We start from the raw sequence: 115,343 nt of genomic DNA, 5'->3' as shown, positions 1-115,343 counted from the left end.
GATGCAGTACTTCGACCAGGCCTCCGGCGAGCGCTACACCCCGTACGTGATCGAGCCGTCCTTCGGGCTGACCCGCTCCATGATGGCGTTCCTGGTGGACGCCTACCTCGAGGACGAGGCGCCGAACACCAAGGGCGGCGTGGACACCCGCACCGTGCTGCGCCTGGACCCGCGCCTGGCGCCGGTGAAGGCCGCGGTGCTGCCGCTGTCCAAGAAGGAGGATCTGCGCCCCGCCGCCCAGAACCTGGACGCCGAGCTGCGCCGCCGCTGGAACATCGACTACGACGACGCGGGGGCGATCGGGCGCCGCTACCGCCGCCAGGACGAGATCGGCACGCCGTTCTGCATCACCGTGGACTTCGACACCCTCGAGGACCAGGCCGTGACCATCCGCTCGCGTGATGAGATGACCCAGGAGCGCGTGGGCCTGGACCGCGTGCAGCAGTACCTGGCCGAGCGCCTGGAGAAGTAGGAACCGAATGAGCATCGACTACCGCCCCTGGCGCGAGGACGACGACCTGCGCCTGCTCGAACTGTGGCCGGACGCCGAGTCCGCACCGGTCCAGGCGTTCCGCGCCCGGCTGGGTGCGCAGGACCAGAGCGGGTTCTCCGTCACGCTCGTGGCCACCGACGACGGCGTCCCGGTCGCCGCCGGGGTCTGCTACGCCTCCGCGTGGCACCCGCAGCGGCTGTGGCTGTCCGTCGAGGTGGCCCCGGACCACCGGCGTGAGGGCATCGGCCGGGAACTGGTGTCCCGGTTGCGGGCCGCTGCCGCCGCCGGCGGGGTGGACGTCAGCGCCCTGCGCACCCGGGTGGCACCCGAGTCCACGGGGGAGGGCTTCGCCCGCTCACTGGGCTTCACGGGCGCCATGCGCTCGCGGGTGGTCCGCGTGGACGCCGGTGCCCTGCCGCTGCCCACGCTGGACAGCACCCCGGAAGGCGCGGCCACCGAGTCCGTGGAGGACCTGGCCACGGGCTCCGTGGAGCTCACACGCGCCGTCGAGGCGTTCTACCGAGCGGTCCACGAGTGGGACCCGGTGGGGGATGTGAGCATCGGCGCCGTCAACAAGCAGTTCCTCTCGGACACCGCCGGGGCCTACGGGGCCGTTGTGCTGCGCCGCGGCATCTCGCCGGAGGATGAGCGGGGCCAGATCGCGGCCTTCGCCGTGAGCTACCGCCCGTTCGACCCGGCCAACCCGCACGACGAGCCGCAGCCCAACGAGATCGCGGATGTGCTGCTCGGGTACGTGCCCGGCGCCGCCGGTGCCACGGAGGCGCAGACGGGTGCCGCGCTGGAGAAGCTGCTTGCGCTGCTCGTGAGCGACTACCCGGTGGAGGTCGAGGTGGACGACGCCATGGGCCCACTCGTGGCCGTGGTGGACAACCTCCTGGACGCCGGGGTGGCCCGCGTGATCACGGAGACGGAGACACTTGTCCTCGACTGAGGACCGGCCCCAGCCGATCCGTTGAACGTTGCAGCCCTCCCGTCGTGTTCGTGCTCGCCACGATCGGCTGCGCGGCCGCACCGTCCATCCCGGTCCTGGTGGCCGCACGGGCAGTGCTGGGACTCGCGGTGGGTGCCTCGTCCGTCGTCGTCCCGGTGTTTCTCGCGGAGCTTGCCCCCGTCCACCTGCGCGGGCGACTGGTGGCCCAGAACGAGCTGATGCTCGTGGGTGGGCAGGCGCTCGCGTTCGTGTTCAACGCGGGGCTGGCGACGGCCTTCGGCCACGTTGCGCACGTGTGGCGCTACATGCTCGTGCTCGCCACCGTTCCCGCCCTGGCGCTGTGGATCGGGATGACCGTGGTCCCGGAGTCCCCGCGCTGGCTGGCCGGACAGGGGCGGGCCGAGGAGGCGCGCCGGGCGCTGCACCGGATCCGAGAAGACGCCTACAGTCCACGGGAGGCCGAGCAGGTCCTGGAGCTCGCCGCGCGGGACGGAGACCGGGATCGTGACCGGCCATGCGCCGGGCTGCTGGACCTGGTGCGCATCCCGTGGATCCGCAGGGTCTTCGTGCTGGGTTTGTCCATGGCCGTGATCAACCAGATCTCCGGCATCAACGCCGTCCAGCACTACGGGGTGAGCGTGCTCCAGGACTCCGGATTCGGAGGCAACGGTGCGTTCTACGCGAACATCGTCCCCCGGCCTCGTGGGGTCGCGGCGGTGGCGCTGTCCATGGTGCTGCTGCGGCGCGTGGGCATGGGCGTGTGCGCGTGGCTGCTGTGGATGATGACCTTCGTGGTGGGGCTGACGCTCCCGCCGCTCACGAACGCCCTGGGCGTGGGGTGGACGGTGCTGGTTTTCGTGGCACTGCAGCTCGTGGCCCTGGTGTGGGTGCACCGGGTGGTTCCGGAGACCAGGGACCGGAGTCTGGAAGAACTCGGACAGCACTTTCGCGCGGTGTGGGCGTGTAGTGGACAATGGGGTCTCGCGCACCCCACCCGGGCCGTACCCTGCCCGGCAGTGGGCTGCCCGCTGAGACGGCACGGTGCGCCACTGCCGTCCGTCCCCGTCCGCCCGCACCAGGAGGAACCCGTCCGTGTCCTGTGAACTCAGCGTCGCCACCGTCCCGGAGGAGGGCGACTGCCCGCAGTGGGTGGCCCAGCCGGACGTCGCACGGCGGGCCCGGGCGCTGGGGGAACACTTCGAACAGGCCTTCGGACGCCCCCCGGTGGGCGTGTGGGCGGCACCGGGGCGGGCGAACCTCATGGGCGAGTACACCGACTTCTCCGGCGGCACGTGCCTGCCCTTCGCCCACCAGTACGTCACTCTCACAGCCGCGGCTCCGCGCACGGACGGGCTGCTGCGCGCGCGCTCGCTGCAGGACGCAGACGAGTCCGTGGCGGACGAGCGGCTGCGCGAGGTGCGCGTGGCGGACGTGGCCCCCGGCTCCGTCGGCGGCTGGTTCGGCTATGCGGCCGGCGTGGCGTGGGGCATGGACCGCGTGGCCACAGGCCGTTCGGCCCACCCCGTCGCGGTTCCCGAGCTCGCACTGGCCCCCGGCTTCGGGGCGGACCTCATGGTGGACTCCACCGTGCCGATCGGTGCTGGCCTTGCGTCCTCCGCGGCGCTCGAGTGCTCCGTGGCCCTCGCCCTGTTCTCGCTGAGCACGGGCAACGACGATCCGGACGAGGCCCCGCGCCGCGCCCTGGCCCGCGCGTGCATGGACGCGGAGAACTACATCGTGGGCGCCAACACGGGCGGTCTGGACCAGACGGCGTCCCTGCGCTCGCATGCGGGGGAGACACTGGCGCTGGACTGCCGGGACTTCGACGTGGCGAGCCTGCCCGCGGAGCCCGCCGCCGCCGGACTCACCTGGCTCGCGGTGGACACCCGCGCACCCCACCGGCTCGCGGACGGGCAGTACAGCTCCCGCCGCGCCGAGTGCGAGGCGGCCGCCGCGGTCCTCGGCGTGGGCCGGCTGCGGGACGCGCTGCCGGAGCACCCCTCGGAGGACGACGCCGCCGCGGCGCTCGCCCGCTTCGACGCCGTCCTCGCGGACGGTGCGCCCCTGGACGGCGACCCCGAGGGCGTGCGGCTGCGGCTGCGGCACTCGCTCACCGAGATGGTCCGCTCCGTGCGGATTGCGGACGAGCTCGCGACGCCGGACGCGGACTGGTCGCTCGTGGGCCGCCTGCTCGTGGCCGGCCACGAGTCCATGCGACTGGACTGCCAGGTCTCCGTCCCGGAGCTCGACGCCGCCGTGGCCGCGTGCGTCGACGCCGGCGCCCTGGGTGCCAAGGTGGTGGGCGGTGGCTTCGGCGGCTCCGTGCTGGCACTCGCCCCGGTGCACGCCGTTGACTCCCTGGCGCGCTCCGTGTGCTCCACCTTTGCCGAGCGCGGTTTCCGCGATCCTCTTTTTCTGACCCTGCAGCCGTCCCCTGCCGGCCGCCGGATCCTCTGAGCACACAGCCCCTGCCCGGCAGACTCGCTCTGCCACCCGCCCGGATTCTCCACCGCCCGTGTTCTTCACCCGTCCCCTCCGACCGTCTCAGACCGGGAGCCCCCAGTGTTCGCAGCACAGACCTCCGCCCGTCGCCTCAAACGGGGCACCGCCGCCGTGCAGCGCGGGGACGTCCCCGGAGCCCGGGAGGCGTTCTCGGACGCGCTGCGGACCGCGCGCCTGGGCGAGGCGTGGTGCCAGGCCGGCGACGCGGCGTCGTCGTTGGGAGACCTGGAGCGCGACGCCGGGAACCTCGCGGCCGCCGAGCACCACTACCGGATCGGGGCGGTGCAGTACCGCCGTGCGCCGCGCAGCGCTCGCACCGTGGGCGGGCGGGTGCGCTGCCTGGAGGAACTTGGGGACGTGCTGCTCGCGCAGGCCCGTCCGTGGGACGCGTACCGCGTGTTTCAGGAGGGGGCCGACGCCGCGGGGGTGGTGGATCCCGCGCGGCCCGCCGGGGAGGCAGACGGCCCGGTGTTCGTCACGCGCGAGGACCTGCGCTGGACCTCCCACCTGGCCACGGCGGCACAGGCGGCGGGACGGCGTCGGCTGGCCGCGGAGCACTACGAGACCGTGCTTGCGGGCTGCGAGCGGCGCCGGGACGTGGCCGGGCAGATTCTGTGCTGGCAGGGCCTGGCGCACCTGGCCGTTGCGGACATGGCCTGGCCCGAGGCGGCGCACGCGCTCACGAGCGCGTCCTCGCTGTACTCCTCGCTGCCGGATCCGGAGGTCCACACGGACGAGTGGGTGGCGTGCCTGCGGGAGCTCGGGCGGGTGTGCAAGACGTTGGGTCGCCGCGACGAGCAGATCCGGGTGTTCAAGCTGGCGGTGCGCATCGAGCAGATCGGGGCCGGGGTCGCACCCGGGAGTGAGACAATGGCGGGCGATGAACACCGAGACCACTGAGACCACGGACCGTGAACCGGCCGTGCTGAACCTGAAGCCGCTGCACCTGGGACCCCTGACCGTGGACGTCCCCGTGGTGCTGGCCCCCATGGCCGGGGTGACCAACAAGTCCTTCCGAAAGCTGTGCCGCGAGTACGGTGGGGGGCTGTACGTGACCGAGATGGTCACCGCACGTGCCCTGGTGGAGCGCAGGCCGGAGTCCCTGCGGATCATCCACCACGACCCGGACGAGGCCCCGCGCTCCATCCAGATCTACGGGGTGGACGCCGTGAACGTGGGCAAGGCCGTGCGGATGGTTGCGCAGGAGGACCGCGCGGACCACATCGACCTCAACTTCGGCTGCCCCGTCCCCAAGGTCACCAAGCGCGGTGGCGGCTCCGCCCTGCCGTGGAAGACGGACCTTTTCCGGGCCATTGTGGGCGCCGCCGTGCGCGAGGCCTCCGCGGCGGACATCCCCGTGACCGTAAAGATGCGCATCGGCATCGACGACGAGCACCAGACCTACCTGGACGCCGGACGCATGGCCCGCGACGAGGGCGTGGCTGCCGTCGCGCTGCACGGACGCACGATGGAGCAGCACTACTCGGGCACCGCGAACTGGGACGCCATCGCCCGCCTGCGCGAGGCACTGCCGGACATTCCCGTGCTCGGCAACGGGGACATCTTCTCCGCGGAGGACGCGGTGCGGATGGTCGAGCACACGGGGGTGGACGGCGTCGTCGTAGGGCGTGGCTGCCAGGGGCGGCCGTGGCTCTTTGGGGACCTGCAGGCCGCGTTCGAGGGCAGCCCCCGCCGCTACCGGCCGGGCGTGCGGAAGGTCGCGGACACCGTGTACCGCCACGCGGAGCTGCTCACCGAGGAGTTCGGGGACGAGGCCAAGGGCTGCCGCGAGATCCGCAAGCACGTGTCCTGGTACTTCAAGGGCTATCCGGTGGGAGGGGAGCTTCGCGCGAAGATGGCGCAGGTGCCCACCCTCGCCGCGCTGCGCGAGCTGCTGGACCAGCTGGACCTGGACCAGCCCTACCCGGGGGCGGACGTCGAGGGGCCCCGCGGCCGTGCCGGCTCGCCCAAGAAGCCGCACCTGCCGGACGGCTGGCTGGACTCGCGCATCCTGGGCGACGCCGAGCGCCTGGGCCTGTCGGCCGCCGAGCTCGACGTCTCGGGAGGCTGAGCACCGTGCACACCCCGGACCGTCTGGGCATCCTGGCCCCCGGTTACGAGCCCTCGGACGTCGAGCGCTTCGTCACCGAGGACCACCACAACCGGCACCGCAGCCACTTCGAGCGGGACCGCGCCCGCGTGCTCCACAGCTCCGCGCTGCGCCGGCTCGCCGCGAAGACGCAGGTGGTGGCGCCGCAGAGCGACGACTTCGTGCGCAACAGGCTGACCCACTCCCTGGAGGTCGCGCAGATCGGGCGCGAACTGGGCAAGGCGCTGGGCTGCGACCCGGACGTCGTCGACGCCGCGTGCCTGTCCCACGACCTCGGGCACCCGCCCTTCGGGCACAACGGCGAGACGGTGCTCGCGCAGCTGACACGGGAGATCGGCGGTTTCGAGGGCAACGCGCAGACGCTGCGGCTGCTCGTTCGGCTGGAGCCCAAGATCATGACTCCCACAGGGGAGCCCGCGGGACTGAACCTCACGCGGGCCACGCTGGACGCCACGTGCAAGTACCCGTGGTCCGCCACGGATGCCCCGCCTCGTGCGGACGGGCGGCCCAACCGGAAGTTCGGCGCGTACGAGGACGACCTTCCCGTGTTCGAGTGGTTCCGCGAGGGCGCGGTGGAGGGCCGCAAGTGTCTGGAGGCTCAGGTCATGGACCTCGCGGACGACATCTCCTACAGCGTGCACGACGTCGAGGACGCCGTGGCCGCCCATGCCCTGCAGCTCGAGGCGCTCGCGGATCAGCGTCAGCGCGCCCGGGTGGTCGAGTGCGCGCGCAGCTGGTACGTGCCCACCGCCACAGGATCCGAGCTCGATGCCGCGCTCGCCCGTTTGGAGGCCACCTCCGCCTGGGTGCCGCGCATGGACGGCACCCGCGGGGACCTCGCCCGGCTGAAGAACATGACGAGCCAGCTGATCGGGCGCTTCGCGATGTCCGCGGTGGAGGCCACGCGGGAGGTCGCGGGAGATGAGCCACTGACCCGCTACCGGGCGTCCCTCGTGGTGCCGTGGGAGACGGAGCTGGAGATCGCCGTTCTCAAGGGGATCGCCACCGCGTTCGTGATGACCGTGCGGGACGCGATGCCTCTCTACGACAACCAGCACGAGATCCTCACCATCCTGGTGGGGGCCCTCATGGAGACCGACGGGCGGTTCCTCGCGCCCGACTTCGCGGCGGACTGGCGCGCGCTGAGCGACGGCCCGGGGGTGGAGGCCGCGCGGCTGCGGCTCGTCGTGGACCAGATCGCGTGTCTCACGGACCACTCCGCCGTGGCGCTGCACGACAGGATTCGCGGCACCAACTGGCGCACGGGGGACAAGCCGCTCTGGTGAGGGCAGGGCGCTGGGTGCGGGCCCGACCGTGCGGCGCCTGTCGCGATGCGTCCTGAGGCCGGTGCGGGAGCAGGACGGGGACCGGAATCGTTCCGCGCTCGCGGGGATTCCGTTCAACGGAGCCAGTGATGTGGACCATACGCACCTGAGATTAGGATCACGGTGTTCTTCGCTCACTGCCCCCTCACCCCACCGGAAGTGAATCCCGTGCGTTCCGTGCCTCCCACAGCCTCCCGCGGCGTCGTCCTGAGATCTCCGGCCTGGGTCGCACCCCTGTGCTGGGTCGCGGTGCTGCTCGACGGCTTCGACGCCGTGGTCCTCGGTGCCGTGATGCCCAGCCTCCTGGCCGATCCGGAGTGGTCAATGACGACCGGTCAGGGCACCGTGGTGGCCACCGCCGGGCTGTTCGGAATGATGCTGGGTGCGCTCGGCATGGGGTACCTCACGGACCGCTGGGGCCGGCGCAAGCTGCTCATAGGAGCGGTGATCGTGTTCTCGGTGCTCACCTTTGCCGCGGCCTTCGCGCCCACGATCCTCGCCTTCGGCGTACTGCGTTTCCTGGCCGGCCTCGGCCTCGGGGGCTGCCTGCCCACGGGCATCTCCATGGTCACGGAGTTCTCCCGTCCCGGTCGTGGATCCAACGCCACGACCGTGATGATGACCGGCTACCACGTGGGTGCCGTGCTCACGGCGGCGCTCGCCATCTGGGTGCTGGGGCACCTCTCGTGGCACGCCATGTTCGTCGTCGGCGCGCTGCCAGCGCTGGTCCTCGTGCCGCTCATGCTCGTCTTCCTGCCCGAGTCGCCGTCGTACCTCGCCTCACAGGGCCGTTACCAGGACGCCCGCCGGGTCGCAGACCACTACGGCATCCACCTGGAGCTGCCCACCGCCCACGGTGCGGGGGCCGTCCACAGCGACCCCCCGGTGTCGTCCTCCGTGCAGGCACAGCAGGCCGAGAAGAAGGGCGCCGCACTGCTGCTCTCCGGCACCTACGCCCGCAACTCGGTGGTCATCTGGATCGCATCCTTCATGGGCCTGCTGCTGGTGTACGGGTTGAACACGTGGCTGCCGCAGATCATGCGAGCGGCGGACTACGACCTCGGCAACTCCCTCGGTTTCCTGGTGATCCTCAACGTGGGTGCCGTGGTGGGGCTGTGGATCGGCGGCCGCGTGGCGGACCGGATCACGCCGCGCGTGGCGAGCATCCTGTGGTTCGCAGCCTCCGCCGTGCTGCTCGCCGCGCTGGTCATCAGGCTGCCGCTGGCCGGGATCTACGTGATGGTCTTCCTCACCGGCTGCTTCGTGTTCTCCTCGCAGGTCCTCGTCTACGCGTTCACCGCGGCCAACCACCCGCCGCAGGTCCGGGCGACGGCGCTCGGGATGTCTGCCGGGGTGGGGCGGCTGGGAGCCATCAGCGGACCCATCCTCGGAGGCTGGCTGCTGGGCGCCGGGCTGGCCTACCCGTGGGGGTTCTTCGCCTTCGCGGCGGTGGGCGCCCTCGGCGGGGTGGCAATGCTCGGGTCGAAGACCGTGGGGGCGCCGGACCGGGTCACACCGGATCGCGGCGCACCGGACCGGGGAGCGCCGAGCGCGGACGACGTGCCGGCATCCGGTTCCTGAGAGGGCCCGCGCGGGTGGCCTCGCCGCCGCTGACGGCCCCGGCCTTCGCAGGCGGGGCGCGCAAGGGTGACCGGCAGGGGGTGGGCGTCGTCGTCCTCACCGGAGACGACGCTCGGATCGCGGCCCTGACGCCCCGTGCGGGGCGGTCTGCACATGCCGCGGGCGCGGTGCTCGGCCGGTTTGACGGGGTGCCTAAACTGGCCCAGTGGCCGGACTGATCAAGCGCGAAGACATCGACGAGGTACGGGCGCGCACGGACATCCGCGAGGTCGTCGAGCAGTACGTGACGCTCAAGCCCGCGGGCATCGGATCGTACAAGGGGCTGTGCCCGTTCCACGACGAGCGCTCGCCGTCCTTCCACGTCCGCCCGCAGATGGGCACGTACCACTGCTTCGGCTGCGACGAGTCCGGGGACGTGATCGCGTTCCTCATGGAGATGGACCACACCCCCTTCACGGAGACCGTGGAGCGGCTGGCCGCGCGCATTGGCTACGAGCTGCACTACGAACAGGGCGGGGCACCCAACCGCGAGGAGGTGGGCCGCCGGCAGCGCCTGCTGGACGCCCACAAGGTGGCCGCCGAGTTCTTCCAGCGCAACCTCTACACACGTCAGGCCGCCGCGGCCCAGAAGTTCCTGGGGGAGCGGGGCTTCGACCAGGAGGCCGCCCGCACGTACGGCGTGGGCTACGCGCCGCAGGGCTGGTCCCACCTGCTGCAGCACCTGCGCAACCACGGCTTCACGGACCAGGAGCTCAAGCTCACCGGCATGTTCTCCGAGGGCAACCGCGGGCTCTACGACCGTTTCCGCGGCCGTCTGATCTGGCCCATCCGCGCGGTGGCCGGGGAGGTCATCGGCTTCGGCGCGCGCAAGCTCTACGAGGACGACCAGGGGCCCAAGTACCTCAACACCCCGGAGACGCAGCTCTACAAGAAGTCCCAGGTGCTCTACGGCATCGACCTGGCCAAACGGCCCATCGCCAAGTCCAAGCAGGTGGTGGTGGTGGAGGGCTACACGGACGTCATGGCCTGCCACCTGGCCGGGGTCACCACGGCGGTCGCCACGTGCGGGACGGCGTTCGGGGCGGAGCACATCAAGATCGTGCGCCGCTTCCTCTCGGACGACTCCGCGGGTGGCGAGGTGGTCTTCACGTTCGACGGCGACGCCGCCGGGCAGAAGGCCGCGCTGCGCGCGTTCCAGGAGGACCAGCGGTTCGTGGCCCAGACCTACGTGGCTGTGGAGCCGAACGGCATGGACCCGTGCGACCTGCGCCTGGCGCGCGGGGACGTGGCCGTCCGCGACCTCGTTGACACCCGCACCCCGCTGTTCGAGTTTGCGCTGAGGGCCACCATCAAGGAGTACGACGTCAACAGCCTCGAGGGGCGACTGCGTGCCATGCGCGCGTGCGCACCCATCGTCGCGCAGATCCGCGATCCCTCCCTCCGCCCGGCGTACGCGCGGGAGCTCTCGGGCTGGCTCGGCATCGAGACGGACGAGGTGATGCGGGCAGTGGCCGCGGCGTCGGCGCAGCGCAGTGGTCCCGGCAACGACGGCGCCCGCTCCGGGCAGCGCGGCCAGGAACCCAGCCGCCTCTCCGGTGCCTCCCCGCAGGACGGCCGCGCACGGCCGGGCGACGTGGCACCCGGTTCCGGGTCCGACGACGATCAGGGTTCGCGGCCCGTGGAGCTGCCGGATCCCCGGGAGCCGGTGTCCCGCATGGAGCGGGAGGCACTGGAAGTGGTGCTGCAAGTCCCGGACCTCGTGCCCACGACCTACTGGGGGCACTTCGAGTCCGCGGGCATGACGTACCGCGTGCACCAGGTCATGCACGACGCCCTTGTCACTGCCCGCTCGGAGATCGGCGAGCAGGTCCAGGGCGGAAGGGTCTGGCTGGAAGCCGTCCGCAGCCACCTGCCCGATCAGCTGCACGGCTACCTGGCACAGCTGTCGGTCACACCGTTGCCGGCGGCCACGGAGCAGCAGATGCGTAACTACGCCGTGGGGGTGCTCACCTCGCTCGTGGAGATGCACATCAACCGGGAGAAGTCGGACAAGCTCGCGCACCTCAACCGGCTCAACGCCCAGCGCGAGCCGGACCTCTACCAGCAGCTCAACCGCGAGCTGCTGGAACTGGAGCTGCAGCGCCGCAGTCTTATGGGGGTGTGAGCCTCGGCATCTCGGCAGCGGCGGGGAGGGGCGCTGCCCTGAGGCCCGGGCGCTCAGGCAAGTTGAGGATGCCCGCCACGGGAGGTAGAGTATCGTCTCGTTGCGCGGAAACGTGCACGTTCCCCCGTAGCTCAATTGGCAGAGCATTCGACTGTTAATCGAAGGGTTACTGGTTCGAGTCCAGTCGGGGGAGCCACCACGGAGGCCTCCTCCCCGGAAGGGGAGGGGGCCTTTTTCGTGCCCTCTTCCGCCCGGACCGGTTCGGCCGTGCCAGATCCCCTGTGGCCTCGTGGCCCTGTGACGGAGCGGTGGTGTGCGTCCGCCCTCCCGCGTCTAGGGTGTGAGTGCGCGACCGCGGGAGGTTCCGGTCATATGCAACGGATCCTGCGCCGTCACACCACCCCTGATCTCCTGGCCCAAGGACTTCCGCGATGACCGACTTCGAGTCAACCTCTTCACCACAGGCCGCCGCCTCCGGATGCGGCGCCACCGCCGTGCAGCAGAGCCCGGAACCACAGTCCCCAGCGCCGCAGGCACCGGCCCCCGCTCCCACGCCGCGGCAGATGTGGCACGACCCCTACGGCCGGTCCGCCATCCGGGCGCTGCAGACGCTGATCCTGGCAGTGGCGATCGGGCTGGTCGTGTGGCTGGCCGCAACGCTGAAGATCGTGGTGCTGCCGCTGCTCCTGGCCGTCATCATCGCGTCGGCCATGCACCCGATCATGCGGTTCCTCCGTAGGCGGGCCGGTTTCAACCGCATCTGGTCGGCGATCACCGGTCTGCTGGGCATCCTGGTGGGACTGGGCGCCGTGCTGTTCGGCATCGCGCTGACGGTGCGCAACGAGTGGTCCGACCTCGCGCAGAAGACCCAGGAGGGCGTGAACAAGCTGGTGGAGATCCTCACCGGCTGGGGCATCCCGCTGGACAACACCCACCTGAACGAGTACTTCACCCAGGCCACCGAGTTCCTCAAGAACAGTGGTGCAGAGTCCAGCGCACTGTCCGGTGTCTCCGTGGTCACGGAGATCCTCACCGGTGCGCTGCTGATGATTGTGATGCTGTTCTTCTTCCTGCTGGACGGAGAACGCATGGCCGGTTTCCTGGTGGGGTTCCTGCCGGAGCGGCTGAGGGAGCGGGCCAACCAGGCCGGGCGCGCCTCCGTGCACGTGCTGGGCAGGTACATCCGGGGCACCGTGGTCATCGCGGCTTTCGCAGCTGTGTGCGACCTGATCACGATGCTCGTCATGCGGGTGCCGCTGGCCTTCCCCCTGGCTGCCCTGATCTTCCTGGGCGCCTTCATCCCCATCGTCGGAGCCCTGGTCACCGGGCTGGCGGCCGCACTGGTGGCGCTGGTGGCGGCCGGGCCGGTCGCCTCGATCGTGCTGGTCGTCGTGGTGATCCTCGTGAACCAGGTCGAGCACCACATCCTCCAGCCCAAGGTCATGGGCACCGCACTGGGCCTGCACGGCATCGTGATCATCGCGGCCCTGGCCATCGGCGCACACGAGGGCGGGGTGGCCGGCGCGCTGCTGGCGGTTCCCCTCACAGCGGTGGTCTGGGCCAGCTTCAAGACCTTCCGGGACATGCGCGACGGCGCCCCGGGCAAGTTGCCCGCAGAGGATGACGAGGCGGCACCGGCCGTGCGGGCCTGACCCAGCACCGTCGTCCCTCCCACCGCATGGCCGCGCGCCGGGGCGCGCGATCACCCCACTCATCTCACCTGGTGAACCGCTCGCCTGTGAAGATGCCCGGAATTTCCCCACCCCCTAGTGTTGAGACCCGCATCACAGGTAGTGGAGGAGGATCACCGTGACGGAACAGACCCCGGCCGAGGGAGTGGGTATCGTTCCCCCGCAGGTCAGCAGCACGCCCGGCGGGCAGGGCGCCGAGCGGCTGAGGCGCGTCAAGCAGCGCATCCGTGAGGCCGCGGAGCAGGTGCGCGACGACGTCGTGGACCTGAGCCACGCGGTGCACGCGGACCCGGAGATCGCCTTCGAAGAGACTCGCACTGCCGCGAAGCTCACCACGGTCCTGGAACGGCACGGTTTCAGTGTGGAGACCGGGGTGGCGAACCTGGACACAGCGTTCGTGGCGTCCTACGGGACGGGACCGTTCGTCGTCGGCATCTGCGCGGAGATGGACGCGCTGCCCGGCGTGGGGCACGCGTGCGGACACAACATCATTGCCGCCTCAGGCGTGCTGGCGGGGATCAGCCTGGCCCCGGTCGCGGACGAGCTGGACCTCACCGTGAAGGTCTTCGGCACCCCCGCCGAGGAGTACGGCGGCGGCAAGATCCTCATGCTGAACGAGGGTGTCTTCGACGGCGTCCACGCGGCCATGATGCTGCACCCCGGCGAGGAGGAGAACGCGGTCCACGTCACGCGCGCCGTCGTGGACCTGGAGATCGAGTACACGGGCAAGCCCGCCCACTCCGCCGAGGCGCCGCACCAGGGCGTCAACGCGGGGGACGCCGCCACCGTGGCGCAGGTGGCCATCGGGCTGCTGCGCCAGCACCTGCAGCCCGGCGAGCTGGTGCACGGCATCGTGCGCAGCGCCGGGGACGCCCCCAACGTGGTCCCGCACCGCGCCCGCCTGGCCTACGACGCCCGCGCGGACACCCTCGCCCAGCTCGAGGGCCCCGGCGGCGCCAAGGAACGCCTGCTGCGCTGCTTCGAGGCCGGTGCCCTGGCCACCGGCTGCACGCTGGAGGTCCACGACGACTGGCCCGCGTTCTCCGAGTTCCGCAACGACGACCCCATGGTCGCCGCGTACCGGGCCAACGCCGAGTCCCTCGGCCGGGCGTTCACGGATGCGCCCATGAGCCGACGACGCCGCCTGGCCGGCTCCACGGACATGGCCAACGTCTCGCTGCGGATCCCCGCGATCCACCCCACCATCCTGGTGGAGGCCGGGGGTGCCACGTGCCACGAACCCGAGTTCGAGCGCTACTGCGCGCTGCCCGCGGCAGATACCGCGATGTGGGAGGGCGGTCTGAGCCTGGCCTGGACCGCCGCGGACATGGCCGCGGACCCCGCCCAGCGCGAACGCCTGGCCCGTACCGCGGAGGAGCTGGCGTCCCGTGACTGATCCCCACACCCACGGCAGCACCCCGGGCCCCGCGGCGTCGTCGCCCGGCGGTGCGGCCCCGGAGAGCAACCGGAGCCTCGCTGACCGGGCGCGGGAGTCCACGCCCACAGCGGCGCAGACCATCGTGCCGCGCCGCTAGAGCATCCCCGCCGGGCGCAGGGCGCTGTGGTGGGCGGTGTGCCTGTTCCCGTTCCTGGCCGCCTTCGTCCTGCAGTGGCTGTCCCCGCTGAACGGACCCCACCTGATCCTGGGCATCCCCGTGATCATGTGGTGGACCTGCATCCCGTGCAGCCTGCTGATCTGCCTGTTCCTGTGCATCGTGGAGTTCACGCGCACGGACCAGGACCGCGAGGAGGTCCTGGACCTGCTGGCCTCCCGGGTGGGGGACGAGCGCCGCGCGGCCGCCCGCGCCGACTCCGGCACCAGGGGCCCGCTGGCCGCGACCGGCACGCACCCCGCACCCAGCGGCCCCGAAGAGACCCCGTGAGCACCATTGTCGTCGTCACTCTGGGAGGCATCCTCCTCATCGCGGCGCTGGGCTTCATGGGCCGGCGCAGCCCGGACCGGGACCTCGCCGAGTGGACCGTGGGCGGGCACAACTTCGGCACCACCACCACGTGGCTGCTCCAGGCCGGGGAGGTCTTCACCACCTTCACGTTCCTGGGCACCGCGGGCCTGGTGGTCTCCGGCGGAGCGGCGTCCTTCTACTCCATGCCTTACGTGCCCCTGGGCTACATCGCCATGTACTTCATCGGCCCCAAGATCTGGCGCCTGGCCCGAGCCCGCGGGCACCTCACCCAGGCGGACTTCCTCCAGGACGTCTACAACTCCCGGTTCCTGGGCATCCTGGTGGCCGTGGCCGGCGTGGTGTTCCTGCTGCCGTACCTGCAGCTGCAGATCACCGGGCTGGGACTGATCGTGGAGCTCGTGACCGGCAACGGCTCCCTGGGCAACTGGTCCATGGTGATCGCCTTCGTCCTGTGGTCCGGGCTGCGCGGGGTGGCCACCACCGCGTACTTCAAGGACGTGCTGATGATCCTCATGCTGTTCGTGGTGCGCGTATCCGTGCCGATCCACTACACGGGCGGTTTCACGAACGTGTTCCACACTGTGCAGGAGCAGATGCCGCAGATGCTCTCGGTGCACGGCACGGGGGAATACGGCATTCCGTGGTACGTGTCCAACATGGCCATCAGCGCCATCGGGTGCGCCTTCATCACCATGCCCAACGACTGGCCGCCTGTGCTCTCCGCCCGCAGCTCCACCGTGCTGCGTCGCAACTACCTGTTCCTGCCGTTCTACAACACGCTGATCGTGATGCCCCTGGTGGTGGGCTACGTGGCTCTGGTGGTCCTGGGCACCGGCGCGGACCCGGACAGCTCCCTGCTGACGCTGGCCTCCGGGGTGTTCCCGGGGTGGCTGATGGGTGTGCTGGCGGTGGCTGGCATCGCCACCGCCATGGTGCCCTCCGCGTCCCTGCTGATCGCCACCGGCACCCTGGTGTCCCGCAACCTGATCCGCGCTCGCACGGAGAAGGCGCAGTTCGCCACGACGCAGGTCACGGTGGTGGTCGCCACCGCCGCGGCTCTCGGACTGGCCGTGGCCATGCAGGACCTGCTGGCCAACCTGCTCCTGCTCACGTCCTCCGGCATGGACCAGCTGGCCCCGGCCATCGCGGCGGCCCTGCTGCTGCGGCGCCGGATCGCGGCGTCGTCCATCCTGGCCGGTGCGCTGACGGGACTCGCGCTGGTGATCGGCTACACGTTCTGGTGGCACCTTCCGTGGGCCATCAGCGAGGGCATCATCGGGCTGGCCGCCAACATCGCTGTGGTCGCCCTGTGCGAGGCGTTCCGCCGCGTGCGCACCGGGCAGCGGGCCCCGGTGCGCTCCGAGGAGGAGCGGGAGCTGCTGCGCGCCTGAGTTCTGGAAGCGGCGGCCTGCGAGCCGCCCCTCCGAACGGTGCAACCGCACTGGGCGGAGGGGCGCTCTCCTCCACCACCGCTGCGAGGCCTGCCACGCCCCCGAGCACTCGAGCCCGCGCAGTGCCCTACTAAAGTGAGCGGTGCTGCGCTCGTGCAGTTCCACGACGACAGGTGGGTGATTCGGCTCCATGACCCTCGCGTCCCGTCGCCTCAGTCTGGTGCTGGCGCTGCTGTACTTGACGTGGCTCGCAGCCCCGCTGCTGAACCCGCAGCTGCATCCGTGGACGTCCTACGCCTCGGAGTACGTCGTGGCGGACCACCCCGCGGGCACGATGCCGCGCACCACGGACGGGATCTTCGGGATGCTGCTGATCATGATGGCCGTTCTGTCCCACTCTCGGCCCCGCACACCACGGCGCGGGCTGCCAGACGGGCTCGGTGCACCGAAGGCCGCCCCGACCCCGCGGCGTCGTGGGCGCTTCGCTGTCCGGGATCGACGTGCTGATCACCAGGATCCCCATCGAGGGGATCACGCAGCGGGCGTCGATGGTGGCTGATCGTCGTGTGGCTCGTTGCCGTGTCCGGTCTTCCCGTGGTCGACCGGGTGCGGACGTCGCTCGAAACGACCCCGGCATGGGCACCCCCACGGGAGCGCTGTGGCGGGAGCACCTGCGGGAGCTCGTCGTCATGGGCGAGCCGACCCGCGTGCTGGACATCGGCTCCGGACCCGTTGTTGCGTGCTGCTCGGGCGTGGCCTCCGTGCTGTGGGACTGGGCCCCCGTGGTCGAGCTGCTGCGAGGGGAGCACCGTGTGATCGTGCTGGACCGCCCCGGATACGCGCCGGGCCAGCAGGTCTCCGAGACACTCCCGACCCTCGATACCGAGGCGGCCCGACTGCTCGCGGTCCTCACCGCGCTGGGAGCCACTGGCCCGGTGACGGCAGTGGGCCACTCCTTCGGCGCGGCGGTCGTGGAGGCGGCGGCCCGCCTCCATCCCGGCAGGCTGGGGTCCCTGGTGTTCCTGGACGGCTCTGTCCCCGAGGCCGAGGGCGCGGACTGGGCGCACGACGGGGCCCGCGCCGCTGGCCGCTTCCGTCACGGCACCCACCCCGCGGTTCGATCCACGTCCGTGCGGGTGCTCTGGCAACTGGTGGGGCCCGCCGTCTCGGTGGCGCTAGTCCCAGGACGGCGGGGCGTGGCGCGGGCGATGGGCGGACTGCGCGCCGAGGGCTCCTCCTCGAACATCCTGCTGGCCTCGCTGCGCGACCTCGCGGGCTACGTGGCCTGCATGAACCGGCTCCACGAACTGCGCGGTCGCATGCCCCTGGAATCCGGGGTGCCCCTCACGGTCGTGGCCGCCAACGGCCGCGTACCCCGCCCGGGGCTCAGCCGGTGGGCTCGCCACGTCCTGGCCCAGGCCGCCCGGCTTGCGCAGGAGACCTCCGTGCGCCGCGTGGTGGTGTCCCGCAGCGGCCACTTCGTGATGCTTGACCAGCCCCGTCGCACCGTCGAGCTGATCGCCGAGGCCGCTCGCTGACCCCCGGCCATCCGCGGACACCGCTCGGTACGTCTGGGCAGCTCTCACCAGCGGGGCCTGAGCGACGGCGGGATCGTCGTGCGGATTTGGCCCCTGCTGGGGGCCGCAGCCCTGGGGCTCGTGCCGTTCACGGCGTCATCGAACGTCCTGGGCGGTCACGGCACGGCGGCGCGAGCTCAGTGCTCATGGGCTGGCGGTGGGGGACCTGTGGGGCCGTCCAGCAGCGGTCCAGCGGAGATCGTTGCGTTCTCATGGTCTACCCCGACACCGGCCACCGCTACGCCGGGGTGGTCCGCTCAGTGTTCGAACACGTGCGGCCCGTCACCGACTACACGCCGCACCGCCTGGTCTCCCGGGGGCAGGCCCAGCGGCTGCCCTGGTACTGCGTTCACTGGGGCGGCTCGGTGCCCGGTCAGGGTCTCAGATGACGTGCTCCTCCCGGGCGCGGCTGACCGCTGCGGTGCGGTTGTCCACGCCGAGCTTGTCGTAGATGTGCACCAGGTGCGTCTTCACAGTGGCCTCGGAGATGAAAAGGGACTTCGCCAGCGCCCGGTTGGACGCGCCCGTGGCGAGCCCGCGGAGGATGTCGATCTCGCGCGCGCTCAGGGTGGCCCCCGGCGCGCGCACGCGGCTCACCAGGTGGGCGGTCACTGACGGCGAAAGCACCGGACGCCCCGCCGCGGCATCGTGCACCGCCTGCCCGATGGTCGCGGGCTGGGCGTCCTTGAGCAGGTAGCCGGTGGCGCCGGCCTCGAGGGCAGCGACGACGTCCGCCTGGGTGTCGTACGTGGTCAGGATCAGCACGGGCGGTCCACCGGACGCGACGATCCGCCGGGTAGCCTCCAGCCCGCCCATGCCCTGCCCCATCTGCAGGTCCATGACCACCACGTCCACCCCGTGCGCCGGGCGCGCGAGCACGTCCAGCGCGCCGCGCCCGTCCTGCGCCTCCGCACACACGGTGATGTCCCCGAGGGACTCGAGCACGGCGCGCAACCCGGCGCGCACCACGGGGTGGTCGTCCACCAGCAGCACCTGGGTGGTCATGAGGGACTCCTGTCTCCGGGGGTGTGGTGGGGCGGTGCGGGCAACGACGACGCCGCGTCCGCGAGCGGCAGCCGCACGTTCACCACGGTGCCGCCGTGCGGTTCGGACTCCACCGTCAGCTCGGCGCCCAGCTCCTCCGTGCGGCGTCGGAGGTGGGAGAGGCCGTAGGAGTCGTCGCGCCCCCGGCGAGCCGCTGCGCGGGGGTCGAAGCCCACGCCGTCGTCCACGACGTCCAGGGTCACGGCGTCCTCCCACCCCGCGAGCGTGACCACCGCGCGGGAGGCGTGCGCGTGGGAGGTCACGTTCGCCAGGGTGGACTGTGCCGCACGGATGAACAGGGTCCGCTGGGGACCCGTGAGCTCGGGGAGCTCGCCCTGCACCGAGAACTCGCACGTGAGCCCGGTGCCCGCGGCACGCGCGCCCTCCTCGGTGCGGTGGCAGACCTCCGAGAGCGCACCGGGCAGGGACTCGTCCAGGGCGGGGGAGGCGAGGTCCCGCACGAACCGGCGGGCCTCGGCGAGGTTCGCGGCCGCGGTTCCCTCGATGGTGGCCAGGCGAGCGGCAGCGACATCCTGCTGGCCGTCCGCGAGGGACTGCTGGCCCGCACGGGAGACCAGCACGATGGACGTGAGCCCCTGGGCGAGCGTGTCGTGGATCTCCCGGGACAGTCGCTCCCGCTCGGCCATGGTGCCTGCCGCGCGCTCCTGGCGTGCGAGCTCCTCGCGTGTGGACTCGAGCTGACGGATGACCCGCACGTGGCGCTGGGCGTCCCGGTAGAGGGCGCGGTAGCCGTAGCTCACGAGCAGCGCGACCACGGCACCGATCGCCGGGCCGATCACCATGGGTGCGGTGAAGGACCCGCTGGGCGTGTGGAGGTACTGCGAAACCCCCACCACACCCACGAGCAGCGCCACGCACACCAGGGCCACCGGGGGGCTCAGCAGCACCGGGTAGAGGAAGAAGAGGGGGAAGACCACCCAGGAGAAGTCCGCGCTCTGCAGCGCGAGCAGCGCCCACAGCAGGGTGACGACGAACAGCCACGCCGGTGCCAGGCGCATGGTGGCGCGGCCCGCGCGGCCGCGCGCCACGCGGTTCTCCGCAATGGTTCCCGCCAGGTAGAACGCGGCGAGCACCAGCGCACCGCACAGCAGCGTCACCAGCGGGGCCGTGTGGCCCCGTGGCCAGCTCAGCAGCGCGCGCACGAGCGCGAGCGCGAGCAGCCCGGCGAAGCTCACGTGCAGCGTGACCCGCATGGTGCGCAGCAGCACGGGGGTGGACAGCTCGTGGCGCACGGTGTGCCTCCCTCGACGGTGCTCTGCGGACGGCGACGGGTGCCGGACGGGCAGCCGAGGTCCGTGGTCATGGTACGCACGGGCCACCCGGTGGACATCAACCGAACGGTTGATCCGCGGTTCAACCGCTCGCGCCCCGACCTTCAACCGGGGTGGCGATCCCCGCGTGCCGCCGCCGCCGGAGACTGGAGGCAGTTGTCCACCACACCTTCGTCACGGGAGCCACCCCATGTTCTTGTCCCTGAGGGACATCACCTTCGCCAAGGGCCGCTTCGCGCTGCTCGCCACGGTCGTGGCGCTCATCACCCTGCTGCTGGTCCTGCTGACCGGTCTGACCAACGGACTCGGTCACCAGAACACGTCAGCGCTCGAGCGCCTGGCTGCCCAGCACCTCGTGCTGAGCGCGCCCCCGGGGGATTCCGGCACGTCCTCGTTCACCACGTCGCAGATCACGGACGGCGAGCTGCAGAGGTGGCGCGACGGCGTGGGCAAGGACAGCGTGGAGCGCCTGGGGATCACCCAGGCCAGCGCCCGCAGCGGTGCCGAGACCCAGGACGCGAGCACCACGACGTCGCGCGCGGGCACCACCGCGGCCGCCGCCATCGCCCTGGAGCCGAGCTCGAAGCTCGCCCCGGACCTGAAGGCGTCCTCCGGCCAGACCCATCCGGACGAGGGCCAGGTGGTGCTGAGCAGCACTCTGGCCGACGACATGCACGTCTCCGTGGGGGACACCGTCTCCATGGGCGGCAAGGCCCTGAAGACCACCGGCGTGGTCGAGGACGAGTACTACAGCCACGTTCCGGTGGTGTGGATGAGCATGGCCGACTTCCCGGCGGTGGCCCACACCACGAGTGACGAGCAGGCCACTGCGCTGGCCCTGACCACGCAGGACTACCCGCAGGAGCTGCCTGGTGACACCGACACCGTGGCCATGAGCACCAAGGAGGCGTTCGCAGCACTTCCCGCCTATGAGTCCGAGCGCGGTTCGCTGCTGATGATGCAGGGCTTCCTGTACGGGATTTCTGCACTGGTCGTGGTCTCCTTCCTGACCGTGTGGACCATTCAGCGCACCCGTGACATCGCGGTGCTGCGCGCCCTGGGTGCCGACCGTGGCTACGTGGTGCGGGACTCGATCGTGCAGGCGGCCGTGGTCCTGACGCTGGGCGTGCTCGTGGGCGGCGCACTCGGACTGCTGGGCGGGCTGCTCGCGGGATCCGCCGTGCCGTTCCAGCTGAGCCTGGCCAGCGTGGGACTGCCCGTGCTGGGTGTGCTCGTCCTGGGCCTGCTCGGCTCCCTGCTCGCGGTGCGCCGCGTTTCCACCGTCGACCCGATGATTGCCCTGGGAGGTAACTGACCATGCACGCTTCCGACACCAAGCCCCGCCACCGCGCCGATGCCCACGGCCCCGCCGAGTTCGTGGGCCAGCACGACCACCGGCCCGAGCACCTCGCCGGCGACGAGCTCGAGTCCCGTCATGGGGGCCCCTGCGGCACCCGCCACGCGGATGCCGACGCCGCCGCGCTGGATGTGCGCGACGTGTGCCTCGAGTACCCGGACGGCACTGCGCGCACCGTCACCGCCCTGGACCACGTGCACCTGACGCTGCACCGCGGCACGATGACGGCGCTGATCGGGCCCTCGGGCTCCGGCAAGTCCTCGCTGCTCGCCGTGGCGGCCGCCCTGATCCGCCCGACCTCCGGCACCGTCACCGTGGCGGGAGAGTCCCTCACGAGGCTGCCCGAGAAGGAGCTCGCGAGGATCCGCCGAGGGCACACCGGCATGGTCTTCCAGCAGCCCAACTTGCTGGCGGCCCTGACGTCGCGCGAGCAGCTCGTGCTCGCCGCCCACATCGCAGGGGCCCGCGGCAAGGAGCTGAAGACCGCCGGGAAGCGCGCGGACGAGTTGCTCGAGCAGGTGGGCCTGACGGACTGTGGGGACCGCCGCCCCCACCAGCTCTCCGGCGGGCAGCGCCAGCGCGTGAACATTGCCCGGGCGCTCATGAACGACCCCCAGCTGCTGCTCGTGGACGAGCCCACCGCGGCACTGGACCAGGAGCGCTCACGCAGCATCATGGAGCTGCTCGCCAGCCTCACCCACGAGTTCTCCCTCGCATCCCTCGTGGTCACCCACGACACCGAGTTCGTGCCGCTCGCCGACGAGTGCGTGACCATGGAGGACGGCCGCCTGCGGTGACCGCACGGGGCCCGTGTGCCGGGCTCCGGCGGGGCCGGAGGCCTCCCGGGCGGATGGTAGTTTGATACCAGATCGTTCCATCACCACCACCACGCACTCACCGGAGGCGGCATGAGCCACGCAGTGGGCCCCAACAGCGGCCACTCACCCACCACAGGAACCCGCACCACCAAGAGGCCGGGGGCGGCGCCCATCACGGACGTCGTCAAGGTCTTCGTGCGCCTGCTCCCCAAGCAGCTCAAGGACGAGGCCCAGCTGGCCGTCCTCGAGCTCAAGGACAAGGGCATCAAGGTGGGTGTGGGCGCTGCGTTCGTCGTCGTCGGCCTGCTCTTCCTGGGTCTCGCGGTGATCGCCTTGGTCGGCGCGGCGATTGCCGGGCTCTCCCACGTGATGCCCGCGTGGCTCGCGGCCCTGCTGCTCGCCGTCGTGTTCATCGTGGTCCTCGCCGTCCTGGCTCTGATCGGTGTCTCCAAGATCAAGAACGCCATGCCGCTCGTGCCGGAGAAGACGATCTTCGGGCTGCGCTACGACCTCGGCGTCCTCAAGGAGGGCTCCGCGTACAACGAGGGCCGCGTCCAGCGCGAGATCAACGAGGCCGAGCAGAAGAAGCAGCGCGAGAAGGAGGAGGCCGCGAACGATCCGAACCGCGTCAAGCCGGTCAAGCCCACCGAGGAGCAGTTGCGCTCCCGACTGAAGCTGCGCCGCGAGCACCTCAAAAGCCTGCGCGACGACGCCCAGAACCGCGCGGACTCCGTGCAGGCCGCCACCAAGGGCTTCGTCAACCGCACCTCGCGCACCGTGAAGGCCACCCAGGCCTCCGTGAAGAGCATGTTCGCCTCCAAGGGCGGCACGCAGGGCGTGCGCGCGGAGGGCTCCACCTCTGCGGCGGACGTGCTCAGCGAACGCTGGCAGCCGCTGGCCGTCGCCGCTGCGGCAGGAACCGCGTTCCTCGTGTTCCTGCGGAAGCTTCTGCGCAAGTAGTTCGAGCAGCCCACGGGCGGCTCTGTCGAGCTGTTTCCCGAGGCACCGGGCCGGGTCCTCTTCGGAGGGCCCGGCCCGCGGCATCTCCGGAGTCCGGCGGGATGAGGTGCGGAGCGCGGTGGCAGCGGTGCCCCTACGATGAGTCCGTGGACCAGCAGAAGACGGGACGATGAGCCAGTGGATCGCGGTGGCGCTGGCGATCGCCTCCGCCGTGTGCCTCGCGGTGGGCACTCAGACGCAGTCGGCGGCCGTCAGGGGCGAGACCTCCGGGGCCCTGAGACCCCGCAATCTGGGGGCCCTGCTGCGCAACGGCCGCTGGCTGCTCGGCACGGGCCTGCTGGGGCTGGGGATGGCGCTGAACGTCTCCGCGCTGACGCTGGCCACCGTGACCGTGGTGCAGCCCATCGGTGTGGTCGCGCTGGCGATCACGACACTGCTGCACGCGCGCCACCAGCACCTCACGATCAACCGCCGAACCTGGCTCGCCGTGGTGCTGTGCACGGTCGGCGGCGCCGGATTCGTCGCGTGCGCCGTCTCGGCCACGGACCCGTCACGCAGGCCGGGCGCGGCCGCGGAGAACACCGTGGTGCTCATTCTGCTCGGTCTCGTGGTGCTGCTCGGCATCGCGGAGGTGGTGTTTCGCCGTCGCCGGATCAGCATGTTCTACGTGCTCGGCGCCGGGGTGCTCTACGGGTTCGTGGCGGTGCTCGTGCGCCTGAGCATGACCGCTCTCACAGCGGGCGGGCTCGGGGCGTCCAACTGGCTGGCCGTGCTGATGCTGCTGGTCACGGCCGTTCTGGGCGGCTGGATGGTGCAGTGCGCCTACTCGAGCGGGCCTCCGGACCTCGTGATCGCCGGGCTCACCGTGGTGGACCCCATGGTGGGGGTGGCCCTGGGGCTGCTTGTCCTCGATGAGGCCGGAGAGGGGCTCACCGGGTGGCTCGCCGCGGGCATGGGGCTTGCAGGTGTCGTTGCTATAGTCGGCGTGGTCCTGCTCTCCCGGTTCCACCCAGAGGTCATCCAGCGCCGAGCGGCCGCACGCGCCCGCTCGAGGACGCAGGATGGCGGCACCGGCCAGCAGGCGGCGTCGTCCCGGAAGGTCGCGCGCCCCGACCGATGACTCACGTACGGAACACAAGGCATTGAAGATTCTGATCACCGCAGAGACCTATCCGCCCGACGTCAACGGTTCCGCCCAGTTCGCCCGCCGTCTGGCGCACGGCATGCTCGATCGCGGTCACGAGGTCCACGTGATGGCACCCATGCCCACCAGCGGGGCGTCCCGGACCATGGACGACAGCGGCGTGACGGAGCACCGCATCCGCTCCCACCACGCGTTCACCCACCCGTACTTCCGGCTGTGCTTCCCCTGGGAGGTGGCCCGCGAGATCACCCGCCTGTTCGACGAGCTGCAGCCGGACGTGGTCCACATCCAGTGCCACTACATCCTGGGGCGGCTGGTCGCCAGGGAGGCGTCCCGCCGCGGGATCCGGCTGATCGGCACCAACCACTTCATCCCCGAGAACATCGAACCGTTCCTGCCGTTCCCCGAGTGGTTCATCAAGGGGTACCGCAAGGTCTCCTGGTGGGACCTCGCGAAGATCTACGACCGGTGCGACGTCATCACCGCGCCCACTCCGCTCGCCGTGCGGACCATGGTGGACAACGGCGTGGCGGACCGTGCGGTGGCTGTCTCCAACGGGATCGAGGCAGGGCACTACGAGGCCCGTGAGGGGGAGGACGTCGGACACCAGGACCATCCCGTGGTGCTGTTCTGCGGGCGGCTCGCGGTGGAGAAGAACGTCAACGAGCTGATCGAGGCCATCGCCCTGATCCCGCGGGAGAAGAACGTGCACGCGGAGATCGTGGGGGAGGGGGAGCAGCGGGACGGGCTCATTGCCCTCGCGCACGAGAAGGGGGTTGCGGATCGAGTGCACTTCCTGGGGTTCCTCACGGACGAGGAGCTGCGCCGTGCGTATCTGCGTGCGGACGTCTTCTGCCAGCCGGGCACCGCGGAGCTGCAGTCCCTCGTGACGCTCGAGGCCATGAGCGCCTCGAAGCCCGTGGTGCTCGCCAACGCCCGTGCGCTGCCGCACCTGGCTGACGAGGGCCGCAACGGCTACCTGTTCTCGCCGGGCGACTCCGGAGACCTGGCGCGCAAGCTGCAGCTGGTGCTCGACGCCACGCAGGAGCAGCGGCGGGCCATGGGGGAGCACAGCCACCACATGGTGTCCCAGCACTCCTTCACCCGCACGCTGGACCGATTCGAGTCCCTCTACAGCGGTGCCTCCCGCTGAGCAGCCACGGTTCGTTGCACCGGGGACGACGACGTCGCACGGGCACCGCACCCGAGCCCGGCCCCGTGGCGCACCACCGGAGGTCACGGTGGGGTACCGTGGTGCGGCGGCCTTCGGGTCGTCACGAGGGGCGGTAGCTCAGCTGGTCAGAGCAGAGGACTCATAATCCTTGGGTCGTGGGTTCAAGCCCCACCCGCCCTACGCGCACCGCCCTCCCGCCAGGTATCTCGCCCGGCGGGAGGGCGATTTCTTTGACCCCGTCCGAGCGGCGTCTCCGCCCGGTTGGCGAAGACGCCAGCCGCTTCCCGCAGGATCCATTTCCCGCAGGACCCGTCCCCACCCCTCCGGCTCGAACTGGCCGGACCTATTCCTCCCGCTCACTGCCGCTGCGGCACGGGCAGCAGGACCGAGGGTCGCAGATCGACGACGAACTGCAACGGATTGACGTACTCCCGGTCCTCTCGCACGCCCCAGTGGACGGCCGTACCTCCGGGACCGTGACCGGGCTCCGCCACCTTCCCGATCACCTGACCCCTGGTCACCCGGTCGCCACCGCCCACCGTGGCCAGGACGGGCTCGAATGAGGACTTGTGGCCGTCCCCGTGGTCGATCGTGAGCACCTCCCGGTCCACCACCACACCCGTGAAGCTCACCGTCCCCGCCTGCGGGGCGTGCACCTCCGTGCCCGGTGGAGCGTGCAGATCCACACCGCGGTGGCCCGGCAACCACTTCTTCGCCGGGGCTTCGAAGTGCCGTTCCACGGCGGGACGCGGGGACACGGGCCACGCCCAGCCCGCAGGTGCCGCCGCGGCGGGGGAGAGCGCCCCGGGGTGCACGAGAACCAGGAGCAGCAGCAGCGCCAGCGCCGTGGCACCCGGCAGCCCCGGTGCGCGAGGCTGCGGCACGGGCGCTCCGGAGGAAGGGACAGGAGGATCTGAGGGAGTCATGCCGCCAGGCTGGCGCCGCGGCGTCGTCGTGCGGCGACGTACCGCGGGATGTGGAGCGGGCACACCGCGCGATGCGCTAGACTGGACGGTGCAGTTGCCCTGCCATCGGTTCCTCATGCCCGCTCGCGGGTGGGAACAACGGCGGGCAGCTGACTTCGCGCGCGAGGGAACCCACCACGAACACGCTTCGTGCGGGTGCGTGCCCCTCGGTCCGAGACCCCCGTTCCACGGGAACTCGGTACGGGGCACGTGCGAGCACCTTCTGAGAAGGAGTGGCCCGCCGCATCGCGCCAGGGACCGGCACCGCCGGTCGAGAACCGTCAACCCATGACGGCCCCCGGGCCGTCAGATACTCACAGGAGACGACATGCCCGTCGTAACCATGCGCCAGATGCTCGACAACGGCGTCCACTTCGGCCACCAGACCCGTCGCTGGAACCCGAAGATGAAGCGCTTCATCTTCACCGAGCGCAACGGCATCTACATCATCGACCTGCAGCAGTCGCTGGGCTTCATCGACAAGGCCTACGAGGCCGTCAAGTCGACCGTCGCCCACGGCGGCACCATCCTCTTCGTCGGCACCAAGAAGCAGGCGCAGGAAGCGATCGCCGAGCAGGCGACCCGCGTGGGCATGCCCTACGTGAACCACCGCTGGCTCGGTGGCATGCTCACCAACTTCCAGACGGTCTCCAAGCGGATCGACCGCATGAAGGAACTGGAAGAGGTCGACTTCGACGACGTCGCCGGCTCGCAGTACACCAAGAAGGAACTGCTGCTGCTGCGCCGCGAGAAGGAGAAGCTGGAGCGCACGCTCGGCGGCATCCGCAACCTCACCAAGACCCCGTCCCTGATCTGGATCGTGGACACCAAGAAGGAGCACCTCGCGGTCGACGAGGCCCAGAAGCTCGGTGTGCCGATCGTCGCGATCCTCGACACCAACTGTGATCCGGACGAGGTCGCGTTCCCCATCCCGGGCAACGACGACTCCATCCGCTCCGTCTCCCTGCTGACCCGCGTGGTCGCGGACGCCGTGGCCGAGGGCCTCATGGAGCGCCACAACGGCAAGTCCAACGCCGCCGAGGAGCCCATGGCCGAGTGGGAGCGCGAGCTGCTCGAGCAGCACGAGGAGCAGAAGTCCGAGCAGGCCGCCCCGGCCGAGGAGTCCGCTCCCGCCGCCGAGCAGCCGGCCGAGACCGCTGAGCAGAAGGACGCCCCCGCCGCCGAGTGAGGCCGCGGGAGGTGTTCACCTCCCATTCTTCCCGGTGACCCACAGTGGTGACCGGAACCGCACCGGGCGTCCGAGGACGCCCGGTGCGGACACAACCGACAACAGAGGAGTTCACATGGCGAACTACACCGCTGCTGACATCAAGGCCCTGCGCGAGCGCACCGGCGCCGGCATGCTGGACGTCAAGAAGGCCCTGGACGAGGCCGACGGCGACACCCAGAAGGCCCTGGAGATCATCCGCGTGAAGGGCCTCAAGGGCGTCACCAAGCGCGAGGGCCGTTCCACCGCCGAGGGCATCATCGTCGCCCGCGCGGAGAACAACGTGGGCTACATGGTCGAGGTCAACTCCGAGACCGACTTCGTGGCCAAGTCCGCGCCGTTCGTGGAGTTCGGCAACAAGGTGCTCGACGCCGCCGTGGCCGCTGACGCCGCGGACCTCGAGTCCCTGCTGGCCACCGAGGTGGACGGCAAGACCGTCTCCGAGCTCGTCACCGAGACCGGTGCGCTGCTGGGCGAGAAGGTCGTCGTGCGTCGTGTGGCCCGCGTGGCCGGCGACCACGTGGCCGTGTACCTGCACAAGACCTCCAAGGACCTCCCCGCCCAGGTGGGTGTCCTGCTGGCCGTGTCCGGTGCCGACGCCGAGGCCGCCGCGCACGACGTCGCCGTGCACATCGCCGCGATGTCCCCGACCTTCCTCTCGGAGGAGGACGTTCCCGCCGAGACGGTCGAGAACGAGAAGCGCGTGGCCGAGGAGACCGCCCGCAACGAGGGCAAGCCGGACAAGATCATCCCGAACATCGTCCAGGGTCGCCTGAAGGGCTACTACAAGGACGTCGTGCTCGTGGACCAGGACTTCGCGAAGGACTCCAAGAAGTCCGTGGGCCAGGTGCTCTCCGAGGCCGGCGCCACCGCCACCGCGTTCGCGCGGTTCCGCGTGGGAGCCTGATCTCACCACCGCGTCCGCCGCGTGCACCACCGAGGTGACGTGCGCGGCGGACGTAGCGGCGTCGTGAACGGGAGACCGTCCGCGCACCGCACCCCGCGACGGCGGGGCCCTGCCGGGAGACCGGTGGGGCCCCGCCGTTTCTGTATGCTGGTGGGCGGTCTGCCACGCGCCGGCCGCTCTCACGGGCACCCCGTCACGACACACGGGGGTGGTGCCCGGGGAAGCACCCTGACGACACACCGGCCCCGGGAGGTTCCATGCCCACCACCAACGAATCCGAGCCCCAGGACGAGGCCATCCGCATGAGCCGGGAGGTGCGTCCGGGAGCGCCGGCACGTCGTCGCGTGCTGCTGAAGCTCTCGGGCGAGGTCTTCGGCGGCGGCAGCGTGGGTGTGGACACCACCGTGGTGCGCCAGATCGCGGAGCAGATCGCCGCGACGGTGGGCCGCGTGGAGACCTCGATCGTGGTGGGCGGCGGCAACTTCTTCCGCGGCGCCGAGCTCTCGCAGGCCGGGATGGACCGTTCCCGCGCGGACTACATGGGCATGCTCGGCACCGTGATGAACTGCCTCGCCCTGCAGGACTTCCTGGAGCAGTGCGGCGTGGACACCCGTGTGCAGTCCGCGATCAAGATGGAGCAGGTTGCCGAGACCTACATCCCGCGCCGCGCCATCCGGCACATGGAGAAGGACCGCGTGGTCATCTTCGGTGCCGGCGCCGGGCTGCCCTACTTCTCCACGGACACCGTGGCCGCACAGCGCGCACTGGAGGTGCACGCCACGGAGGTCCTGATGGCCAAGAACGGTGTGGACGGCGTGTACACCGCCGATCCTCGCAAGGACCCCGCCGCCGAGCGCCTGGCGAGCCTGACCTACAACGAAGCCCTTGCCCGAGACATCCGCGTGATGGACCAGACCGCGTTCGCGCTGTGCCGTGACAACAACGTCACCATGCGGGTCTTCGGCATGGAGGGGGCGGGGAACGTGACCCGCGCGGTGCTGGGCGAGGAGATCGGCACGCTGGTCACCCCGTGACCCGCTGACGCCGCGACATTGTGCGGTGACGTCGCTGGCCGCCGTGCCGTCGACGTCGCCGCCAACGGTGGTTCCCCGGACGGTGCCGCGAGCGGCGCGGGGGTCCAGCCCGTTAGAGTGGAGACAACGAACCGACGCCACCGGTCGCGCTCCCGCGGGCCGGCCATGCCAAAGGAGAACCAGCCGTGATTTCAGACGTCCTCTCGGATGCCACCACCAAGATGGACAAGGCGGTGGACGCCGCCAAGACCGACTTCTCCAGCGTGCGCACCGGCCGCGCCAACCCGGCGCTGTTCTCCGGCCTGCTCGTGTCCTACTACGGCACGCCCACCCCGCTGCAGCAGCTCGCCTCCTTCCAGACCCCCGAGGCGCGCACCCTGCTCATCACCCCGTACGACCGCTCGGCGCTCAACGACATCGAGAAGGCCCTGCGGGACTCGGACATCGGCGCGAACCCCGCCAATGACGGCAACGTGATCCGCGTGGTCATGCCCGAGCTCACCGAGGAGCGCCGCAAGGAGTACGTGAAGATCGTCTCCACCAAGGCGGAGGAGGGCCGCGTGTCCGTGCGCAACATCCGCCGTCACGCCAAGGAGGCCATCGAGAAGCTCGTCAAGGACGGCGAGGTCGGCGAGGACGACGGCAAGCGGGGGGAGAAGGACCTCGACGCCGTCACCAAGAAGCACATCGACCAGATCGACGAGCTGCTCAAGAACAAGGAAGCCGAACTCCTCGGCGCCTGATGCCCTCAGCCGACTCTCCGCTCTCCCCGCCACCCCCTGACCAGGGTGACGCCGCGAACCGTGCCGCGTCCCCGTCCGGCGGGGGCTCGGACGCCCACTCCTCCCAGCGCGAGCCGCTCGTGTCCACGGGGCTGCTGCGACAGGTTCTCACGCGCCCGTTCCAGCGCAGCACCGAGCACAGGGCGCCCTCCCGTGCCGGGCGCAACCTCCCGGCCGCCATCGCGGTGGCGGTGGTGCTCATCGGGGCGCTCGTCACGGGGCTGTTCTTCGTGCCCCTCGTGCTCGCGCTGCTCGCTGGCGCCGCCGCCGGCATCGGTGTGTGGGAGATCGCACGGTCGCTGACCTACAAGGGGGTGCAGATCCCCAAGGTCCCGGCCGTGCTGGCCGCCGTGGCAATGCCGCTCGCCGCGTTCTTCGGGGGCGCCGAGTGGCTGTCCATGGCCCTCGTGCTCTCCGTGACCCTGGTGGTGGTGTGGCGCGCCTTCGGCTCCCGCGACGGCATGATGCTGTCCATGATGGGTTCGGTCTTTGCCCTGGTGTGGGCGTCCTTCCTGCTCAGCACCGCGGTGCTGCTGTACCACTCGGCGGACGGGCCCCAGAAGGTGCTCACGGTGATCCTGCTGGCCATCAGTTCCGACACCTTCGGCTACGCCGTGGGCGTGGTGTGGGGAAAGCACCCCATGGCCCCCAAGATCTCCCCCAAGAAGTCCTGGGAGGGCTTCGCGGGATCGCTCGGCGGCGCCGTGGTGGCGGGCGTGCTGTGTGCGCTGCTGCTGCTCGGGATCCCCTGGTGGCAGGGGGCGGTGCTGGCGGTGGCGATTGTGGCCGTGGCGACCGTGGGGGACTTCTCCGAGTCCATGGTCAAGCGCGAGATCGGCATCAAGGACATGGGAACGCTGCTGCCGGGCCACGGTGGCGTCATGGACCGGATCGATTCGATCCTCTTCGCCGTGATCACCGGTTACGTCATCTTCGAACTGTTCAGCGTCCTGGGATGAGCCGTGGGCGGACGGCGGCGACGGCCGCCACCCGCCCGCGCACGGACGGAAAGGGCCCCACATGACCACGCAGCAGCCCCGCTTCGAGCGGGTGGCGGACCACGCCTGGGGGTACGACCCCGCGCAGGTGGACGACTTCCTGGCCCGTGTGCGCGCCCTGCGGGCCGCGGAGGACGGGTCCCGGGAGTACCGGGAGACCGCCGGGGACGGGGTGCCCGACGCCGACGGCGTGCGGCACGTGGGCAGCCGACAGATCCGGGAGCGCGTCTTCGACAGGGTGCGGGGCGGCTACGATCCCGCCGTGGTGGATCCCCACCTGGACGAGCTCGAGGACGCGATCTTCGCCGAGGAGCAGCGCGCCTTCGTGGCGGAGCACGGGGTGGCCCGCTGGGACGAGCACGTGGAGCTGCTGGGGGAGCTGCTGCTCGGCCGGCTGAACCGGCCCCGGACGCAGCGCTTCCGGCGCCCCGCCACGCACCGCACGCCCGGCTACGCCGTGGCGGACGTGGACGTGCTGTGCGACCGGCTCGTGGAGCAGCTGCGCAGCGCGCCGGAGGTGGACCCCCGGATGCTGCGGGAGGCGGTCTTCCGCTCCGCGCAGGGGCAGCGCTGCTACGAGGAGCAGCAGGTGGACGCGTTCCTGGACCGCGCGGTGGAGTTCGTGCTGGCCCTGCGCACCCGCGCGTGACCGGACGCCCCCGGCATCTGTGTATACACAGATGTTGGTGATTTAGTGAGGTCCCCTAACTAATCCGCGTCATATCGCGGATTTTTTGCATCATTGACCGGCGCCACTGTGTCTTTGGATACACAGACCGTACTGTGTTCCTCATCACACAAGGAGGCACACAATGGCGTCCACGCCCCCTGTCGATCCGAACGGCTCCGTCGCCACGACCGGCATCGACTTCCCCGCAGCGCAGCGCTCGACAGAGTTCCAGCGGCTGCGCTCCACCCACCGTTCGTTCGTCTTCCCCCTCGCGGTGGCGTTCCTGGTCTGGTACCTGCTCTACGTGGTGCTGGCCATCTACGCCCCGGGCTTCATGTCCACGCGAGTGGCCGGGAACATCAACCTCGGACTCGTCCTGGGCCTGCTGCAGTTCGTCACCACGTTCGGCATCACCGCCGCCTACGTGCGCTTCGCGAACCGCACGCTCGACCCGCAGGCCACCGCCCTGCGCGAGCACCTCGAATCCCAGCAGTCCCACCGGGCTGAGACCACCCAGGAGGCCCGGCCATGATCGCCGTCCCCGCAGTTTCCCTGCCGATCGTCCAGCTCGCGGACACACCCACCTCCACCGTGGGCAACCCGGCGATCAACATCTCCATCTTCGTCTCGTTCGTGGTCGTGACGCTCGTGGTGGTGATCCGGGCCTCGAAGTCCACCGCCACGGCGGCTGACTACTACGCCGGGGGCCGCTCGTTCTCGGGAACGCAGAACGGGCTGGCCATCGCGGGCGACTACCTCTCCGCCGCCTCGTTCCTGGGCATCGTGGGAGCGATCGCCCTGCAGGGCTACGACGGCTTCCTCTACTCGATCGGCTTCTTCGTCGCGTGGCTCGTGGCGCTGCTGCTGATCGCCGAGCCCCTGCGCAACACCGGCAAGTTCACCATGGCGGACGTGCTCTCGTTCCGGCTGCGCCAGCGCCCGGTGCGCGTGGCGGCCTCCATCTCCACGCTGGCCGTGACGTTCTTCTACCTGCTGGCCCAGATGGCTGGAGCGGGCGCGCTCGTCTCCCTGCTGCTGGGCATCGGCTCCAAGGCCGGGCAGTCGCTCGTGATCGTGATCGTGGGCGTCATCATGATCGTCTACGTGCTCGTGGGCGGCATGAAGGGCACCACGTGGGTGCAGATCATCAAGGCGTGCCTGCTCGTGACCGGCGTGGCCGTGATGACCGTGTGGATCCTGGCCATGTTCGGCTTCAACTTCTCCTCGATCCTCGGGGCGGCGGTGGAGACCAACAACAACCCGGCGATGCTCGAGCCCGGGCTGAAGTACGGCGTGAGCGAGATCTCCAAGCTCGACTTCATCTCCCTGGGCCTCGCCCTGGTGCTCGGAGCCGCGGGTCTGCCGCACGTGCTGATGCGCTTCTACACGGTGCCCACCGCCAAGGAAGCCCGCAAGTCCGTGGTCTGGGCGATCTCGCTGATCGGCCTGTTCTACCTCTTCACCCTGGTGCTCGGCTTCGGTGCGGCTGCGCTGATCGGTTCGGACCGGATCAAGTCGGCACCGGGTGGTGTGAACTCGGCAGCCCCGCTGCTCGCCTACGAACTGGGCGGTTCCGTGCTCATGGGTCTCATCGCGGCGGTGGCGTTCGCCACCATCCTGGCCGTGGTCGCGGGCCTGGCCATCACGGCGTCGGCGTCGTTCGCGCACGACATCTACACCTCCGTGATCAAGAAGGGGAACTCGGACCCCCGGCAGGAGCTGCGCGTGGCCAAGACCACCGTGGTGATCATCGGCGTGATATCGATCCTCGGCGGCATCGGCGCCCAGGGGCAGAACGTGGCGTTCCTCGTGGCCCTCGCCTTCGCCGTTGCGGCCTCCGCGAACCTGCCGACGATCCTCTACTCCCTGTACTGGAAGCGCTTCACCACCCGCGGGGCGGTGCTGTCCATGTACGGAGGTCTGATCCTCTCCGTGGTGCTGATCGTCTTCTCGCCGGTGATGTCCGGCTCGGAGACCTCGATGCTCCCGGACGCTGATTTCGCCATCTACCCGCTGTCCAACCCGGGCATCATCTCCATCCCGGCGTCCTTCCTGCTCGGGTTCATCGGCTCGATCACGGAGCGCCGCAGGGAGGATCCGGTGAAGCAGGCGGAGATGGAGGTTCGCTCCCTCACCGGCGTGGGCGCGGAGAAGGCCGTCAACCACTGACCGGGGGCGCTGCCTCCAGGTTCCGCGGCTGTCGTCCGCAGGGCGGGAGCGTGTGCTACACCACCCTGTGACCTGTGTCCTTACGCCGGAAACAAGTAGTAGAATGATGGTGGTTCCCTGAACACGATCACAGCGGACACCCGCCTGTGTGACAAACGTAACTAGAGGTGGAGACATGGGCATTTTCAGCTGGATCATCCTCGGTCTGATCGCGGGCGCTCTCGCCAAGCTGATCCTTCCGGGCAAGCAGGGTGGCGGGATCATCGTCACCATCATCCTCGGCATCGTGGGCGCGTTCCTCGGTGGCTGGATCGGGTCCATCATTCCCGGTCTGCACGCCGGTATCGACGAAATCAGCTTCGGCACCATCATCACGTCCGTGATCGGCGCGATCATCGTGCTGCTGATCTACGGCTTCGTGGCCGGCCGTCGCCGCTGAGTCCACAGCGGTCGCACTGACCCAGCGAACAAGGGCGTCACCTCCGGGTGGCGCCCTTGTTCCGTACCCGGGTCCGTATCCGTGCCCCAGGCCGTGTCCGCACCCGGGCGGGTCCGCGTGCGTGCCAGGGGCCGAGCACGCGGGATACTGGGGGCATGACTGAGACCCGCGCCATGACCCCCGACCTCGACGCCGCCACCAGGGATGCCCCCCGCCGCCTGGTGATCCTGGGGTCCACGGGCTCCATCGGCACGCAGGCCCTGGACGTCGTCGCGGAGGCCGCCGGGCTGCGCAGGCCGGGGGAGGGTGTAGGTCACTCGCCGTTCGAAGTCGTCGCCCTCGCTGCAGGCAGGTCCAACCTGGATCTGCTGGCCCGCCAGGCCGTCGCCTTCCGGGTGCGGGCCGTGGGTACGAGCGGTTCCGCGGACGACGCCGCCCGCCTGCGCGAGGCGCTCACGGCCGCCGCCCGCGCGTCGTCGTCGCCCGTGCCCGAGATCCTGCACGGCTCGGACGCCGCGGAGCGGATCGCGGCGTGGGAGGGCGCGGACCTCGTGCTCAACGGGATCACCGGCAGCATCGGACTCGCTCCCACGCTCGCCGCCCTCGGGGCGGGTCGGCGGGTGGCGCTGGCCAACAAGGAGTCGCTGATCGCCGGCGGCCCGCTCGTGAAACGCGCAGCCGCGGCCACAGGACTCGAGGACGCCCTGATCCCGGTGGACTCGGAACACTCCGCGATCGCCCAGGCGCTGCGCTCCGGCACGGCCGCGGAGGTGGACCGCCTGGTGCTGACGGCCTCCGGCGGTCCGTTCCGCGGGATGACGCGCGCGCAGCTGGCGGAGGTGACCCCCGAGCAGGCGCTGCGCCACCCCACGTGGGACATGGGCGTGATGGTGACCACCAACTCCGCGACCATGGTGAACAAGGCCCTGGAGGTGCTGGAGGCGAGCCTGCTCTTTGACGTGCCGCTGGAGCGGATCGACGTCACCGTCCACCCGCAGTCCGTGGTGCACTCCATGGTCCAGTTCGTGGACGGCTCCACCCTCGCGCAGGTCTCGCCGCCGGACATGCGCCTTCCCATCGCGCTCGGCCTCGGCTGGCCCCACCGTGTGCCGGGCGCGGCCGCCGCGTGCGACTGGACGCGGGCGGCCGAGTGGACCTTCGAGCCGCTGGACCCGGTGGCGTTCCCCGCCGTGGAGCTCATGAAGAGCGCGGGAACCACCGGCGGCACGGCACCGGCGGTGTTCAACGCGGCCAACGAGCAGGCCGTCCACGCCTTCCACCGCTCGCAGCTGGGTTTCACGGAGATCGTGGACGTGGTCGAGTGGGTGCTGGGGGAGCACGACGTCGTCGCGCAGCCGGGTCTCGAGGACGTCCTGGCCGCCGAGCAGTGGGCCCGCCGTGTCGCGGACGAGCGCATTGCGGGGCGCCGTTGAGGTCCCGGGGCGTCACGGTTCGTCACACGTCGCGTGCTACGATTCTGTGCGGATGACGAGATCCGGCGCGTAGCTCTGGCTGGCCGGACGGCAACCCTCTCCCGTAGCGGGGTGCCCCAGATGACCATCCGGCCGCGATTCGATGCGATCACGGCAAGTGCGGTTTTTCTCTGAAATGGCACATGCCTGATCTGCACCCTCCGTCCAGTGCGGGACCGTTTGCGCGGCGCAACCACTCCCGACCCTGGAAAGGCACGATCATGCGAACCAAGCGTCTGATTCCCCTCGTTCTGGCCACCACCCTGGGCCTCACCCTGACCGCGTGCGGTGGCGGGTCCGACAACACGGACCCGGCCGCGGACGGCAAGATCACCATCGGCATCGTGGGGGCCACGCCGGTGCAGGACGCCCTCAAGGAAGTGGCCGCCGAGAACGACGTCACCGTGGAGTTCGTGGACTTCAGCGACTACAGCCAGCCGAACCCCGCGCTGAAGAGCGGCGACATCGACATGAACTGGTTCCAGCACATCGCGTACCTCGCGGACTACAACAACAACTCCGGGGACACCATCACCCCGGTGGGCTCCACCTCCATCTTCCCGCTGGGGCTGTACTCCAAGACGCTGAAGTCCGTTGACGACTTCAAGCAGGGGGACGAGATCGCGGTTCCCAACGACTCGATCAACCTCTCCCGCTCGCTGAACCTGCTCAAGCAGCAGGGTCTGGTGAGCTTCACGAAGGACACGATCGCCCCCACCGAGCAGGACGTGGATACGGACAAGTCCAAGATCAAGGTGCGCCCGGTCTCTGCGGAGCAGACCGTGCTCTCGATGGACTCCGTGGCCGCCTCCGTGGTGAACAACGACTTCCTCGACCGTGCCAATCTCGAGCCCGAGTCCGCGCTGGCCCAGGACGACCCCACGGCGGACAGCGCCAAGGTGTACGACAACATCTTCGCGTCCACCGAGGCCAACGCGGACGACGAGACCCTGAAGAAGGTCGCCGGGTTCTACTACGACGACAAGGTCCAGGAGGCCGAGAAGAAGGAGACCAAGGGCACCGCGGTCCCCACCAAGGTGGACCAGCAGGAGCTCAAGGACCTCCTCACGCGCTACTCCCAGGACCTGAAGGACCAGACCAAGTGAGTGCAGCCCCCGCCGCCGGGGACACCCTGGTCAGCTTCCGCGACGTCAGCAAGGTCTTCACCACCGGGCCCAAGCGACGCCCCCGTGAGGTCACCGCCGTGGACGGTGTGACCCTGGACGTCAAGCGCGGGGAGATCTTCGCCGTGATCGGCTACTCGGGCGCGGGAAAGTCCACCCTGGTGCGGCTGATCAACGGTTTGGAGACCACCACGTCCGGCACCCTGGAGGTCGGTGGCCAGCAGGTCAGCGGCCGGTCGGAGACCCAGCTCGCCTCCGTGCGCCACAACATCGGGATGATCTTCCAGCAGTTCAACCTGTTCACCTCGCGCACCGTGGCCGGGAACATCGAGTACCCGCTGCGCCGGGCGGGGTGGAAGCCCGAGGAGCGCCGGGCACGTGTCACGGAGCTGCTCGAGTTCGTGGGGCTCACCGAGCGGGCCCGCAACTACCCGGAGCAGCTCTCGGGCGGGCAGAAGCAGCGCGTGGGCATTGCCCGGGCGCTCGCGTCCAACCCCGAGCTGCTGCTCGCGGACGAGTCCACCTCCGCGCTGGACCCCGAGACCACGCAGGAGGTTCTCGCGCTGCTGCGCCGGGTGAACCGCGAACTGGGGATCACCGTGGTGCTCATCACCCACGAGATGGACGTGGTGCGTGCCATCGCAGACCGCGTGGCCGTGATGGACAGCGGTCGCGTGGTCGAGGTGGGGACCACCGCAGACGTCTTCGCGCACCCGCAGGCCGAGACCACCCGCAAGTTCGTGGGCTCCGTGATGCACACGGTGCCCAACGCCGCGGAGGTCGAGAAGCTGCGCCGCGAGCACCCGGGACGGCTGGTCATGGTGGACGTGCGCGACCAGAACCGGATCGGCGAGGTGCTCTCGGACGCAGCACGCACGGACGTGCGCTTCAACATCGCCTTCGGAGGGATCTCCATCCTGCAGTCCAGGTCCTTCGGGACGCTCACGCTGTCCCTCACGGGCCCGCCGGACGCCGTCGAACGGACCGTCGATGCCCTCCGGGCGGTCACCAAGGTTGAGGAGGTGGCTGAGTGATGGAGTGGTCCACACTGGCACCGCAGCTGCTGAGCGCCACGGGGCTCACGCTCTACATGGTCACCGTGACCCTCGTGCTGGCCGGGTTCATCGGCCTGGCCGTGGGCATGGGGCTCTACGTGACCCGGCGAGGAAGCATCATGGAGAACGGGGCGGTCTTCACCGTCCTGAACCTCCTGGTGAACTTCGTGCGCCCGATCCCGTTCATCATCCTGCTGGCCGCCCTCGGCAAGCTCACGGAGAGCGTGGTGGGGACCCGGCTGGGCCCCAACGCCGCGATCTTCGCCATGACCATCGGGGCCACCTTCGCGGTGGCGCGGATCGTGGAGCAGAACCTCATGACGGTGGATCCCGGCGTGATCGAGGCGGCCCGCTCCATGGGCGTCTCGCGCTGGAAGATCATCACCACGGTGATCCTGCCCGAGGCACTGGGCCCGCTGGTCCTGGGCTACACGTTCCTGGTCATCGGCATCACGGACATGTCCGCGATGGCGGGCGCGATCGGCGCCGGCGGCCTGGGTGACTTCGCCCTGCGCCTGGGCTACCAGCGCTTCAACGACCAGGTGACGTGGGCCGCGGTGATCGTGATCATCATCCTGGTCCAGCTGGTGCAGTTCTTCGGCAACTGGCTCGCGCGCAGGATCATGCGCCGCTGAGGCGCCCCCGCGAGTTCCCGACGCCGCCCCGGCAGCCTGTGCGCTGCCGGGGCGTCGTGGTGTTCGGCGGGTCACGCGCGGCTGCCGCGTGTCGGACGAGTGGGGCACAATGGGGGAAGTCTTTCCCACGGGGCGCGTGTCGCGGGCCCCGCACGCCAAATTCCCTGGAGGAAATTCGTGACCTCGGTCAACCTCGGCATGCCGGCGGCACCCCAGCCGGTCCTCTCACCCAGGCGCCCGACCCGCCAGATCCGCGTGGGCTCGGTGGGTGTCGGCTCGCAGAGCCCCATCAGCGTCCAGTCGATGACCACCACTCCCACGACGAACATCAACGCCACGCTGCAGCAGATCGCGGAGCTCAACGCCGCGGGCTGCGACATCGTGCGCGTGGCGTGCCCGTCCCAGGACGACGCGGACGCCCTGCCGATCATCGCCATGAAGTCCCCGATCCCGGTGATCGCGGACATCCACTTCCAGCCGAAGTACGTCTACGCGGCCATCGACGCCGGGTGCGCGGGAGTTCGCGTGAACCCGGGCAACATCCGCAAGTTCGACGACCAGATCGAGGGCATCTCCCGCGCCGCGGAGGCGGCGGGGGTCTCCATCCGCATCGGCGTCAACGCCGGTTCCCTGGACAAGCGGCTGCTGCAGAAGTACGGCAAGGCCACCCCGGAGGCGCTCATGGAGTCCGCCGTGTGGGAGGCCTCGCTGTTCGAGCAGCACGACTTCCACGACTTCAAGATCTCCGTGAAGCACAACGACCCCGTGACCATGGTCCGCGCCTACCAGCTGCTGGCCGAGCGGGGGGACTGGCCCCTGCACCTCGGCGTGACCGAGGCCGGGCCGGCGCTGCAGGGAACGGTGAAGTCCGCCACCGCGTTCGGCATCCTGCTCTCCCAGGGCATCGGTGACACCATCCGCGTCTCCCTCTCCGCGCCGCCGGTGGAGGAGGTCAAGGTGGGCAACCAGATCCTGCAGTCCCTGGGGCTGCGCCCCCGCAAGCTGGAGATCGTCTCCTGCCCCTCGTGCGGGCGCGCCCAGGTGGACGTCTACAAGCTCGCCGAAGAGGTCAACGAGGGTCTCGCCCACCTCACGGTGCCGCTGCGCGTGGCCGTGATGGGCTGCGTCGTCAACGGACCGGGGGAGGCCCGTGAGGCGGACCTCGGCGTGGCCTCCGGCAACGGCAAGGGCCAGATCTTCGTCCGCGGCGAGGTCATCAAGACCGTTCCCGAGGACCAGATCGTGGAGACCTTGCTCGCCCAGGCCAACGAGATGGCCGAGGAGATGGGCGTGGACGAGAACGGCCAGCCCGTCGAGGGTGCCCCGGTCGTGACCGCCGGGTGATCCGACGCCGCGACCCGAGGCTGCTCCCGCCCGCCGCCGTGGGCCGGGGGGAGCTGGACCGGCTGCTCGACGAGCACGCCGTGTCCTCGGTGTTCGTGGCCGCCCACGTGGAGCGCATCCGTGACGGCGGCAGTGCGACGCCGCCCGTCTACGGCGTGCGGGGCCCGGACGGCCGGCTCGAGGGGGCGTGCTGGGTGGGCACGAACGTCGTCCCGATCGCCCTCGACGAGCGGGGAACGGACCTCGTCGCGGACCTCCTGCTGCGCGGCGGGCCCCGCTTCGCCTCCGTCTTCGGCCCGGCCGAGCCCGTGCTGGGGCTGTGGGACCGGGTGCGGGAGAACTGGCCCGCACCGTTCGACGTCCGCGCCCACCAGCCCCTGCTCGTGATGGAGCGGGACCCCGCCCCGGCTCTGCTCGGTGGCACGGCCTCGCGCGTGTGCTGGGCGGGACCCGAGGAGTTCGACCGGGTGCTTCCCGCCGCCGTGGCGATGTTCACCGAGGAGGTGGGCTACTCGCCGCTGACCAGCGGGGCCGAGGGCTACCGACGACGCGTGCGCTCGCTGCTCGCGGAGGGTCGCACCGCGGTGCTGTGCGACGAGGACGGCACCGTGGTGTTCAAGGCGGACGTCGGCTCCCGGCACGGGCGCGTCTGCCAGATCCAGGGCGTGTGGATCCACCCCCGGTACCGCGGCCGCGGTCTGGCCGTGCCGTGCATGGCGGCCACCGTGGCCCTCGCCCGTGTCCGCACCCCGGTGGTGAGCCTCTACGTGAACTCCTTCAACGCCCCGGCCCTGGCCACCTACCGCCACGTGGGCTTCGAGCAGACCGGGGAGTTCGCAACCGTCCTGCTGTGAGGGACGGTCCTGCTGCCAGTGGCGCCGCCCGGCGAGCGGTGCCGTGCTGCGAGCGGCGTCGTGCCGCATGCGACGCCGTGCCGCCGTGAGCATCCCCGGGGCACAGCGATAGACTCCCAGGAGACATCCATTGCCCAGATCGGCCCGTTCCCCGGGCGGTTAGGACCTTTTCGTGCCGCTTCGCCTGAGCTCCCTTTTCCTGCGCACCCTGCGCGAAGACCCCGTGGACGCGGACGTCGACAGCCACAAGCTGCTCGTGCGTGCGGGCTACATCCGCCGCGCGGCGCCCGGGATCTACACGTGGCTGCCCCTCGGACTCGCGGTGCTGCGCCGTGTGGAGGGAATCGTGCGCGAGGAGATGAACGCGATCGGCGCGCAGGAGGTGCACTTCCCGGCGCTGCTGCCGCGTGAGCCCTACGAGACCACCAACCGGTGGACCGAGTACGGCGAGAACCTCTTCCGGCTGCAGGACCGCAAGGGCGCGGACTACCTGCTCGCGCCCACGCACGAGGAGATGTTCACCCTGCTGGTCAAGGACATGTACTCGTCCTACAAGGACCTGCCCGTGTCCCTCTACCAGATCCAGACGAAGTACCGGGACGAGGCCCGCCCCCGCGCCGGGCTGCTGCGCGGGCGCGAGTTCATCATGAAGGACTCCTACTCCTTCGACGTCGACGACGCCGGGCTGGACGAGTCCTACGCCAAGCACCGCGCCGCGTACGTGCGGATCTTCGAGCGGCTGGGTCTGCCGGTGGTGGCGGTCGCCGCGACCTCCGGTGCCATGGGCGGCTCCCGCTCCGAGGAGTTCATGCACCCCTCACTGGTGGGGGAGGACACGTTCGTGCGCACCGCGGGCGGCTTCGCGGCGAACGTCGAGGCCGTGACCACCGTGGCACCGGAGCCGCTCGACTACTCGCAGGCCCCGGCCGCGCAGGTGCACCGCACGCCGTCGAGCCCCACGATCGACACGCTCGTGGAGCGCTCCAACGAGCTGCACCCCCGCGAGGGCGAGCCCTGGACCGCCGCGGACACCCTGAAGAACGTGGTGCTGTCGGTGACGCTGCCGGACGGCACGAAGCAGCTCGTGGCCGTGGGCGTCCCCGGGGACCGGGAGATCGACCTCAAGCGCGTGGAGGCCGGCATCGGCACCGCCCTGGGACAGGGCGGTGAGCTCGAGGTGGCCGCCGCGAGCGAGGAGCAGCTGCGGGCCGTCCCCCAGCTCGTGAAGGGCTACATCGGTCCGGGGCTGAGCACGGACGAGCCCCTGCTGGGCGAGAAGTCCGCCACCGGCATCCCGTTCTTCGTGGACCCCCGCGTGGTTCCCGGAACCTCCTGGATCACGGGCGCGAACCTGGCGGAGAGCCACGTGTACGGGCTCGTGGCGGAGCGCGACTTCACGTGGGACGGCACGCTGGAAGCCTGCGCGGTGCGCGAGGGCGACGCCGCCCCGGACGGCTCCGGCCCGCTGGAGATCGCGCGCGGCATCGAGATGGGCCACGTCTTCCAGCTCGGCCGCAAGTACGCGGAGTCCCTGGGGCTGAAGGTCCTCGACAGCAACGGCAAGCTCGTGACAGTGACCATGGGCTCGTACGGCATCGGCGTGACCCGCGCGCTCGCGGCCATCGCGGAGCACTACCACGACGACAAGGGCCTAGTGTGGCCCCGCAACATCAGCCCCGCCGACGTCCACGTGGTGGCCACGGGCAAGGGCGCGGAGATCCTGGAGGCCGCAGAGGAAATCGTTGCGGAGCTGGAGTCCGCCGGGATCACGGTCGTGTTCGACGACCGTCCCAAGGTCTCCCCGGGCGTGAAGTTCCGGGATGCAGAGCTGCTGGGCGTGCCCACCGTGCTCGTGGTGGGTCGCGGTCTGCAGGACGGTGTGCTGGAGCTCAAGGACCGCGGCACCGGCACCAGCCGCGACATCCAGCGCGACGACGTGGTCGGAGAGATCACTGCCGAGGTCCGGGGCGACGCCCCGGGCGTCGGTCGCTGAGGCCGCTCGCAGCGGTCGGGGCGGTGGATCTCTCCTTCCTCGAGGGCTCGGGACTGGACACCGCGACCCCCGGTCTCCTGCTGCTGCTCGCGCTCACCGGCCTCGCCGCGGGGTTCATCGACGCCGTGGTGGGAGGCGGTGGACTCCTGCAGCTGCCCGTGACGCTGATGCTCCCGGGGCTCACCCCGGTGCAGGCACTGGCCACGAACAAGATGGGCTCGGTCTTCGGAACGGCCACCTCCGCCGTGACGTTCCACCGCCGCATCCATCCGGACCTGCTCACGGCGCTGCCCATGGCGGCGGCGGCCTTCGTGGCCGCAGGGGCGGGCGCGGCCGTGGCGGCGGCGCTGCCAGCCGGGGTGTTCAAGCCGATCATCGTGGTGGCGCTCGTCGCGGTTCTGGCGTTCACGGTGGCGAAGCCGTCGATGGGCCGGTTCACCGACCTGCGGCACAGCGGCGCCCGGCACTACGGCCTGGCCGTCCTGCGGGGCGCCGTGATCGGCTTCTACGACGGCGTCATGGGACCGGGCACCGGCTCGTTCCTCATCATCGGCCTCGTCTCGCTGCTCGGCTACAGCTTCATGCAAGCCAGTGCGAAGGCAAAGATCGCGAACCTGGCGACGAACCTCGGTGCTCTCCTGGTGTTCGGGGCCCACGGGTCGATCCTGTGGGGACTGGGCCTGGTGCTGGGACTGAGCAACATGGCGGGCGGGTACATCGGCGCGCGCACGGCGGTGGCCCGGGGCAACTCGTTCATCCGCGTGGTGTTCTTCGCTGTGGTCTCGGTGCTGATCGTGAAGCTCGGCTGGGACGTGCTCACCGGCCACTGATCCGGGTTCCCGCCCGGTGGACGGCGACGTCGCGCCGGATCGGATGCGCGGGCGCCCCCGGGGTCAGCCGCGACCGGGCAGCGCGGCCACGGGTTTCTGGGGGTCCAGCCGCTGGGCGCCGTGCGCAGTGTCCTGCAGGACGCCGAGCCACCAGGAGCGCTGCCCGGCGGTGCTGGTGGCCACGGCCCGTACAACCGCCTCGCTCGCCTCCCGCTCTGCCGCTCCCGTCGCACGGGCGGGATCCGTGGTGAACCCCTCGGGGAGGTCGTACCACGCTGCCACCGGGCCGGGATCGCAGCCGAGCAGGCCCGCGGCACGCCCGTCCTCGAGCGTGTCGTGGAGCCGTGCAACAGTGGCGTCCACGTCCGTCCGCGCCGCGTTCCCGGTGGAGATCCGCGCCTGGGCGGCCTCGGCGACGAACTGCGCGCGGTCCACCGCAGTCACGGCCGCGAGCTGCTCGGGCTCGCAGCCCACCGGCCCAGCGGGTGTCGCCGAAGCCGAGGGCGAGCCGCGGCCCGTGACCTCGCCGGTCGTGGCTCCACCATCCGCCGCCCCGCTGCTCTCCGACCCGGCGGTTGAGGGGGAGGCCGCACCGCTCGAGGGAGAGGAGGCGTCCGCGGCCCACCACGACGCCGCGACGGCCGCGAGGGACGCCGCGAGGTCGGCGTCGTGCACGCCGTCCGCGGCGTCGGCGAGTCGTCCCGCGGCATCCGAGAGACTCTCGACGGCGGGGGACTCCTCACCGCGTTCCGTCATGTGCCGAGTCTGCGTCGGAGTGGCTGGGGGTCCGAGCTCGTCGAGTTGACGGTCGAGGACCGCGGACGTCAGCAGGGAACCGTCCGAGGGCTTCGCACTGCCCGCCTGCGCGGAGGACGCGGAGGACCCCGGGTGCAGCTGGGCGCGCACGGACTCGGCGGTGGCTCGGGCTGCGAGCCGGGCGGCGTCGTCGTCCGACAGCGGCCGCCAGTGCGCCCAGAGACCGGCGGCCACCACGAGCAGCAGGACGACGGCGAGAACCGCGGCCGCGGTGCGCCAGCTCCGCTCGCGGGGCGTGGACGGGTGAGAACTCACGAATTCCTCCGGGGGACGGGTCTGCTCCATGATAGGGAGAAGCGCCGCCCGGCAGAGGCCGCCCGTGCGGCGGACGACACGAACCACAGGAGACGAGAACCCATGACGTCGCACGAGAATGCCACCATCCGCAAGACCGTGGCCCCGGTGGTCGAGGCCGCGGGGCTCTTCCTCGAGGAGTGCGAGCTCACGGGGGAGGGCGGCACGCGCACGCTGCGAGTGCTCGTTGACGTGACCGAGGGCACGGAATCCCTGGACCTCGACGGCGTGGCGGCCGTCGCGCGCGAGATCTCCGACGCTCTGGACCGTGAGGACCCGGTGCCCGGCCCGCCCTATGAGCTCGAGGTCTCCACCCCCGGTGCCACGCGCTCGCTCGAGACCCCGCGGCACTGGCGCCGCAACGTGGGCCGGCTGGTGCGGGTCCGCCCGCTCGAGGGCGAGCGCTACACGGCCCGGCTGCTCGAGGCGCACGAGGACCACGCCGTGCTGCAGCGCTGGCACCAGCCCAAGAAGGGGATGCCCGTGAAGTACCTGGACCCGGAGGACGTGGCCTACGACGAGGTGCGCTCGGCGAAGGTGGAGGTCGAGATCTGACGTCCCCGCGGGGATGTACGATTACCGCAACAGAACACGACGAACACCACGCCGCAGCGCACCGCACGACACGTGCGGCGCGCTGTTTGGTTCCCGGCCCCACCCGGAACGGAACCCGGCGCGGTGCGAGGGAAGGCGGGACACATGGACATCGACATGAGCACACTGCGGCTGCTGGAGCGCGAACGCGACATCCCGGTGGACGTGCTGATCCCCACCATAGAGCAGGCGCTGCTGCTCGCCTACATGCGTTCCCCCGGTGCCATCAACGGCGCTCGGGCAGAGGTGGAGCGCCGCTCCGGGCACGTGACCATCTGGGCGCCGGAGCTGGACGACGAGGACCACCGGATCGGTGAGTTCGACGACACCCCGGCCGGCTTCGGACGCATCGCCGCGGCTACGGCCCGGCAGGTCATCCTGCAGAAGCTGCGGGACGTCGAGGACGACAACGTGCTGGGCCACTTCAAGGGCCGCGAGGGCGAGCTCGTCTCCGGCCAGATCCAGCAGGGCAACAACCCCAAAATGGTGCAGGTGAACCTGGGCACCGTCGAGGCGCTGCTGCCGCCGCACGAGCAGGTCCCCGGGGAGACCTACAAGCACGGCGACCGCATCCGCGCCTTCGTGGTTGAGGCGAAGCGCGGCTTCAAGGGCCCGTCTATCACCCTGTCCCGGTCGCACCCGGACCTCGTGCGCCGACTCTTCGAGATGGAGGTCCCGGAGATCGCGGACGGCTCCGTGGAGATCGTGACCCTGGCTCGCGAGGCCGGTCACCGCACCAAGATGGCGGTAGTCGCCACCCGCCCAGGAGCCAACGCCAAGGGCGCCTGCATCGGTGACATGGGCTCCCGTGTGCGCGCGGTGATGAACGAGCTCGGGGAGGAGAAGATCGACATCATCGACTACTCGCAGGACCCCGCCACGTTCATCGCGAACGCCCTGTCCCCCTCCCGCGTGAGCCGTGTGGAGGTCCTGGACGAGGCGGGGCGCTCGGCGCGCGCCGTCGTCCCGGACTCGCAGCTCTCGCTGGCGATCGGCAAGGAGGGGCAGAACGCCCGTCTCGCCGCACGCCTGACCGGTTGGGGGATCGATATCGTCGCGGAGTCCAAGGCCCAGTGAGCCTCGCGGCGCGGTGATTCGGGCGATTCCCCGGCGGCGCGCTAGACTGTGGTCTGATCAGGTAGGCCATCTCTCGTGATCCTGCACGTCCGCGTGCTCGGGGGAGCGGGTTGTGGATCATGAGGAGCGTGGATGAGCACTGCGAGTCTGCGCACCTGCGTGGGATGCCGAATCGTCGCACCACCTGATCAACTCGTCCGCGTGACGATGGAGGAAACCCCTCACGGCCCCCGGGCCGTGGCGGACCCCCACCGCCGACTGGGAGGTCGAGGAGCCTGGGTGCACGCCACCCGGCAGTGCGTCGAGCAGGCGATCCGGAGGCGGGCGCTGAACCGTTCGTTCCGGGCGGCCGTCTCGACGGACGACCTCGCGGAGCAGCTCTGCGTCCTCCTGCCGGCGCAGGAGGACGAACACAAGGAAAGCGAGTCAGAAGACCATGGAAAACCGATGAGTGCCGGCCGATGAGTACTCATACGTACTCACCCCGCCGCCACGCGGGACGCGTGAGAACCATGCCCGTGTCCGGTGGTTGCGTCAACGGAAGATAAACGGTTCGTACCTGTTTCGGTGCGAGCTGAGACAGGAGAACAGTGGCCAAGCCCCGTGTCCACGAGCTCGCGAAAGAGCTCGGAATCACGTCCAAGGAAGCAATTTCCAAACTTCAAGAACTCGGCGAATTCGTTCGCGGCGCCTCCTCCACGGTAGAGCCGCCCGTCGCCAAGAAGCTGCGTTCCGCCTTCCCCGCTGGCGGGGAGAGCGCGAACCAGTCCAAGCCCGCCGCAGGTCGTGGCAACTCCGCGCAGGCGGCACCTTCGCAGGGTGCCCGCAAGCCGGCGGCGTCCGGCCCCAAGCCCGGCGGCCGGACCCACTCCAAGCCGGAGTCCGGCGCGGCGAAGCCCGCGCCGTCCGCTCCGGGCTCCCCGAAGCCTGCGGCGAAAGCGGCACCCGCCTCCGAGCAGGCAGCACCCGCGCAGACCTCCGGTTCCCAGGAGCCCACCGACTCCTCGGCGTCCGCCACGCCGCGTTCGAGCGCCGCACCCGCACCCCGCTCTGACGCACCCAAGCCGGGTGGCGCCAAGCCGGGCCAGTCCGCGCCGCGTCCGGGCAACAACCCGTACGCATCGCAGCAGGGCATGGGCCGCAGCGGCGAGGGCGGCCAGCGTGGCGGGGCTTCCCGTCCCGGTCAGCAGCGCTCGGCCAAGCCCGGTGCCCCGCGCCCCGGCAACAACCCGTTCGCACCCCAGCAGGGCATGCGCTCGAGCGGCTCCGGCCAGGGCGGTCCCCGCCCCGGTGGTCCCCGCCCGGGTGGGCCCCGTCCCGCTCAGGCGGGTCAGGGTGGCCCGCGTCCCGGCGCTCCCCGCACGGGTGCGCCTCGCCAGGGTCAGGGCCAGGGCGGTCCTCGCCCCGGTGGCCCCCGCCCCTCGCCGAACATGATGCCCGGCCACACGACCGGTGTCGCCCCGATCGGTAGCCGTCCGGCTCCCGGCTCGGGTCCGCGCCGCGGTGGGGGCGGACCCGGCGGCACGGGTGGTCCCGGCGGCGGTTTCCGCGGTCGTGGTGGTCGTGGTGGCACGCAGGGTGCATTCGGCCGCGGTGGAGCCCGTGGCAAGCACCGCAAATCGAAGCGGGCGAAGCGCCAGGAGCTCGAGCAGATGTCGGCACCCGCCGTCGGCGGTGTGTCGGTTCCCCACGGCGACGGCAGCACCGTGGTGCGCCTGCGCCGCGGCGCGTCCCTCATGGACTTCGCGGAGAAGATCAACGCGAACCCGGCGTCGCTGGTGACCGTGCTCATCCACCTGGGTGAGATGGCCACGCAGACGCAGTCCCTCGACGAGGAGACGTTCCAGCTGCTGGGTGCCGAGCTCGGCTACCAGATCCAGGTGGTCTCGCCGGAGGACGAGGAGCGCGAGCTGCTCGAGTCCTTCGACATCGACCTCGACGCCGAGCTGGAGGCGGAGGGCGAGGACGTCCTCGCGCCGCGGCCCCCGGTCGTCACGGTCATGGGCCACGTGGACCACGGCAAGACCCGTCTGCTGGACGCGATCCGCAACACCAAGGTGATCGAGGGCGAGGCCGGCGGCATCACCCAGCACATCGGTGCGTACCAGATCGCCACGGAGGTGGAGGGCCAGCAACGGCTCATCACGTTCATCGACACCCCGGGTCACGAGGCGTTCACCGCCATGCGTGCCCGTGGTGCCCAGGTCACGGACATCGCCGTGCTGGTGGTCGCCGCGGACGACGGCGTCATGCCGCAGACCGTGGAGGCGCTGAACCATGCCCAGGCGGCGAACGTGCCGATCGTCGTCGCGGTCAACAAGGTGGACAAGCCTGACGCCAACCCGGAGAAGATCCGCGGCCAGCTCACCGAGTACGGTCTCGTGCCCGAGGAGTACGGCGGAGACACCATGTTCGTGGACGTCTCCGCCCGCGAGAGCCTCAACATCGAGGAACTCCTGGACGCGATCGTGCTTACCGCGGACGGTGCCCTGGAGCTGCAGGCCAACCCGAACAAGAACGCCCGCGGTGTGGCCATCGAGGCCAACCTGGACAAGGGCCGCGGCGCGGTCTGCACGGTGCTGGTCCAGTCCGGCACGCTGAAGGTGGGCGACTCGATCGTCGCCGGTGCGGCCTACGGCCGCGTTCGTGCGATGTTCGACGACACGGGAAACACGGTCGAGGCGGCGCTGCCGTCCAGCCCGGTGCAGGTCCTGGGTCTGTCCACCGTGCCGCGAGCCGGTGACACCTTCCTGTCCACGCAGGAGGAGCGCACCGCCCGTCAGATCGCCGAAAAGCGTGAGGCCGCGGACCGCAACGCCGCACTGGCGAAGCGCCGCAAGCGCATCACCCTCGAGTCCTTCGACGAGGCCGTGGCGGAGGGCAAGATCGACACCCTCAACCTCATCATCAAGGGCGACGTGTCCGGTGCCGTGGAGGCGCTCGAGGACTCACTCCTCAAGATCGACGTGGGGGATGAGGTCCAGTTGCGCGTGATCCACCGCGGTGTGGGCGCCATCACGCAGAACGACGTGAACCTGGCCACGGTGGACAACGCCGTGATCATCGGCTTCAACGTCCGTCCCGCGGAGCGCGTCACGGACCTCGCCGAGCGCGAAGGCGTGGAGATGAAGTTCTACTCCGTCATCTACAACGCGATCGACGACGTCGAAAGCGCGCTGAAGGGCATGCTGAAGCCGGAGTACGAGGAGGTGGAGCTCGGCACCGCCGAGGTCCGCGAGGTGTTCCGCTCCTCCAAGTGGGGCAACATCGCCGGTGCCTACGTCACCAAGGGTGTTGTGCGCCGCAACGGCAAGGCCCGCCTGGTGCGCGACGGCAACGTGGTGCAGGACAACCTCACCATCGACTCGCTGCGCCGCTTCAAGGATGACGCCACCGAGGTGCGTGAGGGCTACGAGTGCGGTATCGGACTCGGCTCCTTCAACGACATCCACGAGGGTGACATCATCGAGACCTGGGAGATGCGCGAGAAGCCGCGCGACTGACAGGTCGTCCCTCCCGTCCCCGACCTGCCGGTCCGGGGGCGGGCGGAACCGCGCGGCCGGGTGCCCGGGTGACCGGGTGCCCGGCCGCGTCCCGCGGTCCGTGCCTCACGGGCGGACCGTTCCGGGTGGGCCCCGCCCTGGCGAGGCCACCCCACGACTGTGCGACGCCGCGGCGTCGCCCGAGGACGAGGAGCACCACCATGGCCGACGCCGCACGCGCCGCCCGCCTGGCCGATCGCATCAAGGTGATCGTGGCTCAGGCACTCGAACGCCGCATCAAGGACCCGCGGGTCGGTTTCGTGACGGTCACGGACGCCCGCGTCACCAACGACCTCCAGCACGCCACCGTCTACTACACCGTGTACGGGGACGAGACGCAGCGCGAGGAGACCGCCCGCGCCCTGGAGTCCGCGAAGGGCATCCTGCGCGCGGAGGTCGGCAAGAACATCACGGCTCGCCTCACGCCCACGCTGACCTTCGTGGCGGACGAGATCCCTGCCGACGCCGCGAGGCTGGAGTCGCTGCTGCGCACCGCCCGCGAGCAGGACGCCCGCGTGGCCGAGCAGGCCGTGGGTGCACAGTACGCCGCGGGGGAGGACGCCTACCGCACCTCCGAGGACGACGCGCAGGGCGACGCCGCCCCCGAGAGCCGGTCTCAGGACTGAACCCGGTGACCGCGCGAGAAGACGTTCCGAGCCCGGCACCCTCTCTCCCGAGGGTGGCCGGGCTCGTCGTCGTGGACAAGCCGCTCGGCTGGACCTCCCACGACGTGGTCTCACGGATGCGCCGCCTGGCGGGCACGCGGAAGGTGGGCCACGCGGGCACGCTGGACCCCGCGGCGTCGGGCGTACTCGTGCTCGGGGTCGAGAGGGCCACCAAGCTGCTCACCTACGTCACGGGCGCGGACAAGACCTACGAGACCACCATCCGCCTGGGGGCGGCCACGGTCACCGACGACGCCGAGGGTGACGTCGTGCGCCAGGCCCCGCCAGAGCGGCTCGAGGCCCTCACGGAGGAGCAGGTCCGCGCTGCGGTGGGGAAGCTGACCGGTGAGATCCAGCAGGTCCCCTCGTCTGTGAGCGCCATCAAGGTCAACGGCGAGCGCTCCTACGCCCGGGTCCGCAGGGGCGAGGACGTGGAGCTCGCGGCGCGTCCCGTCACCGTGCGGGAGTTCACGGTGCACACCGTCACCCGGCCCACGGACGCCGCGGCGGTGGACCTCACTGCCACGGTGACCTGCACCTCCGGCACGTACATCCGCGCCCTGGCACGGGACCTGGGCGAGGCGCTCGGGGTGGGTGGGCACCTCATGGCGCTGCGCCGCACGCGCGTGGGCTCCTTCACGCTCGAGCAGGCCCACACCCTCGAGGAGCTCGCCGAGCAGGTCCGCTCCGGGGGCACGGTGAGCACGGTGCCCCTGGACATCGCGGCACGCGGCCTCTTCCCCGTGCGCGAGCTGAGCGCGGTACAGGCCACCGACCTCTCACACGGGCGCAGGATCGCCGCCGAGGGGAAAACCCTGGCCGTCTCCGGGGACTCGGGTGACGGTGTCGTCGCCTGCTTTGCCCCGGACGGAACCCTGGTGGCGCTGGCCGAGGAGCGGGGCCGGGGCGAGAAGCGCTACGCGACGTCGGTGCTCGGCATCGCAGCGGGCGTGACCTTCACGGATCCCGCCGAGGTCTCCACAAACAACGAACCCGGCTCAGAGGGGAAGTCCTGATGCTGTGGGGCTACGACGGCTGGTTCTGGGCCTCCGCGGTGCTCGGCGCGCTCTCGTGCCTGGTGTGCGTGGTGCAGGCCCTGCGCGGACGCGTACCGGACGACTACTCGCAGGGCTCCGTGCTGCTCCTCGAGGGTTTCCTGCTCGCCTACGCGATCGGTTCCTTGCTGCTTCCCGTGCTCGGCCCGCCCGCCTCCGGCAGCGTGCTCGAGTACTGGGGCTACCTGCTCACCGCGCTGCTCATCCCGGCGGGAACCTTCGTGTGGTCTCTCGTGGAGCGCTCCCGGTGGTCCACGCTGATCCTGGGGGCCGCGGGGCCCGTGGTGGTCGTGATGGTCTACCGCATGAACTTCATCTGGTACTACCAGTGACCCCATCGACCCCACTGACCCCACTGACCCCGGTGGCGCCGGCCGGCGCCCGCGTGACGAAAGGACGGCCATGGACCCCGAGTCCTCCCACTCCACGCTGCAGAAGCGTTTCGGCGGTTCGATGCACACCCGGCGCACCGACCGCAAGAGTTCCGGCTTCGGGCGCGTACTGATTGTCGTGTACGGGATCTTCTCGCTCTCCGCCGGTGTGCGATCGCTGTACCAGCTGGCCACCGAGTTCAGCATGGCACCCGTGGCCATCCTGCTCTCCACACTGTCCGCGGCGATCTACGTTCTCGCCACCGTGGCGCTGACGAAGACCGGTCCCGGCTGGCACGCAGTGGCCACGTGGGCCGTGGGTGCGGAGCTCCTGGGTGTCCTGGGCGTGGGAGCGCTCAGCATGTTCGAACCGCAGCTGTTCCCCAAGGCAAGCGTGTGGTCCGAATTCGGAGCGGGGTACGGCTACGTGCCGCTCGTGCTGCCCGTGGTGGGCCTCGCGTGGCTGTGGATGACGCGGCCCTCCCGCGGTGAGCGGTAGGCTCTAGACGGTGCGCCCCGCACTCGACGAACGACGAGGAGAACTGTGATTCGCTGGAGAAGCCTGGACGAAGTCACCCCCGGTTTCGGTCCCTCCGTGGTGACGATCGGGAACTTCGACGGTGTCCACCGCGGACACCAGCGAGTCTTCGCGCGCCTGCTCGACGTCGCCCGGTCCCACCACGCGCGCTCGGTGGTCGTGACCTTCGATCCTCACCCGGCCCTCGTGCACAGGCCCGATTCGCACCCCGGTCTGATCATGGGCCCGGAGGACAAGCTGGACGCCCTCGAGGAGACCGGTGTGGACGCCGTCCTCGTGCTGCCCTACAGCCTCGAGTTTTCCGAGCTGACCCCGCAGCAGTTCGTGGTCGACTACCTCGTCAAGCCCCTGGGTGCGGTGTGCCTGGTCATCGGCTCGGACGTTCGGCTTGGGCGGGACAACACCGGAGATCTCAGGGCGATCACCGAGCTCGGCCGGGAACACGGCTTCGAGGTCGTGGTCGTGGACGACGTCCGTGGCACCGTGCCGGACGAGGAGGACCCGCAGGAGCAGCCAGCGGACCGCCGCGCCGAGCGCCGCTGCTCCTCCACCTGGGTGCGCTCATGCCTTGACGCCGGTGACGTGCGTGGGGCCGCGCAGCTGCTCGGACGACCCCACCGCATGCGCGGGGAAGTGGTCCACGGCGCCGCGAGGGGACGCGAACTCGGTTTCCCCACCGCCAACCTTGCGCCCGACGCGTCGGGGTTCATCCCGGCGGACGGTGTCTACGCCGGCTGGCTCGTGGACGAGGAGGGCACCCGGTGGCCCACGGCCATCTCGGTCGGCTCCAACCCCACGTTCGACGGTGTCTCCCGCCAGGTGGAGGCCCACGTAATCGACCGCCCGGAGGAGACGGTGGAGGACTTCAACCTCTACGGCTCCACGGTGGTCGTCGAGTTCGTGGAACGTCTTCGCGGCATGGTGGCCTACCGGGGCGTCGACGCCCTCGTCGCGCAGATGCGCGAGGACGTCAGCCGCTCGCGGGAGATCCTGCGCGCAGAGGGCCGCGGAACGGACTGAGTCCCGCGGCCCCGCTCACGACCGGGTCACATCTCCTCGTGCACCGAGGGATCGAAGCCTGACCCGCTGATCCCGGTGTGCATCATGCGCAGCCGCTCCATCTGCGCGTCGGTGAGCTCCCAGTCGAACACGTCGATGTTCTCCGCCATGCGCTGCGTGTTCGAGGACTTGGGGATCGGCACGATGCCGGACTGCACGTGCCAGCGCAGCACCACCTGGGCGGGGCTGCGACCGTGCTTGCGGGCGATCTCCTCGAGCCACTCGCTCTGCAAGAGGTCCGTCTTGCGGCCCAGCGGGGACCACGCCTCGGTGAGGATCCGGTGCTCCTCGTGGAAGCGGCGCAGCGCCTCCTGCTGGTACTGGGGGTGCAGCTCCACCTGGTTCACCACGGGCATCTCACCGGACTCGCGCTCGAGGCGCTGCAGGTGCTCGGGCAGGAAGTTGGACACGCCCACGGAACGCACCAGTCCCTCCTCACGCGCCTCGAGCATGGTCTGCCACGTCTGCACGTATCGGTCCTGGACCGGGTTGGGCCAGTGGATGAGGTAGAGGTCCAGGTAGTCGGTTCCGAGCCGCTCGAGGGTGCCCTCCAGCGACCGGCGCACGGAGTCCGTGCCGTGGTCCCGGCCCGGCAGCTTGGACGTGAGGAAGAGCTCCTCCCTGGGCATGTGGCTGTAGCGGACGCCCTGGCCCACTCCGCGTTCGTTGCCGTAGTTCACGGCGGTGTCGATCAGCCGGTACCCGCGCCAGACAGCCTCCGGGATCAGCGTCTCCGCCTCGGCGTCGTCCATCGGGTAGGTGCCGAAACCCAGCTGGGGGATCCGCTTGCCGTCCCGAAGCACGTGCCAGGGGACGTCCGGGGCGGCGTCCTTGAGGTCCTTGGTCTTCTCGTCGCTCATCTCTTCCTCGTTCTCCTTGACATCACAGTGGGCCCTCACCGCAGGGTATCCCGCGGGGCTGGTCACGCTCCCGTCGCACACTCCGGCGCACCTCGCGCCGTCCCAACCGACGGGACCTGCTGACGGGCCTCGCGGTCTCACGCGGTGGGCAGGCTCCGCAGCAGGTGCAGGACGGCGTCCGCGCTGGTGCGCGCCACGACGTCGAGTTCCATGTGGAACTGCTGCCCGGCGGCCGGACCGCACAAGTCCGACACGCTGCGCAGCGCCGTAAACTCACGGCCCCGCGTGTGGCACACCTGTGCGAGCGCGGTGGTTTCCATGTCCGTGCTCAGCGCCGCGGGGAACGTCTCGCGGGCGGCGCCCACGTTCTGCGCCGTCACGAAGGACCCCCCGGAGAGCATCTCGCCGCGCCACAGAACGCGTCCCTCGGGTGCGGGCAGCGCGCTCGCGGCGGCCACGAGTTCCTCAGACGCCGGGTACGACGCCGGCATGCCCGGAACCTGGCCCGGCGCGTAGCCGAAGGCGGTGGCGTCCGCGTCCGTGTAACGGAACCCGGTGCCGAGCACGAGGTCGCCCACGTTCACGTCCGAGCGCAGCCCGCCGCACGAACCGGCGGAGACCACCACGGCGGGGTCGAAGAGCTCGAGCATCGCGCTGAGGGCCGACGCCGCGTTGACCAGCCCGATCCCGGTGCGCACCAGGAGCACCGGGCGCCCGTCGAGCTCCAGCGCGTACGTCTCGGCCGTGCCGATCGGCTGGGGCGCGGTGCACCTGGCAGTCGCGGCGTCCAGGAACGGGGCGGCCTCCTCGGGCATGGCGACGAACACCGCGGGGGCGCCGACGCACGCGGCGAAGGATGCGGCGTCGTCGCTCACCGCGTGACCTCGTCCCAGTGGGCGCGCTCGGCCAGGAAGCCTCGCACAGCGTCCTGTGCCCCGCTCAGGCTGTGGTTCTGACCCCATCCGCACTGCACCTCGTTCGCGGCGGGGACTTCCGTGGCATCCATGATGTCCCGGAAGGTGAGCTCCAGCAGCCGCTCGAACTCCTCGGTCTCCACACCAAGCATCAGCGCGTAGAAACCGGTCTGGCAGCCCATGGGGGAGAAGTCGATCAGGGCGTCCGTGTGGTTGCGCATGTGCTCCGCCGTGAGGTGCTCGATGGAGTGCACGGTGGGCATCTCCAGGTGACCCCGGTTGGGCTGGGTGAAACGGACGTCGTACTTCACGAGCGTGTCACCGCCCGGCAGCTGCTTGCGGTCGGCCACCCGCACGTAGGGTGCCGCCACCGTGCGGTGGTCCAGGTTGAATGATTCGACGTTCATCTTCTGCATGCGGCCATTCTTCCAGCTCCGGCAGACATTCGGAGCGGGCGCACCGGGGCGGACGCGCCGGCTTGACTCGTCCGCTAAACTAGAAAATGGTCTGACTGCGGTCCGTGGTGGTCGGGCCCCGGGGCGAGCCCCGGACCCCGGGCGGGAATCTCACGCACCGGGCGGACACGGTACTAACTCGAGGAGTTACCCATGGCACTTGATGCCGCAATCAAGAACCAGATCATCACCGAGTACGCAACGCACGAGGGTGACACCGGTTCGCCGGAGGTGCAGGTTGCCGTGCTGTCTCGCCGGATCTCCGATCTGACCGAGCACCTGAAGACGCACAAGCACGACCACCACACCCGTCGTGGCCTCATGGGCCTCGTGGGTCGCCGCCGTCGCATGCTCGATTACCTGCGTCGCACCGACATCGCCCGCTACCGTGCGCTCATTGAGCGCCTCGGCCTGCGCAAGTGATGTGACCCGGAGGTTCCCCGCGCTCCCCGAGGGCGGGGAACCACCACACCCCCGGCTCTGCTCGTGACGAGCACTGCCACGGGCCACCTCACGGTGGCCCCACTGGGGCGCACCCGGAACCCCGGGGCCGCACCCGCACCACGAAAACTCCCTCGCGTCCGCGCAGCATGTCGCGGTCCTCGACAGTGGCCTTCGCAACGCACCGCGCTGCGAGCGCCTCGATCGAAGACCGGTGTGTCGCGCGGGGCGCGTACCACCTAGGAAACAGGAGGTGACCCTTGGAGGGTCCCGAGATCCAGAGTGCAGAAGCCGTGATCGACAACGGCTCCTACGGAAAGCGCGTCGTGCGCTTCGAAACCGGGCGTCTCGCCCGTCAGGCCGCCGGCTCCGCCATGGTCTACATCGACGAGGAGACCTCGATGCTCTCGGCCACGGCCGTGGGCAAGCACCCCCGGGAGGGCTTCGACTTCTTCCCGCTGACCGTGGACGTGGAGGAGCGGATGTACGCCGCCGGCCGCATCCCCGGTTCCTTCTTCCGCCGCGAGGGCCGTCCGTCCACGGACGCGATCCTCACGTGCCGTCTGATCGACCGCCCGCTGCGCCCCGCGTTCGGCAAGGGCCTGCGCAACGAGGTGCAGGTTGTCGTCACGGTCATGTCCATCGCGCCGGACGAGATCTACGACACCGTGGCGATCAACGCCGCGTCCATGTCCACCACGCTGTCCGGCATGCCCTTCCAGGGTCCGGTGGGCGGTGTGCGCATGGCACTGATGGCCGAGGAGAACGGCGGCCACCAGTGGATCGCGTTCCCCAAGCACTCCCAGCTGGAGAACGCCGTGTTCGACATGGCGGTCGCCGGCCGCGTGGTGACCACCAGAGACGGCGGTGAGGACGTCGCGATCATGATGGTCGAGGCGGAGGCCACCGATAACGCGTGGGAGCTCGTCAAGGGCCAGGGGGCCGTCGCCCCCACCGAGGAGCTCGTGGCCGAGGGTCTTGAGGCCTCCAAGCCGTTCATCAAGGCCCTGTGCGACGCGCAGGCGGACCTCGCGGCCCGCAACAAGAAGCCCGAGATGGAGTTGCCGCGCTTCGGGGGCTTCGGCGACGACGCCGCCGAGGCCGTGAAGAACTTCGTGGGCGAGCGCATGGCGCAGGTCTACTCGATCGCCGGCAAGCAGGAGCGCGAGGCCGCCACCGACGAGCTGCACCGGGACACCCTGGCGGAGCTCGCCGGCGAGGGCAAGGCCTTCGAGGGCCGCGCGGACGAGATCAACGGCGCCTACCAGGCGCTCACCAAGCAGACCGTGCGCCAGCGGATCCTGAAGGACGGCGTGCGCATCGACGGCCGCGGCCTCACGGACATCCGTGAGCTCAGCGCCGAGGTGGACGTGCTGCCGCGAGTGCACGGCTCCGCACTGTTCGAGCGCGGCGAGACCCAGATCCTGGGTGTCACCACGCTGAACATGCTCAAGCTGGAGCAGCAGATCGACTCGCTGTCCCCGGTGAAGCACAAGCGCTACATCCACCACTACAACTTCCCGCCGTACTCCACGGGCGAGACCGGTCGAGTGGGTTCGCCCAAGCGCCGCGAGATCGGCCACGGCGCCCTCGCCGAGCGCGCGATCACCCCCGTGCTGCCCACGCGCGAGGAGTTCCCGTACGCGATCCGCCAGGTCTCGGAGGCGCTGGGCTCCAACGGCTCCACCTCCATGGGCTCGGTCTGCGCCGCCACGCTGTCGCTGTTCAACGCCGGTGTGCCGCTGCGCGCCCCGGTGGCGGGCATCGCCATGGGTCTGGTCTCCGACACCGTGGACGGCGAAGTCCAGTACGCGGCCCTGACCGACATCCTGGGTGCGGAGGACGCGCTCGGCGACATGGACTTCAAGGTGGCTGGCACCTCGGAGTTCGTCACGGCCATCCAGCTGGACACCAAGCTCGACGGCATCCCCGCCTCCGTGCTCGCGTCCGCGCTGACCCAGGCCCGTGAGGCCCGGCTGTACATCCTGGACGTGCTGACGTCCGCGATCGACGCCCCGGACGAGATGAGTGAGTTCGCGCCGCGCGTGATCTCGGTGACGGTCCCCGTCTCCAAGATCGGCGAGGTCATCGGCCCCAAGGGCAAGATGATCAACCAGATCCAGGAGGACACCGGCACGGACATCTCCATCGAGGACGACGGCACGGTGTACATCGGGGCCACCGATGGTCCGTCCGCGGAGGCCGCGCGTTCCGCGATCAACGCGATCGCTAACCCGCAGGTCCCCGAGGTGGGGGAGCGCTACCTGGGCACGGTCGTGAAGACCACCACCTTCGGTGCGTTTATCTCCCTGACCCCGGGCAAGGACGGTCTGCTGCACATCTCCGAGATGCGCAAGCTCAACGACGACAAGCGCGTCAACGAGGTGGACGACGTCCTGGCCGTGGGCCAGAAGGTCCAGGTGGAGATCACCAAGGTGGACGACCGCGGCAAGCTCTCGCTCTCGCCCGTCGTCGCCGGTTCCGACGCACCGGCCGACACCGACGACGAGAACTGAGCGGGGGGCCTCCGGTACTCGATGACTGTCGTCGACCTACCCCTGAAGGCGGGCGACCCGTCGGAGCTCGACTCCGGCGCGGACGCCCGCCTTCGGGCATCCCCAACCCCGGACCCCGGCCGCGGCTTCACGCACGTGGTGCACGACGACGCCGAGGGTGACGTGATCACCCGTACGGTTCTGCCGTGCGGCACCCGTGTGCTGACGGAGCGGATGCCCGGGCAGCGCTCGGTGTCCGTGGGCTTCTGGGTGAGCCTGGGCTCGCGGGACGAGGCCCCGGGCATGCTCGGCTCCACCCACTTCCTGGAGCACCTGCTGTTCAAGGGCACGTCCCGACGCAGCGCCCTGGAGATCGCGGAGGCGTTCGACCGGGTGGGTGGGGAGTCCAACGCATTCACATCCCACGAGCACACGTGCTACCACGCACGGGTGCTGTCCGACCAGCTGCCCATGGCGGTGGACGTCCTGGCAGACATGTTCACCGGGGCGGTGCTCGACCCCGAGGAGTTCGACCGCGAGCGCGGTGTGATCCTCGAGGAGATCGCCATGGACCGCGACGACCCCATGGACTTCGCGTTCGAGCAGTTCAACGCCGAGGTGCTCCACGGCTCCGCGCTCGCGCGGCCGATCGCCGGCACGCCGGAGGAGATCCGCAGTGTCACGCGCGACGCCGTGTGGCGCCACTACCGCGGGGCCTACCGTCCTGAGAACCTCGTGGTCACGGTGGCAGGCGGGCTGGAGCACGAGAACGTGGTGCGGCTGGTGCGGGAGTCGCTGGTGCGTGCGGGCTGGGACCCGGACGAGCCCGCGGCGGCCGGTGCGCGGCGTCGCACCCTGGTGGCGCAGCCCAGGCCCCTGGTGGGCACGCACACGTTCGAACGACCGGTGGAGCAGGCGCACGTGGTCCTGGGCGGCTCCGGGCTGCCCGTGGGGGACGGGCGCCGCTTCACCATGACCGTGCTCAACGCGGCGCTGGGAGGGGGAATGTCCTCACGGCTGTTCCACACGATCCGCGAGCAGAAGGGCCTGGCGTACTCCACGTTCTCGTTCTCCGGCTCGTACTCGGACGCCGGGTTCTTCGGCATGTACGCCGGGTGCACGCGGGAGCGGGTGGAGCAGGTGAGCCGGCTCATGCGGGAAGAGCTGGACCGTCTGGCGCAGGACGGCATGGACGCCGCGGAGCTCGCGAAGGTCGAGGGCCAGGTCAGCGGGGCCACGGTGCTCGCGCTGGAGGACACAGGTTCCCGGATGTCCCGGCTGGGTTCGGCGGAGCTGAAGACCGGGTACTTCATGGACGTGGACGAGTCGCTGCGCCGGATCCGCGCTGTCACGTCCCAGGACGTGCAGCAGCTCGCGGCGCAGCTGGGGCAGGACGCCACGGTGCGCACCGTGGTCGGCCCGGGCGCGTCGGAATCGCAGGACTGAGAAAGGTGGTAGGGACATGAACGACCGGATCAAGGTTGCCGTACTGGGCCGAAACGGGCGCATGGGCTCCGAGGCGGTGCGCGCCGTCGAGGATGCACCGGACCTGGAGCTCGTGGCTGCGCTCGGCCGCGGGGACGACCTCCAGGAGATCGTGGACGCCGGGGCACAGGTGGTCGTGGACCTCACGGTTCCGAGCGCCACGCGGGAGAACGTGCGCTTCGCCGTGGCCCATGGTCTCCACGCCGTCGTGGGCACCACGGGTTGGGACGACGATGCCTTGGCGCAGCTGCGGGAGCAGCTCGCGGAGGCGTCGGGCACAGGTGTGCTGATCGCCCCGAACTTCGCCGTGGGTGCGGTGCTCGCCATGAAGTTCTCCGAGCTGGCAGCGGCGTTCTTCGAGTCCGTGGAAATCGTGGAGCTGCACCACCCGCGCAAGCTCGACGCGCCGTCGGGCACCGCAAGCCGAACGGCCGAACTCGTCGCCCGCTCCCGCGAGCGCGCGGGGCGAGGATCGTCCCCGGACGCGACGGAGTCGGATCCGTTCGGTGCGCGCGGTGCGGACGTGGCAGGCGTGCACGTCCACTCCGTGCGACTGCAGGGACTTGTGGCGCACCAGGAGACCCTGCTCGGCAACACCGGTGAGCAGCTGACGCTGCGCCACGACTCGTTCGACCGCGTCTCGTTCATGACCGGCGTGCTCCTGGGCGTGCGCTCGGTCGCGGAGCACCCCGGTCTCACCGTGGGCCTCGACGGCTACATGGACTTGGGCCTGTGAACTCCGCGGGCCGCCGGGGAGGGTTGCGCTGGTGGAGCGCCGCCGTGATTGCGCTGCTCGTGCTCACGGTGCTGCTGCTTCCCGTCTCCGCGGGGTCCAAGACGTGGCTGATCGCGATGCTCGCCCTCGCGGGAGTCTTCACAGTGCTCGAGGTCGGGTCCAGGGGCCGGATCCTCGCGGCGCTGATGGTGGCACTGCTCACCCTCTACCTGGGGCTCTCCTTCCATCGGGCCGTGCTGCTGCTCGACAGCGACGGGTGGATCGCAAAGCTGCTCGGGGTGGCCATGCTCGTGATCCCCGCGGTGGGGGCGTGGGCGATGGTGCGCGAGATCGTCTTTGGCGCCCGCACGCAGCGCCTCGGACGCGAGCTCGCGGCCAGGGGTGAGCTTCCCGCGGACGACCTGCCGCGAACACCCTCGGGGCGCTACGTGCGCGAGGCCGCGGACGAGCGGTTCGACGTCGTCCGCCGTGAGGTTGAGGCACGTCCCCAGGACTGGGGCGGCTGGTACCGACTGAGCCTGGCCTACTCGGCCAGCGGCGACGGTCGTCGCGCGCGCGGTGCGATGCGCACAGCCATCGCCCTGCACGGCGGGGCAGACCCCGAGGCGGTGCTCGTCGGCTCTGGGCGGTAACCTGTGACCATGACTGAACACAGCACCCCTGTGCCGACCGACCGCCCCGCGCCCATGTTCGGGACCCTGCTCACCGCAATGATCACCGTCTTCCACGAGGACGGCGCCGTAGACCTCGAGAGCACGGCGCGCCTGGCGGAGGAGCTCGTGGACGGCGGCTGCGACGGTCTGGTGGTCTGCGGCACCACCGGCGAGTACTCCACGATGACCGACGAGGAGAACCTCTCGGTCTTCCGGGCCGTCAAGGAAGCCGTGGGATCGCGCGTTCCCCTGCTCGGGGGCACCGGTTCCAACGACACCGAGCACTCCCGGTACCTGTGCCTGGAGGCCCAGAAGATCGGGATGGACGGGCTGCTCGTGGTCACCCCGTACTACAACAAGCCCACGCAGGCCGGGATCGAGGCCCACTTCCGCTCCCTCGCGGACTCGGTGGACACGCCGATCATGATCTACGACATCCCGGGCCGCTCCGGTGTGCCGATCGAGCCCGAGACCATGATCGCGCTCGCCTCGCACCCCAACATCGTCGCCGTCAAGGACGCCAAGGCGGACTTCATGGCCGCCGCGCGCGTAATGGCGGAGACGGACCTCGTCTTCTACTCGGGCGACGACGGTCTCACCCTGCCGTGGATCGCGCTCGGTGCCGCCGGGCTCGTCGGCGTGACCACTCACGTGGACACCCCCCGCTACCGACGCCTGGTGGACGCGGCCCTGGGATCGGACCTCGAAACCGCTCGGCAGATCAACGAAGAGCTGCTCCCGCTCGTGCGCGCCACGATGACCCGCGTGCCGGGTGCGGTGGCCGCCAAGACCATTCTTCAGTGGCAGGGTCGCCTGCCGAACAACACGGTGCGGCTTCCGCACGTGGCACCCACGCAGGCCGAGCTGGAGCAGATCCGTGCGGATCTGAGCACGTCGGTGGCTGCGAACACTTTGACCGACTGAGACGAAAGGGGTCTCATGACCCAATGGAACACCGCTGACCTTGTCAAGCCCCCCGCACTGGCGAAGGACACCCTGCGTGTCATTCCGCTGGGCGGGCTCGGCGAGGTCGGCCGGAACATGACCGTGTTCGAGATCAACGGGCAGCTGCTCGTGGTCGACTGCGGCGTGCTCTTCCCCGAGGAGACGCAGCCCGGTGTTGACCTGATCCTGCCGGACATCAACTACCTCCGGGACCGCCTGGACGACATCGTGGCGATCGTGCTCACGCACGGCCACGAGGACCACATCGGCGCCGTCCCGTACCTGCTCAAGCGGCGCCCGGACATTCCCATCCTGGGCTCGCAGCTGACTCTCGCGCTGATCGAGGCCAAGCTGCAGGAGCACCGCATCAAGCCCTTCACCATGGCCGTGCGCGAGGGGCAGGTGGAGAAGCTGGGCGAGTTCGAGTGCGAGTTCGTCGCGGTGAACCACTCCATCCCGGACGCCTTGGCCGTGTTCCTGCGCACCAAGGCCGGGACGGTGCTGCACACGGGCGACTTCAAGATGGACCAGCTGCCCCTCGACGGGCGCATCACGGACCTGCGTCACTTCGCGCGGCTCGGCGAGGAGGGTGTGGACCTGTTCCTCACCGACTCGACCAACGCTGAGGTCCCCGGATTCATCGCGTCGGAGAAGGCCATCGGCCCCGTCCTCACGGACGTGGTCTCCCGCGCCAAGCAGCGAGTGATCGTGGCTTCCTTCTCCTCGCACGTGCACCGTGTCCAGCAGGTGCTCGACGCCGCGGTGGCCAACGGTCGCAAGGTGGTCCTGATGGGCCGCTCCATGATCCGCAACATGACGATCGCAGAGAAGCTCGGCTACCTGGACGTCCCGCCGAACGTGCTCGTGGACCAGAAGAAGGTCGCGGACTACCCGGACGACAAGCTGGTCATCATGTGCACGGGTTCCCAGGGCGAGCCCATGGCCGCGCTGTCCCGCATGGCCAACGGGGACCACAAGGTACAGGTCAACGAGGGCGACACCGTCATCCTGGCCTCGTCCCTGATCCCGGGCAACGAGAACTCTGTGTTCCGCGTGATCAACGGGCTCATGCGCCTGGGGGCCCACGTGGTGCACAAGGGCAACGCGAAGGTGCACGTCTCAGGCCACGCCGGGGCGGGCGAGCTGCTGTACTGCTACAACATCGTGGAGCCCGAGTACGTCATGCCCGTTCACGGTGAGGTCCGCCACCTGATTGCCAACGGTGACCTCGCCAAGGAGACCGGTGTCCCGGAGGACCGCGTAATCCTCGCGGAGAACGGCACCGTGGTGGACATGCACAACGGGGCCTCCAAGATCACCGGTCAGGTGGAGTGCGGGTTCATCTACGTGGACGGCTCCTCGGTGGGAGAGATCACCGAGGCCGACCTCAAGGACCGCATGACGCTGGGTGAAGAGGGCTTCATCTCTGTGGTCACGGTGGTGAACCGGGACACCGGCAAGATTGTCTCCGGCCCGGACATCCACGCCCGCGGCGTCGCGGAGGAGGACAAGGTCTTCAACGAGATCCGTCCGAAGATCGCCGCCGCGCTGGAGGAGGCATTGGGGGAGAGCGGGAAGAACCACACCTCCCACCAGCTGCAGCAGATCGTGCGCCGAACGGTGGGCTCCTGGGTCTCGCGAAAGCTGCGCCGCAAGCCCATGATCGTCCCGGTGGTCGTCGAGGCCTGAGCCCACGGCCCCACCACCCAGCTCCAGCGGCCCGCCCGACATGCACTCCGGGCGGGCCGCTGTCCGTCCGGGTACCCTGGAAGCATGGCGTCACGAACTTCCCCCGCGCGCTCCGCGAAGACCGCCACCCGGTCCGCGAAGTCCTCGGGATCCCCCAAGAATGGCAGGAAGACCCCGGCCCGCGGCACGGCCAAGACCTCCTCGGCAGCCCCGGGTGCCCTGCGGGGGATTGTGAACGCGTGGTCGGGCGTCGGACACGTGGTGGGTGCCGCGGTACGTCGCGTAGGCACCCTGCGCACGGACATCGCCCCCGAGCAGCGCCGTGACGGTGGGGCCCTTGTGTGGCTCGTGCTCGCAGTGCTGATCGCCGCGCTCGAGTGGTGGAACCTGCGCGGCGTGGACTTCGCCGCCGTGGCTGTTCCCTCGTCCTGGGCACACGCCGTGGTGGGCGGGACTTTCGGGTTCATGGCCCTGGTGCTGCCCATCTTCTGCTTCTGCTTCGCCGTGCGGATCTTCCGCCACCCCGAGGCCACCCAGGCCAACAACCGCATCGCCATCGGACTGCTCGCGCTGACGGTCGCCGGAGCGGGAACCGCCCACATTGCGGGCGGCTCGCCCTCCCTGGGAGACGGCTTCGAGGCGGTATGGAGCGCCGGGGGCTTCGTGGGCTTCCTCGCGGCGGACCCGCTGTCATCTCTCATCACCCCGTGGGGCGCGCTCGTGGTCCTCGTGGCGCTCGCCGTGCTGGCGCTGCTCGTCATGACCGCGACGCCCGTGGGGGAGATCGGGCCCCGGCTGCACCTGCTCTACCGCAGGCTCACGGGCCAGACGGAGCCGCGCAGCACGGACCTCTCCGCCCCGCAGCATGACCGCTCCTACCTGGACCCCGCGAGCACGGCGCGTTCCGCCCGCACGGCGCGCTCGCGGCGTCGTCGGGAGCGCGAGGAGCTGGACCGCTACGACGGGGACGAGGCCTTTGAACGCGCTGTGGTCGACGAGGCCAACCGCCGCGAGGCGAAGGGAGCACACGCCACGAGCGTGTTCGACCTGGGCTCGAGCGCTCCCCGCAAGGGCGGCTCTTCGAGGGCCCGCGCCACCGCCACGAAGGCCAAGACCGCGGACGCCGCGGACCTCCAGTCCACCGACTCGGTGCCGAGCCCCGAGCCCGCGCTGCGCCCCGGTGAGAAGCGGCCCACCCGCTCCCAGCGCGAGGCCCAGAAGCTGCGCGAGGAGCAGGGCATCGCGCCGGCCGGGGACACCGCCGCGGCGTCGGACGCCCCGGCCCTCGCCGCGCTGGACGACACCACGGACGTCCACGAGCCCGGAGGCTCCCACGACGTCGCGACCCGCACCCACACGCCCAGCACTCCGATCCCCGCCCGCTCCGAGCAGCTGAAGCTGCAGGGCGACGTCGCCTACAGCCTGCCTCCGGTCGCGGACCTCGTGCAGGGGCCCCCGGCGAAGGAGCGCTCCGAGGCAAACGACCAGGTGGTCGCCGCGCTGACCAACGTGCTGCAGCAGTTCAAGGTGGACGCCGAGGTCACGGGCTTCTCCCGCGGCCCCACGGTCACTCGCTACGAGATTGAGCTGGGATCCGGCACCAAGGTGGAGCGCGTCACCGCCCTGTCCAAGAACATCGCCTACGCCGTGGCCTCGGCGGACGTCCGCATCCTCTCGCCCATCCCGGGCAAGTCCGCGATCGGTATCGAGATCCCGAACACGGACCGCGAGACCGTGGCGCTGGGCGATGTGCTGCGCTCGCAGAAGGCCCGCACGTCCGAGCACCCCATGATCATGGGTGTGGGCAAGGACGTCGAGGGTGGCTTCGTGCTCGCGAACCTGGCCAAGATGCCGCACATGCTCGTGGCTGGTGCCACAGGGGCGGGCAAGTCCTCGTTCGTGAACTCGATGATCGTCTCCATCCTGATGCGTTCCACCCCGGACGAGGTGCGCCTGGTCATGGTGGATCCCAAGCGCGTTGAGCTCACCGCGTACGAGGGCGTGCCGCACCTGATCACCCCGATCATCACGAACCCCAAAAAGGCCGCCGAGGCCCTGCAGTGGGTCGTGCGGGAGATGGATGCGCGCTACGACGACCTCTCCCACTTCGGGTACAAGCACATCGACGACTTCAACAAGGCCGTGCGCAACGGCAAGGTCCAACCGGAGCCCGGCTCCAAGCGGACCATCCGGCCCTACCCGTACCTGCTGGTGATCGTGGACGAGCTCGCGGACCTCATGATGGTCGCCCCACGGGACGTCGAGGATGCCATCGTGCGCATCACCCAGCTCGCCCGTGCCGCGGGCATCCACCTGGTGCTCGCCACCCAGCGCCCCTCGGTGGACGTGGTCACGGGCCTGATCAAGGCGAACGTGCCCTCCCGCATGGCCTTCGCGACGTCATCGGTCACGGATTCGCGCGTGGTTCTGGACCAGCCCGGTGCGGAGAAGCTCATCGGCCAGGGAGACGCCCTCTTCCTGCCCATGGGCGCCTCGAAGCCCATGCGCGTGCAGGGCGCGTGGGTCTCCGAGTCCGAAATCCACAAGGTCGTGGAGCACGTGAAGTCCCAGATGTCCGCGCACTACCGGGACGACGTCGTGCAGGAGGCACCCAAGAAGGCCATTGACGAGGACATCGGGGACGATCTCGACGTCCTGCTGCAGGCCGCGGAACTGATCATCACCACGCAGTTCGGCTCCACATCCATGCTGCAGCGCAAGCTGCGCGTGGGCTTCGCCAAGGCCGGGCGGCTCATGGATTTGCTGGAGTCCCGCGGCGTCGTCGGCGCCTCCGAGGGCTCCAAGGCCCGGGACGTGCTGGTCAAGCCGGACGACCTCGCGGCCACCCTGGCACTGATCCGCGGGGAGGAGCCGCCGGCCGGTGGCGGGACAGCGCAGGAGGCCGCGGGAACCGCGGGAGCCGGTGCGGTGAACGGCTCGGTCGACTACGGTGAGGACCCGGTCGAGGCCTCGCTTGCCGATGTTGCACACGACTACCACGACGGGTCCGATGAATCCGAGGACGCATGGGAGCTGACGGGACGATGACCACAAACCACGACGTAACGCCCCAGGGTGACCCTGCCCCCAGGGCTTCGAACTGGAACCTGCCGAACGCACTGACCGCGCTGCGCATCGTGATGGTGCCGTTCTTCGTGTGGTTCCTGGTGGCCGGGGGCACACACGGCGAGGACTCCATGGCCATGCGGTGGGCCGCGGTCGTGACCTTCGGGCTGGCGATGCTCACCGACAAGCTGGACGGGGACATCGCGCGTGCCCGCAACCTCATCACGAGCTTCGGCAAGATCGCGGACCCCATCGCGGACAAGCTGCTCACGGGAGCGGCGTTCGTGGTGCTCTCGATGCTCGGGGAGCTGTGGTGGTGGGTGACCATCGTCATCCTGGTGCGCGAGTGGGGCATTACCGTCATGCGCTTTGTCGTGATTCGCTACGGGGTCATGGCGGCGTCCAAGGGTGGCAAGACCAAGACCGTGCTGCAGACCGCGGCCCTGATCGCGCTGCTGCTTCCCCTCGCCCCGTTCGTGGGCCAGTGGTGGCTGTGGCTCGCGTGGCTGCTGACGGCTCTGGCACTGCTCGCCACCGTGGTCACCGGTGTGGACTACGTCGTAAAGGCCGTGCAGCTGCGCAACCGCGCGGTCAGGGGAGAGGGCGAGTGAGCGGCTCGGTGCCGTCCGCCCCGGGCAACGACGCCGCTGCGGCTGGTGACAACACTGTCCTGTCCGGGCGGGACAGCAGTGTCTGCGGGCACGACGCCGCGGGGCTGGTCACGCTCGCCACGCGCCTCGGTATCACGGTGGGCACGGCAGAGTCCCTCACGGGAGGTGCGGTGGCGTCGGAGATCGTCACGGTCGCCGGGGCGTCGTCGTGCTTCGAGGGCGCCGTGGTGAGCTACTCGCACGCCGTCAAGGAGCATGTGCTGGGGGTGTCCCGCGAGCTGCTGGAGCGTGTGGGGGCGGTGGACGCGGACGTCGCTGCCGCCATGGCGCGCGGGGCGCGCGAGGCCCTCGGTGTGGACTGGGCGGTGTCGACCACCGGCGTCGCCGGGCCGGAACCACACGACGGCCACCCCGTGGGCACGGTGTTCGTGGGCGTCAGCGGTCCCACGGGCGACTCCTCGCACCGCCTCACCCTCACGGGTGACCGAACGGGTATCCGGGCCGCCACCGTGGCACGTGCGATCGACATACTGACGACTCAAATTGCTTTCACAGCCAACGCATAGTGCTTTTCGGGCGGCCGCAGGGAACAATTGAACATGCAAGCACGTTATGACAGTCGGAGTATTGAGCCAGTCGGGCTCAAGTTCTCTGGAATCCACCGCAGCCGGGATGGTGCGGAGAGGCCCCGTTCGTTCGTACGAGGAGTAGGCAATTCACATGACGAAGCAACCCGTGTCTGTCAATGGTGTCGTCCGTTGGAAGGACGTGGGTGTGGCCGATGAAACTCACGCGGAGACCCACGAGATGAAGGTGGGCGTTCTGCGCCAGGAGATCGGAGAGGTGTTGCGCAACGTCCGCCAGCGCCAGGGGCGCACGCTGCGCGAGGTCTCGCACAGCGCCCGCGTCTCCCTGGGATACCTCAGCGAGGTGGAGCGCGGCCAGAAGGAAGCGTCCTCGGAGTTGCTTGCCTCGATCTGCACGGCCCTGGAGATCCCCATGTCCCAGATGCTGCGCGAGGTCGCTGACCGGCTCGCCTACGCGGAGGGCAACTTCATCCCGGACACCGTGCCGTCGGAGATGACGGAGGAGTTCACCCGGGAGATGCGCCAGCTGCGCGGCGGCAGCGCCGCGAGCGCGCGTTGAGAGAACCCCTGGCGCGGGAGGTGCTCGCCTCCGGCCAGGGGACTTGGGAACACACGAACGGACCCGCCCTCGGGCGGGTCCGTGTCGTGTGCGGGTCCGGCCCGTGGAATCGTGCCGTGCGATTCGGGAGGGTCAGCCGACCGAGGGCACGTGCCCGGGTGGTTCGCGGGGAAGAGACCACGACGAGGAGGAGGTGACGAGCATGCGAGTGAGTGCGTTCTGGGAACTCATGGCCCACGAGTTCGGGGCAGCCTACTGCAGGGTGCTGGCGCGGGACCTCGTGCTGTCCGAGCTGGGGGACCGCACGGCGAGCGAGGCGCTCGAGGCGGGGGAGGACCCCAAGACCGTGTGGTTCGCGGTGTGCCGCGCGCAGGAGGTGCCGCAGTCCCGGTGGTGGGGGCCGGACCAGCCTCCGCGGCGGTGAGGGCGGGCCGACGTGCACCGCACCGGATTCGAAGGTATATTCGAACCCGGTCGCGCGTACTCCACACCCGGCACCGGTCTCTTATGGGTGTCGGACCCCCGCTATACCGTGGACTGCGAAGACATCATCAGGGCCACACCGGCCCCCGAGAACCAGAGGTGAAACATGGCAGCCAAGTCCAAGGGTGCACCCGCACCCTCTCAGGTGGCCGGCTCTGATCGTGAGAAGGCACTGGACACCGTGCTCTCCCAGATCGACAAGAACTACGGTAAGGGCTCGGTCATGCGGCTGGGTGACCGTCCCGCTACGAAGATCGAAACCATCCCCACCGGATCCATCGCACTGGACGTCGCGCTGGGCATTGGCGGGTTCCCCCGGGGCCGCGTCGTGGAGATCTACGGCCCGGAATCCTCCGGTAAGACCACCGTGGCCCTGCACGCGGTCGCCAGCGTTCAGAAGGCTGGCGGCATCGCCGCGTTCATCGACGCCGAGCACGCCCTGGATCCCGCCTACGCGGAGAAGCTCGGCGTGGACACGGACAACCTGCTGGTCTCCCAGCCGGACACCGGCGAGCAGGCGCTCGAGATCATGGACATGCTGGTGGGCTCCGGTTCCATCGACATCATCGTGATCGACTCCGTGGCGGCCCTCGTGCCCAAGGCGGAGATCGAGGGCGAGATGGGTGACAGCCACGTCGGTCTGCAGGCCCGCCTCATGTCCCAGGCGCTGCGCAAGATCACGGGGCGGCTGTCCCACACCAACACCACGGCCATCTTCATCAACCAGCTGCGCGAGAAGATCGGCGTCTTCTTCGGCTCGCCGGAGACCACCACGGGTGGCAAGGCGCTGAAGTTCTACGCGTCCGTACGCGTGGACGTCCGCCGCATCGAGACGCTCAAGGATGGTGCCAACCCCGTGGGCAACCGCACGCGCGCCAAGATCGTCAAGAATAAGATGGCCCCGCCGTTCAAGCAGGCCGAGTTCGACATCCTCTACGGCCAGGGGATCTCCATCGAGGGCGGTCTGATCGACATGGGGGTGGAGCACGGGATCGTCAAGAAGTCCGGTGCGTGGTTCACCTACGAGGGCGACCAGCTGGGGCAGGGCAAGGAGAACTCCCGCCGATTCCTCAAGGACAACCCGGAACTCGCCCAGGAGATCGAGCGCAAGATCCTGGTGAAGCTTGGCATCACCGAGGATCCGGACGAGGCGTCACAGGATGCGGACGCACTGGAGGACGTCGGCCAGGACCTGGACCCTGGCGCGCCCTTCGCTCCCCAAAAGGACGACACGGAGCTTCCCGCCTTCTGAGGTGAGGGACCGCACCCATGAGTGACTCGTCACGCTACGATGCCCGCCGCCGCCGGGCCACGGCATCTCGCCGTGGCCCGGCGGCGGCGTCCGCGTCGCGGTCCGCGGCCGACTCCACCCCGTCGGGGAACGCGCTCCCCGAACCCGCCTCCTCGGGGCACGCGCTGTTCGCGGTTCCTCCCGTGGCGCAGCACCACGCCGAGCCGGGGGAGGGGCCGGCGCTGGTCCCTGAGGGCGGATCAGAAACCTCCACCGGTGAAGCACACGGCGGGGAAGACCTCGGGGTGCGCGAGCGCGCCCGGTCGATCGTGCTGCGTCAGCTGACGGCATCGGCGAAGTCACGGCGCCAGCTGGAGGACAAACTGGCGGACAAGGACATCCCGGACGACGTCGCCGGGGAGGTGCTGGACCGCCTCGAAGAGGTCAACCTCGTGGACGACCGCGCTTTTGCGGCGATGTTCGTCCGTTCGCGGGCTGAGACCCGGCGCCTGTCCCGGTCAGCGCTGCGCCGTGAACTCTCGCACCGGGGGATCATCGGTGAGATCGCGGAGCAGGCCCTGGACCAGCGCTCGGACGAGGACGAGCTCCGGGACGCCCACGAACTCGTCCGCAAGAAGCTCCCAGCTACCCTGGATCCGAGCGACCGCAAAGAGTACGAGAAGCTCACCCGCAGGCTGGTGAGCATGCTCGGCCGGAAGGGGTACGCACCGGGGCTCGCGTTCGCCGTTGTGAAGGAGGAGCTGGCGGACCTCGGATCGGCGGGAGCCGGGGAAGAACGGCCGGACCTGGACGGCGCGGACGTGTGGGACACCCCCTGAGCCGCTAAGGTGCCGAGGTGCTGAGGGCACGCCCGGTGCAGTTACTGGCCCGCATCTCGCCACCGCCGGAGCTGACTGACGCCACCGGGGGAGAATTTGACCCGATCCCTAAAATGAGGGGGTGACTCAGATGCCCCGGTCGGTTCAGCCGCAACCCCTCCAGCCCTCCGCCCCGTACAAAGCGTTCGACGCCCGCGAGGCTGCGCCGACCTACGAGGTGCGCACCCTGGGGTGCCAGATGAACGCCCACGACTCCGAGCGCATCACCGGTCTGCTGGAGACCGCCGGCTACGTTCCGGCCGTGGGCCGGGAGCCGGACCTGGTCGTCTTCAACACGTGCGCGGTGCGGGAGAACGCGGACAACAAGCTCTATGGCCAGCTCGGTCAGCTCGCACCGGTGAAGCGTCGCAACGACCGGCTGCAGATCGCCGTGGGCGGTTGTCTGGCCCAGAAGGACCGCGCCACGATCGTGGAGAAGGCACCGTGGGTGGACGTGGTCTTCGGCACGCACAACATCGGCTCTCTGCCGGTGCTGCTGCAACGGGCCCGTCACAACGAGCAGGCCCAGGTGGAGATCCTCGAGTCTCTGGAGACGTTCCCCTCTGCGCTTCCCACCAAGCGCGAGCAGGCCTACGCCGGATGGGTGTCGATCTCCGTGGGGTGCAACAACACGTGCACGTTCTGCATCGTCCCGCAGCTGCGCGGCAAGGAGAAGGACCGCCGTCCCGGGGACATCCTTGCCGAGGTGCAGGCCCTGGTGGACTCCGGTGCGGTGGAGGTGACGCTGCTCGGGCAGAACGTGAACTCCTACGGCGTCGAGTTCGGAGACCGCGGCGCGTTCGCCAAGCTGCTGCGCGCGTGCGGGGAGATCGAGGGGCTGGAACGCGTGCGGTTCACGAGTCCGCACCCGGCGGCGTTCACGGATGACGTGATCGACGCCATGGTCGAGACTCCCAACGTGATGCCGCAGCTGCACATGCCGCTGCAGTCCGGTTCGGACCGCATCCTGAAAAACATGCGCCGCTCCTACCGCTCGAAGAAGTTCCTGGGGATCCTGGAACGTGTCCGCGCGAGCATTCCTGGCGCGGCCATCACCACGGACATCATCGTGGGCTTCCCCGGGGAGACGGAGCAGGACTTCCAGGACACGCTGGACGTGGTGGCCGCCTCCGAGTTCTCCTCGGCATTCACGTTCCAGTACTCGGTGCGCCCCGGCACCCCCGCGGCAGAGATGACCGACCAGGTGCCCGCGGCCGTTGTGCAGGAGCGCTTCGAGCGTCTCACGGCGCTGCAGGACGAGATCAGTGCCCGCCTGAACCGTGAGCTGGTCGGTTCCCGCGCGGAGGTCCTCGTGAGCGCACAGTCGGGCCGCAAGGCGCAGAGCACCCACCGGCTCTCGGGCAGGGGCCGTGACCAGCGCCTGGTCCACTTCAGTGTGCCGGAGGGCGCACCCCAGCCGAGGCCGGGGGACGTCGTGAGCGTCCCCGTGACGAGCGCAGCGGCCTACCACCTGCTCGCGGATCCCCGTGACGTCTCCGAGTACGAGCTGCGCCGCACCCGCGGTGGGGACGCCTGGGAGGCGGCGCAGGCCGAGTCCTGCGCCGCGCCTTCGTCGTCCGGGGCACCGGGGCCAGTGGGCCTCGGCATGCCGTCCCTGCGGAGACCCTGAGCCGTGCCGGCAGTGGACGGACAGGCGGGCCCCGACGTCGTGAAGCAGCCGGATGCGCCAGGACGAGGCCCGGACGGCCCGCCGCTCGTAGCCGTCGTGGGTCCCACCGGCACAGGGAAGTCGGACCTCGGCATTGCCCTGGCCCACCGGCTGGACGGGGAGGTCGTCAATGCGGACGCCCTGCAGCTCTACCGGGGAATGGACATCGGCACGGCCAAGCTCCCGCCCGAGGAACGGGGCGGGGTGCCGCACCATCTGCTGGACGTCCTGGAGATCCACGAGGAGGCCTCCGTCGCCGCGTTCCAGCGTGAGGCCCGCCGTGCCATCACGGAGATTGTCGGCCGGGGCCGCGTGCCGGTCCTCGTGGGAGGTTCCGGTCTCTACGTCCGCGCGGTGCTCGACGACATCGAGTTCCCCGGCACTGACGCCGGCATCCGTGCGCGTCTCGAGGCGGAGCTGGCCCGGCACGGGCGGGCACCCCTGCTGGAACGGCTGGCCGCCGTGGACCCGGAGTCTGCCGCTCGGGTCAAGGACGAGCGGCGGCTGGTCCGGGCGCTCGAGGTCCACGAGCTCACGGGCCGACCGTTCACGTCCTTCATGCCGCGTCGGCACTACGTGCGGCCCACCGTCCAGGTGGGCCTGGGCATGGACCGGGAGGTGCTCGCCGAGCGCCTGGCCCGCCGTGTGGACGTCATGCTCGAGCGCGGCTGGCTTGAGGAGGTGCGTGCCCTGGAGGCACGGGGGCTGCGGGAGAGCCCTACAGCGGGCAGGGCCCTGGGGTATCCGCAGCTGCTGGCCGTGCTGGACGGCACCCTCGACCTCGAGCAGGCGCGCGAGCAGACTGTGGTGGCGACGCGCCGGTTCACCAAGCGGCAGCGCACGTGGTTCGGCGCCGACTCGCGGGTCCACTGGCTCGACGCCGCCACCCCCGGCGGGGTGGACGAGCTCGCGGACCGCGCGGGCCGTGCTGCGCGGTCAGTAGGATGACGGGCATGACGGAAACAAGTGAGGCAACGGGCGGCGCCGCGCACTGGCGGGAACTGGCGGGAGTGCGCGTCAGCAAGGCGCACGGCACGGGCAACGACTTCGTGGTCTTCACGGACCTGGACGGCTCGCTGGACGTCTCTGCGGACACGGTGGCCGCGGTGTGCGACCGGCATCTGGGACTCGGCGGGGACGGCCTCATCCGTGCCGTGCGTGCCGAGCACGTGCCGGAGGGCCGTCGGCTCGCCGAGCGGTCGCCGAACGTCGAGTGGTTCATGGACTACCGCAACGGGGACGGCTCGGTCGCGCAGATGTGCGGCAACGGCGTGCGCGTCTTCGTGGACCATCTGGTGCGGGAGGGCCTCGTCACCCTGCCACGCGGAGCCCGGCTTCGGATCGGCACCCGGGCGGGCGTCCGCAGCGTCGCGCGCACCGCGGACGGGTACGCGGTGGACATGGGTCCCTGGAGCTTCGAGCACGGTGACGCCGCTCGTGAGCGTGGTTCCGACTGTCTGGTCTCGGTCTCGGGCCTCACAGTCCAGCGCCCGGGGATCTCGCTGAGCATGGGCAACCCGCACACGGTCGTCGCGCTGTCCGAGGGAGAGAAGCTGGACGCCCTGGACCTGCACACTGCGCCGGTCGTGGACCCGGCGCCGGGAGACGGCACGAACGTGGAGTTCGTGGTGCCCCTGGAGCACGACGACGACGCCGTGGGCCGCATCGAGATGCGCGTGCACGAGCGCGGGGTCGGGGAGACCTATTCGTGCGGCACGGGTGCGTGCGCCGCCGCGGCCGCCACGCGCTTCTGGGGCGGGCAGGACTCACCGGACCGCTGGTTCGTGCGGGTTCCCGGGGGAGTGCTCTCGGTCACCTTCGTCCCGGCCCCGGACGGCACGGAGCACGTGGTGCTGGCCGGCCCGGTGCGAGTGGTGGCCACCGCCGAACTTGTGTGAGGCGCGGGGTGGCCGCGCGGCGTCGCCGGGCGTTCCTTGGCCGTGCGTGCCGCGGTCCGGTGGGTGGCTGTACTTGCTGCCCACCCACCCACCTGCCCGCACGGGACCACGCCAGGGCCCGGACGCACTGCGCGCCATCGCCTGCTCCTGACCGCACACGTGGGGCCAGGCCGCGCGGGGTCAGTCCCTTTCCACCGCAATGATCCGGAAGCCCTTGTCCGTGGCCGCGCGGCGCACGTGGAAATCCTCCGGCAGGGTTTCCCGCAACCAGCGCTGGAGAGTGTCCCCGCCGAGGTTCTTCTGCACCACGAGCCACGCGGTGCCGCCGGGAGCGAGCCGGGGCAGCCACTGGGAGAGGATCTGGTGCAGGGCGTCCTTGCCCACCCGGATGGGCGGGTTGGACCAGATGGTGTCGAAGGTCAGCTCTGCGGGGACGTCCTCGGGAAGGAAGGTCTGCACGCCCGTGAGGCCCAGTCCCTGCGCGTTGGCCGCGGTCAGGGCGAGGCTACGCTCGTTGACGTCCACGGCCGTGACGCTCGCCTCCGGGTCGGCCTGGGCCAGCGCGATGGTCAGTGGGCCCCAGCCGCAACCGATGTCGAGGAAGGATCGCCCCTGGGGATCCGGGACGTTGCGCAGCAGTGCCGCCGTTCCCTTGTCCAGCGCCCCGGGGGAGAAGACTCCCGCGTCGGTGCCTACCTCCACGGTGCGTCCCCTCAGCTCCGCTGTGATCCGGCGCGGCTTCTGTGCCACGGCCGGGTCGGAAACGAAGTAGTGCTGCGCGGCGGGCTCGGGGGTCATGGCTCCACATGGTAGTGCCCGCCCGGGGTGTGTCGGTGCCCGGCGCTAGACTGTCAGCACTGACCACCCCTTCCGAACACAGGAATACATGACTGAATCTCACACCCACCGGGACGCCGCGCCGCAGGACTCCGCGCAGCCCGGTGACCTGACCGGCCCGCAGCTCGAGGACGTCGTCTCGAGGGTTCTGGCCCGCGCACGCAGCCGCGCCGAGGCCCCCCTGGCCGCAGCCGGCTCCCATCCGGCCGACGGTGACGTCGCCGTGACAGAGAGCGGGGCCCGCACCAGCCGCGAGCACCTGGGGCGCGCCCGAGAGCTGGCCGCGGAGAACGAGCACCACGGCGTCGGCGACGGCGAGCAGCAGGACCTCGCGGAGCGTCACGCCCTGCGCCGCGTCGCGGGGTTGTCCACGGAGCTCGAGGACGTCACCGAGGTCGAGTACCGCCAGCTGCGCCTGGAGCGCGTGGTTCTTGCCGGCGTTTTCTCGAGCGGCACCCTGGCGGACGCCGAGAACTCCCTGCGGGAACTCGCCGCCCTGGCGGAGACCGCCGGCTCCGAGGTCATGGACGGCCTGCTGCAGCGCCGCGTGAACCCTGACCCCGGCACGTACCTCGGCTCGGGCAAGGCACTCGAGCTCAAGGATGTCGTGGCCGCCACGGGAGCGGATACCGTGGTCGTGGACGCTGAGCTCGCCCCGTCCCAGCGCCGTGCTCTGGAGGACGTGGTCAAGGTCAAGGTCATCGACCGCACCGGACTCATCCTGGACATCTTCGCGCAGCACGCGAAGTCCAAGGAGGGCAAGGCGCAGGTCGAGCTCGCGCAGCTCGAGTACATGCTTCCCCGCCTGCGCGGCTGGGGCGACTCCCTCTCGCGCCAGGCCGGTGGCCGTGCCGCGTCCGGCGAGGGCATCGGCAGCCGCGGCCCCGGTGAGACCAAGATCGAGCTGGACCGCCGTCGCATCCGTCAGCGCATGGCCAAGTTGCGCCGCGAGATCGCGGGAATGAAGCCGGCCCGCGAGACCAAGCGGTTGAACCGTAAGCGCAATTCCGTTCCTTCCGTGGCCATCGCCGGCTACACCAACGCGGGGAAGTCCTCCCTCCTGAACCGGCTCACGGACGCCGGGGTACTCGTGGAGAACGCGCTGTTCGCCACGCTGGACCCCACCGTGCGCAAGGCCGAGACCCCTGACGGTATCGGCTACACCCTCGCGGACACGGTGGGCTTCGTGCGCTCGCTGCCCACGCAGCTGGTCGAGGCGTTCCGCTCCACGCTGGAGGAGGTAGCGGATGCGGACGTGATCGTGCACGTGGTGGACGCCTCTCACCCGGACCCCGAGGGCCAGCTCAAGGCAGTGCGTGACGTTCTCACGGACGTGGGGGCGAACAGCATCCCCGAGATCGTGGCGCTGAACAAGGCGGACGTCGCGGATCCCGTGGTCCTCGCGCGTCTGCGCAACCACGAGAACCCCTCGGTGGCCGTCTCCGCTCGCACGGGAGAGGGGGTCGAGGAGCTGCAGCGCCTGATCGCGGCCGCCATCCCGCGCCCGGACCACGAGCTGGAGCTGATGGTGCCCTACGTTCACGGGGAGGTCGTCTCACGGCTGCACGCCCAGGACGCCGAGATCCTGCGCACCGAGCACACGGAGGACGGCACCCGGCTGCACGTGCGGGTGCGCGAGGACCTCGTGGCGGACCTCGAGCCCTACCTGGTCCCGGGCGCGGAGGATCCCGCCGGCGCATGACCTCCGTGTTCATCGACGAGACCGGGGCGGACATCTCGGACGTCCGCCCGGAGTCCCTGCCCGGGGGTGCGGACGCCCTCGAGTTGCTGGACGCCGCCGTCGCCGCCCTGGGAGGCCAGCGGCGGGAAGGGCAGCGCTTCATGGCCGCGAAGGTCGCCGAGGCGCTGGAGACCCGCAGGCACCTGCTGGTGCAGGCCGGCACGGGCACGGGCAAGTCCCTCGCGTACCTCGTGCCGGCGTTGCGCCACGCCCGGAACGCGGACAAGCCCGTAGTCGTTGCCACCGCCACGCTCGCCCTCCAGTCCCAGATCACCGGCCGCGACGTCCCCCGTCTGCTGGACGCCCTCGAGCACGAGCTCGACGAACGCCCGACCGTGGCCCTGCTCAAGGGTCGTTCCAACTACGCGTGCTTGCACAAGGTGGAGGGCGGCTACCCGGAGGATGACGACGCCGCGCTGTTCTCCGTGCCCGGCACGGCCACCGGCGGTGCCGGCTCCGGGGCGGAGCGTCCCCTTGGTGGGCTCGCCCAGCAGGTGGTGCGGCTGCGGGAGTGGGTCGGGTCCACCGAGACCGGTGACCGGGACGATGTCCAGCCCGGTGTCTCGGACGCCGCGTGGCGCCAGGTCTCGGTCACCGCGAAGGAGTGCCTGGGGCGCAAGTGCCCCCTGGTGGAGGAGTGCTTTGCCGAGCGGGCGCGGGCCCAGGCGGGAGAGGCGGACGTGGTGATCACCAACCACGCGCTGCTCGCGATCAACGCCTTCGAGGGACTCGCGGTGCTGCCCGAGCACGACGTCGTGATCGTGGACGAGGCGCACGAGCTGCGCGACCGTGTCACGGGAGCCGTGACGGCGTCGTTGTCCGCGGCGGCCGTGCGCGCGGCGGGAACCGGTGTGCGCAAGCACACGGCCGCCTCCGGCGAAGCGCTTGAGCGCGCCGCCGAGGCCTTCGACCGTGCCTTCGAGGACGAGCAGTCCGGGCTGCTGCCCCGCGGTTTCACCGAGGAGCAGGTCTACGCGGTGCGGGGAGTCCAGGACGCCGCCCGCACGGGGCTGAGCGAGACCAAGGGGGAGAGCAAGGGAGAGGACGCCGGGCGGCACGCCGCGCGATCGCGGCTCTCCGAGCTGCTCGACACCGCCGAGCGGATGCTGGGCGCGGACACCACCAGGGACGTCCTGTGGATCTCCAGGGTGGGCAGGTGGAGTCCCGGAGCCGGCTACGAAGGGGCCGGCCCGGGGGAGCCCGCCACCCTCAACATTGCACCCCTCAGCGTGGCCGGGCCCCTGCGGGAGGGGCTGTTCGACGGTCGCACAGTGGTCCTGACTTCCGCCACGCTGGCCGTGGGCTCCTCCTTCGCCTCCGTCGCCGGATCTCTCGGGCTGCAGGGCCCCGGGGCACCGAAGTGGCGCGGCGTGGACGTCGGCAGCCCCTTCGACTACCGCAGCCAGGGCATCCTCTACGTGGCGAAGCACCTGGCGAAACCGGGGCGCGGAGTATCGGACGAGCAGCTCGACGAGCTGCTGGAACTCCTCGAGGCGTCCGGCGGAGGGGCGCTCGGACTCTTCTCCTCCCGCCGCGCCGCTGAGGACGCTGCCGAGGCGCTGCGAGAACGCACGGGGCTGCCCATCCTGTGCCAGGGGGACGCCTCCCTGCCCTCGCTCGTCAAGGAGTTCACGGACGACCCCGCGGCAAGTCTCTTCGGCACCATGAGCTTGTGGCAGGGGGTCGACGTTCCCGGGCACTCCTGTCGGCTCGTGGTGATCGACCGGATCCCGTTTCCCCGCCCCGATGATCCGCTGGGCACCGCGCGCACGCGTGCCACGGAGCGGGCGGGAGGTAACGGGTTCATGACGGTCTCCGCGTCCCACGCCGCGGTGCGGCTCGCCCAGGGTGCCGGTCGGCTGATCCGCTCGAGCGGGGACCGCGGCGTCGTCGCCGTGCTGGACTCCCGCCTGGCCACGGCCCGGTACGGATCCTTCCTGACCCGTTCGCTGCCTCCCCTGTGGCGCACGACGGACCGGCAGACGGTGCTCGGCGCGCTGAAGCGCCTCGATGCCTCCTGACGGAGCCCCCGGGCTGGACCTGGCTGTGTGGCGGGTCGAGGCGGGTACCGGCAACGCCGACGCTGCCTCGCCCTGACGGAACCACTGGAGGGCACGCGGGTGCCACCGCGGTCTGGGTGACGACGACGCAGGGTGGCTGCGCGCCGATGCTGCTGCGATCCCACGTGTGGGTGGGTGCCCCCGTGGCGGTGACGCGGTGGGGTGGCTGGTCCCGGGCCGGACTACAGGGCGCGGAAGACGGAGACGACCTTGCCCATCACTGTGGCGTGGTCGCCGAGGATCGGCTCGTAGCGCGTGTTCTGCGGCAGCAGCCAGGTGTGCCCGTCGCGCTGGCGGAATGTCTTGACAGTGGCCTCGTCGTCGAGCAGGGCAGCCACGACGTCGCCGTTCTCCGCCGAGTTCTGCTGGCGGACGACCACCCAGTCGCCGTCGCAGATGGCGGCGTCGATCATGGAGTCGCCGGAGACCTTCAGCATGAACAGCTGGCCGTGACCCACGAACTGACGCGGGAGGGAGAAGACGTCCTCGACCGACTGCTCGGCCGTGATGGGCCCACCGGCGGCGATGCGTCCCACGAGGGGTACGGAGACCATGGCGGAGGACTCGTCCGCGGAGGGGAGGTCTCCGATCGTGTGGACGGACGGGGACGGAAGACGGCCGGCCATCTCCCCGCGGGCCTCGGGAGCATCCTGCTCGGCCCCCAGGTGGCGGTTCAGCTCCTCGGCGCTGAGCGGACGGAGCACCTCCATGGCGCGCGGGCGGCGCGGATCGCGGCGGAGGTACCCCCACTTCTCGAGCTGGCCGAGCTGGTGCGTGACGCTGGAGAGGGAGGCCAGACCCACGATGTCCCCGATCTCCCTCATGGACGGCGGGTAGCCCCGTGAGGCGATGGAGCGCTGGACGGCGGCCAGGATCCTGGCCTGCCGCGGGGTGAGCGAACGCGCGCGGGTCTCTGCCGCGCGGCGATCCGGGGAAGAAGTGCTCACGTGCGGGTCCTTTCGCCGTGTCACGCGGTGCGGTGGTGTCCCAGGGGGACGGCGCGGCGCTGGGGCGCTTATGCGTGTCGGAGATGTGGGGTCGACTGACTGCTGTGTGACCTCGAGCTTAACCCGCGAAAGGCCGCCGATTCAAATATGTGTTCGAAAACAGCCTCGACAGTGTTCGTACATCCGTGCTAGAACTGAAACCTGTCATTCGAAGGTGTGTTCTACGAACGCAGTACAGGATTCGAACACCGCCGCCGGGAGGTGGCGCCGCCCCGATCACCAGGAGGTTGTCGTGACCGCACTCATCATGCCGAGGTCCCTACGTCGCGGTGCCGCCGCACCCGTGTCCCGCCTCTCCCGCGCCGCCCGTCGCGCGGCCACGGTCGCCGCTCCGGCGGCCACCCGCGGGGCGAGCACCGTGCGCGCAGCCGGAGCGAGTGCCCGCGGGCGCCGCCCGGAGGGGGCGAGCGGGAGTGCCGGGTCCGGCGTTCACCTCACCCGCCGAGGGCGCTTCCTGCTGATGGGGCTCCCGTTCGTCACCGGTGCCGCGGCGCTTCTCGTGGTGGCTGCGGTGTTCCTCCTCCCGGCCACCGTCAAGGCCTCCACTGACAGCGTGGCGGAACCCGTCACCCGCAGCGTCACCGTGCAGGCGAACCAGACGCTGTGGGAGATCGCTGCCTCCTCGGAGCCCCAGCGCGACACCCGCGAGGTCATGAGTGACATCGCGGAGCTCAACGGGCTCTCCTCGCCCTCGCTCATGGCCGGACAGGTCCTCGAGGTGCCGGCCCGCTGATGCCCTCCGGGGCCCGGGGACCCGGATCGGAGCAGTTGCCGCCGGTTTGCCCCGGTGGCCGGCAACTCGTAACCGCATGGAGAACGTCCTCGAAGAACTTCCTCGGAGAAGTTCATAGACTGGGGCGGTGAACAATCCCGCCGCACCCCTCGACTCCCTTCCGCTGCGCGACGACCTGCGCGGAATGTCCCCGTACGGGGCTCCCCAGCTGCAGGTCGCGGTCGCGCTGAACACGAACGAGAACACGCATCCCGTGCCGGACGACGTCGTGGAGGCCATCACGAGGCGCGTGCACGAGACGGCCGTGTCCCTGAACCGGTATCCGGACCGCGACTTCACGGACCTGCGCCGCGCACTCGCAAACTACCTGGGCCACGGTCTCACCGAGGACAACCTCTGGGCGGCCAACGGCTCGAACGAGATCCTGCAGCAGATCCTCCAGGCGTTCGGGGGCCAGGGCCGCTCCGTGTTGAGCTTCGTCCCCACGTACTCCATGTACCCCCTGCTGGCCCTCGGTACCGGCACGGAGTTCACCGCGGGGAGTCGCGCCGAGGACTTCTCGCTCTCTGCAGAGTCGGCCGCGCAGCAGGTGCGGACCCACGCACCGGACGTCGTCTTCCTGTGCTCGCCGAACAACCCCACGGGTACCGCCCTGGGCCTGGACGTGGTCCGTGCCGTGTACGAGGCGGGGGAGGACGCCAACACCGTGGTGGTCGTGGACGAGGCGTACGCAGAGTTCGCGCGCTTCGGCACGCCGTCCGCTCTGACCCTGCTGGAGGGCCGGCCCCGACTGATCGTGACCCGCACCATGAGCAAGGCCTTTGCGCTGGCCGGCGCCAGGCTCGGGTACTTCGCAGCGGCCCGCGAGGTCGCTGATGCCATGCGGCTCGTGCGCCTGCCCTACCACCTCTCGAGCGTCACCCAGGCGACGGCACTGGCGGCGCTGGCTCACCACGAGACGCTCCTGGCCACGGTGGAGGACGTCAAGATGCAGCGGGACCGGATCGTGGACGAGCTCAAGCGCATGGGCCTGACCCCGGCGGAGTCGGACTCCAACTTCGTCTTTTTCGCGTGCCACGGGGACGCCCACGACATGTGGCAGGCGCTCTTGGACCGGGGCGTCCTGGTGCGCGACGTCGGCATTCCCGGCCACCTGCGCGTCACGGCCGGCACGGAGGCAGAGACTACCGCGTTCCTCGAGGCCGTGGAGGACCACCTGTCCGTCCACTGACGAGGCGCCCGGGCCGGGCGGCACGAGGCCAGCAGTCACCTGGGGCTGACCTGGCGCGACTGGCCCGGTGCTGGACGAGGGGACGGTGTCCATCCGGCCCACGACGCAGTACCGTCGGCGCGGTTCAGCCGGTCGGGGGGCCCGCCTAGAATGGAACGGTCCCGTGAAGGGTCGCGGGACACGAACACCAAGGAGTCAACGCAGCACATGAGCGCAGCCGAGAAGCAGCGAACCGCCAGCGTGGAGCGCGTGACGAGTGAGTCCACGGTGCGCGTGAGCGTCAACCTGGACGGCACGGGGACGTCGCGGATCGAGACGACCGTCCCGTTCTACGACCACATGCTCACCGCCCTGTCCAAGCACTCCCTGATCGACCTGGACGTCCAGGCGCACGGTGACACGGACATCGACGTCCACCACACGGTGGAGGACACGGCGATCGTGCTCGGAGAGGCGCTGCGCGAGGCTCTCGGGAACAAGCGCGGGATCCGCCGTTACGGGCAGGCCACCGTGCCGCTGGACGAGGCCCTGGCCTCCGCGGTGGTGGACGTCTCCGGGCGTCCATACACGGTGCACCTCGGGGAGCCGGAGGGGCAGCAGTACCACCTGATCGGCGGGCACTTCACCGGGTCCATGACCCGTCACGTCTTCGAGTCGCTGGCCCACCACGCACAGCTGTGCCTGCACGTGGAGCTCCTCCGCGGCCGGGACCCGCACCACATCGTCGAGGCCCAGTTCAAGGCCCTGGCGCGGGCGCTGCGCGAGGCTGTGGAGCTGGATCCGCGCATGGCAGGCTCCATCCCATCCACGAAGGGGTCACTGTGAGCGGGGTGGACACCGGGGTGAGTGACGCCCCCGACGTCGTCGTGCTGGACTACGGGGCGGGCAACGTCCGCTCCGCGGTCCGGGCGCTCGAGGCGGCCGGGGCGCGCGTGAAGCTCAGCGCGGACCCGCGCGACGTCGCGGACGCGGACGGTCTGCTCGTCCCGGGCGTGGGTGCCTTCGAGGCGGTCATGTCCGGGCTGCGCGCCGTGGACGCGCCGCGTCTGATCGACCGCCGTCTCAGCGGGGGCCGCCCGGTCCTGGGCATCTGCGTGGGGCTGCAGGTCATGTTCGAACGCGGTGTGGAGCATGGACGCGAGTCCGAGGGGCTGGGCCAGTGGCCGGGCACGGTCGAGCGGCTGGCTGCTCCCGTCGTTCCCCACATGGGCTGGAACACGGTGCAGCCCCCGGAGGGTTCCGTGCTGTTCCGCGGCCTGGAGGACGAGAGGTTCTACTTCGTGCACTCCTACGGGGTGCAGGACTGGGCGTTCGACCAGAGCATCGAGCAGATGTCCCCGCCGGCCGTCACGTGGGCCAAGCACGGAACCCCATTCGTGGCCGCGGTGGAGAACGGTCCGCTGAGCGCCACCCAGTTCCACCCCGAGAAGTCCTCTCGCGCGGGCCTCGCGCTGCTGCGCAACTGGCTCGCCACGCTCCCGCGCACCGGCCGCATGCAGGGGCGCATGCCCGCCACCGGATCGGAGGTCACCCCGTGACACCCTCACTCCTGGTGCTCGTGGCGGGGGCGTTCTTCGTGGGAGGCGCCATCTCGTTCCACCAGCAGCGCAAACCCCTGTGGTCGGTGATCCTGATCGCGGTCATCGCCGCGGCACTCATCGGCTACGGAGCGTACTCGTGGTCCGTGAGCGTGTGAGGCCCCACGGCCCAGACGCCCCCGGACACCCACCGACACCCTGAGCGCGCCACCCGGCGCTGACGCGAGGAGAGACATGACCGAGACCACCGAACCCCGCCTCGAGCTGCTGCCGGCGGTGGACGTCCAGGGAGGGCAGGCCGTACGCCTCGTCCAGGGCGAAGCCGGTTCCGAGACGGGATACGGAGATCCGCTGGAGGCGGCGCGCTCGTGGCAGGATGCCGGGGCCGAATGGCTGCACCTGGTGGACCTGGACGCCGCGTTCGGTCGCGGCGACAACATCGAGGTGCTACGGCGCGTCGCGGAGAACCTGCACCTGAAGATCGAGATGTCCGGCGGCATCCGGGACGACGAGTCCCTCGAGCGGGTCCTCTCCCTGCGGCCTGCGCGCATCAACCTCGGCACCGCGGCCCTGGAGAACCCGGAGTGGACCCGCCGGGTGATCGCGGAGCACGGGGACCTGATCGCCGTGGGTCTGGACGTTCGCGGCAGCACGCTCGCGGCCCGTGGCTGGACCCGTGACGGTGGGGACCTCTGGGAGGTCCTGGACCGGCTCGAGGCGGACGGCTGCGCTCGCTACGTGGTCACGGACGTCACCAAGGACGGCACCCTGCGGGGCCCGAACACCGAGCTGCTCGCGGAGGTGGCGCGGCGCACCGACAAGCCCGTGGTGGCCTCCGGCGGCATCTCCTCGCTCGAGGACATCGCGGCCCTGCGCGAGCTCGTGGCCACGGGAGTCGAGGGAGCCATCGTGGGCAAGGCCCTCTACGCGGGAAGGTTCACGCTCTCCGAGGCCCTCGCAGTCGCCGGTCGCCCCGGTGCCTGAGACCCCGGACGCCCGCCCCCTGCCTCCGCACATCGCCGCCCAGCTGCGGTCGGCGGGCGGTGCCACGGACACCGGTGGACAGATCTGGGAGGGTCGGAACCTGGGGGAGGGGACCAGCCACGCCCACCAGTTCTCCAAGGATCCCGGTACCGCGGACCCGAGGCTGGAGCGCGCACTCTCCGCCTGGCGCGAGGGGCGGCTGGGTGAGCAGGACCTCGTGGCGGCCCTCGGATCCGCGCGCGTCTTCGTACCCATCGTGGCGCGGGTCTCGCAGTCCCACATCACCGAGGACGGGCTGGTCTCCGACAAGGAGGCGGACATGGCCCTCGTGAGCCTCACGGCCTCGGACGGCCGCGCCGCGCTGCCCGTCTTCACCTCGACGGCGGCGCTGCAGGCCTGGAACGCGCAGGCCCGTCCCGTGGCCGTGGAGATCCGCCGCGCAGCACTGTCCGCGGTGCAGGACGGTTCCTCGATGCTCGTGATCGATCCCGGAACGGATCCGGCGTTCGTCGTGCGCCGACCGGCACTGTGGGCGGTCGCACAGGGCCAGGAATGGACGCCGTCCTACCGTGACTTCGCGGTGGACGACGCCGTGGTGCGCGCCGGCCTTGGCATCGACGGTGTGCAGGCCGCCCTCGCCGGGCCGGGGCGCGGTCTCGCCGCGCTCCGCGCGGACGGCACCCCTCTCACGGGCGGGGGCGAGGGCCCGGAACTGACCGTGACCCTGCAGCTGCGCGCGGGCATGTCCCAGCACGAGGTTCGGGCCGCTGTGGAGCGCTACCAGCAGCGGCTCGCCGCGGAGCAGGTCATGGCGGACGCCGTGGACTCGGTGGAGCTTCGTCTCATCTCCTGATGTGCTGCCCGCACGGCAAGAACGGCCCACGACCGGCGTGGTCGTGGGCCGTTCGCGTGCAGGGTGTGCCCGGCGTTGCGACCGCAGCAGTTGTCAGCTGTAGACGGGGCCGGTGAACTTCTCGCCCGGGCCCGCGCCCGGCGCGTCCGGGAACGGGGAGGCCTCGCGGAAGGCCAGCTGCAGGGACTTCAGTCCGTCACGCAGGGGTCCCGCGTGCTGCGAGCCGATCTCCGGAGCGGCGGCCGTGACGAAGCCGGCCAGCGCCGTGATGAGCTTGCGCGCCTCGTCGAGGTCTTTGAGCTCCTCGGCGTGCTCGTCCGCGGCCAGGCCGCACTTCACGGCGGCGGCACTCATGAGGTGCACTGCGGCGGTGGTGATGACCTCCACCGCGGGAACCTCCGCAATGTCGCGCATCTGCCCCTGGACCGCGTCCACCGTGTCATCGGGGAGGCCGAGGGTCTCGGCGGGGGGGTGCTTGTGGTCGGCGGGAGGGGTGCCGGGGTTGTCGGTGAATTCGTAGCGCTCGGAGCGCGGTGCGTCGGACATGCGTCCCACTGTAGAACAGCGCCGCCGAGGAGACAGGGGGCGGCGACGGCGCACGGCCCGCCCGACGTCGACCACGGGCCCTCCTCCGCCTCCGCGTCCAGCCAGGCCCGCTCCCGGCACCCCTCTCGGCCCAGGCTGGCCGAGAGGGGTGCCGGTGCGCTATCATGGACGACAGTGTGCAAGCGGAGGCGACTCCCACCCGTCACCGACTGCTCCACGAGAGATCGAGGAGCGACAGGTGCTCGGGTTCGTGACCGAACGAGCACTTCCCGGTAAGTCCGGGAAGAGTGCCCGACTCATCGGTCCACAGTGTGGTTTTTACCTCCGCTCGCGCGTGCCGCAGCGGAGGTTTTTTCGTTGCGGTCGAGGACCCGACAGCGGGACAACCCACAATCCTAGGAGCTTGGCATTAGCGATCCACGTATCAATGACAGAATCCGTGTCCCGGAAGTCCGTCTGGTCGGACCTGGCGGCGAGCAGGTCGGCATTGTGCGCGTCCAGGACGCCCTGCGGCTGGCCCGTGAATCGGATCTCGATCTGGTCGAGGTCGCCCCGAATGCCAAGCCCCCGGTGGCCAAGCTCATGGACTTCGGCAAGTACAAGTACGAAGCCGCGGTCAAGGCCCGTGAGTCCCGCAAGAACCAGGCCAACACGGTGCTCAAGGAAGTGCGTTTCCGTCTGAAGATCGACACGCACGACTACGAGACCAAGGTGGGCCACGCCAAGCGCTTCCTCTCCGCGGGGGACAAGGTCAAGGCCATGATCCAGTTCCGCGGCCGTGAGCAGCAGCGCCCCGAGATGGGTGTCCGCTTGCTGCAGCGTCTCGCGGACGACGTCGCGGACGTCGGCGCGGTGGAGACCACGCCCCGCGTGGACGGCCGCAACATGGTCATGGTGATCGGCCCGCTGAAGAACAAGGCGGAGGCCCGTGCCGAGGCCCGCAAGCAGCAGCAGCGTGAGAAGTCCAAGGCGGACAACGAGCGCGGGCAGCGTGTGGACACCTCCTCCGCGGAGTCGGTGACCCAGTCCATCGGGGACGCATTCCCCGAGGAACTGCGCCGGGCGGCGTCGGCCCCTGCCGAGGAGAAGCCTGCCGCGCAGACCGAGGCTCCCCAGACGGCTGCCCCCGAGGCACCCGTGGAGTCCGCCCCCGTGGCGGCCGAGGACGAGGTCAAGGCCACCGTGGCGCCGGCGAGCGAGACGACGGAGACCGTCGTGGAGCCCGCGGCCGAGGAGAAGGCTGCCAAGCCGGCGGCTGAGGCCAAGACCGAGCCCGCTGCGAGCAAGCCTGCGGCGTCGGCGAAGCCTGCCGCCGCTGCAAAGCCCGTCGCGTCGGCCAAGCCGGCGGCGAGCAAGCCGAGCGCTGCTGCGAAGCCCGCGGCCCCGAAGCCTGGTGCTCCCAAGCCGGGCGCCCGTAAGCCCGGCCCGGCCAAGAAGTAGCGCCGCACAAGGATTGACAGCGTCGGGCGTGTGATCGCCCGGCATCAGCATGGCCGCGGCCCCGTGCCGCGGCCCGCCGGTGTGTGACACCGGTCGATGGAGAAGGAGACGGCCACCATGCCGAAGATGAAGACCCACAGTGGGACGAAGAAGCGTTTCAAGCTGACCGGTTCGGGCAAGGTCAAGCGCCAGCAGGCGAACCGCCGCCACTACTTGGAGCACAAGTCCTCGCGCCTGACCCGCCGTCTCGCGGGCGATCAGATCGTCTCCACCCCGGGCGAGGCCAAGGTCATCAAGCGGATGCTGGGCAAGTAGGCCCTCTTTCGTCCCCTCAGAAGTTCGTCGCGGCAGCGCGGCGGGTAGACATGTTCCGGCTCGGGCCGGAACCGAACCGTTAGGAGTACACACGTGGCACGTGTGAAGCGGGCAGTCAATGCTCACAAGAAGCGTAGGGAAGTCCTCGAGAAGGCGTCGGGCTACCGCGGACAGCGTTCGCGCCTGTACCGCAAGGCCAAGGAGCAGATGCTCCACTCGTACACCTACTCGTACAACGACCGCCGGAAGAAGAAGGGTGACTTCCGCCGGCTGTGGATCCAGCGCATCAACGCCGCGTCCCGCGCCAACGGCCTGACCTACAACCGCCTCATCCAGGGCCTGAAGGCCGCTGAGGTCGAGGTGGACCGCCGCATGCTGGCCGAGCTGGCCGTCAACGACGAGACCGCCTTCGCGGCCCTGGTCCAGGTGGCCAAGGACGCCCTGCCGGAGGACACCTCCGCGCCGCGCGCCGCCGCCTGAGCACTCTCGTGACGTTCGTCGAGCGCCTGGACAACCGGCTGCTGTCCAATCTCCGAGCCGATCGGGTGAAGGACGTGGCCGCGCTGACCAGGCGCTCGACGCGTTCCAGGCGCGGCCTTTTCCGGGCTGAGGGCCCGCAGAACGTGCGTGAGGCCGTGCGTCTCGCGCTCGTGGCGAGCAATGATCCGGTTCCGGGCCACGAAGCTGCGTTCCACTCGCCGTCGGGCTCTCAGGAGACGGGCGGGTCTGGGCCTGCGCTTCCCGCCCTCGATGCTGTCTACGTGACCCTCGAGGAGCTGTCCCGGCACCCGCGGATTGCCGCAGACCTCGAGCAGCTCGACTCCCGCGGTGGCGTGTTCGTTCGCGCGGTGACGCCGGAGGTGCTCTCCGCGATGACCGACGCGGTCACGCCCCAGGGCATGCTGGCCGTGTGCCGGCTTCCGGAGGGGACGACGACGCCGTACCCCGCCTTCCTCGATCTCACGTGCGTCCTCGTGCGCGTCCAGGACCCCGGCAACGCCGGCACGGTGGTGCGGGCCGCGGATGCCGCCGGGGCGCAGATCGTGGCGTTCACCACGGGTAGCGTGGATCCGTTCAACCCCAAGGCCGTTCGCTCCAGCGCGGGCTCCCTCTTCCACGTCCCGGTGCTCACGGGACTGGACCTCGACTCCTTCACCGCCGCGGCGCACACCGCCGGAGTGACCGTTCTGGCCGCGGACGGCCGCGCGGACACGACCGTCGACGAGCTGGCGGACGCCGCGCTGCTGCGCCACGCCGGCTTCGAGACCTCGTCCGCCTCACCCGTCCAGCTGGAGCAGCCGACCGCCTGGCTCTTCGGCAACGAGGCGCAGGGTCTGGACGCGCACGAGCGCGGCCTGGCCGACGCCGCCGTCGCCGTGCCGCTGCACGGGCGCGCGGAGTCCCTCAACGTGGGCACCGCCGCCACCGTCTGCCTCTACGCCTCGGCCCGTGCACAGCGCCGAGCCGCGGCTGGGCCCTTCCCGGGGGCCGCAGCGTGAGTGGCACCCCGGATCCAGAGGACCCGGACGCCACGGCAGTATGGCCGGCGGGGGCGGCCGGCCGTGGCACACGCGTCGTGGGCGCAGCCCTCCTCGACGCGGCCCGTCGGCCGACCCACGTGCTCGCGGCGCAACGCGCCTATCCGACCGAGCTGCGCGGCCTGTGGGAGTTCCCCGGGGGCAAGCAGGAACCGGGTGAGTCCGCCCTCGACGCTCTCGTGAGGGAATGTCGCGAAGAGCTCGACCTGCGGATCCGCCTCCTGGACGAGGTCACGCCTCCCGCATCGGACGGCTGGCCACTCGCCGGAACGGCCGTGATGCGCGTCTTCACCGCCGTCGTGGACAACGGCGGGAGCTTGGGGTCTGCGGTTCCGGACCCCGTCGGCGCGCCCACGGACCAGGATGAGCCCACGAGTCAGGACGTGCACGCGGGCCCCGGAACCCCCGTGTCCCCGAGTGGGGACCACCTGGAGGTGCGATGGCTGCCCCTCGCGGACCCTGCGCAGATTCTCGGACTACCGTGGATCCCCGCAGACCTGCCCATCGTGGCGGCGCTGCTGGAGATGCTGCGAACGGAGTGAGCATGACAGACCCCTCGTCCGACCGTGCCGAGGACCGGGGGCACCGGCCGCGCGGCCGGCACCGCGCGGAACGGAACGGCGTCAGGCAGAACGCCACCGGCCCCGAGGCCGTTGGTGGGACCGTCGCCGCCGAGAACCGGCCCGGGGACACCGGAACCACCGGGGGTCTCGGTGCGGGCAACACGGTGGCAAGTGCGGCGTCGTCGGCCCCCACGGGTGGTGGCGCGGACGGATCCGCGTCGACCTCCCCGGAGGCCAACCACCGGGCGTGGGGTGCCCTGTGGGCCATGGTGCTCGGCTTCTTCATGATCCTGGTGGACGCGACGATCGTCTCCACTGCCATACCCGCCATCACCGCCGGGCTGGGCACCGACATCTCCGGGGTCCTGTGGGTCACGAGCGGGTACCTGCTCGCCTACGCCGTGCCGCTGCTGATCACCGGGCGGCTGGGGGACCGGGTGGGCCCGCGCACCGTGTACCTGTGGGGCCTCGGCATCTTCACGGCCGCGTCCCTGTGGTGCGGCCTGTCGCAGGACATCTCAGGGCTCGTGCTCGCGCGCGTGGTGCAGGGCCTCGGAGCGGCGCTGATGACGCCGCAGACCATGACGATCATCACGCGGATGTTCCCAGCGCGCAGCCGCGGTGCTGCCCTTGGGATCTGGGGTGCCACCGCGGGCGTGGCCACGCTGGTGGGGCCACTGCTCGGCGGGGTGCTCGTGGACCTCGCGGGGTGGCGCTGGATCTTCTGGGTCAACGTACCCGTGGGGATCTTCGCCCTGTGGCGCGCGTGGACACGCCTGCCGAAGCTGCCGGTGCGCTCCCACTCGTTCGACGTCCCCGGGGTGCTGCTCTCCGGAACGGGCCTGTTCCTGGTGGTCTTCGGCATCCAGGAGGGGGAGACCTACGACTGGGGAACCGTGGTGGGTCCCATCACGGTGTGGCTGCTCATCGGCTCGGGGCTCGCCGTGCTGGGGGCGTTCGTGGTGTGGCAGCGGTTCACCCCCGCCGAGCCTCTGGTGCCGCTGGGCCTGTTCCGGGACCGCAACTTCTCGCTGGCGAACATCGCGATGGCGGCGGTGAGCCTGACCGTGAACTCCATGATCATCCCGGCGATGCTGTACCTGCAGGTGGTGCGCGGACTGAACCCCACCGTGGCGGCACTGAGCTACGCGCCCATGTCGCTGCTCTCGGCGTTCCTGGCCCCGGTCGTGGGCCGCGCCCTGACGCGGGTGGCCCCCCGCAGTCTCGCCCTGCCCGGGATGCTCGTGATGGCGGCCGGCTTGGCGGTCTACGCGTTCGCGCTGCGCCCCGGGACCCCGGTGCCGCTGCTCGCGGCGCTGACGCTCGTGATCGGGCTGGGCAGCGCCATGATCTGGTCCCCGGTGTCCCTGACCGCCACGGCGGATCTGGGCCCGGAGGTGGCCGGTGCCGGTTCAGGTGTCTTCAACGCCACCCGACAGGTGGCTGCGGCGATCGGCTCGGCCGTGGTGGCCGTGCTGATGCAGTCCCGGCTTGCGGCGAACCTCCCGGCCGGCGCGGGAGCCGGCGAGCTCGGAGCGGCCAGCACCGCGGGCGGTCTTCCGGCACCGCTGCAGGATGCGTTCTCCCTCGCCATGACGCAGTCGCTGCTGCTGCCGGTGGCCGTGCTACTCCTGGGCGGGCTCGCCGCGGCGTTCTTCCACCCGCCGCACTGGCACACCGGGCACGTTTCCCGGAGGGGCTCCGGGGACAGCTCCCGGCAGGGCACCGCGCACGCCACTCCGCGGGGCCCTGGACGCAGCGTCGAGCAGGGCTGAGCCCGGCGGGCGGCCCGGACGGCGACGTCGTCGGGCCCGTGGGCCTCGCGGGCGGCGGTGCCCGCATCCACTAGACTGACCGTGCCCGTCCGCCGAGGCGGCGGGCCCCACCCGTACCCCGCGGTTGCCGAGCACCCGGGAACGGGTCCACCCCGTCCGCGAGAGCAGGAACGCGAGAAGCCATGTCCGAGACCACACCGTCCGCCGCGGTGGACCCCACCGACGAGGCCGGGGTCGCCGCCGCCGTCGAGCAGGCGCTGAGCGAGATCCAGACCGCCGCCGACCTCGCAGAGCTCAAGACCGTCCGGCTGCGCCACGCGGGGGAGAAGTCCCCGCTGGCGCTCGCCAACCGTGCCATCGGCGGGCTCGACAAGTCGGCGAAGGCCGCCGCGGGCAAGCTCGTGGGCCAGGCCCGCGGCCGCGTCAACAAGGCGGTCGCCGCGCGCACCACGGAACTCGAGGAGGAGCGGGACGCCCGGATCCTCGTGGAGGAGGCGGTGGACGTCACCGCGGCCACACGACGTCGTCGGCTTGGCGGGCGCCACCCCCTGAACACGCTCATGGAGCACATCGGGGACATCTTCGTGGGCATGGGCTGGGAGGTCGCGGAGGGCCCGGAACTCGAGCACGAGTGGTTCAACTTCGACTCCCTGAACTTCAAACCGGACCACCCCGCACGTCAGCTGCAGGACACGTTCTTCGTGGATCCGCCGTCCTCGCACCTCGTGCTGCGCACCCACACCTCGCCGGTACAGATGCGCTCCCTGCTGGAGCGCGAGCTGCCGGTGTACGTGGTGTGCCCGGGCAAGACCTACCGCACGGACGAGCTGGACGCCACGCACACCCCGGTCTTCCACCAGGTGGAGGGCATCGCGGTGGACGAGGGACTGTCGATGGCGGACCTGAAGGGCACCCTCACCCACTTCGCGCGCACCATGTTCGGCCCGGAGGCAGCGATCCGGCTGCGCCCCAACTACTTCCCCTTCACGGAGCCCTCCGCGGAGCTGGACGTGTGGCACCCCACCGCCAAGGGCGGACCGCGGTGGATCGAGTGGGGTGGCTGCGGCATGATGCACCCCAACGTGCTGCGGGCCGCGGGGATCGACCCCGAGCGCTACTCGGGGTTCGCGTTCGGCATGGGCATCGAGCGGACCCTGATGTTCCGCAACAACGTCCCGGACATGCACGACATGGTCGAGGGCGACGTCCGTTTCAGCGAACACTTCGGGATGGAGATCTAGAGCAATGCGAGTTCCTTTGTCATGGCTGCGCGAGTACGCGCCCGTTCCCGAGGACGCGACCGCGGAGGACGTCCTGGCCACCCTCGTGAAGGTGGGTCTTGAGGAGGAGGACGTCCACCGTCCCTCCGACTCCCTCTCCGGTCCGATCGTGGTGGGCCAGGTGCTCTCCATGGAGCCGGAGACCCACTCCAACGGCAAGACCGTGAACTGGTGCTCCGTGCGCGTGGTGCCGGAGGGCCATGAGCAGACGCTGACGGGCAAGGGCATCGACCCCTCGGGCGTCCAGGGAATCATCTGCGGTGCCCACAACTTCTCGGTGGGTGACAAGGTGGTCGTCGCCCTTCCTGGTGCGGTGCTGCCGGGCGACTTCCGGATCTCCGCGCGTAAGACCTACGGCCACATCTCGGCAGGCATGATCGCCTCCGTGCGCGAGCTCGGCATTGGCGACGACCACGACGGCATCCTGGTGCTCTCGCGGATCGGGCTGGACCCCGAGATCGGCTCCGACGCCCTGGAGCTGCTGGGTCTCTACGACTCGGCGGCGGAGGTCAACGTGACCCCGGACCGCGGGTACGCGTTCTCGATCCGCGGGATCGCCCGCGAGTACTGCCATGCGGTGCGCGCACCGTTCACGGATCCCGTGGCGGAGCTCGCGCCGAGCGTGCCGAAGCCCACCGCGGACGGCTTCCCCGTGACGATTGCCGACGACGCTCCTATCCACGGCCGCGCCGGCTGCAACCGTTTCGCGGTCCGGGTGGTCGAGGGCATCGACCCGACCGTCCCCACGCCGCCGTGGCTCGTCTCGCGCCTGCGGCTTGCGGGCGTCCGCTCCGTGAGCTTGCCGGTGGATGTGTCCAACTACGTGATGCTCGAGTACGGCCAGCCCATCCACACCTACGACGCGGACACGCTGCAAGGCGGGATCACCGTCCGCCGCGCCAGTGCGGGGGAGAGGCTCACCACGCTGGACGGGAAGGCGCGCGAGCTCGACGCCGGTGACCTCGTGATCACGGACGAGTCCGGGCCCGTGGGACTCGCCGGGGTCATGGGCGGCGCGAGCACTGAAGTGGGGGACTCCACCACCCGAGTGCTCGTCGAGGCTGCCCGCTTCGACGAGGTCTCGGTGGCCCGCACCGCCCGCCGCCACAGGCTGCCCTCGGAGGCGTCCAAGCGCTACGAGCGCGGCGTGGACCCGCAGCTTGCTCCGGTGGCCGCCCAGCGCGTCGTCGACCTCCTCGTGGAGCTGGCCGGCGGCACCGACACCGGGCGGGTCACGGACGTGGACCACACGGACCGCCCCGCCGCGATCGAGCTGCCCGCGGGCTACCCTGCGGCGCGCGTTGGAGTGGACTACTCTCCGGAGGTCGTCGAGCGCAGCCTCGTGGCCATCGGCGCCGAGGTCACGGAGACCGCGGACGGCTGGACCGTGGTCCCTCCGTCGTGGCGCCCGGATCTGCTCGATAAGGAGGACCTCGTTGAGGAGGTCGCGCGCCTGGACGGCTACGACCGGATCCCGGAACGCCTCCCGGTGGCTCCTCCCGGCCGCGGCTTCACGCGCTCGCAGGCCGCCCGACGACGCGTGGCCACCACGCTCGCTGCCGCTGGGCTCACCGAGGTGCTGAGCTACCCGTTCGTCTCGCAGGCGGACAACGACCTGTGGGCCAGCCCCACGGGCGAGCACGTGCCCTCCGTGAAGCTCGCGAACCCCATCAGCGAGGCCCAGCCCATGCTGCGGGCGAGCGTCCTGCCCGGGCTCGTGGAGGTCCTCAAGCGCAACCGTTCCCGGGGCTTCCGTGACCTTGCGCTGTACGAGATTGGCCACGTGTTCCTGGCCGACGGCGTCGTCGCGGACACCCAGCCCGTGCCCCCACTGGGCGTGCGTCCCGGGGACCAGGAGCTGGAACGCCTCAATGCGGCCGTGCCCGACCAGCCGCGCAAGCTCGCGGCCGTGCTGGCCGGCAACGACGCGCCCGCCGGTCCGTGGGTCACCCCCCGCGCACTGGACTGGCAGGACGCCCTGGACGTCGCCGAGCTCGCGGCGCGTGCCGTGGGCGTGGAGCTGACGGTCGCGCAGGGCTCCCACCACGCGTTCCACCCGGGGCGCACGGCGCGGCTGAGCACCTCCGACGGTGTGGACATCGGTGTGGCCGGTGAGCTGCACCCCCAGCTCGTGGCCGCCCAGGGCCTGCCTGAGCGAACGTGCGCCGTGGAGCTGGACCTCTCGGCCCTGCTCGACCACGAGTCCGCGGCCGTCACGGCGGAGACCATCTCGGGCTATCCCGCGGCCACCCAGGACGTGGCCCTCGTGGTGGACGCGGACGTCCCCGCCGCGGAGCTGCTGGCCACAGTGCGCCGCGGTGCCGGTGAGCTGCTCGAGACCGCCGAGGTCTTCGACGTGTACGCGGGCACCGGGATCCCCCAGGGGAAGAAGTCTGTGGCCATCGCGCTGCGCTTCCGTGCCCCAGACCGTACTCTCACCGCGGACGAGGCTTCCCAGGCCCGTGAGAACGCGGTGGCTGCGGCCCGCAGGGAGCACGGAGCCGAGATCCGCAGCTGACCCCCACCCCCGCAGCAACGCCAAGGCGCAAGGAGCACCGTGTCCCCCGATTCCCCCGAACTCATCGACTTCCACGAGCAGGAGGAGGAGCGAACGCGCGGCTCGCGCGGATGGCTGATCGTGCTCATCGTCCTCGCGGGGGCGGTGCTGACCCTGGTCCTGGGGATCTGCTCCGCGCTGTCGTTCGAGAAGGCTTCCCGGCTGGACGACTGGGCAGGCCGGTCCATGGTGGTCTCCGGGACGTACCAGACCCTCACGAACGACCTCGTGACCAAGGAGTACAACGGGATCTACACCGGGGTCATGCCGAAGAACGAGCTGGTGGATGAGTATCCGTTCGACAACCAGCTCAACGACCCGGTGAAGAAGTCCGAGGGTGACCAGATCACGTTCCGTGGCACCCAGACGGGTGTGCAGGACTCCGACTTTCCGCGGGAAGTGGACGCCCTGCTCGCGGAGCAGAACGGTCACTTGACGGTTGTGGAGACGGGCGAGCCCGGCTCCTACGGGGACAACGGCGTGACGGACTCGATGGTCACCGGCCAGCGGGTCCGAGCCGCGGCGCTCGGGGTGGGCGCGCTGTTCTGCGTCGGCCTCACGGTCTGGGGTGCGCGACGCGTGCACCGCGGGGTGCGGGAAGGCATCTAGATCTCTGCTCCGGCACAAACCGGTGGTGCACCGCCCCGTGGGTTCCCGGGCCCACGGGGCGGTGTCGTCTCACGGCAGCAGCAGGAGCTTCCCCTGCGTGCCGCGGGATTCGAGGTCGCGGTGCGCGGCGGCGGCGTCGTCGAGCGGGTAGGTGGCACCCACCCGGACCTCGAGGCCCCCGGAGGTCACGGCGTCCATGAGCTCGCCCCAGCGCCACGTGCGCTCGTCCCGGTCCCGCGTGTAGTAAGCCAGGGACGGGCGGGTCACGTAGAGCGCCCCGGAGCTGTTGAGCCGCTGCAGGTCCAGCGGGGGCACCTGGCCGGAGGAGCCCCCGAAGAGCACGGTGGTCCCGCGCACGCGGGTGGCCGCGAGGGATTCGTCGAAGGTCGTACGGCCCACCGAGTCGTAGACCACGTCCGCGCCCAGGCCGTCCGTGAGCTCGCGCACGTGCTCGGCGAAGCCTTCGTAGCCGAGCACGTGGTCCGCGCCGAGGCGCTTGGCCGTCTCGGCCTTATCCCGGGTGGAGGTCAGCGCGATCACGGTGGCGCCGATGCGCTTGAGCAGCTGGATCGTCAGTCCGCCCACCCCGCCGGAGGCAGCTGTGACCACCGCGGTCTGCCCGGGCTGCACGGGAAACGTGGACCGCACCAGGTAGTGCGCCGTGAGTCCCTGCAGGGGCAGGGCACCGGCGGTCTGAGGATCCATGCCGTCCGGCACGGGTAGCGCCTTGTCCTCCTCCACCGTGAAGAACTGCGCGTAGGTGCGGGTCGCCTCGGAGGTTGCCACGCGCTGACCGGTCCGCACGGTGGTGACCCCTGAGCCCACAGCCACGACCTCACCGGTGCCCTCAGAGCCTGCCGTGAACGGGAAGTCCACGGGGTACACACCGGAGCGCTGGTAGGTCTCGATGAAGTTCACACCGGTGGCCTCGGTCCGCACGAGGACCTCCCGGGGGCCGGGCTCGGGGAGGGGCACCTCGGCCGGGCGCAGCACCTCCGGGCCACCGGGCTCCTGCGCGACGATCGCCTGCATCGTGGTCTCGCTCATTATCAGTTCCTCCTCGCAGCGGGGTGCCGTGCTCGCAGTGGGGCACGACGGCGTCCCCGCCAGTCTCGCGCTGCGGCACCTCCCGGCACAAGGCAGTCCACGTCGGGGCGGGCGGCGGGGAGGACGGTCACCCGCGCAGAGACTTGGAACGCGTTATGCATAAATATTGAGTGGAGTGCATAGGAATACGGTATGGTGGAGCCCATGACCTACACCGTTGCAGTCTCAGGCGCCACCGGCTACGCGGGGGGAGAGGTGCTCCGTCTGCTGTGCGGGCACCCGGACATTGAGGTCGCCACCGTGGCGGCCCACTCCTCCGCCGGGCAGAAGCTCGGGGCGCTCCAGCCGCACCTGCACGCGCTCGCGGACAGGGACGTCGTCGAGACCACCGCGCAGAACCTCACGGGCCACGACGTCGTGTTCCTGGCCCTGCCCCACGGTCAGTCCGCGGCGCTGGCCGAGCAGCTGCCCGCAGGCACGGTCGTGATCGACGCCGGGGCGGACCACCGGCTCGAGTCCGCCGAAGCGTGGGGAGCGTTCTACGGCTCAGACCACGCCGGCACGTGGCCCTACGGGCTGCCCGAGCTGCTCGTGGACCCGAACGGCCGCAAGCAGCGAGAGAACCTGCCCGGCGCCACCCGGATCGCCGTCCCTGGCTGCTACCCCACGGGATCGCTGCTCGCGCTGGCACCCGCGCTGGCGGCGGGACTGGTGTCTCCCCAGGACATCGTGATCGTGTCCGCGTCCGGGACCTCGGGTGCGGGCAAGGCCCTGAAACCTCACCTGCTCGGTGCCGAGACGATGGGGGGGATGTCCCCGTACGGCGTCGGCGGCGGGCACCGGCACACCCCGGAGATCGAACAGGGGCTGGGATGGGCGGCAGGCGAGGGCGTGCGGATCTCGTTCACCCCCACCCTGGCTCCCATGCCCCGCGGCATCCTCACCACGGCCACCGCCGCGCTGCGCCCGGGCACGACCGAGGAAGCTGTGCGGGAAGCCTACCGCGCCGCGTACGACGGCGAGCCGTTCGTCCACCTGTTGCCCGAGGGGCAGTGGCCCACCACCAAGTCGGTGCAGGCCTCGAACCACGTGGCGCTGCAGCTGGCCGTGGACCCGCACGCCGGGCGGCTCGTGGTGAGCGCCGCGATCGACAACCTGACCAAGGGGACGGCTGGCGCCGCCGTGCAGTCCCTCAACCTGGCCCTCGGCCTCCCCGAGACCGCGGGTCTCACCGCACAGGGCGTGGCACCGTGAGCGCCCGCCCCGTCCCCGACCGCCCGTCCGAACCAGGAGCTGCCATGTCCTCGCACAACCCCGTTCCCGACGTCCCCGTGAGCACCGACTCCGGCGTGTGCGCCGCGGCCGGGTTCACCGCCGCCGGCGTGGAGGCCGGCTTCAAGAAGTCCGGGGGCCGCGACCTCGCGCTCGTGGTCAACACCGGGCCCGACGACGCCGCAGCGGCCGAGTTCACGAGCAACCGCGTGGCCGCCGCACCCGTCCACTGGTCCCGGGAGGTGATCCGGCAGGGCCGTGCCCGCGCGGTGGTGCTCAACTCGGGCGGGGCGAACGCGTGCACCGGCCCGCAGGGTTTCCAGAACACGCACGAGACCGCCGAGCTGGTGGGGGAGCAGCTGGGCCTCGGTGCCGGAGAGGTGCTGGTGTGCTCCACAGGGCTGATCGGGGAGCAGCTGCCCATGGACGTGATGCGCGGAGGCGTCCCGGCCGCGGTGGCCGCGCTCGCCCCCGGGCAGCGTGCCGCGGCGGAGGCCGCCGAGGCGATCATGACCACGGACACCGTCCCCAAGCAGGCCTGCGTGAGCGGTGCGGGCTGGAGCGTGGGCGGCATGGCGAAGGGCGCGGGGATGCTCGCCCCGGGGCTGGCCACCATGCTCGTGGTGCTCACCACGGACGCCGTCCTGGGCGCGGAGGAGCTCTCGCTCGCGCTGAAGGAGGCGTGCCGGATCACGTTCAACCGCACGGACTCGGACGGCTGCATGTCCACCAACGACACCGTGGTGCTGATGTCCTCCGGCGCCTCGGCGCAGCGCCCGGACCAGGTGGAGTTCACCCGCGCGCTGACGGCCGTGTGCCACAGCCTCGCGCAGCAGCTGATCACGGACGCGGAGGGCGCGTCCCACGACATCGCCGTGACCACGGTGGGCGCGGCCACCGAGACCGAGGCGGAGGACGTCTCCCGCACGGTGTGCCGCTCGAACCTGCTCAAGACCGCGGTCTTCGGCAACGACCCCAACTGGGGGCGCGTGCTCTCCGCCGTGGGCACCACGCAGGCGCAGTTCGAACCGGACCGCATCGACGTGTCGATCAACGGCGTCACTGTGTGCCGCAACGGCGCGATCGGGGACCCGCGCGAGGGTGTGGACCTCGCGGCGTCGCGCGCGGTGGACATCGTGGTCGACCTCAAGAGCGGGGACCAGCAGGCCACGGTGTGGACCAACGACCTCACCCACGACTACGTCGAGGAGAACAGCGCCTACTCGAGCTAGCGCGCCCACCATGTCACGTCTCAGCGATAACACCAGGTACGAAACAGCCCGCTCCAAGGCGGAGACCCTCATGGAGGCGCTGCCGTGGATCCAGCGCTACGCGGGCTCCACCATGGTCTTCAAGTACGGCGGCAACGCCATGGTCAACGACGAGCTGCGCCGCGCGTTCGCGGAGGACATCGTCTTCCTGCGCCACGTGGGGATCCGCCCGGTCGTGGTCCACGGCGGCGGCCCCCAGATCAGCGCGATGCTCGACTCGTTGAACATCGCCTCGGAGTTCCGGGACGGGCTGCGCGTCACCTCCGAGGAGGCCATGAACGTGATCCGCATGGTCCTCACGGGCCAGGTGGGCCGGGAGCTCGTGGGCCTCGTCAACGCCCACGGTCCCTACGCGGTGGGGATGTCCGGGGAGGACGCCGGGCTGCTGCAGGCCCGCAGGGTGCGCACCGGCTCGGACGGCGCACCGCTGGACCTGGGGCTGGTGGGCACGGTCACGCGCGTGAACACCGCCGCCGTGGAGCAGCTGCTGGACATCGGCAAGATCCCGGTGATCGCCTCGATCGCCCCGGAGCTCGCGGACTCCGACGACGACGCCGCGGGCCTCGGCTCCCTGACGGGCCAGGTCCTCAACGTGAACGCGGACACGGCTGCCGCGGAGGTCGCGGTGGCGCTGGGCGCGGAGAAGTTCGTGGCCCTCACGGACGTGGAGGGGCTGTACGCGGACTGGCCGGACAGGTCCTCGCTGATCTCCTCGCTCACGGCCTCGGAGCTGCGGGAGATGCTGCCCACGCTGGAGTCGGGGATGATCCCGAAGATGCGTGCGGCGCTGCGCGCCGTGGAGGGCGGGGTGCCGCGGGCGAGCATCGTGGACGGGCGCTCGGAGCACTCGTCGCTGCTGGAGATCTTCACGGACACGGGCATCGGCACCGAGGTCACACCGGACGGGACGGAGAACGCATGAGCGCGCGGCAGGACGAGCTGCTGGAGCAGTACAGGGACAACCTCCTGGGGGTGTTCGGGGATCCCTCCCTCGTGCTCGTCTCGGGCGAGGGGGTTCACGTCACGGACGCGAACGGCAAGCGCTACATGGACCTGCTGGCCGGGATCGCCGTGAACGCGCTGGGACACGCGCACCCGGCGTGGGTGCGGGCCGTCAGCGAGCAGGCGGGCACGCTCGCCCACATCTCCAACCTCTTCACCTCCCCGGGCAGCATTGCGCTGGCGCACAAGCTGCTGGAGGTCACCGGGGCGCCGGAGGGCTCGCACGTGTTCTTCGCCAACTCCGGCTCCGAGGCGAACGAGGCGGCGTTCAAGCTGGCCCGCCGCCACGGCGCGGTCCACCCCGATGCGCAGGGGCGGCCCCGGCAGCGGGTGATCGCCCTGGAGCACTCGTTCCACGGCCGCACCATGGGCGCGCTCGCACTGACCGCCAAGGAGGCCTACCGCGCTCCCTTCGAGCCGCTGCCCGCCGGGGTGGAGCACATTCCGGCCACGGTCGAGGCGCTCGAGTCCGCGCTGGACGACACCGTGTCCGCCGTGATCGTGGAGCCCGTGCAGGGCGAGGCCGGGGTGCTCGGCCTGCCCGAGGGCTTCCTGGCGCGAGCCCGGGAGCTGACCCGCGAGCACGGTGCGCTGCTCGTGGTGGACGAGGTGCAGTCCGGGATCGGTCGCACCGGTGCGTGGCTCGCCTCCAGCGCGCAGCTGCCCGCGGGAGAGTTCCCGGACGCCGTGACGTTCGCCAAGGGTCTCGGCGGGGGCTTCCCCGTGGGGGCGTTGCTCACCGCGGGCCCGGAGGTCTCCGGGCTGCTGGGCGCCGGGCAGCACGGCACCACGTTCGGCGGCAACCCGCTGGCCATGGCCGCGGGTCTCGCGACCCTCACCGCGATCGATGACGAGGACCTGCTCGCCAACGCCCGCCGGGTGGGGGAGCACCTCGCCCGGGGCCTGCGCGCCGTCGACGGCGTGGTGGGCGTCCGCCAGTACGGTCTCCTGCTCGGCGTGGACCTCGTGCAGGAGGGCCCCGAGGACCCGGTGGCGCAGCGCGTCGTCGCCGCGGCCCGGGACGCCGGGTTCATCCTCAACGCCACGGGCCCGGCCACCCTGCGCCTGGCCCCGCCCCTGATCATCACCGAGCGGGACGTGGACGAGTTCGTGGCCGTCCTGCCGCGGCTGCTCGCCGCCCGCGAGCACTGAACCGCCCCCCCGCCCCTCACCCGCTCCCCAAGGAGGATGCCCCGTGCTCCGTCACTTCCTGATCGACACCGACCTCACGCCCGAGGAGCAGACCCGGGTCCTGGACCTCGCGCTCGCGCTGAAGGCGGACCGCTTCTCGCGCCGCCCGCTTGCGGGCCCGCAGACCGTGGGGGTGGTCTTCGACAAGACCTCCACCCGCACGCGGGTCTCCTTCGCCACGGGCGTCAGCGACCTCGGCGGCAGCCCCCTGATCATCAACCCCGGGGAGTCGCAGCTGGGGCACAAGGAGAGCGTGGCGGACAGCGCGCGCGTGTTCTCGCGGATGCTCGCCGCGGTCGTCTGGCGGACCTACGCGCAGTCCGGGCTCGAGGAGATGGCCGAGCACAGCACCGTCCCGGTGGTCAACGCCCTGTCCGACGACTACCACCCATGCCAGATCCTCGCGGACCTGCTGACCCTGCGTGAGCACCTCGGGGACCTGCCGGGCCGCACCCTGGCCTACGTGGGGGATGCCGCGAACAACATGGCCAACTCGTACCTGCTCGGCTGCGCCACCGCCGGGATGCACGTGCGGGTGGCCGGACCCCAGCAGCACCTGCCGCGCCAGGTCGTCGTCGACGCCGCACGGGAGCGGGCCGAGCAGACCGGTGGCTCCGTGCTCGTGACCACGGACCCGGCCGAGGCGCTGCGGGGCGCGGACGCCGTCGTCACCGACACCTGGGTCTCCATGGGCCAGGAGGACGAGAAGGCGGAGCGCACGCGGATCTTCCAGCCGTACGCCGTGACGCGCGAGGCCATGGCGCTCGCCGGCGAGGAGGCCGTCTTCCTGCACTGCCTGCCCGCGTACCGCGGCTTCGAGGTCGAGGCGGAGGTCATCGACGGGCCCGCGTCGCTCGTGTGGGACGAGGCGGAGAACCGGCTCCACGCGCAGAAGGCGCTGCTGACCTTCCTGCTCGACTCCTCGGGACTCTCGGCGGACCTGCCGGCAGCCCTGCGACGGGAGGAGATCCGGTGAGCATGCCCACCACCAAGACGGCGCGACAGGCCCGGATCCTGGAGCTCGTCACCGGAGGGGAGATCCACTCCCAGGCGGAGCTCGCGGAGCTGCTCGCCGCGGACGGCATCCAGGTCACGCAGGCCACCCTGTCCCGCGACCTCGTGGAGCTCGAGGCGGTGCGGGTGCGTTCCGCCAACGGGGGCATGGTCTACGCGATGCCCCGCGCGGGCGCGGACCGCTCCCCGGCCACCGGGATCACCCGTGAGAGTGCCGAGGCGAAGCTTGCCTCGCTGTGCCGGGAGCTGCTCGTCACCGCGGAGGGCAGCGCGAACCTCGCGATGCTGCGCACCCCGCCCGGAGCCGCCCAGTACTTCGCCTCGGCCATCGACCACTCGGTGATGCCCGAAATCCTGGGGACCATCGCCGGGGACGACACCATCATGGTCGTGGCGCGGGACCCCGCGGGCGGCGCGGACCTCGCACGCACCTTCCTCGACCTCGCCCGCTGAGCGACGACGCCGCGGTGCCGCCCTCCTGCGCCCGGCAACCACGGCGCTCGTGGCACCAGGGACGCGGAGTCCACGGCGCTCAGGCCTCGGGGGTCTCGTACTGCGTGAGCAGCGGCAGCAGCTGCTCCTGGCCGAAGACCCTGGCGACGTCCTGCGCGTGCTGGTGCCCGGTGGCCTGCCCGGCTCCGGCTTCCAGGAGCATGCGGGTGATGGCTTCGTTCCCGCGGAACACGGCGCACACCAGCGCGGTGAAGCCCATGTCGCTCACGCGCTCGGTGTCCGCGCCCTTCTCCAGGAGCATGGCCACGGTGTCCTCGCGCTCGAGGTAGGCGGCGAGGTTCAGCAGGGTGTCACCCTTGCCGTTGGTGAGGTTGACCGGCACGCCCGCGTCCAGGGCGGCATGCAGGGTGTCCGTGTCGCCGTTGCGGGCGGCGTCGAAGAGCGAGGTGGCGTACGCCAGCTCGGCCTCGGTGAGCTGCGGGGGCTGGGGTGCGGATTCCGGCTGGGTCACGGGAGGTCCTCCTGCGGACGGGTGCTCCGACTCGGCGGGGCACGGGTGGGGATCGCGGGGGCGATCCGGGCTTGCTCCCAGTCTCGCACGCGCTCCCGGACCCGTGGCGTGGGCGTTTGACTCAGGTACCCGATACTGGCAGTCTCACGTGTTAGATCTCACACACGTTCCCTGGAGGACCCATGACCAACCTGGCCACGCTGCTCACCACCTCGGCCGCGAAGTACACGTCCGATCCCGCCGTGATCCTGGATGACCTGCACCTGAGCTACGGGCAGCTGGACGACCTCTCCGCCCGCGGCGCCGCCCTGCTCACCGCCAACGGCATCCGCCCCGGGGACCGCGTGGCGCTCGTGCTGCCCAACGTGCCCCACATGGCGGTGCTGTACTACGCGATCCTGCGCGCCGGCGGCATCGTGGTCCCGCTGAACCCGCTGCTCACCCCTCGCGAGCTGACCTACCACTTCCAGGACGCGGGCGTGAGCTTCGTGCTCGCGTGGGAGGACATGGCCCAGGCCAGCCAGAAGGCGGTCGAGGAGCTCGACGGCGTGGCCGTGCTGCCGATCAGCGCCCAGGGCACCGTGGGGCACCTGATGTCGGTTGAGCCGGCGGCCGAGGTCGTCGAGCGCGAGGACGAGGACACGGCGGTGCTGCTGTACACGTCCGGCACCACCGGGCGCCCCAAGGGTGCGGAGCTGACCCACCACAACCTGCACTCGAACGCCGAGATTGCCGGGGAGCTGTTCGACCTGCGCAACGGGGACGTGATGTTCGGAGGGCTGCCCTTCTTCCACGTCTTCGGCCAGACGGTTGCCCTCAACGGGGTGGTGGCCCGCGGCGCCGCGGTCTCCCTGCTGCCGCGCTTCCACCCGGTCAAGGCCCTGGAGATCCTGCGCCGGGACCACGTCAACATCTTCGTGGGCGTGCCCACCATGTACGTGGCGCTGCTGCACGAGCTGGGCAAGGGCGAGCTCACCACGGAGGGGATCGACCTGCGCGCCGGCGTCTCCGGCGGCTCCGCCATGCCCGTGGAGGTCATGGCCAAGTTCGAGAAGGTCTTCGACACCAGCGTGTACGAGGGCTACGGCCTCTCGGAGACCTCCCCGATCGTGTGCTTCAACCAGCCGGGCAACGTCCGCAAGCCCGGGTCCATCGGCACGGTCGTGCGCGGGGCGGAGATCCGGATCGTGGACGGGGACGACAACGAGGTCCCCACCAACGAGGTCGGGGAGATCGCGGTGCGCGGGCAGTACGTGATGAAGCGCTACTGGAACAACCCCGAGGCCACCGAGGAGGCCATGCGCAACGGCTGGTTCCACACCGGGGACATGGGCCGCAAGGACGAGGACGGCGCCATCTTCATCGTGGACCGCAAGAAGGACATGATCCTGCGCGGCGGCTACAACGTGTACCCCCGCGAGATCGAAGAGGTCGTCTACCAGTTCCCGGGTGTCGTGGAGGCCGCGGTCGTGGGCGTGCCCAGCGAGAAGCACGGCGAGGAGGTCGGCGCCGTCGTCGTCTTCGAGTCCGGTGTGCTCGAGTCCAAGGGCCGGGAGGCGCTGAGCCAGGAGCTGGACGCGTTCGTGCAGGAGCGGGTGGCCAAGTACAAGTACCCCCGCATCTACCGCATCACGGACGAGCTGCCCAAGGGCCCCACGGGTAAGATCCTCAAGCGCGAGCTCTCGCTCGATGCATAAATAACGACAGTTGTGTATAGTCATGCACGGAGCGCGGGTCGTCCCGCGCAGTCAGTGTCGTCGTTGAGCAGTGTGTGAGGAGAACGCCGTGAGTGATCGCGTGGTATTGGCCTACTCGGGTGGGCTGGACACGTCCGTGGCCATCGGGTGGATCGGTGAGGCGACCGGTGCCGAGGTGATCGCCGTGGCCGTGGACGTCGGACAGGGCGGCGAGGACCTCGAGACCATCCGTCAGCGCGCCCTGGACTGCGGTGCCGTGGAGGCCTACGTCGCGGACGCCCGGGACGAGTTCGCGAGCGAGTACTGCATGCCGGCGCTGAAGGCCAACGGCCTCTACATGGACTCCTACCCGCTGGTCTCGGCGGTCTCCCGCCCGGTGATCGTCAAGCACCTGGTGGCCGCGGCCAAGCAGTTCGGGGCCACCACCGTGGCCCACGGCTGCACGGGCAAGGGCAACGACCAGGTCCGTTTCGAGGTGGGCATCCAGACGCTCGGCCCCGAGCTCAAGTGCATCGCCCCGGTGCGGGACCTCGCGCTGACCCGTGAGAAGGCCATCGCCTACGCGGAGAAGAACGAGCTCCCCATCGTGACCACCAAGAAGAACCCGTTCTCCATCGACCAGAACGTGTGGGGTCGAGCCGTGGAGACGGGCTTCCTGGAGAACATCTGGAACGGTCCCACCAAGGACGTCTACGACTACACCGACGATCCCACGTTCCCGCCCGCTGCTGACGAGGTCGTGATCTCGTTCGAGCGCGGTGTGCCGGTCGCCCTGGACGGCAAGCCCGTGACCCCGCTGCAGGCCATCCAGGAGATGAACCGTCGGGCGGGCGCACAGGGCGTGGGCCGGATCGACATCGTCGAGGACCGCCTGGTGGGCATCAAGTCCCGCGAGATCTACGAGGCCCCGGGTGCCATGGCGCTGATCACCGCGCACAAGGAGCTCGAGAACGTCACGGTCGAGCGCGAGCAGGCCCGCTTCAAGAAGACCGTGGGCCAGCGCTGGACCGAGCTGGTCTACGACGGCCAGTGGTTCTCCCCGCTGAAGAAGTCCCTGGACGTGTTCATCGACGACACGCAGAAGTACGTCAACGGCGACATCCGCATGGAGCTGCACGCTGGCCGGGCCACCGTGACCGGGCGGCGCTCGGACACGGGTCTCTACGACTTCAACCTCGCCACCTACGACGAGGGCGACTCGTTCGACCAGTCCAACGCCCGCGGCTTCATCGAGCTGTTCGGGATGTCCTCCAAGGTCGCGTCCCGGCGCGAGCAGAACCTGGACGAGGACTGACCCCACCCGCCGCGCGCACGGCGTGCACGCGGCGGACCCCGCTGACGCGGTGCCGGACGGCCGGGCTCCTAGACTGGAGCCCGGCCGTTCGACGCGCCCGGGACTCCGCCGCGCGTCGTCGCGTCCGCACCGCCGTCCCCACCGCGTCACGTCGTCGCGGCAGAATGCCCCGTCGTGCCGCCCCCGCGCCACTGGCGCACACCGCCGGGGGCGCACCGATCCACCACCGTCCACGAGGAGCACCATGGCCCAGCACGAGCAGCACGGAACCAACGAGGGCGCCCTGTGGGGCGGCCGTTTCGCCGGGGGACCGGCGGACGCGCTGGCCGCGCTGAGCAAGTCCACCCAGTTCGACTGGCGTCTCGCGCCCTACGACATCGCGGGTTCGCGCGCCCACGCCCGGGTGCTGCACACCGCGGGTCTGCTCAGCGCCGAGGAGCTGACCGGGATGATCGACGCGCTGGACCGACTCGAGGCGGACGTGCGCAGCGGCGCGTACGTCCCGGCGGAGTCGGACGAGGACGTCCACGGCTGCCTGGAGCGCGGACTGATCGAGCGCGCCGGCCCCGCGCTGGGCGGCAAGCTGCGGGCGGGGCGCTCGCGCAACGACCAGATCGCCACGCTGGGACGCATGTACCTGCGGGACCACGCCTCGATCATCGCGGGCAACCTGCTGGACGTGGTGCGCGCCCTCGTGGAGCAGGCGCGGCGTCACCCCTACGCGCCCATGCCCGGACGCACCCACCTGCAGCACGCCCAGCCGGTGCTGCTCTCGCACCACCTGCTGGCCCACGCGTGGGCGGTGCTGCGCAACGTCGAGCGGCTGGTGGACTGGGACGCCCGCGCGGCGGTCTCCCCGTACGGCTCCGGTGCGCTCGCGGGCTCCTCGCTGGGCCTGGACCCCAACGCCGTCGCCGCGGAGCTCGGCTTCGACTCCGCTGTCTTCAACTCGATCGACGGCACCGCGTCCCGGGACGTCTACGCCGAGTTCGCGTGGGTCTGCGCCATGGCCGCGGTGGACGTCTCCCGCATGAGCGAGGAGGTCACCACGTGGGCCACCAAGGAGTTCTCGTTCGTCACGCTGGACGACGCCTACTCCACCGGCTCCTCGATCATGCCGCAGAAGAAGAACCCGGACGTCGCGGAGCTCGCGCGCGGCAAGGCCGGGCGGCTGATCGGTGACCTCGCCGGGCTGCTCGCCACGCTGAAGGGCCTGCCGCTCGCCTACAACCGTGACCTGCAGGAGGACAAGGAGCCGGTCTTCGACGCGATCGACCAGCTCGAGGTGCTGCTGCCCGCCGTGGCGGGGATGATGGGCACCCTCTCGTTCCACACCGAGCGCCTGGCCGAGCTCGCGCCGCAGGGCTTCGCACTCGCCACGGACGTGGCAGAGTGGCTCGTGCGCCAGGGGGTCCCCTTCCGCGAGGCGCACGAGATCTCCGGCGACGCCGTACGCGTGTGCGAGGAGCACGGCATCGAGCTGTGGGACCTCACCGACGAGCAGTTCGCTCAGATCTCCGAGCACCTCACCCCGGGCGTGCGCGAGGTGCTCACGGTCGAGGGCTCGCTCGCCTCCCGCAGCTCCCAGGGCGGCACCGCCCCGGACGCGGTGGCGCAGCAGCTCGCCGAGCTCGAATGGCGGATGGCCGCGCTCGCGGACTTCGAGGCACGCGAGCCCGTGGTCTCGTGACGCAGGGACTGCACGAGCTGCTGCTGGGCCGCGCGCCCGACGTCGCCCCGAGACTTCTCGGCTCGGTCTTCGTCTGCGCGCTGCCCGTCGGCACGGTGGCGCTCCGGCTGACCGAGCTCGAGGCCTACGGCGGACCCCACGACTCGGACCTGCCGGACCCGGGTGCGCACACCTACCGCGGGCGCACCGCGCGCAACGCCTCCATGTTCGAGGCGCCGGGGCGGATCTACGTGTACTTCACGTACGGGCTGCACCACGCCGTGAACTTCGTGTGCCGGGACGAGGGCACCGGCGGCGGGATCCTCGTGCGCTCCGGGGAGGTGGTGCTGGGTCAGGACGTCGCCGCGCGTCGCCGGCTCGCCAACCGCAGCTCCGAGCCGCCGTTCGTGGCACTCGCGCGCGGTCCGGGCAACGTGGCGCAGGCACTGGGCCTCTCGCGGGAGGACGACGGCGCCGCGCTGGTGGATCTCGGCCGTTCCGACGACCCCGCGGCGCTCGCGGAGGAGGCCGTGCTCCGCACGCCCGAACCGTCGTGGACGGGACTCGCGCTGCGGCAGGAACCGGTGGGCGACGTCGTCGTGACACCCCGGACGGGGGTCTCCGGCGAGGGCGGCATGGACACCTACCCGTGGCGCTTCGCGATCGCGGGGGACCCGACCGTGTCCCCCTACCGCAAGGCCGCGGTCAAGCGTCGGCGCACCCGGTGAGCCGCGCGGCGGCGAGTGGGGGCGTGCCCGGCGGATACCATGGGCGGGTGACTGAATCCGTTGAACAGATGATCGACCGGCTGTGCGAGAAGATCCCGGACCACCCCGAACCGGGGGTGCTCTTCCGCGACCTCACGCCGCTGTTCGCGGACGGGGAGGGCTTCCACCGCACGGTGGACGCGCTCGTGGACGCCTTCCGGGGACAGTACGACTGCGTGGCGGGTGTCGAGGCGCGGGGGTTCATGATCGCCGCCGCCGTCGCCTACGCCTCCGGGGCCGGCATCATCCCGGTGCGCAAGGCGGGCAAGCTGCCCCGCGAGACCCTGTCCCAGTCCTACGACCTCGAGTACGGCACGGGAACGCTGGAGATCCATACCGACGACGCCCCACGGGGCTCGCGCGTGCTCGTGCTCGACGACGTCCTCGCGACCGGCGGCACTCTCGGCGCGGCGTCCGCGCTGCTGACCCGCGGCGGCTACAACGTGGCGGGCTTCGGCGTGATCATGGAGCTCACGGCACTGCGCGGACGCACCCAGCTGGGCGGGCACCGGGTCCGGGCGCTGCTGCGCGTCTGACCCGCGGAGGCGCACCCGGTGGGCGGTAGGATGGTCGATCGCCGGTTGAGCGACCGGTTCCGTCGGCAGGGTGCGTGAGGTGAAGTTCGTGGAGGATTCCGCAGCGGTGGATGTGTCCCGGCAGCTCGAGGACGAGCGCCGGTACGTGGCAGGGGCCTATGCCCGGCTGGACGAGCTGCGGGAGCTCAGCGACCGCGAGCTGCGCAGGGTCCGGACGACCCACTTCGGCGGTGGCCACCAGGCCCGCTCCGAGCGGGACGCCTTTGCCACCTACTACGAGGACCGTCTCGCTCAGCTGAACTCCGTGGACGAGCGCCTGGTCTTCGGGCGCCTCGACACCACGGGCGGCGAACGCCACTACGTGGGCCGCCTGGGGCTGGCGACGGAGGACCACCAGCGGCTCGTGCTGGACTGGCGCGCCCGGGAGGCCGGGGCGTTCTACCAGGCCACGGCCGCGAACCCCATGGACCTCGTGCGCCGTCGCCACCTCATCATGGACGGCCGGGAGGTCACCGCACTGGAGGACGACGTCTTCGATCCCGAGGCCGTCTCCGGAGACGACGTGGTCCACGGCGAGGGCGCGCTCATCGCCGCCCTCAATTCCGAGCGCACCGGGCGCATGACGGACATCGTCGCCACCATCCAGGCAGAGCAGGACCGCATCATCCGCGCACCGCTGTCCGGGGTGCGGGTGGTGCAGGGCGGGCCGGGCACCGGCAAGACGGCTGTGGCCCTGCACCGCGCGGCGTACCTGCTCTACGAGCACCGTGAGCGCCTCGCGAAGTCCGGCGTGCTGATCGTGGGGCCGTCCTCCTCCTTCCTCTGGTACATCGAGCGGGTGCTGCCGGCGCTGGGGGAGACGGGCGTGGTGATGTCCTCGCTGGCGGACCTCTACCCGGGGGTGCACGGCACGGTCGAGGAGGACCCCTGGGTGGCGCGCTGGAAGTCCGGGCTGCACATGGTGGACGTCGTCAGGCGCGCCGTCGCGGACCGGCAGAAGCTTCCCGAGAGGACGCAGTGGCTCTCGGTGGACGGCCACACCGTCAAGCTCGACCGCGCACTCGTGCGCCGTGCCCGGGAGCGGGCCCGCGCCACCGGCAAGCCGCACAACGAGGCTCGCGAGACCTTCGTGAAGGTGGTCGTCAATGAGCTCGCAGACACGCTGGGGGCGGAGCTCAACGAGAAGTCCGGCTCCACGATGGACCGCTCCTACCTGCGGGAGGACCTGAGGCAGAGCCGGGAGGTGCGCATCGCGCTCAACCTCCTGTGGTTGCCCCTGACTCCCCAGCAGCTCGTCTCCCAGCTCTTCGGGAAGGAGCGCTACCTGCGCTCCGCGGCCCCCGAGCTGACCGACGAGCAGGTGGCTCGGCTGCTGCGTCCCGTGGACGCGCCCCTCACCGTGGCGGACGTCGCGCTGCTCGACGAGGCGGCGGAGCTGCTCGGGGACTTCGACACGGCCGGGATCAAGGTGCGCGGGGACCGCGCCGTCGAGGAGCGCAAGGCCCAGGAGTCCGCGCAGAAGGCGCTGGAGACCATGGCGGAGGGCTTCGAGGACATCGGGGCGCAGGGCGTGGTGACCGTGGAGCAGCTCACGGCGTTCAACGCGGAGGCGCCGCACCGCGTCACGGCGGCCGAGGCGGCGTCGTCGGACCGCACCTGGGCCTACGGCCACGTGGTCGTGGACGAGGCCCAGGAGCTCTCGCCCATGCAGTGGCGCGTGCTCATGCGGCGCTGCCCGCTGAAGTCGTTCACCGTGGTGGGGGACATCGCCCAGGCGGGCAACGCGGCCGCGGCGACCACCTGGCAGGGTGCACTGGAGCCGTTCGTGGGGGAGCGCTTCACGCTCGAGGAGCTCACGGTGAACTACCGCACGCCCCAGCCGATCGCAGACGCCGCGGTCCGGGTGGCCCGCGCCGCGGGGCTCACGGTGTCGCACCCCACGGCCGTGCGGGACGGGGACCCTCCCGTGCTGGTGCCCGCCGCCTCGGACGACGCCGTGACCGAGGAGGTCGTGGCGTCCGTGGGCCGGGAGCTGGAGCTGCTCTCCGGAGGGCTGGTGGGGGTGGTGTGTCCCGGTCGACGGATCGCGGCGGTCGGCTCTGCCCTCGAGCGTGCGTTCCCGGGACTCGTGGCCGCCGGGATGCGCAGTCTCGACCGGCGCATCATGGTCCTCACTCCGTGGGACGCGAAGGGCCTGGAGTTCGACTCTGTGGTGGTCGTGGAACCCGCCGAGATCGAGGCGGACCCGTCCGGCGGCCCAGGCAACCTGTACGTGGCGATGACCCGGCCCACCCAGCGGCTCTACCTCGTGGCCGCCCACGGCATGCCCGACGGGGTGGCGCCGGTGGAGCCCGGCGCGGTGGCGGACGGAGGCGCGCGCGCCGCTTCCCGCGAAGCCACGGTGGGGGCCCAGGGCGCAGCACCGGGCGGGGACGACGGCGCTGCGAGGGCCTGATAACTTAGTCCCCGTGTCGACCACCGATCTCACCTCGCAGCACAACGACCCCTCCTTCACGTCCCTGTGGGACGAGCTGAACTGGCGCGGGCTCATCCAGGTCTCCACCGATCCGGAGGCGTTGCGCGAAGTGGTGGACGGCGCTCCGATCACGTACTACTGCGGCTTCGACCCCACCGCCTCGTCGCTGCACCTGGGCCACCTCGTCCAGCTGCTCCTGCTGCGTCGGCTGCAGCTCGCCGGCCACCACCCCCTGGGGCTGGTGGGAGGTTCCACCGGTCTGATCGGTGATCCGCGGCTGACCTCGGAGCGGATCCTCAACTCCCGTGAGACGGTGGCGGAGTGGGTGGACCTGCTGCGTGAGCAGGTGCAGCGCTTCCTCTCCTTCGAGGGCGAGAACCCCGCGCGGATGGTCAACAACCTGGACTGGACCGCGCCGCTGTCCGCCATCGACTTCCTGCGGGACATTGGCAAGTACTTCCGCGTGGGCACCATGATCAAGAAGGACATCGTGGCCAAGCGCCTGAACTCGGAGGAAGGGATCTCCTACACCGAGTTCAGCTACCAGATCCTGCAGGGCCTGGACTTCCTGAACCTCTACCGCCAGTACGACTGCGTGCTTCAGACCGGCGGTTCCGACCAGTGGGGCAACCTCACCTCCGGAACGGAGCTGGTGCGCAAGACGGAGGGCGCCACGGTCCACGCCATCGGCACGCCGCTGATCACCAACTCGGACGGCACCAAGTTCGGCAAGTCCGAGGGCAACGCGATCTGGCTCAACCCTGAGCTCACCTCTCCGTACGCCTTCTACCAGTTCTGGCTCAACACCGCTGACACGGACGTCGTGGACCGCCTCAAGGTCTTCACCTTCCGCACCAGGCAGGAAATTGAAGAGCTCGGCCGGTTGACCGGGGAGGAGCCGCACCGTCGGGAGGCGCAGCGCGTGCTCGCCGCGGACGTCAGCACACTCGTCCACGGGGAGGACGCCACGCGCAAGGCGATCGAGGCGTCCGCCGCCGTGTTCGGCCGTGGCTCCTTCGAGGACCTGGACAAGGAAACCCTCGCCTCGGTGGCCGCAGCACTTCCCCACGCGGAAGTCGGGGCAGGAGAGCACCTGGTCTCGGACCTGCTCGTTGCCACCGGCCTCTCGGACTCCAAATCGGCAGCGCGGCGGGTCCTGAAGGAGGGCGGCGCCTCGGTGAACAACCACAAGGTCACGGGGGAGGACGCCGTGATCGGAGAGTCGGACCTGCTGCACGGCCGATTCGCCCTGCTGCGGCGCGGGAAGAAAAACCTTGCGGCGGTGACGTTCAGCGCCTGAGCGGGGCGCTACCGACACCCCCACCGACCAGGACTTCTGCACGGGACCGGCGTTTTGCGCCGGTCCCGTGTCGTGTGTAATGTATTCCGAGTCGTCGCGACGAGGACCCGGAAGGGACCGAGCAGCGGCGGGTGGCCAGCAAAGATCAGCCCGAAAAATTCGGACCTTGTTCATGCTATGGTTACGGAGCTTCGGAACGAGCGGAGCGGATCGTCTTGAGCAGTCAAGTTGACACGCCGAGCAAGCCGAACTAAGCTGTACAAGCCGCTTCAAGGAGGGCCTTCCGGCCTGGCGAAGCGGAGAACAAATTTGATCGGCTGCGAGCCGGTCGTCAACCGAACGTTGTGAACCTGCAAAGAGCAGTCGATCTCGTTGTGGTGTGTTGTTTGTCAACTCAATAGTGTGTCTAGTTTGTTGATACCAAATTTTTTGTTTTTGGTTGATGGCCTGATGTCCTCTGGGTGTTTTCCCGTTTCCTGGGGGTGTTGGGTGTCAGCTGGGATCCCATCTTGCTGCTGCTCTTTTGGAGTGGTGGTGGGTGGTTTCTGTTGAAGTTTTTTGACGGAGAGTT

General features: G+C 70.5%; 109 protein-coding genes, 2 tRNA genes and 1 riboswitch (1 of these 112 running past the window's edge). Of the genes, 98 read left to right on the top strand and 13 right to left on the bottom strand.

Annotated elements, in window-relative coordinates; translation table 11 throughout:
* The 18 genes from FS770_RS05360 to FS770_RS13680 all read left to right on the top strand — a co-directional run.
* Nucleotides 1–472, top strand: partial view of a glycine--tRNA ligase gene (locus FS770_RS05360; RefSeq protein WP_145010495.1) — the final stretch only. 911 nt of this gene lie to the left of the window's left edge; only the last 472 of its 1,383 coding nucleotides appear in the window; the start codon falls outside the window, past its left edge; it ends in the stop codon at nt 470–472.
* Nucleotides 473–479: 7 nt separating this feature from the next.
* On the top strand, nt 480–1,445 hold the full coding sequence (locus FS770_RS05355) for a GNAT family N-acetyltransferase (RefSeq protein ID WP_144942297.1): 966 nt from the start codon (nt 480–482) through the stop codon (nt 1,443–1,445).
* Between the two features lie 50 nt (nt 1,446–1,495).
* Complete coding sequence (locus tag FS770_RS05350) at nt 1,496–2,548, top strand: MFS transporter (protein WP_244944765.1); 1,053 nt, start codon at nt 1,496–1,498, stop codon at nt 2,546–2,548.
* Nucleotides 2,538–3,902 (top strand): galactokinase, encoded by a 1,365-nt coding sequence (locus FS770_RS05345; protein ID WP_244944764.1) that lies wholly within the window; start codon nt 2,538–2,540, stop codon nt 3,900–3,902. The genes FS770_RS05350 and FS770_RS05345 overlap by 11 nt, the downstream gene beginning before the upstream one ends.
* A gap of 105 nt (nt 3,903–4,007) precedes the next feature.
* Nucleotides 4,008–4,847 carry a hypothetical protein gene (locus FS770_RS05340; RefSeq protein WP_145010489.1) on the top strand — a complete coding sequence of 280 codons (840 nt, stop codon included), beginning with the start codon at nt 4,008–4,010 and terminating at the stop codon, nt 4,845–4,847.
* Nucleotides 4,828–6,018, top strand: coding sequence for a tRNA dihydrouridine synthase DusB (gene dusB, locus FS770_RS05335; RefSeq protein WP_145010486.1), 1,191 nt, complete (start codon nt 4,828–4,830; stop codon nt 6,016–6,018). Before FS770_RS05340 ends, dusB begins: the two co-directional genes overlap by 20 nt.
* Nucleotides 6,019–6,023: 5 nt before the next feature.
* On the top strand, nt 6,024–7,343 hold the full coding sequence (locus FS770_RS05330; protein ID WP_144942293.1) for a deoxyguanosinetriphosphate triphosphohydrolase: 1,320 nt from the start codon (nt 6,024–6,026) through the stop codon (nt 7,341–7,343).
* Between the two features lie 216 nt (nt 7,344–7,559).
* Entirely contained in the window at nt 7,560–8,963 is a 1,404-nt protein-coding gene (locus tag FS770_RS05325; RefSeq protein WP_222126491.1) for an MFS transporter, read from the top strand.
* Nucleotides 8,964–9,168: 205 nt separating this feature from the next.
* Nucleotides 9,169–11,127: a DNA primase gene (dnaG, locus tag FS770_RS05320; protein WP_145010483.1), complete on the top strand. Its 1,959-nt coding sequence runs from the start codon at nt 9,169–9,171 to the stop codon at nt 11,125–11,127.
* 120 nt (nt 11,128–11,247) lie between these two features.
* A tRNA-Asn gene (locus FS770_RS05315) sits at nt 11,248–11,323 on the top strand.
* Nucleotides 11,324–11,558: 235 nt separating this feature from the next.
* Nucleotides 11,559–12,779 (top strand): AI-2E family transporter, encoded by a 1,221-nt coding sequence (locus FS770_RS05310; RefSeq protein WP_145010480.1) that lies wholly within the window; start codon nt 11,559–11,561, stop codon nt 12,777–12,779.
* Between the two features lie 157 nt (nt 12,780–12,936).
* Nucleotides 12,937–14,214, top strand: coding sequence for a M20 family metallopeptidase (locus tag FS770_RS05305; RefSeq protein WP_145010477.1), 1,278 nt, complete (start codon nt 12,937–12,939; stop codon nt 14,212–14,214).
* A complete protein-coding gene (locus FS770_RS13685) occupies nt 14,207–14,353 on the top strand; it encodes a hypothetical protein (protein WP_186366704.1) in 147 nt (48 codons plus the stop codon). Before FS770_RS05305 ends, FS770_RS13685 begins: the two co-directional genes overlap by 8 nt.
* A gap of 36 nt (nt 14,354–14,389) precedes the next feature.
* Nucleotides 14,390–14,701 carry a hypothetical protein gene (locus tag FS770_RS05300; protein ID WP_145010474.1) on the top strand — a complete coding sequence of 104 codons (312 nt, stop codon included), beginning with the start codon at nt 14,390–14,392 and terminating at the stop codon, nt 14,699–14,701.
* Nucleotides 14,698–16,134: a sodium:solute symporter family protein gene (locus FS770_RS05295; protein WP_186366703.1), complete on the top strand. Its 1,437-nt coding sequence runs from the start codon at nt 14,698–14,700 to the stop codon at nt 16,132–16,134. Before FS770_RS05300 ends, FS770_RS05295 begins: the two co-directional genes overlap by 4 nt.
* A gap of 190 nt (nt 16,135–16,324) precedes the next feature.
* A complete protein-coding gene (locus FS770_RS05290; protein ID WP_222126490.1) occupies nt 16,325–16,693 on the top strand; it encodes a DUF998 domain-containing protein in 369 nt (122 codons plus the stop codon).
* A 76-nt stretch (nt 16,694–16,769) separates the two neighbouring features.
* Nucleotides 16,770–17,672 (top strand): alpha/beta fold hydrolase, encoded by a 903-nt coding sequence (locus FS770_RS05285; protein WP_145010471.1) that lies wholly within the window; start codon nt 16,770–16,772, stop codon nt 17,670–17,672.
* Between the two features lie 251 nt (nt 17,673–17,923).
* Entirely contained in the window at nt 17,924–18,100 is a 177-nt protein-coding gene (locus FS770_RS13680; RefSeq protein ID WP_186366702.1) for a hypothetical protein, read from the top strand.
* On the opposite strand, the gene FS770_RS05280 is transcribed toward FS770_RS13680, so the two are convergent.
* Together FS770_RS05280 and FS770_RS05275 are read right to left on the bottom strand one after the other, a co-directional pair.
* Nucleotides 18,093–18,716: a response regulator gene (locus FS770_RS05280; protein WP_145010468.1), complete on the bottom strand. Its 624-nt coding sequence runs from the start codon at nt 18,714–18,716 to the stop codon at nt 18,093–18,095. The genes FS770_RS13680 and FS770_RS05280 overlap by 8 nt on opposite strands.
* Entirely contained in the window at nt 18,713–20,008 is a 1,296-nt protein-coding gene (locus FS770_RS05275; protein ID WP_145010465.1) for a sensor histidine kinase, read from the bottom strand. The genes FS770_RS05280 and FS770_RS05275 overlap by 4 nt, the downstream gene beginning before the upstream one ends.
* 229 nt (nt 20,009–20,237) lie before the next feature.
* On the opposite strand from FS770_RS05275, the gene FS770_RS05270 reads away from it, so the two are divergent.
* The 6 genes from FS770_RS05270 to FS770_RS05245 all read left to right on the top strand — a co-directional run bounded on the left by FS770_RS05270 (nt 20,238) and on the right by FS770_RS05245 (nt 25,680).
* On the top strand, nt 20,238–21,362 hold the full coding sequence (locus tag FS770_RS05270; RefSeq protein WP_145010462.1) for an ABC transporter permease: 1,125 nt from the start codon (nt 20,238–20,240) through the stop codon (nt 21,360–21,362).
* Between the two features lie 2 nt (nt 21,363–21,364).
* Nucleotides 21,365–22,201 (top strand): ABC transporter ATP-binding protein, encoded by an 837-nt coding sequence (locus FS770_RS05265; RefSeq protein WP_145010459.1) that lies wholly within the window; start codon nt 21,365–21,367, stop codon nt 22,199–22,201.
* A 111-nt stretch (nt 22,202–22,312) separates the two neighbouring features.
* Nucleotides 22,313–23,182: a phage holin family protein gene (locus FS770_RS05260; RefSeq protein WP_144942284.1), complete on the top strand. Its 870-nt coding sequence runs from the start codon at nt 22,313–22,315 to the stop codon at nt 23,180–23,182.
* A gap of 169 nt (nt 23,183–23,351) precedes the next feature.
* Nucleotides 23,352–24,302 (top strand): DMT family transporter, encoded by a 951-nt coding sequence (locus FS770_RS05255; RefSeq protein WP_145010456.1) that lies wholly within the window; start codon nt 23,352–23,354, stop codon nt 24,300–24,302.
* Between the two features lie 22 nt (nt 24,303–24,324).
* Nucleotides 24,325–25,479 carry a glycosyltransferase gene (locus tag FS770_RS05250; RefSeq protein WP_244944763.1) on the top strand — a complete coding sequence of 385 codons (1,155 nt, stop codon included), beginning with the start codon at nt 24,325–24,327 and terminating at the stop codon, nt 25,477–25,479.
* A gap of 127 nt (nt 25,480–25,606) precedes the next feature.
* Nucleotides 25,607–25,680 (top strand) — tRNA-Ile (locus tag FS770_RS05245).
* A gap of 176 nt (nt 25,681–25,856) precedes the next feature.
* Here the strand turns inward: FS770_RS05245 and FS770_RS05240 are convergent.
* Nucleotides 25,857–26,384 (bottom strand): murein hydrolase activator EnvC family protein, encoded by a 528-nt coding sequence (locus tag FS770_RS05240; protein ID WP_238694052.1) that lies wholly within the window; start codon nt 26,382–26,384, stop codon nt 25,857–25,859.
* 409 nt (nt 26,385–26,793) lie between these two features.
* Between FS770_RS05240 and rpsB the strand changes: the two genes are divergently transcribed.
* The 17 genes from rpsB to FS770_RS05155 all read left to right on the top strand — a co-directional run bounded on the left by rpsB (nt 26,794) and on the right by FS770_RS05155 (nt 43,999).
* Nucleotides 26,794–27,654 carry a 30S ribosomal protein S2 gene (gene rpsB, locus FS770_RS05235; RefSeq protein ID WP_144942282.1) on the top strand — a complete coding sequence of 287 codons (861 nt, stop codon included), beginning with the start codon at nt 26,794–26,796 and terminating at the stop codon, nt 27,652–27,654.
* Nucleotides 27,655–27,769: 115 nt separating this feature from the next.
* Nucleotides 27,770–28,600 (top strand): translation elongation factor Ts, encoded by an 831-nt coding sequence (gene tsf, locus FS770_RS05230; RefSeq protein WP_055083987.1) that lies wholly within the window; start codon nt 27,770–27,772, stop codon nt 28,598–28,600.
* Between the two features lie 302 nt (nt 28,601–28,902).
* Nucleotides 28,903–29,634, top strand: coding sequence for a UMP kinase (gene pyrH / locus FS770_RS05225; protein WP_144942448.1), 732 nt, complete (start codon nt 28,903–28,905; stop codon nt 29,632–29,634).
* 185 nt (nt 29,635–29,819) lie between these two features.
* A complete protein-coding gene (frr, locus tag FS770_RS05220) occupies nt 29,820–30,377 on the top strand; it encodes a ribosome recycling factor (protein WP_144942281.1) in 558 nt (185 codons plus the stop codon).
* Complete coding sequence (locus FS770_RS05215) at nt 30,377–31,375, top strand: phosphatidate cytidylyltransferase (RefSeq protein WP_244944762.1); 999 nt, start codon at nt 30,377–30,379, stop codon at nt 31,373–31,375. Before frr ends, FS770_RS05215 begins: the two co-directional genes overlap by 1 nt.
* Before the next feature lie 61 nt (nt 31,376–31,436).
* Complete coding sequence (locus FS770_RS05210; protein WP_145010450.1) at nt 31,437–32,063, top strand: hypothetical protein; 627 nt, start codon at nt 31,437–31,439, stop codon at nt 32,061–32,063.
* A 163-nt stretch (nt 32,064–32,226) separates the two neighbouring features.
* Nucleotides 32,227–32,616: a DUF485 domain-containing protein gene (locus tag FS770_RS05205; protein ID WP_145010447.1), complete on the top strand. Its 390-nt coding sequence runs from the start codon at nt 32,227–32,229 to the stop codon at nt 32,614–32,616.
* On the top strand, nt 32,613–34,253 hold the full coding sequence (locus FS770_RS05200; RefSeq protein WP_145010444.1) for a solute symporter family protein: 1,641 nt from the start codon (nt 32,613–32,615) through the stop codon (nt 34,251–34,253). The genes FS770_RS05205 and FS770_RS05200 overlap by 4 nt, the downstream gene beginning before the upstream one ends.
* 175 nt (nt 34,254–34,428) lie before the next feature.
* A complete protein-coding gene (locus FS770_RS05195) occupies nt 34,429–34,692 on the top strand; it encodes a GlsB/YeaQ/YmgE family stress response membrane protein (RefSeq protein WP_055083977.1) in 264 nt (87 codons plus the stop codon).
* Between the two features lie 173 nt (nt 34,693–34,865).
* Entirely contained in the window at nt 34,866–36,125 is a 1,260-nt protein-coding gene (gene dxr, locus FS770_RS05190; RefSeq protein WP_414672719.1) for a 1-deoxy-D-xylulose-5-phosphate reductoisomerase, read from the top strand.
* A 51-nt stretch (nt 36,126–36,176) separates the two neighbouring features.
* Nucleotides 36,177–36,291, top strand: a riboswitch (SAM riboswitch).
* A gap of 94 nt (nt 36,292–36,385) precedes the next feature.
* Entirely contained in the window at nt 36,386–37,270 is an 885-nt protein-coding gene (locus tag FS770_RS05185; protein WP_145010441.1) for a MetQ/NlpA family ABC transporter substrate-binding protein, read from the top strand.
* Nucleotides 37,267–38,322: a methionine ABC transporter ATP-binding protein gene (locus tag FS770_RS05180; RefSeq protein ID WP_094393641.1), complete on the top strand. Its 1,056-nt coding sequence runs from the start codon at nt 37,267–37,269 to the stop codon at nt 38,320–38,322. The genes FS770_RS05185 and FS770_RS05180 overlap by 4 nt, the downstream gene beginning before the upstream one ends.
* Nucleotides 38,322–38,978, top strand: a complete 657-nt coding sequence (locus FS770_RS05175; protein WP_094394726.1) for a methionine ABC transporter permease — start codon at nt 38,322–38,324, stop codon at nt 38,976–38,978. Before FS770_RS05180 ends, FS770_RS05175 begins: the two co-directional genes overlap by 1 nt.
* Nucleotides 38,979–39,155: 177 nt before the next feature.
* Nucleotides 39,156–40,322, top strand: a complete 1,167-nt coding sequence (gene ispG, locus FS770_RS05170) for a flavodoxin-dependent (E)-4-hydroxy-3-methylbut-2-enyl-diphosphate synthase (RefSeq protein WP_055083969.1) — start codon at nt 39,156–39,158, stop codon at nt 40,320–40,322.
* On the top strand, nt 40,319–41,176 hold the full coding sequence (locus tag FS770_RS05165) for a GNAT family N-acetyltransferase (RefSeq protein WP_145010438.1): 858 nt from the start codon (nt 40,319–40,321) through the stop codon (nt 41,174–41,176). The genes ispG and FS770_RS05165 overlap by 4 nt, the downstream gene beginning before the upstream one ends.
* A 172-nt stretch (nt 41,177–41,348) precedes the next feature.
* Entirely contained in the window at nt 41,349–43,169 is a 1,821-nt protein-coding gene (locus FS770_RS05160) for a proline--tRNA ligase (RefSeq protein WP_144942275.1), read from the top strand.
* Nucleotides 43,170–43,192: 23 nt separating this feature from the next.
* Nucleotides 43,193–43,999 carry a sulfite exporter TauE/SafE family protein gene (locus FS770_RS05155; RefSeq protein WP_145010435.1) on the top strand — a complete coding sequence of 269 codons (807 nt, stop codon included), beginning with the start codon at nt 43,193–43,195 and terminating at the stop codon, nt 43,997–43,999.
* A gap of 63 nt (nt 44,000–44,062) precedes the next feature.
* On the opposite strand, the gene FS770_RS13675 is transcribed toward FS770_RS05155, so the two are convergent.
* A complete protein-coding gene (locus FS770_RS13675) occupies nt 44,063–45,070 on the bottom strand; it encodes a hypothetical protein (protein WP_186366701.1) in 1,008 nt (335 codons plus the stop codon).
* A gap of 102 nt (nt 45,071–45,172) precedes the next feature.
* Here FS770_RS13675 and FS770_RS05145 point away from each other — a divergent pair, with 102 nt between their 5' ends.
* From FS770_RS05145 to FS770_RS05105, 9 genes are all read left to right on the top strand, one after another.
* A complete protein-coding gene (locus FS770_RS05145; RefSeq protein WP_144942272.1) occupies nt 45,173–45,664 on the top strand; it encodes a ribosome maturation factor RimP in 492 nt (163 codons plus the stop codon).
* A 144-nt stretch (nt 45,665–45,808) separates the two neighbouring features.
* Nucleotides 45,809–46,780 (top strand): transcription termination factor NusA, encoded by a 972-nt coding sequence (nusA, locus tag FS770_RS05140; protein WP_144942271.1) that lies wholly within the window; start codon nt 45,809–45,811, stop codon nt 46,778–46,780.
* Nucleotides 46,781–46,912: 132 nt separating this feature from the next.
* Nucleotides 46,913–47,245, top strand: coding sequence for a YlxR family protein (locus FS770_RS05135; RefSeq protein ID WP_144942270.1), 333 nt, complete (start codon nt 46,913–46,915; stop codon nt 47,243–47,245).
* Between the two features lie 125 nt (nt 47,246–47,370).
* On the top strand, nt 47,371–50,283 hold the full coding sequence (gene infB / locus FS770_RS05130; protein ID WP_144942269.1) for a translation initiation factor IF-2: 2,913 nt from the start codon (nt 47,371–47,373) through the stop codon (nt 50,281–50,283).
* Nucleotides 50,284–50,483: 200 nt separating this feature from the next.
* Nucleotides 50,484–50,948, top strand: a complete 465-nt coding sequence (rbfA, locus tag FS770_RS05125; protein ID WP_144942268.1) for a 30S ribosome-binding factor RbfA — start codon at nt 50,484–50,486, stop codon at nt 50,946–50,948.
* Nucleotides 50,949–50,953: 5 nt separating this feature from the next.
* Nucleotides 50,954–52,003: a tRNA pseudouridine(55) synthase TruB gene (truB, locus tag FS770_RS05120; RefSeq protein ID WP_144942267.1), complete on the top strand. Its 1,050-nt coding sequence runs from the start codon at nt 50,954–50,956 to the stop codon at nt 52,001–52,003.
* Nucleotides 52,003–52,374 (top strand): hypothetical protein, encoded by a 372-nt coding sequence (locus FS770_RS05115; RefSeq protein WP_144942266.1) that lies wholly within the window; start codon nt 52,003–52,005, stop codon nt 52,372–52,374. The genes truB and FS770_RS05115 overlap by 1 nt, the downstream gene beginning before the upstream one ends.
* A gap of 70 nt (nt 52,375–52,444) precedes the next feature.
* On the top strand, nt 52,445–52,912 hold the full coding sequence (locus FS770_RS05110; protein ID WP_144942265.1) for a hypothetical protein: 468 nt from the start codon (nt 52,445–52,447) through the stop codon (nt 52,910–52,912).
* 45 nt (nt 52,913–52,957) lie between these two features.
* Nucleotides 52,958–53,971: a bifunctional riboflavin kinase/FAD synthetase gene (locus tag FS770_RS05105; protein WP_144942264.1), complete on the top strand. Its 1,014-nt coding sequence runs from the start codon at nt 52,958–52,960 to the stop codon at nt 53,969–53,971.
* A gap of 26 nt (nt 53,972–53,997) precedes the next feature.
* On the opposite strand, the gene FS770_RS05100 is transcribed toward FS770_RS05105, so the two are convergent.
* The 3 genes from FS770_RS05100 to FS770_RS05090 form a co-directional block, all read right to left on the bottom strand.
* The gene (locus tag FS770_RS05100; protein WP_144942263.1) at nt 53,998–54,870 is read right to left on the bottom strand and encodes an aldo/keto reductase; all 873 of its coding nucleotides are present in this window, start codon (nt 54,868–54,870) and stop codon (nt 53,998–54,000) included.
* 137 nt (nt 54,871–55,007) lie between these two features.
* Nucleotides 55,008–55,745: a 5'-methylthioadenosine/S-adenosylhomocysteine nucleosidase gene (gene mtnN / locus FS770_RS05095; RefSeq protein WP_244944761.1), complete on the bottom strand. Its 738-nt coding sequence runs from the start codon at nt 55,743–55,745 to the stop codon at nt 55,008–55,010.
* A complete protein-coding gene (locus FS770_RS05090) occupies nt 55,742–56,200 on the bottom strand; it encodes an S-ribosylhomocysteine lyase (RefSeq protein WP_144942261.1) in 459 nt (152 codons plus the stop codon). The genes mtnN and FS770_RS05090 overlap by 4 nt, the downstream gene beginning before the upstream one ends.
* Nucleotides 56,201–56,392: 192 nt before the next feature.
* Here FS770_RS05090 and rpsO point away from each other — a divergent pair, with 192 nt between their 5' ends.
* The 17 genes from rpsO to dapF all read left to right on the top strand — a co-directional run bounded on the left by rpsO (nt 56,393) and on the right by dapF (nt 75,665).
* Nucleotides 56,393–56,662, top strand: coding sequence for a 30S ribosomal protein S15 (gene rpsO, locus FS770_RS05085; RefSeq protein WP_144942260.1), 270 nt, complete (start codon nt 56,393–56,395; stop codon nt 56,660–56,662).
* Between the two features lie 278 nt (nt 56,663–56,940).
* A complete protein-coding gene (locus FS770_RS05080; protein ID WP_144942259.1) occupies nt 56,941–59,196 on the top strand; it encodes a polyribonucleotide nucleotidyltransferase in 2,256 nt (751 codons plus the stop codon).
* 21 nt (nt 59,197–59,217) lie between these two features.
* A complete protein-coding gene (locus tag FS770_RS05075; RefSeq protein ID WP_126874824.1) occupies nt 59,218–60,621 on the top strand; it encodes a M16 family metallopeptidase in 1,404 nt (467 codons plus the stop codon).
* Nucleotides 60,622–60,637: 16 nt separating this feature from the next.
* Entirely contained in the window at nt 60,638–61,396 is a 759-nt protein-coding gene (dapB, locus tag FS770_RS05070; RefSeq protein WP_144942258.1) for a 4-hydroxy-tetrahydrodipicolinate reductase, read from the top strand.
* Nucleotides 61,393–62,028 (top strand): hypothetical protein, encoded by a 636-nt coding sequence (locus FS770_RS05065; protein WP_144942257.1) that lies wholly within the window; start codon nt 61,393–61,395, stop codon nt 62,026–62,028. Before dapB ends, FS770_RS05065 begins: the two co-directional genes overlap by 4 nt.
* A gap of 9 nt (nt 62,029–62,037) precedes the next feature.
* Nucleotides 62,038–62,973 carry a 4-hydroxy-tetrahydrodipicolinate synthase gene (dapA, locus tag FS770_RS05060; RefSeq protein WP_144942256.1) on the top strand — a complete coding sequence of 312 codons (936 nt, stop codon included), beginning with the start codon at nt 62,038–62,040 and terminating at the stop codon, nt 62,971–62,973.
* 15 nt (nt 62,974–62,988) lie between these two features.
* Nucleotides 62,989–64,683 carry a ribonuclease J gene (locus FS770_RS05055; RefSeq protein WP_145010430.1) on the top strand — a complete coding sequence of 565 codons (1,695 nt, stop codon included), beginning with the start codon at nt 62,989–62,991 and terminating at the stop codon, nt 64,681–64,683.
* Nucleotides 64,684–64,767: 84 nt separating this feature from the next.
* On the top strand, nt 64,768–67,731 hold the full coding sequence (locus FS770_RS05050; RefSeq protein WP_145010427.1) for an FtsK/SpoIIIE family DNA translocase: 2,964 nt from the start codon (nt 64,768–64,770) through the stop codon (nt 67,729–67,731).
* On the top strand, nt 67,728–68,360 hold the full coding sequence (gene pgsA, locus FS770_RS05045; protein ID WP_144942253.1) for a CDP-diacylglycerol--glycerol-3-phosphate 3-phosphatidyltransferase: 633 nt from the start codon (nt 67,728–67,730) through the stop codon (nt 68,358–68,360). The genes FS770_RS05050 and pgsA overlap by 4 nt, the downstream gene beginning before the upstream one ends.
* The gene (locus tag FS770_RS05040) at nt 68,357–68,926 is read left to right on the top strand and encodes a CinA family protein (RefSeq protein ID WP_244944760.1); all 570 of its coding nucleotides are present in this window, start codon (nt 68,357–68,359) and stop codon (nt 68,924–68,926) included. The genes pgsA and FS770_RS05040 overlap by 4 nt, the downstream gene beginning before the upstream one ends.
* A 154-nt stretch (nt 68,927–69,080) precedes the next feature.
* On the top strand, nt 69,081–69,506 hold the full coding sequence (locus tag FS770_RS05035; RefSeq protein WP_144942252.1) for a helix-turn-helix domain-containing protein: 426 nt from the start codon (nt 69,081–69,083) through the stop codon (nt 69,504–69,506).
* Between the two features lie 202 nt (nt 69,507–69,708).
* Nucleotides 69,709–69,930, top strand: coding sequence for a DUF3046 domain-containing protein (locus FS770_RS05030; RefSeq protein WP_144942445.1), 222 nt, complete (start codon nt 69,709–69,711; stop codon nt 69,928–69,930).
* Nucleotides 69,931–70,095: 165 nt separating this feature from the next.
* Nucleotides 70,096–71,241, top strand: a complete 1,146-nt coding sequence (gene recA, locus FS770_RS05025; RefSeq protein WP_144942251.1) for a recombinase RecA — start codon at nt 70,096–70,098, stop codon at nt 71,239–71,241.
* Nucleotides 71,242–71,258: 17 nt separating this feature from the next.
* Complete coding sequence (locus FS770_RS05020) at nt 71,259–72,059, top strand: regulatory protein RecX (protein ID WP_222126489.1); 801 nt, start codon at nt 71,259–71,261, stop codon at nt 72,057–72,059.
* A 130-nt stretch (nt 72,060–72,189) separates the two neighbouring features.
* Nucleotides 72,190–73,728 carry a tRNA (N6-isopentenyl adenosine(37)-C2)-methylthiotransferase MiaB gene (miaB, locus tag FS770_RS05015; RefSeq protein ID WP_244944785.1) on the top strand — a complete coding sequence of 513 codons (1,539 nt, stop codon included), beginning with the start codon at nt 72,190–72,192 and terminating at the stop codon, nt 73,726–73,728.
* A 39-nt stretch (nt 73,729–73,767) separates the two neighbouring features.
* Nucleotides 73,768–74,715, top strand: coding sequence for a tRNA (adenosine(37)-N6)-dimethylallyltransferase MiaA (gene miaA / locus FS770_RS05010; RefSeq protein WP_144942443.1), 948 nt, complete (start codon nt 73,768–73,770; stop codon nt 74,713–74,715).
* 5 nt (nt 74,716–74,720) lie between these two features.
* On the top strand, nt 74,721–75,665 hold the full coding sequence (dapF, locus tag FS770_RS05005) for a diaminopimelate epimerase (protein ID WP_144942250.1): 945 nt from the start codon (nt 74,721–74,723) through the stop codon (nt 75,663–75,665).
* A gap of 180 nt (nt 75,666–75,845) precedes the next feature.
* On the opposite strand, the gene FS770_RS05000 is transcribed toward dapF, so the two are convergent.
* The gene (locus tag FS770_RS05000) at nt 75,846–76,463 is read right to left on the bottom strand and encodes a class I SAM-dependent methyltransferase (protein ID WP_144942249.1); all 618 of its coding nucleotides are present in this window, start codon (nt 76,461–76,463) and stop codon (nt 75,846–75,848) included.
* 88 nt (nt 76,464–76,551) lie between these two features.
* On the opposite strand from FS770_RS05000, the gene hflX reads away from it, so the two are divergent.
* Both hflX and FS770_RS04990 read left to right on the top strand, forming a co-directional pair.
* Complete coding sequence (gene hflX / locus FS770_RS04995; protein WP_144942248.1) at nt 76,552–78,204, top strand: GTPase HflX; 1,653 nt, start codon at nt 76,552–76,554, stop codon at nt 78,202–78,204.
* Nucleotides 78,201–80,264, top strand: coding sequence for an ATP-dependent DNA helicase (locus tag FS770_RS04990; RefSeq protein WP_144942247.1), 2,064 nt, complete (start codon nt 78,201–78,203; stop codon nt 80,262–80,264). Before hflX ends, FS770_RS04990 begins: the two co-directional genes overlap by 4 nt.
* A 221-nt stretch (nt 80,265–80,485) precedes the next feature.
* Here FS770_RS04990 and lexA read toward each other — a convergent pair whose 3' ends face one another.
* Complete coding sequence (gene lexA, locus FS770_RS04985) at nt 80,486–81,250, bottom strand: transcriptional repressor LexA (RefSeq protein ID WP_144942246.1); 765 nt, start codon at nt 81,248–81,250, stop codon at nt 80,486–80,488.
* Nucleotides 81,251–81,542: 292 nt separating this feature from the next.
* Here lexA and FS770_RS04980 point away from each other — a divergent pair, with 292 nt between their 5' ends.
* The 7 genes from FS770_RS04980 to FS770_RS04955 all read left to right on the top strand — a co-directional run bounded on the left by FS770_RS04980 (nt 81,543) and on the right by FS770_RS04955 (nt 86,649).
* A complete protein-coding gene (locus FS770_RS04980; RefSeq protein ID WP_244944759.1) occupies nt 81,543–82,043 on the top strand; it encodes a LysM peptidoglycan-binding domain-containing protein in 501 nt (166 codons plus the stop codon).
* A gap of 127 nt (nt 82,044–82,170) precedes the next feature.
* The gene (locus FS770_RS04975; RefSeq protein ID WP_144942245.1) at nt 82,171–83,274 is read left to right on the top strand and encodes a histidinol-phosphate transaminase; all 1,104 of its coding nucleotides are present in this window, start codon (nt 82,171–82,173) and stop codon (nt 83,272–83,274) included.
* Between the two features lie 207 nt (nt 83,275–83,481).
* The gene (gene hisB, locus FS770_RS04970) at nt 83,482–84,099 is read left to right on the top strand and encodes an imidazoleglycerol-phosphate dehydratase HisB (RefSeq protein ID WP_144942244.1); all 618 of its coding nucleotides are present in this window, start codon (nt 83,482–83,484) and stop codon (nt 84,097–84,099) included.
* A 17-nt stretch (nt 84,100–84,116) separates the two neighbouring features.
* A complete protein-coding gene (gene hisH / locus FS770_RS04965; RefSeq protein WP_244944758.1) occupies nt 84,117–84,812 on the top strand; it encodes an imidazole glycerol phosphate synthase subunit HisH in 696 nt (231 codons plus the stop codon).
* On the top strand, nt 84,809–84,970 hold the full coding sequence (locus FS770_RS13670) for a hypothetical protein (protein WP_186366700.1): 162 nt from the start codon (nt 84,809–84,811) through the stop codon (nt 84,968–84,970). Before hisH ends, FS770_RS13670 begins: the two co-directional genes overlap by 4 nt.
* A 76-nt stretch (nt 84,971–85,046) precedes the next feature.
* Nucleotides 85,047–85,796 (top strand): bifunctional 1-(5-phosphoribosyl)-5-((5-phosphoribosylamino)methylideneamino)imidazole-4-carboxamide isomerase/phosphoribosylanthranilate isomerase PriA, encoded by a 750-nt coding sequence (priA, locus tag FS770_RS04960; protein WP_144942242.1) that lies wholly within the window; start codon nt 85,047–85,049, stop codon nt 85,794–85,796.
* Entirely contained in the window at nt 85,789–86,649 is an 861-nt protein-coding gene (locus tag FS770_RS04955; RefSeq protein WP_144942241.1) for an SseB family protein, read from the top strand. The genes priA and FS770_RS04955 overlap by 8 nt, the downstream gene beginning before the upstream one ends.
* A 93-nt stretch (nt 86,650–86,742) precedes the next feature.
* On the opposite strand, the gene FS770_RS04950 is transcribed toward FS770_RS04955, so the two are convergent.
* Nucleotides 86,743–87,195 carry a DUF1844 domain-containing protein gene (locus FS770_RS04950; RefSeq protein WP_144942240.1) on the bottom strand — a complete coding sequence of 151 codons (453 nt, stop codon included), beginning with the start codon at nt 87,193–87,195 and terminating at the stop codon, nt 86,743–86,745.
* A gap of 408 nt (nt 87,196–87,603) precedes the next feature.
* On the opposite strand from FS770_RS04950, the gene infC reads away from it, so the two are divergent.
* The 9 genes from infC (at nt 87,604) to FS770_RS04905 (ending at nt 97,272) form a co-directional block, all read left to right on the top strand.
* The gene (gene infC, locus FS770_RS04945; RefSeq protein ID WP_144942239.1) at nt 87,604–88,635 is read left to right on the top strand and encodes a translation initiation factor IF-3; all 1,032 of its coding nucleotides are present in this window, start codon (nt 87,604–87,606) and stop codon (nt 88,633–88,635) included.
* A 117-nt stretch (nt 88,636–88,752) separates the two neighbouring features.
* Complete coding sequence (rpmI, locus tag FS770_RS04940; RefSeq protein WP_144942238.1) at nt 88,753–88,950, top strand: 50S ribosomal protein L35; 198 nt, start codon at nt 88,753–88,755, stop codon at nt 88,948–88,950.
* Between the two features lie 93 nt (nt 88,951–89,043).
* Nucleotides 89,044–89,430 (top strand): 50S ribosomal protein L20, encoded by a 387-nt coding sequence (gene rplT, locus FS770_RS04935; RefSeq protein WP_055085659.1) that lies wholly within the window; start codon nt 89,044–89,046, stop codon nt 89,428–89,430.
* Nucleotides 89,431–89,438: 8 nt separating this feature from the next.
* Complete coding sequence (locus FS770_RS04930) at nt 89,439–90,449, top strand: TrmH family RNA methyltransferase (protein ID WP_144942237.1); 1,011 nt, start codon at nt 89,439–89,441, stop codon at nt 90,447–90,449.
* Nucleotides 90,450–90,526: 77 nt separating this feature from the next.
* Nucleotides 90,527–91,030, top strand: coding sequence for an NUDIX domain-containing protein (locus FS770_RS04925; protein ID WP_244944757.1), 504 nt, complete (start codon nt 90,527–90,529; stop codon nt 91,028–91,030).
* 287 nt (nt 91,031–91,317) lie between these two features.
* Entirely contained in the window at nt 91,318–92,826 is a 1,509-nt protein-coding gene (locus tag FS770_RS04920; protein ID WP_144942441.1) for an MDR family MFS transporter, read from the top strand.
* 182 nt (nt 92,827–93,008) lie between these two features.
* Nucleotides 93,009–94,067: a phenylalanine--tRNA ligase subunit alpha gene (pheS, locus tag FS770_RS04915; protein WP_144942235.1), complete on the top strand. Its 1,059-nt coding sequence runs from the start codon at nt 93,009–93,011 to the stop codon at nt 94,065–94,067.
* Between the two features lie 4 nt (nt 94,068–94,071).
* The gene (pheT, locus tag FS770_RS04910) at nt 94,072–96,624 is read left to right on the top strand and encodes a phenylalanine--tRNA ligase subunit beta (protein ID WP_144942234.1); all 2,553 of its coding nucleotides are present in this window, start codon (nt 94,072–94,074) and stop codon (nt 96,622–96,624) included.
* A 39-nt stretch (nt 96,625–96,663) separates the two neighbouring features.
* Nucleotides 96,664–97,272 (top strand): hypothetical protein, encoded by a 609-nt coding sequence (locus FS770_RS04905; RefSeq protein WP_144942233.1) that lies wholly within the window; start codon nt 96,664–96,666, stop codon nt 97,270–97,272.
* Between the two features lie 69 nt (nt 97,273–97,341).
* Here the strand turns inward: FS770_RS04905 and FS770_RS04900 are convergent, their stop codons facing one another.
* Nucleotides 97,342–98,319 carry a quinone oxidoreductase family protein gene (locus tag FS770_RS04900; protein ID WP_144942232.1) on the bottom strand — a complete coding sequence of 326 codons (978 nt, stop codon included), beginning with the start codon at nt 98,317–98,319 and terminating at the stop codon, nt 97,342–97,344.
* A 204-nt stretch (nt 98,320–98,523) separates the two neighbouring features.
* Between FS770_RS04900 and argC the strand changes: the two genes are divergently transcribed.
* The 6 genes from argC to FS770_RS04870 are packed head-to-tail and all read left to right on the top strand — an operon-like array spanning nt 98,524 to nt 104,522.
* A complete protein-coding gene (gene argC, locus FS770_RS04895; protein ID WP_145010421.1) occupies nt 98,524–99,573 on the top strand; it encodes an N-acetyl-gamma-glutamyl-phosphate reductase in 1,050 nt (349 codons plus the stop codon).
* Between the two features lie 44 nt (nt 99,574–99,617).
* Nucleotides 99,618–100,823 (top strand): bifunctional glutamate N-acetyltransferase/amino-acid acetyltransferase ArgJ, encoded by a 1,206-nt coding sequence (argJ, locus tag FS770_RS04890; RefSeq protein ID WP_144942230.1) that lies wholly within the window; start codon nt 99,618–99,620, stop codon nt 100,821–100,823.
* 10 nt (nt 100,824–100,833) lie between these two features.
* Nucleotides 100,834–101,784 (top strand): acetylglutamate kinase, encoded by a 951-nt coding sequence (gene argB / locus FS770_RS04885; protein WP_055085645.1) that lies wholly within the window; start codon nt 100,834–100,836, stop codon nt 101,782–101,784.
* Complete coding sequence (locus FS770_RS04880) at nt 101,781–103,016, top strand: acetylornithine transaminase (RefSeq protein WP_145010419.1); 1,236 nt, start codon at nt 101,781–101,783, stop codon at nt 103,014–103,016. The genes argB and FS770_RS04880 overlap by 4 nt, the downstream gene beginning before the upstream one ends.
* Nucleotides 103,017–103,059: 43 nt before the next feature.
* Nucleotides 103,060–104,031, top strand: a complete 972-nt coding sequence (gene argF, locus FS770_RS04875) for an ornithine carbamoyltransferase (RefSeq protein WP_144942228.1) — start codon at nt 103,060–103,062, stop codon at nt 104,029–104,031.
* Nucleotides 104,032–104,033: 2 nt separating this feature from the next.
* Nucleotides 104,034–104,522: an arginine repressor gene (locus FS770_RS04870; RefSeq protein WP_186366699.1), complete on the top strand. Its 489-nt coding sequence runs from the start codon at nt 104,034–104,036 to the stop codon at nt 104,520–104,522.
* A gap of 79 nt (nt 104,523–104,601) precedes the next feature.
* On the opposite strand, the gene FS770_RS04865 is transcribed toward FS770_RS04870, so the two are convergent.
* The gene (locus FS770_RS04865; protein ID WP_144942226.1) at nt 104,602–105,033 is read right to left on the bottom strand and encodes an ankyrin repeat domain-containing protein; all 432 of its coding nucleotides are present in this window, start codon (nt 105,031–105,033) and stop codon (nt 104,602–104,604) included.
* 182 nt (nt 105,034–105,215) lie between these two features.
* Here FS770_RS04865 and FS770_RS04860 point away from each other — a divergent pair, with 182 nt between their 5' ends.
* The 7 genes from FS770_RS04860 to tyrS all read left to right on the top strand — a co-directional run bounded on the left by FS770_RS04860 (nt 105,216) and on the right by tyrS (nt 114,772).
* Nucleotides 105,216–106,730 carry a long-chain-fatty-acid--CoA ligase gene (locus tag FS770_RS04860; RefSeq protein WP_144942225.1) on the top strand — a complete coding sequence of 505 codons (1,515 nt, stop codon included), beginning with the start codon at nt 105,216–105,218 and terminating at the stop codon, nt 106,728–106,730.
* Between the two features lie 88 nt (nt 106,731–106,818).
* On the top strand, nt 106,819–108,024 hold the full coding sequence (locus FS770_RS04855) for an argininosuccinate synthase (protein WP_144942224.1): 1,206 nt from the start codon (nt 106,819–106,821) through the stop codon (nt 108,022–108,024).
* Nucleotides 108,025–108,268: 244 nt separating this feature from the next.
* Complete coding sequence (gene argH / locus FS770_RS04850) at nt 108,269–109,714, top strand: argininosuccinate lyase (protein ID WP_144942223.1); 1,446 nt, start codon at nt 108,269–108,271, stop codon at nt 109,712–109,714.
* A complete protein-coding gene (locus tag FS770_RS04845) occupies nt 109,711–110,421 on the top strand; it encodes a DNA-3-methyladenine glycosylase (RefSeq protein WP_144942222.1) in 711 nt (236 codons plus the stop codon). Before argH ends, FS770_RS04845 begins: the two co-directional genes overlap by 4 nt.
* A gap of 47 nt (nt 110,422–110,468) precedes the next feature.
* The gene (locus tag FS770_RS04840) at nt 110,469–110,996 is read left to right on the top strand and encodes an adenine phosphoribosyltransferase (RefSeq protein WP_144942221.1); all 528 of its coding nucleotides are present in this window, start codon (nt 110,469–110,471) and stop codon (nt 110,994–110,996) included.
* A 70-nt stretch (nt 110,997–111,066) separates the two neighbouring features.
* On the top strand, nt 111,067–113,451 hold the full coding sequence (locus FS770_RS04835) for a HelD family protein (protein ID WP_144942220.1): 2,385 nt from the start codon (nt 111,067–111,069) through the stop codon (nt 113,449–113,451).
* 13 nt (nt 113,452–113,464) lie between these two features.
* Nucleotides 113,465–114,772: a tyrosine--tRNA ligase gene (gene tyrS / locus FS770_RS04830; RefSeq protein ID WP_144942219.1), complete on the top strand. Its 1,308-nt coding sequence runs from the start codon at nt 113,465–113,467 to the stop codon at nt 114,770–114,772.
* A 389-nt stretch (nt 114,773–115,161) separates the two neighbouring features.
* Here the strand turns inward: tyrS and FS770_RS13880 are convergent.
* A partial coding sequence (locus FS770_RS13880) for a hypothetical protein (RefSeq protein WP_222126488.1) occupies nt 115,162–115,343 on the bottom strand: 182 nt, incomplete at its 5' end.

The organism is Kocuria salsicia (genome assembly GCF_007681555.1).
Classification (GTDB): Bacteria; Actinomycetota; Actinomycetes; order Actinomycetales; family Micrococcaceae; genus Kocuria; species Kocuria salsicia.
The sequence above is the reverse complement of the archived record's forward strand: the minus strand, read 5'-3'. Positions and strand labels throughout refer to the sequence as shown.

What these genes read in the sequence shown, in the direction of transcription:
- FS770_RS05290 (WP_222126490.1), top strand. Translation starts at nt 16,325, where the DNA reads ATGACCCTCGCGTCCCGTCGCCTCAGTCTGGTGCTGGCGCTGCTGTAC.
- dapF (WP_144942250.1), top strand. Translation starts at nt 74,721, where the DNA reads ATGACGGAAACAAGTGAGGCAACGGGCGGCGCCGCGCACTGGCGGGAA.
- FS770_RS05285 (WP_145010471.1), top strand. Translation starts at nt 16,770, where the DNA reads ATGGGCACCCCCACGGGAGCGCTGTGGCGGGAGCACCTGCGGGAGCTC.
- rpmI (WP_144942238.1), top strand. Translation starts at nt 88,753, where the DNA reads ATGCCGAAGATGAAGACCCACAGTGGGACGAAGAAGCGTTTCAAGCTG.
- FS770_RS05355 (WP_144942297.1), top strand. Translation starts at nt 480, where the DNA reads ATGAGCATCGACTACCGCCCCTGGCGCGAGGACGACGACCTGCGCCTG.
- pheT (WP_144942234.1), top strand. Translation starts at nt 94,072, where the DNA reads ATGCGAGTTCCTTTGTCATGGCTGCGCGAGTACGCGCCCGTTCCCGAG.
- FS770_RS05000 (WP_144942249.1), bottom strand. Translation starts at nt 76,463, where the DNA reads ATGACCCCCGAGCCCGCCGCGCAGCACTACTTCGTTTCCGACCCGGCC.
- FS770_RS05055 (WP_145010430.1), top strand. Translation starts at nt 62,989, where the DNA reads ATGACCCAATGGAACACCGCTGACCTTGTCAAGCCCCCCGCACTGGCG.
- FS770_RS05205 (WP_145010447.1), top strand. Translation starts at nt 32,227, where the DNA reads ATGGCGTCCACGCCCCCTGTCGATCCGAACGGCTCCGTCGCCACGACC.
- tsf (WP_055083987.1), top strand. Translation starts at nt 27,770, where the DNA reads ATGGCGAACTACACCGCTGCTGACATCAAGGCCCTGCGCGAGCGCACC.
- dxr (WP_414672719.1), top strand. Translation starts at nt 34,866, where the DNA reads ATGACCCCCGACCTCGACGCCGCCACCAGGGATGCCCCCCGCCGCCTG.
- FS770_RS05075 (WP_126874824.1), top strand. Translation starts at nt 59,218, where the DNA reads ATGACTGTCGTCGACCTACCCCTGAAGGCGGGCGACCCGTCGGAGCTC.
- FS770_RS05135 (WP_144942270.1), top strand. Translation starts at nt 46,913, where the DNA reads ATGAGCACTGCGAGTCTGCGCACCTGCGTGGGATGCCGAATCGTCGCA.
- FS770_RS04990 (WP_144942247.1), top strand. Translation starts at nt 78,201, where the DNA reads ATGACCTCCGTGTTCATCGACGAGACCGGGGCGGACATCTCGGACGTC.
- FS770_RS05035 (WP_144942252.1), top strand. Translation starts at nt 69,081, where the DNA reads ATGACGAAGCAACCCGTGTCTGTCAATGGTGTCGTCCGTTGGAAGGAC.
- FS770_RS04870 (WP_186366699.1), top strand. Translation starts at nt 104,034, where the DNA reads ATGCCCACCACCAAGACGGCGCGACAGGCCCGGATCCTGGAGCTCGTC.
- FS770_RS05210 (WP_145010450.1), top strand. Translation starts at nt 31,437, where the DNA reads ATGACCACGCAGCAGCCCCGCTTCGAGCGGGTGGCGGACCACGCCTGG.
- FS770_RS04950 (WP_144942240.1), bottom strand. Translation starts at nt 87,195, where the DNA reads ATGTCCGACGCACCGCGCTCCGAGCGCTACGAATTCACCGACAACCCC.
- FS770_RS05195 (WP_055083977.1), top strand. Translation starts at nt 34,429, where the DNA reads ATGGGCATTTTCAGCTGGATCATCCTCGGTCTGATCGCGGGCGCTCTC.
- rpsO (WP_144942260.1), top strand. Translation starts at nt 56,393, where the DNA reads ATGGCACTTGATGCCGCAATCAAGAACCAGATCATCACCGAGTACGCA.
- FS770_RS05185 (WP_145010441.1), top strand. Translation starts at nt 36,386, where the DNA reads ATGCGAACCAAGCGTCTGATTCCCCTCGTTCTGGCCACCACCCTGGGC.
- FS770_RS04860 (WP_144942225.1), top strand. Translation starts at nt 105,216, where the DNA reads ATGACCAACCTGGCCACGCTGCTCACCACCTCGGCCGCGAAGTACACG.
- FS770_RS05260 (WP_144942284.1), top strand. Translation starts at nt 22,313, where the DNA reads ATGAGCCACGCAGTGGGCCCCAACAGCGGCCACTCACCCACCACAGGA.
- rbfA (WP_144942268.1), top strand. Translation starts at nt 50,484, where the DNA reads ATGGCCGACGCCGCACGCGCCGCCCGCCTGGCCGATCGCATCAAGGTG.
- dapB (WP_144942258.1), top strand. Translation starts at nt 60,638, where the DNA reads ATGAACGACCGGATCAAGGTTGCCGTACTGGGCCGAAACGGGCGCATG.
- FS770_RS05200 (WP_145010444.1), top strand. Translation starts at nt 32,613, where the DNA reads ATGATCGCCGTCCCCGCAGTTTCCCTGCCGATCGTCCAGCTCGCGGAC.
- hflX (WP_144942248.1), top strand. Translation starts at nt 76,552, where the DNA reads ATGACTGAATCTCACACCCACCGGGACGCCGCGCCGCAGGACTCCGCG.
- rpsB (WP_144942282.1), top strand. Translation starts at nt 26,794, where the DNA reads ATGCCCGTCGTAACCATGCGCCAGATGCTCGACAACGGCGTCCACTTC.
- FS770_RS05030 (WP_144942445.1), top strand. Translation starts at nt 69,709, where the DNA reads ATGCGAGTGAGTGCGTTCTGGGAACTCATGGCCCACGAGTTCGGGGCA.
- recA (WP_144942251.1), top strand. Translation starts at nt 70,096, where the DNA reads ATGGCAGCCAAGTCCAAGGGTGCACCCGCACCCTCTCAGGTGGCCGGC.
- dusB (WP_145010486.1), top strand. Translation starts at nt 4,828, where the DNA reads ATGAACACCGAGACCACTGAGACCACGGACCGTGAACCGGCCGTGCTG.
- pyrH (WP_144942448.1), top strand. Translation starts at nt 28,903, where the DNA reads ATGAGCCGGGAGGTGCGTCCGGGAGCGCCGGCACGTCGTCGCGTGCTG.
- FS770_RS05270 (WP_145010462.1), top strand. Translation starts at nt 20,238, where the DNA reads ATGTTCTTGTCCCTGAGGGACATCACCTTCGCCAAGGGCCGCTTCGCG.
- FS770_RS05255 (WP_145010456.1), top strand. Translation starts at nt 23,352, where the DNA reads ATGAGCCAGTGGATCGCGGTGGCGCTGGCGATCGCCTCCGCCGTGTGC.
- FS770_RS05090 (WP_144942261.1), bottom strand. Translation starts at nt 56,200, where the DNA reads ATGCAGAAGATGAACGTCGAATCATTCAACCTGGACCACCGCACGGTG.
- miaB (WP_244944785.1), top strand. Translation starts at nt 72,190, where the DNA reads ATGCCCCGGTCGGTTCAGCCGCAACCCCTCCAGCCCTCCGCCCCGTAC.
- FS770_RS04900 (WP_144942232.1), bottom strand. Translation starts at nt 98,319, where the DNA reads ATGAGCGAGACCACGATGCAGGCGATCGTCGCGCAGGAGCCCGGTGGC.
- pheS (WP_144942235.1), top strand. Translation starts at nt 93,009, where the DNA reads ATGTCCGAGACCACACCGTCCGCCGCGGTGGACCCCACCGACGAGGCC.
- FS770_RS04920 (WP_144942441.1), top strand. Translation starts at nt 91,318, where the DNA reads ATGGTGCTCGGCTTCTTCATGATCCTGGTGGACGCGACGATCGTCTCC.
- FS770_RS04880 (WP_145010419.1), top strand. Translation starts at nt 101,781, where the DNA reads ATGAGCGCGCGGCAGGACGAGCTGCTGGAGCAGTACAGGGACAACCTC.
- nusA (WP_144942271.1), top strand. Translation starts at nt 45,809, where the DNA reads ATGGACATCGACATGAGCACACTGCGGCTGCTGGAGCGCGAACGCGAC.
- FS770_RS05100 (WP_144942263.1), bottom strand. Translation starts at nt 54,870, where the DNA reads ATGAGCGACGAGAAGACCAAGGACCTCAAGGACGCCGCCCCGGACGTC.
- FS770_RS05175 (WP_094394726.1), top strand. Translation starts at nt 38,322, where the DNA reads ATGGAGTGGTCCACACTGGCACCGCAGCTGCTGAGCGCCACGGGGCTC.
- FS770_RS05050 (WP_145010427.1), top strand. Translation starts at nt 64,768, where the DNA reads ATGGCGTCACGAACTTCCCCCGCGCGCTCCGCGAAGACCGCCACCCGG.
- FS770_RS05280 (WP_145010468.1), bottom strand. Translation starts at nt 18,716, where the DNA reads ATGACCACCCAGGTGCTGCTGGTGGACGACCACCCCGTGGTGCGCGCC.
- FS770_RS05265 (WP_145010459.1), top strand. Translation starts at nt 21,365, where the DNA reads ATGCACGCTTCCGACACCAAGCCCCGCCACCGCGCCGATGCCCACGGC.
- FS770_RS05215 (WP_244944762.1), top strand. Translation starts at nt 30,377, where the DNA reads ATGCCCTCAGCCGACTCTCCGCTCTCCCCGCCACCCCCTGACCAGGGT.
- priA (WP_144942242.1), top strand. Translation starts at nt 85,047, where the DNA reads ATGACCGAGACCACCGAACCCCGCCTCGAGCTGCTGCCGGCGGTGGAC.
- FS770_RS13680 (WP_186366702.1), top strand. Translation starts at nt 17,924, where the DNA reads ATGGTCTACCCCGACACCGGCCACCGCTACGCCGGGGTGGTCCGCTCA.
- argC (WP_145010421.1), top strand. Translation starts at nt 98,524, where the DNA reads ATGACCTACACCGTTGCAGTCTCAGGCGCCACCGGCTACGCGGGGGGA.
- pgsA (WP_144942253.1), top strand. Translation starts at nt 67,728, where the DNA reads ATGACCACAAACCACGACGTAACGCCCCAGGGTGACCCTGCCCCCAGG.
- dapA (WP_144942256.1), top strand. Translation starts at nt 62,038, where the DNA reads ATGACTGAACACAGCACCCCTGTGCCGACCGACCGCCCCGCGCCCATG.
- argJ (WP_144942230.1), top strand. Translation starts at nt 99,618, where the DNA reads ATGTCCTCGCACAACCCCGTTCCCGACGTCCCCGTGAGCACCGACTCC.
- argB (WP_055085645.1), top strand. Translation starts at nt 100,834, where the DNA reads ATGTCACGTCTCAGCGATAACACCAGGTACGAAACAGCCCGCTCCAAG.
- hisB (WP_144942244.1), top strand. Translation starts at nt 83,482, where the DNA reads ATGAGCGCAGCCGAGAAGCAGCGAACCGCCAGCGTGGAGCGCGTGACG.
- argH (WP_144942223.1), top strand. Translation starts at nt 108,269, where the DNA reads ATGGCCCAGCACGAGCAGCACGGAACCAACGAGGGCGCCCTGTGGGGC.
- FS770_RS05020 (WP_222126489.1), top strand. Translation starts at nt 71,259, where the DNA reads ATGAGTGACTCGTCACGCTACGATGCCCGCCGCCGCCGGGCCACGGCA.
- FS770_RS05115 (WP_144942266.1), top strand. Translation starts at nt 52,003, where the DNA reads ATGCTGTGGGGCTACGACGGCTGGTTCTGGGCCTCCGCGGTGCTCGGC.
- FS770_RS05145 (WP_144942272.1), top strand. Translation starts at nt 45,173, where the DNA reads ATGACGTCGCACGAGAATGCCACCATCCGCAAGACCGTGGCCCCGGTG.
- FS770_RS05310 (WP_145010480.1), top strand. Translation starts at nt 11,559, where the DNA reads ATGACCGACTTCGAGTCAACCTCTTCACCACAGGCCGCCGCCTCCGGA.
- FS770_RS05110 (WP_144942265.1), top strand. Translation starts at nt 52,445, where the DNA reads ATGGACCCCGAGTCCTCCCACTCCACGCTGCAGAAGCGTTTCGGCGGT.